Below are 111602 nucleotides of genomic sequence, written 5' to 3'. Positions count from 1 at the left end.
AGCGCGCTATGGCCGACTCTCCGATTGACGCTTATGCCGTCAGTCCTTACCCTTTGCGACCTGCTTCAGGTGTCCCTGGTCTCGGCCAGGGGTGAAACTGGGAAGTCGGTGCGCTGCCGCCAAACGAGCAATGCCGACGCTGCCCCCGCAACGGTAAACGAGCCCAACCATGCTTCTGGCCACTGTATCTTCGATGCGGGAAGGCGGCGTGGTTCGTCGTGTTCCCTGAACGCCGCACTCGTGAGCCCGGAGACCGGCCTGTCGCTTTTTCCTTAGGTTGCGCGGTGGGCGCGGCCGGTGCGCGGCCCCAGGGCCAGCCCCTGCCTGCTCCTGCGTGATCGTTTTTATCGTCGGGCACCGATACGTGCTCGAAGCGCGCGAGCTTGCTGGCGCCGAGGAGATCCCATGAGCGAATCGACCCCATCCCCCAGCCGCGAATCGGCCGAGCGCGACGCGCGCCACAACGCCCGCATGGCGCGCAAGAAAGCGCTGATGGACGAAAAGATCGCCCAGGCCCAGGAAGAATACGGCTTGCTGCTGGTGCACAGCGGTAACGGCAAGGGCAAGAGCAGTTCGGCTTTCGGCATGGTTGCCCGCGCGCTCGGCCATGGCCTGAAGGTGGGCGTGGTGCAGTTCATCAAGGGCGGCATGGCCACCGGCGAAGAACACTTCTTCCGGCGTTTTCCCGATGAAGTCAGCTACCACGTGATGGGCGAGGGCTACACCTGGGATACCCAGGATCGCCAGCGTGATATCGAGAAGGCACGCCTGGCCTGGGATGTTGCCAGGCAGCTGCTGAACGATCCGCAGATCGCCTTGGTGGTGCTGGACGAACTGAACATCGCCCTCAAGCACGGCTACCTGGACGTGGACGTGGTGCTGCGCGATATTGAATCGCGCCCGGAGCTGCAGCACGTCGTGGTGACCGGTCGGGGCGCACCGCCGGCCCTGCTCGAAGCGGCCGATACGGTGACCGAAATGACTCTGGTCAAACATGCCTTCAAGGCCGGTGTGAAGGCGCAGAAGGGCGTGGAATTTTGAGCACGATAGACGCGCTTTCCGCCGAGCCTGGGGCGCCACGGCAGTGCCCGGCCCTGGTGATCGCCGCGCCCGCCTCGGGTCAGGGCAAGACCACCGTCACCGCTGCCCTGGCGCGCCTGCACACCCGAGAAGGCAAGCGGGTGCGGGTGTTCAAGTGCGGGCCGGACTTTCTCGATCCGATGATTCTTTCCCGCGCCAGCGGCAACCCGGTCTATCAGCTGGACCTGTGGATGGTCGGCGAGGCCGAGAGCCGTCGTCTTTTATGGGAAGCGGCGGGCGAAGCCGATCTGATTCTGATCGAGGGCGTGATGGGACTGTTCGACGGCTCGCCGTCGGCGGCTGACCTGGCGCGCCGTTTCGGTGTGCCGGTGCTCGGGGTGATCGATGGCTCGGCCATGGCCCAGACCTTCGGCGCCCTGGCGGTCGGCCTTGCCAGCTATCAACCTGACCTGCCGTTCTCCGGCGTTCTCGGCAATCGCGTCAATCCGGGTCGCCATAACGACCTGATCCGTGACAGCCTGCCGGCTTCGATTCGCTGGTATGGCTCGCTGCCACGCAGTGCGGCCATCGAGCTGCCCAGCCGGCACCTCGGCCTGGTGCAGGCTGGCGAACTCGCTGACCTCGATACGCGCCTGGATACCGCGGCCGACGCCCTGGAGCAGACGGCGACGATCACGCTGCCGCCGCCCGTGACCTTCGCCGCGCCCTCGATCGAACCGCTGGCGCCGCTGCTCGCTGGCGTACGCATCGGGGTGGCCTTTGATGCTTCCTTCGCGTTCATCTACCAGGCCAACCTCGACCTGCTCGAGCAGATGGGCGCAACGCTGACGTTCTTCAGTCCGCTGACCGACAAGGCACTGCCTGACGTGGGCAGCCTCTACCTGCCGGGCGGTTACCCAGAGTTGCATCTGCAGGCGCTGGCCGCCAATCGGCCGATGATCGACGCGATCAAGGCGCATCAGCAGGCCGGCAAACCGCTGCTCGCCGAGTGCGGCGGCATGCTGTATCTGCTCGAGTCGCTGAGCGATGTCGCTGGTGAGCGCGCGGAACTGGCCGGTCTGCTGACTGGCACTGCGCAGATGCAGAAGCGCCTGGTCGCCCTGGCCCTGCAGAGCGTCGAACTGCCCGAGGGCGTGCTGCGCGGGCACAGTTACCATCACTCGCGCCTGGACTCTGCGCTGCAGCCGCTGGCCCGTGGGAGCTGCCCGAACGACAAGCCGGTCAGCGAGGCGGTGTTCCGACTCGAGCGCCTGACCGCGTCCTACATCCATTTCTACCTGCCTTCCAATCCGCCAGCCGCCGCGGCGTTGTTTCGTCCATGACCGCGCACGCCTTCAGCGCCGAGGAGCGCGCCGCGGTCTACCGCGCCATTGCCGAGCGCCGCGACATGCGCCATTTCAGCGGCGGCGAGGTCGCGCCCGACTTGCTCGCCCGCCTGCTCGAAGCGGCGCACCAGGCGCCCAGCGTCGGCCTGATGCAGCCGTGGCGTTTCATCCGCATCACCCGGCCGGCGCTGCGAGAAGACATCTACCAGTTGGTCGAGCACGAACGCCAGCTGACTGCGGAGGCACTGGGCGAACGTTCGGACGAGTTCATGCGGCTGAAGGTCGAGGGCGTTCGCGATTGCGCCGAAGTGCTGGTTGCGGCCTTGATGGAAGGCCGCGAGGCCCATGTGTTCGGCCGGCGCACCTTGCCGGAAATGGACATGGCCTCGCTGTCCTGCGCGATCCAGAACCTGTGGCTGGCGGCCCGTGCCGAAGGCCTGGGCATGGGCTGGGTGTCGCTGTTCGACCCCGTCGCCCTGGCCGAGCTGCTGGGCATGCCGCCGGGCAGCAAGCCGGTCGCGGTGCTCTGCCTGGGGCCGGTACAGGCCTTTTACCCGGTGCCGATGCTGGCCCAGGAAGGTTGGGCGCAGGTACGGCCGCTGCACGAGCTGCTGTTCGAGGATCGCTGGGATCACCATGAATAACGAGAGCCGTCCATGAGCCTGATCCTCAGCGCTGTCGCGGGCGTGGCCCTGGATGCCGCCCTCGGCGAGCCGAAGCGCTGGCACCCGCTGGTGGGCTTCGGCAAGCTGGCCAACCGCCTGGAGCAGCGCTTCAACCCGTCCGGGGGCGGCTGGCGCAGCCATGGCGTGAGCGCCTGGTGCCTGGCGGTGCTGCCGTTGACGTTGCTTACCGTGCTGCTGGTGCAGCTACCGTGGATCGGCTGGCTGGTGCAGATCGTCGCCCTCTACGCCGCCCTGGGGCTGCGCAGCCTCGATCAGCACGCCCAGCCGGTGGCCCAGGCGCTGCGCCTGGGTGATCTGCCGGTGGCGCGCCAGCGAGTGGGCTACATGGTCAGCCGACGTACCGAGGACCTGGACGCCACTGGCGTGGCCCGTGCCGGTACCGAGTCGGTGCTGGAGAACGGCAGCGATGCGGTGTTCGCCGCGCTGTTCTGGTTTCTCGTCGCCGGGGCGCCGGGCGTGGTGCTCTATCGCCTGAGCAACACTCTGGACGCCATGTGGGGCTACCGCAACGAGCGCTTCGAGCGCTTCGGCTGGGCCGCCGCGAAGATCGATGACCTGCTCAATTACGTGCCGGCCCGCCTGGTGGCGCTGACCTATGTCGTCCTCGGTCGCAGCGCCCTGGCGATGCGTTGCTGGCAGCGCCAGGCGCCACGATGGGACAGCCCCAACGCCGGGCCGGTGATGGCCGCGGGCGCGGGCGCGCTGGGCGTCAGCCTCGGCGGCGCGGCGGTCTATCACGGTGAACTGCACCAGCGCCCTGAGCTGGGCGAAGGTCCGCCACCACGGGCGCGGGATATCGAGCGGGCAATGAACCTGGTGTGGGGCGGCGTGCTGCTCTGGTTGATGCTGATGCTGATCGTGGAGGTATGCATTGCTTGAGCACGGCGGACGGTTGCGCAAGGCAGCGCTTCGTTATGGCATCCCGCTGAGCGATTGGCTGGACGTTTCGACCGGCGTGGCGCCATACGGCCTGCCACTTCCGGAGGTTCCCGCGCAGACCTGGAACCGTTTGCCGGAGCAGGACGATGGTCTGGAAGCCGCCGCCTGCGCCTATTACGGCGCCGCCGATCTGCTGCCGGTGGCCGGCTCCCAGGCTGCGATCCAGTGCCTGCCGCGGCTGCGCCGCGAGGCACGGGTCGGCATCGTCTCGCCGGCCTACGCCGAGCATGCGGCAGCCTGGCAGCGTGAAGGGCATCGGGTGCTGGAGATCAGCGAGGCCGGCGTCAATCGCGCCTTGGAACGGCTCGATGTGCTCTTGCTGGTCAACCCCAACAACCCTACCGGTCGGCGCTTTTCCCCCGAGCAGCTATATGCCTGGCATGCGCGCCTGGCCGAGCGGGGCGGTTGGCTGATCGTCGATGAAGCCTTTATCGACTGCACCCCGGAGCAGAGCCTAGCGGCTCACGCACAATTGCCGGGGCTGATCGTGCTGCGCTCGTTCGGCAAGTTCTTCGGTATGGCCGGTGCCCGCCTGGGCTTCGTGCTGGCCGAACGCACGCTGCTCGATGAGTTGGAAGAAATGCTCGGGCCCTGGACGATCAGCGGCCCGACCCGCTGGCTGGCGACTCGGATGCTCGAAGACAAGACCGCTCAGCAAGCCCAGCGCCAGCGCCTGAGCACTGACGGCCAGCGCCTGGCCAGCCTGCTGCGTGAGCATGGCCTGGCGCCCACCGGTGGCTGTGCGCTGTTCCAGTGGATCGCCAGCGAGCACGCCGCGCTGCTGCATGAGTTCCTGGCCTGCAATGGCATCTTCACCCGCCTGTTCGAGCGCCCGGCCAGCATTCGCTTCGGCCTGCCACCCGATGAGGCCGGTTGGCAGCGCCTGGCCGCGGCGCTACAGGTCTTTGCCGAGGAGGCGCGATGAGTCATTTGCAAGCCGGCGCCACCCTGATGGTGCAGGGCACCACCTCGGACGCGGGCAAGAGCACCCTGGTGACCGCCCTGTGCCGCTGGTTGCAGCGCCAGGGCGTCAGCGTGGCGCCGTTCAAACCGCAGAACATGGCGCTGAACAGCGCGGTGACCGCCGACGGTGGCGAGATCGGCCGGGCCCAGGCGGTGCAGGCCCAGGCCTGCGGCCTGCCGGCGCACACCGACATGAACCCGGTGTTGCTCAAGCCCAACAGCGACACCGGCGCCCAGGTGATCATCCATGGCCAGGCCGTCGGCAACATGAATGCCGTGGCCTATCACGACTACAAGCGCGTCGCCCGTGAAGCGGTGCTGGCGTCTCACGCTCGCCTGCGGGCGAACCACCAGGTGGTGATGGTCGAGGGCGCCGGCTCGCCGGCCGAAATCAACCTGCGCGCCAACGATATCGCCAACATGGGCTTCGCTGAAGCGGTCGACTGCCCGGTGATCCTGATCGCCGATATCGACAAGGGCGGCGTCTTCGCGCATCTGGTCGGCACCCTGGAGCTGCTGTCGCCGAGTGAGCAGGCGCGCCTCAAGGGCTTCGTGATCAACCGGTTTCGCGGTGATATCGCCTTGCTCAAACCAGGGCTGGACTGGCTCGAGCAGCGCACCGGCAAACCGGTGCTGGGCGTGCTGCCGTACCTGATGGATTTCCACCTGGAGGCCGAGGACGCCATCGACCGGCGTCAGGTGAGCAAGGCCGATCAGGTGCTCAAGGTAGTAGTGCCGGTGTTGCCGCGGATCAGCAACCACACCGATTTCGATCCGCTGCGCCTGCACCCCCAGGTCGAGCTGACCTTTGTCGGCCCCGGCGAAGCCATTCCGCCGGCCGACCTGATCATCCTGCCCGGCTCCAAGAGCGTGCGCGCCGATCTCGCCTTCCTGCGCAGCGGCGGCTGGGCGGCGGCCATCGACCGGCACCTGCGCTATGGCGGCAAGCTGCTGGGCATCTGCGGCGGCTTGCAGATGCTCGGGCGTCGGGTCGAGGACCCGCAAGGGCTGGAAGGGCCGGCGGGTGGCAGCGACGGCTTCGGCCTGCTGCACATTGATACCGTGCTGGAGCCGCACAAGCAGCTGCGCAACGTCAGTGGCCGGCTGTGCCTGGAAGATGCTCCCATCAGCGGCTACGAAATCCATGCCGGGGTGACTGCCGGCGCTGGCCTGCAGCGCGCCGCGGTGAGGCTCGACGATGGCCGCAGCGATGGCGCGCTGAGCGAAAATGGCCAGGTCATGGGCACCTACCTGCACGGGCTGTTCGAGTCCTCGGCGGCGTGCAGCGCATTGCTGCGTTGGGCCGGGCTGCGTGACGTGCAGACCGTGGATTACCACGCGCTGCGCGAGCGCGATATCGAGCGCCTGGCCGATCTGGTCGAAAATCATCTGGATACGGCCGCCTTGCGCGCGCTCTGCGGTCTGGACGAGGAGGCGCGCTAGATGCGTGAGCTGATTCTTGGCGGCGCCCGCTCGGGCAAGAGTCGCCTGGCCGAACGCATGGCTGCTGAGTCCGGGCTGGAGGTCGTCTATGTTGCAACCAGCCAACCGCTCGACGGTGAAATGAACAGCCGTATCCGTTCGCACCGTGACCGCCGCCCGGTCGAGTGGGGGCTGGTCGAGGAGCCTTTGGCGCTGGCGCAAGTGCTCGAAGAGCAGGCTTCGCCAGAGCGTTGCCTGCTGGTCGACTGCCTGACCCTGTGGCTGACCAACCTGCTGATGCTGGACGACGAGGCGCATCTGGACCGCGAGTGCGACGCGCTGCTGGCGGGCCTGCAAACTTTGCCTGGCCGGGTGATTCTGGTCAGCAACGAAACCGGACTTGGTGTGGTGCCGATGGGCGAGCTGACCCGCCGTTACGTGGATGCCGCCGGTTTGCTGCACCAGGCCGTTGCCGAACGCTGCGAGCGCGTGGTGCTTACCGTTGCCGGCTTGCCGATGATTCTCAAGGGAGACCCGTTATGACCCTCGACTGGTGGCTCAATTCCACGCAGCCGCTTGACCCGGTGGCGCGCGACAAGGCCGCGGCTCGCCAGACCCAGTTGACCAAGCCGGCTGGCTCGCTTGGTGAACTGGAGCGCCTGGCGGTGCACTTGGCAGCGTTACAGGGCCGTGAGCGGCCGCTGATCGACAAGGTGTGGATCGCCATTTTCGCCGGTGACCACGGCGTGGTCGCCGAAGGCGTTTCCGCCTATCCGCAGGCGGTGACCGGGCAGATGCTGCGCAACTTCGTGGCCGGCGGGGCGGCGATCAGCGTGCTGGCCCGCGAGTTGGGCGCTGCCCTGGAAGTGACCGATCTGGGCACTGCCGAGCCGCTCGAACCGTTGCCGGGCGTCCGTCATCTGCAAGTCGGCGCGGGTACCGCCAACCTGATGCGCGAGGCGGCGATGACCCCGGCCCAGGCGCTGATCGCCATGCAGGCCGGGCGCGACAGTGTGATTCGTGCTGCCGAACAGCGCCATGAGCTGTTCATCGGTGGCGAAATGGGCATCGGCAATACCACGGCAGCCACGGCGCTGGCCTGCCTGTTGCTCGACTGCCCGGTAAGCGAGCTGGTTGGCCCCGGCACCGGCCTGGCGGCGGCCGGCGTTGCCCACAAGGCGCAGGTGATCGAAACGGCGCTTAAGCTGCACCAGAGCGCTGCCGGTGAGTCCATGGAAGCGCTGCGTTGCCTGGGCGGCTTCGAGATCGCCGCATTGACCGGCGCCTACCTGGCCTGCGCCCAGAAGGGCGTGGTGGCGCTGGTCGATGGTTTCATCTGCAGCGTTGCGGCCTTGCTGGCGGTGCGCCTGAACCCGGCCTGCCGCGACTGGCTACTGTTCTCCCACCAGAGCGCCGAGCCTGGCCATCAGCGGGTGCTCGCTGCGTTGCAGGCCACGCCGATCGTCAGCCTCGGTCTGCGCCTGGGCGAGGGCAGCGGCGCGGCGCTGGTGGTGCCGATGCTGCGCCTGGCCTGCGCGCTGCATAACGGCATGGCTACCTTCGCCGAAGCGGCGGTTGCGGATCGTCCGGCGTGATCCTGCATCTGCTACGCCACGGCGAGACCGAGCAGGGTGGCGGCCTGCGTGGCAGCCTCGATGACGCCCTGACCGCAGCAGGCTGGGCGCAGTTAAGTGCGGCCGTGCAGGCCGATGAGCACTGGGATGCGCTGGTCAGCTCGCCGCTGCAGCGCTGTGCGCGGTTTGCCGAGGAGCTGGCGGCTGCCCGCGACCTGCCGCTGCAATTCGAGCCGGGTCTGCAGGAGCTGCATTTCGGCGAGTGGGAAGGGCGCACGGCCGCGCAACTGATGGAGACCAATGCGGATGATCTTGGCCGCTTCTGGGCCGATCCCTACGGGTTCACACCGCCGGGCGGTGAGCCGTTGCCGGTTTTCGAAGCACGGGTATTGGCTGCGCTGCAACGATTGCACGCCGAGTACCGTGAGCGGCAACTGCTGGTGATCACCCACGGTGGCGTAATGCGCCTGTTGCTGGCCCGGGCGCGGGGCTTGCCGCGCGAGCAACTACTGCAGGTCAGCGTGGCCCACGGCCAGCGCGTGCACCTGCAGTTCGATGGGCACGGGTTACAGGAACTGCCATGACGCCATTGTGGATCGCCCTGCAATTTCTCACCCGTTTGCCGGTGCGCCTGGCGGGCATGCCCACGCCGCAGCAGATGGGCTGCTCGCTGCTGTTCTATCCAGTGGTAGGCGCGGTGATCGGTGGGTTCTTGCTCGTTGCCATTCATCTTCTCGACGGTGCGCCGGTGCCTTTGCAGGCGGCTTTGTTGCTGACCCTCTGGGTAGGGCTGACCGGAGCCTTGCACCTCGATGGCCTGGCCGATAGCGCCGATGCCTGGATGGGCGGCTTCGGTGACCGCGAGCGCACCCTGGCGATCATGAAGGATCCGCGCAGCGGCCCGATTGCCGTGGTGGTGCTGGCATTGCTGCTGCTGCTCAAGTTCACCGCCTTGCTGGCACTGCTCGAACAGGGTGATCACCTCGTGTTGCTGCTGGCGCCGGTGCTGGGGCGAGGGGCGCTGCTGGCGCTGTTTCTATACACGCCCTATGTGCGACCCGGCGGGCTGGGCGATGCGCTGAAAGCCCATTTGCCGCGCTTCAGCGCCACGGTCGCGCTGGCCGTTACCACGTTGTTCGGCCTGCTGCTCGGCGGTTTCTGGGTGATGGTGGCGGTAGCGGGCGTCTTCCTCTGGCTGCGCCGGATGATGCTGCAGCGCCTCGGCGGCACGACCGGCGATACGGCGGGTGCGTTGCTGGAACTGATCGAGTGCGCTGTGCTGCTCGCTGCGGCGCTGCAGGTCAGCTAAGAGCCAGTTCATGATCTTCCGGCCCAGGTTCGCCGATTTTGGAAGCTGAGTGGGGCGGAAGCGGCCGTCCACCTATCCTGTGGGAACGGGCCATGCCCGTGACTTTTCGCGGGCATGGCCCGCTCCCACAATGGGTCAGTGATGTCCGCTTCTGCCTTGTAGTTACCGCTTCAGCGCATAAAAATTGTGAATAGGACTTAAGCCCGAACGGCACCGTGTTCGGCTTTCGCCCGATTCGGCAGCGCATAGCTTGTTAAAGCCAAATTACGGGTATATACCTATATTCATGTTGCCGACCGAATGCCTGTGCACTCGCTTGCGTCGCGCCAGTCGTGGCGTCAGCAAGCTCTACGACGACGCCTTGAGCGGTGTCGGGCTGAGCGTTGCCCAGTATTCTCTGCTGCGCCACCTGCAACGGCTCGATCAACCGAGCATCACTGATCTGGCCGACGCGGTGGGCCTGGAGCGCAGCACGCTGGGTCGCAACCTCAGGGTGCTCGAAGGGCGCGGCCTGGTGGCCCTCGCGGACGGCGCCGATCAGCGTAATCGCCTGGTGAGCCTGACCATCAGAGGCGAGAAGCTAATCGCCGAGGCGCTGGACGCCTGGCAGGGTGTGCAGCTCGAGCTCAAGCAACGGCTACAACCGCATCATCTGCAAGCGCTGGACGAATTGCTCGCCAGCCTGGATTGACGGGCAGGGCGGTGCCACTGCCATTTCCCGTTTCGACCTACAACAAAAGGACATGCAATGAATTCGGTTTGGCGTACCAGCGTCTGGATCATGTTGGGGGCTTCGCTGATCCTCGCCCTGTCCCTTGGCGTCCGTCACGGCTTCGGCCTGTTCCTGTCGCCGATGAGCGCGGATTTCGGCTGGGGGCGTGGCGTGTTCGCTTTCGCCATCGCCTTGCAGAACCTGATCTGGGGCATCGCACAGCCGTTTACCGGGGCCCTGGCCGACCGTTTCGGCGCGCAGCGGGCGATCATCGTTGGCGGCGTGCTCTATGCAGCGGGCCTGGTGCTGATGGGCTTGGCGGACTCGCCGCTGTCGCTGTCGCTCAGCGCGGGGCTGCTGATTGGCATCGGCCTGTCGGGCACCTCGTTCTCGGTGATTCTCGGCGTCGTCGGTCGGGCCGTGCCGGTGGAGAAGCGCAGCATGGCCATGGGCATCGCTGCGGCGGCCGGCTCCTTCGGCCAGTTCGCCATGTTGCCGGGCACCCTGGGGCTGATCGGCTGGCTGGGCTGGTCGGCTGCCTTGATCGCCCTGGGCATGATGGTGGCGCTGATCGTACCGCTGGCGCTGATGATCAAGGATCGCCCGCAGGTGAGCCTGGGCCCGCAGCAGACCCTGGGCGAGGCACTGCGCGAGGCCTGCAGCCATTCCGGTTTCTGGTTGCTGGCGCTGGGCTTTTTCGTCTGCGGCTTCCAAGTGGTTTTCATCGGCGTGCACCTGCCAGCGTACCTGGTCGACCAGCATCTGCCGGCCATCGTCGGTACCACGGTGCTGGCGCTGGTGGGGCTGTTCAACGTGTTCGGCACCTACATTGCCGGCTGGCTCGGCGGGCGCCGTTCCAAGCCGAGGCTGCTCAGCGCCCTGTACCTGGCCCGCGGTGTGGTCATCACGCTGTTCATCAGCGTGCCGCTGAGCGTATGGACGGCCTATGCGTTCGGCATCGCCATGGGGCTGCTGTGGCTGTCCACGGTGCCGCTGACCAATGGCACCGTGGCGACCCTGTTCGGTGTGCGCAACCTGTCGATGCTCGGCGGTATCGTGTTTCTGTTCCACCAGCTGGGTTCGTTCATGGGCGGCTGGCTCGGCGGTTACCTCTACGACCACACGGGCAGCTATGATCTGGTCTGGCAGATCTCAATTCTGCTCAGCGTGCTTGCCGCCCCGCTCAACTGGCCGGTTCGCGAGCAACCCGTAGCGCGTCTGCAAGGAGCCCAGGCATGACCCTCAAGCCTACCTTCGCATTGGCAGCACTGGTCGGATTTGTCGTGCTGACTCTGATCTTCTGGGCCTGGCGCGCAGGTGGGCTGGCGATCATGCAGCTGAACATGAGCCTTTGCTGAGCGACTACCGATAAGGAGCGATTCGATGCGACTCTCATTGTTTACCGTGCCCCTGGCTTTGCTGGCGTTGAGCGCTCCGCTGCAGGCTGCCCAATGCCCAGCGCTGTTGGCGGACCAGGGCGAGCTGCCCAAGTTGCGCTCCAAGGACAAGATCGACCTGTGCGAGCAGTTCGCCGGCAAACCGCTGATGGTGGTCAATACTGCGAGCTTCTGCGGCTTCACCTCGCAGTTCGAGGGGCTGGAAGCGCTCAACAAACGCTATCGCGACAAAGGCTTGGAAATTCTTGGCGTGCCGTCGGACTCCTTCAAGCAGGAATCTGACGATGCCGAGGAAACGGCCAAGGTCTGCTACGTGAATTACGGCGTGACCTTTACCATGAGCGAGACTCAGCCCGTTACCGGTGACAAGGCCATCCCACTGTTCAAGGAACTGGCCCGGCAGACGGCCGCACCGCGCTGGAATTTCTTCAAGTACGTGATCGATCGCCAGGGGCAGGTGATTGCGCGATTCTCCAGCATGACCAAGCCGGACGATCCCGAACTGATCTCGGCTATCGAGAAGGCGATTGCTTCAAAGCCTTGAGGCTTTGCTCGCCATCGGAATGCGTCGCGGCCATGGGCCGCTCCTACCTGATCGTGGGAGCGACCCATGGCCGCGATGCTTTTTTAGCTGACTGAAACTGCGTAGCCCGTGCCTTTTGGGCACGGGCTTGCTTCTATCAGAATCGGTAGGTCAGGGAGGCCCCCAGACCATGAGCGCTGTTTTTGTAGGTGGCGTTGTAGCTACCACGCGCCGCGCTGCTGCGGTTGACGTCGACGTCCTCTTCCTTCAGATAGGAGTAGGCCACGTCGATGGTCATGTCATCGGTTGGGCTCCAGCCTGCGCCGAGGCTGAAGATGGTCCGGTCACCCGAAGGGATGCGCGGCGAACGATCGGTATTGTTGATTGGCGACTGATCGAAGGCGAGGCCGGTACGTAGCACCCACTGTGGGTTGACCTTGTAGGACAGGCCAACGGCATGCGCCCAGGTATCGTGCCAGTTCTGTTCTTCGACAATGGTGCCTAACGAGCCTGCAAAGGCACCGCCGACACCTTCGTTTTCGATACGCAGCTCCTTGAAGCGGCTCCAGCGAGTCCAAGTGCTACCAGCGTAAAGTGTCCAAGCATCGTTCAGTTCGTGGGTGAAGGACATATCCACCGATTCGGGTGTTGTCACATCAAGCGAAGCGTCGTATTTGCCAGCAGATGTAGCGATTGCAGCCCCTGGTCCGGATACACGGGTGTCGCCTTCAAGTTCGTATTTTACCCGAGAGCGATAGGTCACACCGACGCGAGTATGGGGTGTGAACTCGTAAAGCACGCCGGCATTGAAGCCCACTGCTGTGTCGTCACCCTTAACCTTGACCTTGCCGTCATTTGAGCCAGCCGGGCCAAAGGGGTTGGTCAGCGAAGAACTCAGTTCACCCTCGATATGGTTGAAAGTCGGGCCGAAACCCACCGACAGTTTGTCATTGAAGCGATAGCTGAGTGTCGGTTGTACGGTGATGACGCGTACATAGCTCTTGTCGGCAAAATAGCGACCCTGGAAACCATTCTCATAATCGGTCGCCAGGCCGAAGGGCACATAGACACCCACGCCAAAGGCCACTTTTTCATCCAGTGGTTTGACGTAATAACCCATTGGCACACCGGTGTCCGGCACCATATCGCCGTCGTTACTACCAACGTTTGCGCCACCACCGCCCGCAGCTGGGGCTGTCGTACTGCTGGTGTTGCTGATCCGGCTCTTGGCATGAATAGCCGCGACGCCGAAGTTGACCTGTTCGCGCTGAATGCGCGCCATACCGGCCGGGTTGCCGAAGACAGTACTGGCATCGTCAGCGGCGGAAGAACGGCCGGCAAACGACAGGCCCATGCCAGAGATGCTTTGCTCGTTGAGCGCAAAGCCGCTGGCCAGGCCGTAGGTGGAGGTGGTTGCGATGGCGATTGCCAGGCCGGTTCTTAGCATTGTTTTACTCACGGGGTACTCCTTGGCAGGGTCGGGGAACTCTCGCTGCTGACTCGGGGCCACTTTCGAAAGTTCAGGGTAAACACGATCCGTCGAGGTCTTGCTGTCCCTGAAACGCAGGATATAGAGCCTTTCGCCGCTTGGCACCTATGACCATGCAGTCAGTTTCTCAAGCTGCGGTCGCGCTGTGCTGGATGCAGCGTTCCCAGGCGCGAACGAATTCGTTCTGCTGCCTGCAGGGCGCGAAAATCTGCTGCCAGATCATCGCCTGGGCGCCGATATCATCGGCTGCCGGCAGAGCTTTGCAGCGCTGCTCAATCAGCAGCCAGGCGATGGCTGTGGCATAGCGCAGGTTGACCGTCAGTTCGAAATGCGGCGCGCCTAGGAATGCATGCTGGCTGGCCAAGCCCCGGACTCGGCTGGCCAAGTCCGGGTCGACTGCCAGGTAGTGGTCCCAGAGTTGCTGGTGGTGAGCGGCTGAAATCCGATACAGGCCATAGCCGCTGTGGTTGTCGAGTTCTGCGCCCAGGGACGTCTGGCAGGCGGCAACGCCCAGTAGCAGGGCTTCTGCGGCAACGCATTGGCAGTTCAAATACATCAAGGTCGGGCGGATAACGTGCTGGTTCAGGTCACTGGCGGCGATTCCCATACGAGCCTCTACACAGAGGTGACCGGTGGGGGAGGGGGCTGGCGGCAGAATTAAAGCTGCCTTACGCGTCGATGCTCTGGTGTGATAATCGATAAATCCCACTGGGAGCGGATCTTAGCCGCTCAAATTGAAGCGTAGTGGGATATTCATGCAGTAAAGGGCTGTTTTTAAATCGTTTGAAGATTTGGCGCGGCCTGCATAGATCGAATTGGAACTGCAGCCACGGTTGAAACTTCGCATCGACCTGATTGACACCGCTGCGTCGGCTTCGGCAGTATCAGGCCCATATCGTCCTGCCGAGCTGTCCATGTTCATCATCTCCCTGCCCACGTGCCCCAATCCTGGCCTTGTCGCCATGGATGCGTGCGTGTGCCTGGACGCTGGCAAGTCGAAGAAACAGTCGCTCATTTGACCGGGGCGCGCTGTCCCGTCAGATGGGCTGACAGGACAGAGGCGCAGAGTCGAAGCATCCCTTCGCTACACTCCCTTCCCGCACTCCATCGACGGTGACCAGACGGTCTACACCGAGGAGTTGCAAGCATGTCTACATTTTCCGGTATCTGGGTTGCGTTGGTAACGCCGTTTCGCGGCGGGCAGGTGGATCTGCCGGCATTGCGATCCTTGGCGGCGCATTTGATCGAAAGCGGTGCGGCCGGGCTGGTGGTCTGCGGCACCAGCGGCGAGGCGGCAGCCCTGGATGAGCAGGAGCAGTTGGCGGTGCTGGATGCCGTGCTCGAGGTGGTGCCGGCCAGCCGCGTGGTGATGGGTCTTGCCGGCAACAACCAGGCGGCAGTGCTGGCCCGCCTGCAGCGGATCCAGCGCCGCCCGCTGGCCGGCATTCTGGTACCGGCGCCGTACTACATAAGGCCGTCGCAAGACGGTTTGCAGGCGTTCTTCCTGGCTCTCGCCGAGGCCTCGCGGCTGCCCATCATTCTTTACGATATTCCTTATCGCAGCTCTGTGACCCTGGAACTGCAGACCCTGCGGCAACTGGCCCGGCACCCGCGCATCGTGGCGATCAAGGACTGCGGTGGTGACGTGCGCAAGACCCAGGCGCTGATCGCCGATGGCCAGCTCGATGTGCTCACCGGCGAGGACGAGCAGATCTTCGCCACCCTGTGCCTGGGCGGCAGCGGCGCCATTTCCGCAGCCGCGCACCTGCGTACCGCCGACTTCGCCAGGGTAGTCAGCCTGCTGCGCGAGGGTGACCTGTTTGCCGGGCGTACGCTGTTCCGTGAGCTGTTGCCGTGGATACGCCTGGCCTTCAGCGAGCCAAATCCCGCGCCGGTCAAGGCCGCGTTGGCATTGCAGGGCATGATCGCCGATGAACTGCGCGAACCCATGCTGTGCGTTTCCGATGGCTTGCGGGCGCAACTGCGCAATGAGTTGCCATGAGCGCACGGCAGAGGCTCACGGGATATACTGCGCGGCAATCTTTACGGGAGAGCCGCGTGACCATCGAAATTGTCTGGATTCGAGACGACGCCAGCCTGGCAGCGCAGTGCGCTGTCTGGCGCAAACAGCCCTTCGTGGCGCTGGACACCGAGTTCATGCGTGTCGATACCTTCTACCCGATCGCCGGTCTGCTGCAGGTCAGCGAGGGCGAGCGTGCCTACCTGATCGACCCCTTGCTGATCGGCGATTGGGCACCGTTCGCCGCATTCCTCGAAGACCCGCAGGTGGTCAAGGTAGTGCACGCCTGCAGCGAGGATCTGGAGGTGTTCCTGCGCCTGACCGGCAGCCTGCCGGCACCGCTGTTCGACTCGCAACTGGCCGCCGGCTACCTCAATCTCGGCTTCTCCATGGGCTATTCGCGCCTGGTGCAGGCCGTGCTGGAGATCGAACTGCCCAAGGGTGAGACCCGCTCCGACTGGTTGCAGCGCCCGTTGTCCGAGACCCAGGTCAGCTACGCCGCCGAAGACGTCGTGCACCTGGCCGAACTCTATCGTCGCCTGCAGGCCAGGCTGTCCGCCGAGAAGAACGCCTGGGTGCTCGAGGACGGCGCTGAGCTGGCCGCCGGGTTGCGCCGCGAGACCTCGCCCGAGGACGCCTACCGCGAAGCCAAGCTGGCCTGGAAGCTGTCCCGCGCGCAACTGGCCGTATTGCGTTCGCTGTGTGCCTGGCGTGAACGTCAGGCGCGGGCGCGCAATCAGCCGCGCAACCGTATCCTGCGCGAGCATTCGCTATGGCCGCTGGCGCGCCATCAGCCGAACGATCTGGTCAGCCTGGCGCGCATCGAGGACATGCACCCGAAAACCGTGCGCCAGGATGGCGAGACCATCCTGCAATTGATCCGCGAGGCCGCCGCACTGTCACCGGCCGAGTGGCCGCCGGCAATGCCCGAGCCGTTGCCGATCGAAGCCTCGGGGCTGCTCAAGAAGCTGCGCGCGATCGGCCAGCGTGAAGGCGAGCGCCTGGGAATCGTCCCCGAGCTGATGCTGCGCAAGAAAACCCTCGAGGCGCTGCTCAAGAGCGGCTATCCGAACGGCCCCTACCGCCTCCCCGACAGCCTGCGCGGCTGGCGGCGTGAATTGATGGGCCAGGCGTTGCTCGATTGCCTGGCCGATGAAGGAGAAGCTGCTTGAAACGTATCTGCTCGATCTACCGCAGCCCGCGCAAGCACGAGATGTACCTCTACGTGCTGCGTGCCGATGCGCTGAGCCGGGTGCCCGAGCCACTGCTGGGTGCCTTCGGCGCGCCCGTGCATGCCTTCGACATGGTGCTCACGCCCGAGCGCACCCTGGCCCGCGAGGACATCACCAAGGTGCTGGAGAACCTCGACAACCAGGGCTATCACCTGCAGATGCCGCCGCCGGAAGAGGATTACATCCAGCATCTTCCCGAGGAACTGTTGCGCCGTAACGATCCGGTCTGAGGGGAGAGCGATGCCATGCGTGTACTGATCGCCGAGCAGGATCACGCCGAGTACCAGCGATTGCTGCAGCAAGCTGCGCCACAGCTCGAACTCGTCGTGGGCGAGGGCGCGGCGCTAGCCGAACAGGCCGCCCGTTGCCCGATCTGGCTGGGCGAGCCCGACCTGTTCGCCAGCGTGCTGCGCGCCGGCCACAAGCCGGCCTGGCTGCAGTCGACCTGGGCAGGTATTACACCGCTGCTGGCGGACGACCTGCCCCGCGATTATCGGCTCACTAGAGCGATCGGCGTGTTCGGGCAGATCATGGCCGAGTACGTGCTGTGCCATATGCTCGCCCATGAGCGCGAGCTGGTCGCCCGCCAGCAGGCGCAGCGTGAGCAGCGCTGGGATGGCCGCCTGCCGGGCAGCCTGGCCGGGCGCCGGGTGCTGATCGTCGGCACCGGTGAAATCGGCGCAGCGGTCGCCCGCTTTCTGCAGCCGTTCAACGTCGAATTGAGCGGCGTTGCCAGCAGCCCGCGAACCCTTGCGCCGTTCACGGAAGTGGCCGCGCTCGGCGAATTGCCTCGGCTGGTGGCCCAGGCCGATTACGTCGTCAACCTGCTGCCCAATACGCCCGCGACCCGGGATATCTATGACGCCGCCTTGCTGGCTCGCTTCAAGCCCTCGGCGGTACTGATCAACGCCGGGCGTGGTACGTCGGTGGTCGATGAGGATCTGGTCGCCGTGCTGGCTGCTGGCCAACTGGCCGCGGCGGTGATCGATGTCTGCCGCGAAGAACCGCTGCCGCCCGGCCATCCATTCTGGACCGCGCGCAACCTGACGTTGACCGGGCACAGCGCGGCGCCGACCCTGCCGCACCTGCTGGTCGAGTTGTTCCTGGCCAACCTGCAGCGTTATCAGGCCGGTGCCGAGCTGCACGGTCTGGTGGATTTCGCCCGCGGCTACTGAGCGCGCCGTCGCGCGCGGCTTGTACTGTGCGGTCGGCAGACCTAGACTGCCGGCCTTTTCGTTTCCTCCCTGCAAGCTCGACCATGGCCGCACCTGCGCATCCCTTCTGGCAACACAAGACCCTCGAGCAGCTCGATCACCAGGAGTGGGAGTCGCTGTGCGACGGCTGCGGGCTGTGCTGCCTGCAGAAGCTGGAGGACGAGGACGACGGCGCGGTGTACTACACGCGCATCGCCTGCAAGCTGCTCGATCTGCAGAGCTGCCGCTGCAGCGACTACCCGAATCGCAAGACCTTCGTGCCCGACTGCATCCAGCTTACCCCGGCCCAGGCCGACCAGTTCCAGTGGCTGCCGCCAACCTGCGGTTACCGGCTGGTCAGCGAGGGCAAGGACCTGCCGTCCTGGCATCATCTGGTATGCGGCGACCCCGATGCCGTGCACCGCGAGCGCATTTCCCAGGCCGGGCGCATGCTCAGTGAGAACGCCGTGGCCGAGGATGATTGGGAAGATCACCTGATCTTTCGCGCTGGCTGAGTGTCTGTGATGAGCCGTTAAGGCTCGTTTAAGCGCGCTGGTGTTTGATGACCCCGTTGCGCATAGTCTTTTGTGCGCTGATCCCCGTGACGTATCGCTTGTCCGTTCTGGAGTCTCCCGTATGTCGATTCGCTGCCTGCTGCTGTCCGCTGTTCTGTTGAGTACCGGCACACCCTTGTGGGCCGCCGAAAAGGTCGATCTGGATTACAAGGTCAAATTCCTGCCGCAGAGCGACGAGGCAGAAGTGAGCATCACCCTGGAAAAGGGCGAGCGTGTGCGCGGGCTAAATTTCAACCTCGGCGACGAGGGTTATTACAGCGACTTCAAGGCCGATGGCGAGTGGAAGCCGGAAGGCGATGACCGCGGCCTGTGGGTGCCGGCCAAGGGCAAGAGCACGCTGAGCTACAAGGTGCGTGTCGATCATCCGCGCGGGGAAGGGCGTTTCGATGCGCGCATGACCGAGGACTGGGCACTGCTGCGCGGTGATGATTTGATTCCCAGCGCGGTACTCAATCAGGTCGACGGCACCGATCTGGTCGCGCGCCTGGAGTTCGACCTGCCCAAGGGTTGGCGCAGCGTCGAGACCGGCTGGCCGCGAGTCGGCAAGAACAAGTTTCGCATCGACAACCCGCAGCGCAAGTTCGACCGGCCTACGGGCTGGATCCTGGCTGGCAAGATCGGCACCCGCCGCGCCAAGCTCGGCGAAACCCAGGTGACCGTCGCCGCACCGGTGGGCGAGGGCATGCGCCGGATGGATGCGCTGACCCTGCTGACCTTCGTCTGGCCGGAAATGCAGGCAGTATTCCCGCGCGACCCCGCCAAGCTGCTGGTGGTCGGCGCCGGTGACCCGATGTGGCGCGGTGGCCTGTCGGCGCCCAATTCCTATTTCATGCATGCCGACCGCCCATTGGTCAGCGAGAACGGCACCAGCTCCCTGGTGCACGAGCTGGTGCACGTGTTCAGCCGCATCAGCGACACCGACAAGAGCGACTGGATCAGCGAAGGCATCGCCGAGTACTACGCTATTGAGGTGATGCGTCGCGCCGGTGGGCTGAGCGAAGACCGCTACCAGAAAGTCCGCGAGCACCTGATCAAATGGAGCAAGCCGGTCAAGTCGCTGCGTACCGAAACCTCCACCGGGCCAGTTACCGCCCGGGCAGTACTGCTGCTGCAGGAGCTCGACCGTGAGATTCGCCAGGCGACCAAGGATGGCCAGCAGCGCTCCCTCGACGACGTGGCCCGCGGCCTGATGCGCCTGGACAAGGCCAGCACCAAGGACTTTATCGAAATTACCGAAAACGTCATGGGCCGCAGCTCCAAGGTGCTGGATACCCGGCTGCTGCGCTGATCCTTTAGGCCATCGCGCAGATGATGCGCGGTGGTCGATCCCTCCCCAGCCCTATGCATGATCTCTGTACGCATAGGCGCTTCTGCTCTCGAAAACTTCGCGTTCCAGCCCTGGATCTGCATCTCAGTGCGCTGAAAAACTGTTGGTTCCTGCATTAAAACCCACACATCTCTAGATTTATCTATTTTTTTGATCTTTATTTTCGTGCCTAAAATGCCCGGTATGCAGCCGTTTAGGGCATGTTTAAAAGAATAAAGTCTTTTATTTACAAATGGTTATATAGATATCAATGGAGTCGATCTTTACTATTTGCGCGATCAAGTTTTTGATCAAATTTTCTTGAGTAACATGAGCTCCATACCCACTTACGTCCTCCCAAGGAGCTCACCATGAAAACTGAATTTATCGCCAGCCTGTTCATCGCCACCCTTGCCAGCGCTGCATTCGCACTGCCCCAAGGCCCGGTAGACGCCAACACTTCGCACTCGATCAGCACTCAGAAAGTGGCCGAAGACGGTTACAAGCGCACCGGCGGCAAGATTGCTGAAAGCGGTTACGAGCATGTAGGCGGCAAACTGGTCGCTGAAGATGGCTACGAGCGTACCGGTGGCAAGATCGCTGAAAGCGGTTACGAGCATGTAGGCGGCAAACTGGTCTCCGAAGATGGCTATGAGCGTACCGGTGGCAAGATCGCTGAAAGCGGTTACGAGCATGTAGGCGGCAAACAGGTCGCCGAAGATGGCTACGAGCGTACCGGTGGCAAGATCGCTGAAAGCGGTTACGAGCATGTAGGCGGCAAACTGGTTGCCGAAGATGGCTACGAGCGTACCGGTGGCAAGATCGCTGAAAGCGGTTACGAGCATGTAGGCGGCAAACTGGTTGCCGAAGATGGTTACAGCCGCACCGGTGGCGAGGCCGAAATGTCCTGATCGGTCAGCCCTGAAACAAAGCCCGGCATCGTCCGGGCTTTATTTTGCCTGCGATTTGACTCAGTACTTGGCGCCGGTGCGGGTGTTGTTGCCTTTGGCCAGGCGGTCGTAGAGCACCACGTTGACCGTGGCCGCCAGGTTCATGCAGCCCTCGGTGGGGATGTAGACCACTTCTTCGCACCAGTCGCGGATGCTCTTGTCGAGCGAGCCGTCTTCGGGGCCGAAGATATAGAAGGCACGATCCGGATGCGTGTAGGTGGGCAGGGGGCGGGCGCCATCGACCAGTTCCACGGCGACCGGCGTGCAGCCCAAGGGGATGACTTTCTGCAGGTCATCTATGCCGATCAGCGGAATATCCAGGTGCACACGCTTGGTGTCGGTGACGAAGTCGCGGGCGCGCTCATAGCGTTTGCCGGTGTAGAAGACCGACGCCACGCCGTAGCAGCCGGCGGCGCGCATCACGGCGCCGACGTTTTCCGGCGATTTCGGATTGTAGAGACCGATGCAGCTGTATCGTTTGTTGCCCACGGACCAGGCCTCGAGAAAAGGGCCGGCATTATACGGTTTGTGGGCTTTATACGCTTCTCAGGACTTTTTCTGCAGCAGCTCGGCCAGGTTGGCGAAAGCCTTGTGGGTAGTCTTCGGTCCGGTCTGGCTGGCCGTGGAGCCTTCACTGAAATACTGCTGATCGGTATAGCGGGCGTGTTCGTTGTCGTGACAGAACAGGCACAACAGCTCCCAGTTGGAGCCGTCCTGGGGGTTGTTGTCGTGGTTGTGGTCACGGTGGTGCACGGTCAGCTCGCTCAGGCGTTTGCCGGAGAATTCGCGGGCGCAGCGGCCACAGACGTGAGGGTACATGCGCAGCGCCTTGTCCCGGTAGCCTTCTTCACGGCTGCGCTGCGCTTCGGCGAGAATGCGGTCGAGCTTGGAGGTCGGCGTGGTTGGGCTGCTCATGATCGTTCCTGGCTGGCGTTTGGCGCAGTATATAGTTGGGGCTGTGCAATCAGTCTGCACTTTCCGTCGGCGGCCAATGCCCAACGCAGCACGTTCCACTTTTTGGAGTACAGACCATGCGCACCCCGTCACTCGTGCTGATCAGCCTGCTGTCGATGGCCGGCATTGCCCAGGCGCAGCAGCCTCAGTCGGCACCACCCGAGCCGGCTGGCGCCACTCAGACGCCGCAGGTACCGGACCCTTCCAAGGTCGACCCCGATACCCCGCCGGTGATTCGTGACGGGCGCGACAACGACGGCTCCACCGAAGCGGCCGATGACGCTTCCGAGGACCCGCATGAGCTGATCCCCGAGCAGCCAGGCGAGCAGGTTCCTGACTGACGCCGTCCGCTGCGATCACCCGCTATCAGCCTGCCGCGCTTATGCCGAGCACCTTGAAGATGAAGGCGTATTCCAGGGCCACATCGCGAATGGCCTGGTAGCGGCCGCTCATGCCGCCGTGGCCGGCTTCGAGGTCGGTCTTGAGCAGCAGCAGGTTGTTGTCGGTCTTCAGCTCACGCAGCCGCGCCACCCATTTGGCGGCCTCCCAGTATTGCACGCGGCTATCGTTGTAGCCGGCCACGGCGAGGATCGCCGGATAGCGCTGTGCCTTTACATTTTCGTAAGGGGCGTAGCCTTTGATCCGCGCGTGCACCTCGGGCTCGTTGGGGTCGCCCCATTCGTCGTACTCGGTGACCGTCAGCGGGAGTTCCGGGTTGAGCATGGTGTTGAGCACGTCGACGAAGGGCACCTCTGCGATGGCGGCGGCGAACAGCTCCGGGCGCAGGTTGAGCGTGGCGCCGATCAGCAGACCACCGGCGCTGCCGCCGCTGATCACCAGCTGCGAGGCGCTGGTGAAGTCCTTGGCGATCAGGTGTTCGGCGCAGGCGATGAAATCGCTGAAGCTGTTTTGCTTGTAGGCGAGTTTGCCAGCGCGATACCAGGCTTCGCCCAGTTCACCGCCACCGCGCACATGGGCGATGGCGAACACCACGCCGCGGTCGAGCAGGCTCAGCCGTGCGTGGGAAAACCAGGGGTCGAGGCTTTCGCCGTAGGCGCCATAGCCATATAGATAAAGTGGCGCTGCCTGGCCCAGGGCATCACGGCGCGCCACCAGGCTGATCGGTACCTGGGTGCCGTCCGGCGCGGTCGCCCATAGACGTTGGTTTAGGTAATCGTCGGCATCGAAGTCGCCAAGTACCGGTGTTTCCTTGAGCACCTTCTGGGTACCGTCAGCCAGGTTTAGTTCGCGGATCTGCGCCGGGCGATTGAGCGCCTCGTAGCGCAGGCGAATCACCGGGCTGCTGAACTCCAGGCTGTCCTGCACGTACAGGCTGTAAGCCGCATCCGGCAGGCTGACGCGGTAGCCGGCCATGCCCTGCGGACGTACGTCGATCACCGGCAAGCCGCCTTCGCGCAGGCTGAGTACCAGCGCCGACTCCGCCAGGCTGACCCCTTCGAGCATGACGTGTTCGTCGTGCGCCACCAGTTCCTGCCAGTGAGGCCGGCTGGGCTGCTCGGGCGCTGCGCTGTACAGCGCGAAGTTGATGCCGCTCTGGTTGCTGCGAATCAGCCAGGCCCACTGGCCGTCCAGCTTGCCGTGGTCGGCGTAGTACTCGTGGCCTTCCTCGCGCGGTGCCAGGCACTGAAAGGCCCGGTCGGGGCTTTCGGCATCGACAACCCAGCATTCCGTGGTGGTCTTGCTGCCCAGCAGTAGCACCAGCTGGCGCTCGGAGCTGCTGCGATAGCAGCTGAGAAAGAAACGCTCGTCGGCTTCGTGGAAAACCTGGCTGCTGCGCGCATCGCCCAGGCGAAAACGATGCAGGGTGGCAGGGCGGTGGGTGTCATCCAGTTCGCCGTAGAACAAGGTCTGGCTGTCGTTGGCCCAGGTCATGCTGCCGTCGCAGTTCTCGAACGGCAGCTCGGTGATGGTGCCGCTAGCCAGCTCCTTGACGAACAGCCGATAGATCTCGTCGCCGCTGGTGTCCAGGCTGTAGGCCAGGCGCTGCTGGTCTGGGCTGATGCTGAAGGCGCCCAGGGACAGAAAGCCGCCCGCGGCAATCTCGTTGGGATCCAGCAGCAGTTGCTCGGCCTTTTCATCGATAGCCAAACTGTCATCGGTCGGGCGAGGGCAGCGATAGTGGCGCGGGTAGTCATCGCCTGCCGTGGTGCGTTGGTAATAGAGGTAGTCGCCCCAGGGCGTGGGCAGCGACAGGTCCGTTTCGCGGATGCGCGCCTTGATTTCCTGGAACAGCTGCTCGCGCAGCGGCAGGTCGTCCAGCTGGCTTTCCAGGTAGGCGTTCTCGGCACGCAGGTGTTCCAGTACCTCGTCGCTATCGCGTGCTTCCAGCCAGTTATAGGGATCGGCGCCAGAGGCCTTGCGGGCGATGGGGGCGGTGGTCATGAGTGTCTCCAGAGCGCGGGGCGACCTTGGGGCGTTTCCAAAAACTGCTGCGACTGGTTTTTAGGAAGGCTGCGAAGGCGCCGAACCGGGTAAAAGCCGTTATCATAAGCGCCTTTGTCGTCTGGCGACCGCGTAAATGCGCTGCCGCCTGCGCGAGCCCAGTCAAGCCAGGGAACACCGCCCTCATGATCGAAAACGACTATCTCCTCGCCTGGGGCGCCTACGCGATTGCCGCACTGGGCTGCCTGCTGGTGTGGTTCAAGCTGACCAGCTGGATGTGGCGCTACCTGCGCGAGCCGCTGCGCGTGCTGGTGGCGATCCTTCTGTTTTGCCCGACCATCGTCGACCCGGCCAAGGATCTGTTCGCCCCGGCCGTGGCGATCGTCGCCCTCGATCTGCTGTTCAAGGTCGGCAGCAATGCCTGGCGCGCCGTGGCGGATTTGGCCATGTACGGGATGATCGCCTTTGCCGTCTACCTGGTATTCGTAGCCATTCGCTGGCCGTTCTTGAGCCGCGCCAAGGCGCGCAAGGCGGCGCGCGAAGAGCAGCAGGGCGAAGACAGCGACCTGACCCTGCGCGAGCGCCTGCAGCAGGAGCAAGAACCCACTTATTCGGCGCCACGCAGCGGCCGCGGCGCGCGCGTCGAACCGCGTTTGTAAGCCTGACCAGTCGGGAGCCCGGCCATGTGCGAATTGCTCGGCATGAGTGCCAACGTCCCTACCGATATCGTTTTCAGCTTTACCGGGCTGATGCAGCGGGGCGGACGTACCGGGCCGCATCGTGATGGCTGGGGCATCGGCTTCTATGAAGGGCGCGGCCTGCGCCTGTTTCAGGATCCGCGGGCGAGCAGCGAGTCGGAAGTGGCGCAGCTGGTGCAGCGTTACCCGATCAAGAGCGAAGTGGTGATCGGACATATTCGCCAGGCCAACGTCGGCCGGGTGTGCCTGGCCAACACCCATCCCTTCGTGCGTGAGCTGTGGGGGCGCAACTGGTGCTTCGCCCATAACGGTCAACTGGCCGACTTCCGCCCGGCCCTGAGCTTCTACCGTGCGGTGGGCGACACCGACAGCGAGTCGGCCTTCTGCGACTTGCTCAACCGTATTCGTACCAGCTTCCCGGAAGCCGTGCCGGTCGAGGTGCTGTTGCCTGAACTTGTCGCGGCCTGCGCGGCCTATCGACAGCATGGCGTGTTCAACTGCCTGCTCAGCGATGGCGACTGGCTGTTCAGCTTCTGCTCCACCAAGCTGGCGCACATCACCCGGCGTGCGCCGTTCGGCCCTGCGCACTTGCGTGACGCCGACATGAGCGTGGATTTTCACGCAGAAACCACGCCCGATGACGTAGTTTCGGTGCTGGCCACCGAGCCGTTGACCGACAACGAAGCCTGGTCGGTCTACCAGCCGGGTGAATGGCGTTTGTGGCGCGCGGGCGAGTGCATCGCCCAAGGCCTGAGCAACTGACAGATGTCCCGCGTGGCGGGGCCGCGAGGGAAGGATGATTCGAAGTTATCTGCGTCTGGCGTTGTTCGCCCTCGGCCTGTTGCTCGGCGTTCAGATACCGGGGTTCATCGATGATTACGCCAAGCGCGTAGAGGCCCATCGACTGGAGTCCGAGCAGAGCCTGAGCGGCTTTCGCGACACTGCCCGGCGCTTCTTCAATGGCGACTTGCAGCGACTGGTCGGCCACTACCGCAATAGCAGCGACCCGGTGATGCAAAGCGATGCGCGCAGCGTCGGCCTGCTGGTCGAACGCTCGGCGCTGCTGGAGCAGGAGTCCCTGGCCATGCAGGGGCCGTGGTATCGACAGGTTTGGCACCTGGCGACCGCGGCCGACGCACAGTTGCTGGCGGAAACCCGCGCCGCTTATCGCTATCAGGTGCTCCTCGCGCCTGAAGCAATCGCCTGGGGTATCGCCTGCGCACTGTTCCTGGCCTGGATTGTGGAGAGCATTGTGCTGTTGCTGGTTCTGCCGTTTCGGCGCCGCGAGCGTCGCAGCGTGCCCGAGCGACAGACGCCGCGCATGCGCTAGTGCGTGCATGAACCCACCAAGCGATATTCGGTATTGCGCAAGTTGCGTGGCCTGGGTTGAGCGAAGCGGTACCCAGGTTGCCCATCTCCCGGGTGTCGCTGCGCTCGACCCGGGCCTCAGATGCGCAACTACTTGGCCAGAAAACGCATGCCGTCTTCCAAACCCTGCAGGGTCAGCGGGAACATCTGGTCGTTGATCAGATCGCGGACGATGCGCGTCGAGCTGGTGTAGTCCCAGGCTTCGCGCGGGTAGGGGTTGATCCAGATGAGCTTCTTGTAGGTTTCCATAAAGCGCTGCAGCCACAGGTAACCCGCTTCCTCGTTCCAGTGCTCGACGCTGCCGCCAGGCTGGGTGATCTCGTAGGGCGCCATGGCCGCGTCACCGATAAACACCACCTTGTAGTCGGCGCCGTACTTGTGCAGCAGGTCGTGGGTGGACACCCGCTCGGACGTGCGGCGCAGGTTGTTCTTCCACACCGATTCGTACACGCAGTTATGGAAGTAGAAATACTCCATGTGCTTGAACTCGGTACGGCAGGCCGAGAACAGCTCCTCGCAGACCTTCACGTGAGCGTCCATCGAACCGCCAATATCGAAGAGCAACAGCAGTTTGACCGTGTTGCGACGCTCCGGGCGCATCTGAATGTTCAAGAGGCCGCCGTCGCGGGCGGTGTGGTCGATGGTGCCGTCCAGGTCCAGCTCGTCCTGGGCGCCCTGGCGGGCGAACTTGCGCAGGCGGCGCAGTGCGACCTTGATGTTGCGCGTGCCGATCTCCACCGAGTCGTCGAGGTTCTTGTACTCGCGCTGGTCCCACACCTTGACCGCCTTGCCCTGGCGCTTGCCGGCATCGCCGACGCGGATGCCTTCCGGGTTGTAGCCGCCCGAGCCGAAGGGGCTGGTGCCGCCGGTGCCGATCCATTTATTGCCGCCAGCGTGGCGTTCCTTCTGTTCTTCCAGGCGCTTCTTGAACTCCTCGATCAGCTTGTCGAGACCGCCAAGCGACTGGATCTGCGCGCGTTCCTCGTCGGTCAGTGAACGCTCGAATTCCTTGCGCAGCCACTCTTCGGGAATCAACGCTTCGAGGTGCTGATCGAGGTTCTGCAAACCGTCGAAGTAGGCGGAAAAGGCCCGGTCGAACTTGTCGAAGTGCCGCTCGTCCTTCACCAGAATGGCACGAGCCAGGTAATAGAACTCGTCCATGTCGGCGAACACGACCTTGTGCTCGAGCGCACTGATCAGGTCTAGCAACTCGCGCAGGGACACCGGCACCTTGGCCGCGCGCATTTCGTTGAACAGGTTGAGCAGCATGGCGCGTCCTCAGTGGCGGTCATCGACGGGCAGGCCGTCGTTGAGGCAGTACCAGTCGGCCTTCGAGCGGGTGTAGATGTGCTTCTGCTCGACCGTCGGCAGGGCCGTGTCCAGCGTGCCAAGCGCCACCGACACCCACTTGGGGTAAGGCTGCTCGGAAAACCATTGCAGGTTCGAGCCACAGCGCTGGCAGAAGGTACGGCTCACGCTCGGCGAAGAATTGAAGGTGCTGACAGATGCCTCACCTTCGGTGAAGCGAAAGTGTTCGCGGCGCACGTTGCCGTAGCTGGCTAATGCCGCGCCATGAGCTTTGCGGCACTGGCTGCAATGGCAATGACTGGCCGATTCGATGGGCGCGTCGATTTGGTATTTCACCGTGCCGCACAGGCAACTGCCGCTATGCATCAGCGGTTACCGCGACGTGCCATGAAGGCGAGACGCTCGAGCAACTGCACATCCTGCTCGTTCTTCACCAGGGCACCGGCCAGTGGCGGAATGGCCTTGGTCGGGTCGCGCTCGCGCAGCACCGCTTCGCCGATGTTGTCGGCCATCAGCAGCTTGAGCCAGTCGACCAGCTCGCTGGTCGAGGGTTTTTTCTTCAGGCCCGGCACCTTGCGCACGTCGAAGAACACGTCCAGCGCTTCGGCCACCAGGCTGTTGCTGATGCCGGGGTAGTGCACGTCGACGATCTTCTGTAGAGTCTGACGATCCGGAAAGGCGATGTAGTGGAAGAAGCAGCGGCGCAGGAAGGCGTCCGGCAGCTCCTTTTCGTTGTTCGAGGTGATGATGATGATCGGCCGGTGCCTGGCCTTGATCGTCTCGTCGGTTTCGTAAACGTAGAACTCCATCTTGTCGAGTTCTTGCAGCAGGTCGTTGGGAAACTCGATGTCGGCCTTGTCGATTTCGTCAATCAGCAGGACAACGCGCTCCTCGGCCTCGAAGGCCTCCCAGAGCTTGCCCTTCTTGATGTAGTTGCGAACGTCGTGAACCTTGTCGGCGCTCAGTTGCGAGTCGCGCAGGCGGCTTACCGCATCGTATTCGTAAAGGCCCTGGTGCGCCTTTGTGGTCGACTTGATGTGCCAGGTGATCAGCCGCGTGCCGAAGGATTCGGCCAGTTGCTCGGCGAGCAGGGTCTTGCCAGTGCCGGGCTCGCCCTTGACCAGCAACGGACGCTGCAGGGTGATGGCGGCATTGACCGCGAGCTTGAGGTCATCGGTGGCGACATAGTGCTCGGTGCCTTCGAACTTCATCGGGAATCCTCACGCGGGGCAGGCGAATGCGAAAGCGCCGACTATAGCTTGTGCAGCTTGTAACTGTGAACGCCGCCGAGGTATTCAGTCACTGAATGGACGGCTCACGGCTCTTCAGCGGCGTCCCGTTCGAAACCACTGTTGAAGGCCTGCACGAAGCCGTTGCGCAGGATGCCGATAAAGGCCTCGAAGGCGCTGACGTTTTGTTGCTTGGTGCTGCCACGCAGTTCCACACGGGTGGCGATCTGGTCACGCGGCTGATTGCGCAGCACCTTTTCACTGCCGGCGACCACCGCTTCCCAGATCGAGCGGAAAAAACCCTTGTTCTGGTTCTCTACGTCCTGCTGCCAGTCGAACACCTCGACGTTGCGCAGCAGTGGCTTGATGTAGCCGCTGAGCTGGGAGTCCTCGGCGAAGGCCTCGATGACGATATCGCCGGTGCCCGATTTGAAGTCGAACTTACCGTAGGCGTTGGCCAGGTCATTCAGGCGTGGCAGCTCGATGTTGGTGGCGCGCACGCGGAACTCGAAATCCTGGAAGTTGTGGAAAGGGTCGAACACGGCACTGGCTTCCAGCGGTGCCTGGTTCATCAGCTTGGCCTTGCCCTCGAAACGCGCGACGCGGTCGCCCTGTTCGTCCGCCACGTTGGTCAGGTTGTAGAAGCTGGCCTGGATGGCGTTGGCCTTTAGCTTCACCGGCGGCGAGGAATTGAAGTTGTAGAAACCCAGGGTGCCGTCGTTGATTCGCGCTTCGTTTAGGGTGATAGGCAACAGTTTGTTCAACTGTTCGCGCCAGTCGGTGCCTTCACCGGTCTGCGAATCCTCGCGGCTCTTGCCGTCGACGAAGTTGACCTCCGGGCGCTCGAATACCACCCGGGCGACCACGGCGCGTTTTTCCAGCAGTTCGTTCCAGCTCACCGAGATATCGATCTGCGGTGCGTCGACGAAAGGGACGGGGAGGTCCTGGTTGACCTTGACGATGCGCAAGCCGTTGATCCGATAGCCGCCGCGCCACAGTGCCACGTCGATGTCATCGATATGGCCGCGGTAGTCGCCCATTTCGGCCAGCTTTTCGTTCAGGTAGTCGCGCACCATGTAGGGCAGGGCGACGTGCACCGCCAGCAGCAGGGCAAGCAGGCCGAGGCAGATCCACAGGGGCAGGCTGTAGCGACGTTTCATCGGAGGTGTCCGGTTGCGCGGTGTGTGGAAGTGGACTGCCGCCGATCGGCCTGAGTTCGACTTTCCAGACGCTGGACGCGCCTGGGCTTGAGGCATAGGCTGACGGGCTCAGTCATGACAAGGAACCGGTATACCATGAGCCGCATTTACGCAGACAACGCCCAGGCTATCGGCAACACTCCGCTGGTGATGATCAACCGCCTCGGGCCCAAGGGCGTGACCATCCTGGCCAAGATCGAAGGCCGCAACCCGGCCTATTCGGTGAAGTGCCGGATCGGCGCCAACATGGTCTGGGACGCAGAGGCCCGCGGAGTGCTCAAGCCGGGCATGACCCTGGTCGAGCCGACCTCCGGCAACACCGGCATCGGCCTGGCCTTCGTCGCCGCCGCCCGTGGCTACAAACTGATGCTGACCATGCCGGCCTCCATGAGCCTGGAGCGCCGTAAGGTATTGAAGGCGCTGGGTGCCGAGCTGGTGCTGACCGAGCCGGCCAAGGGCATGAAGGGCGCCATCGAGAAAGCCGCCGAAATCGCCGCCTCCAACCCCGAGCTGTACTACATGCCCCAGCAGTTCGAGAACCCGGCCAACCCGGCGATCCACGAGAAAACCACCGGCCCGGAAATCTGGAACGACACCGAGGGCGCCATCGATGTGCTGGTGTCCGGCGTCGGCACCGGTGGCACCATCACCGGCATCTCCCGCTACATCAAGCAGACCCAGGGCAAGGCGATCCTGTCCGTGGCGGTCGAGCCGGTTTCTTCGCCGGTGATCAGCCAGACCATCGCCGGAGATGAAGTCAAACCCAGCCCGCACAAGATCCAGGGCATCGGCGCCGGCTTCGTGCCGAAGAACCTCGATCTGTCGCTGGTCGACCGCGTCGAGCAGGTCACCGACGAAGACGCCAAGGCCATGGCCCTGCGCCTGATGCGTGAAGAAGGCATTCTCTGCGGGATTTCCTGCGGCGCGGCGATGGCCGCAGCGGTACGCCTGGCCGAACAGCCGGAGATGCAGGGCAAGACCCTCGTGGTGATCCTGCCCGATTCCGGCGAGCGCTACCTGACCAGCATGCTGTTCAGCGACCTGTTCACCGAGCAGGAACTGCAGCAGTAGATTTGCACGACCAGATCGTTCCCGATGCTCTGCGCGGGAACGCCTTAAGGGACGTCAGGTGATCTGCCAATTGGTGGGCTGAAGCCCACCCTACGCGGTACATGCAGTTGTAGGGTGGGCTTCAGCCCACCAAAAGCGAGCCTGCATCAAGCCGGCACCTTCGCTCCAGGTCGAACCACCAACCACAACGCGATAGCGATCAGCACGCCGCCGTACAGATGCGCCCAGGACAACGGCTCGCCGAGCAGCAGCGCGCCCCACAGCACGCCAAAGATCGGGATCAGAAAGGTGGTGGTCGATGCCTTGATCGGCCCGATGTCGTTGAGCAGGCGGAAATACAGCACATAGGCGAACGCCGTGCAGCCCAGCCCCAAGCCCAGCAGCGATGCCCATTCCAGCCAGCCGCCCCAGCTGGTTGGCGCTCCCAAGGCCAGTGAGCCGGCGAACAGCGGCAACAGGAACAGGCTGGCGCCCAACAAGCTGCCGAACGCGGTGAGTCGGTTATCCAGCCGGCCTGCGATCCAGCGCCGGGTCAGAAAACCGGCCACGCCATAGCAGGCTGTCGCCAGCAAGCAGGCGAAGGCGCCCAGCAGCAAGCCCATGTCCAGTTCCGCCGGCCCGCTGCGGGTCAGCACGGCGACGCCGAACAGGCCCAGGGCGACACCCGCCGCGCGGCTCATCGTCATCGCTTCGGCGAAGAACAAGGCACCGATCAGCACGCCCATCATCGGCGTGGTGGCATTGATGATCGCCGAGTAACCCGCCGGCAGCACCAGCGCCGCCATGCTGTACATGGCCGAGGGGATGCCGGCATTGATCACGCCGAGTACCAGACAAAAGCCAAGTTTGCCGTGAAAGTCCCATTTCACCCGCATCAGCAGCAGGATTGCCAGCAGGCCGAGCATGGCGATGGAGGCGCGAAAGAAGGCGGTCGGCATACTGCCAATCACTGGCGCGACGATACGCATGAACAGGAAGCTGGCCCCCCAGATTGCAGCGAGCAGCAAGAGGCGCAGCATGTCGGCAGGGCGCACGGCGGGCTCCAGTCATCTAAAGAAGGGCGGCAGTGTTGCTGGATGATGCACGCAAGGCAAGCTCACCGTCCGCCGGTATAGGCTTACCGTCGCAATGCGCGGCGTGCCCATGGTCGCGTGCTCGAGGCGCCCGGGACTCACTATTGTTTGAACGACGGCGCAGGCCTGCAGGTCGCACCTCAGGCCTGCACCGGTCACAATGGCGGGCTTTGCGACCGCGTGGCTGAGCTGGCCAGCGGTCAGTCTCCCGCTTGCCTGGGCCACTCGATCCGGGTGGCTGCGCCACGGGGCGCCGAGTCGAACTATGAAAGGATCTTCCAATGAGCTGTAGCCCCCCATCGCGCCCCTTCGAACTCTCCCACCTGAGCCGCGCCATCCTGTTATGTGGCTGTGCGGCGGCGGGCACTGCGCAGGCGCAGGAGGCGACCGATACGCTGGTGCTTGAGCCCAGCGTGGTCAGCGGCTCGCGCAGCGAGGCGCAGAGCTTCGACCTGCCGTTTTCGGTGGACAGCATCGACCGCGAACAGATCAGTGACGGTCAGCTGGGCATCAACGCCTCGGAAGTGCTGACGCGGGTGCCCGGGCTGGTGGTGCAGAACCGCCAGAACTACGCGCAGGATCTGCAGATATCGTCCCGAGGCTTCGGGGCGCGCTCGGCCTTTGGCGTGCGGGGGCTGAAGCTGATCACCGATGGCATTCCCGCCAGCACCCCGGACGGGCAGGGCCAGGCGGCGACCTTCAACCTCGACACCGCCGAACGCATCGAAGTGCTGCGCGGGCCGGCTTCCACGTTGTACGGCAGCAACGCCGGTGGGGTGATCCAGGTGTTCTCACGCGATGGTGCGGGTCGCCCGCGTATCGGCGCCGAGACGCTGATTGGCAGCGACGGCCTGAGCCGCAATCACCTCACCGCCGAAGGCGAAGCTGACGGCGTGGGCTTCGTGCTCGACGCCTCGCGCATGGACACCGACGGCTATCGCGACCACAGCGCCGCGCGCCGTGACCAGACCTTCGCCAAGCTCAATTTCAAGCCCGATGAAGACAGCAAGCTGGCGCTGATCTATAGCAGCCTGGAGCAGAACGGCACCCAGGATCCGCTGGGGCAGGCGTGGGAGGCTTATAAGGCGGATCCAAGATCGGTAACCGCGAACGCGTTGGCGTACAACACCCGCAAAAGCATTGATCACCAACAGTTGGGGGCGAATTACGAGCGCTACTTTGGCGACGCTACTTTGCAGCTAACGGCTTATGCTGGTAAGCGCAGCGTTACCCAATACCTTTCGATTCCCAAATACACACCAGGAGGAACCCTAACTCCGTCGAATAATCTCCGTGGCGGTGGGGTTGTGGACTTCGACAGGGATTTTCATGGCGGCAGTGTTCGTTGGCTCCAACCTGTAAATGGAGTCGCGGGGGACCTTCAGCTGGTATTTGGCCTCGACTATGACCAAAGCCGTGATGATCGACGTGGTTATCAAAACTATGTGGGCGATCAGCTTGGGATTAAGGGGGAGTTACGTCGCGACGAGATCGATACGATGACCAGCTTGGATCCTTATGCCCAGGCTACCTGGACAATAGGTAACTGGACACTGCAGGGCGGGCTTCGTTACAGCACAGTAGAAGTTGATATCGATGATAAATACATCACTCCTACTAACTTGGATGACAGCGGTAACAAGCGGTTTAGCAAGGCCACTCCTTCGGTCAGCGTTGGTTATGCTTTTACCCCAAATCTCAACGGCTACGTCAGTGTGGGTAAGGGTTTTGAGACGCCGACTCAAGGTGAATTGGCCTACTCGCCAGATGCCGCTGGAGTTGGCGTGAATTATGGGCTGAGACCATCGGAAAGTACTCAATACGAGATCGGGTTGAAGGCGCGCATTGCTGAAACGACTCGAATCAACGCCGCCATCTTTCAGATCAACACCGAGGATGAGATAGTCGTAGCGGGCAGCAATGGTGGCCGCACCAGCTACCAGAACGCCGGCAAGACCCTGCGGCGCGGTTTCGAGCTAGGCGTCGAAAGCCAGTTCACCGAACAATGGTCGGCTGCGTTGGCCTACACCTACCTGGCCGCAACTTATGATTCGCGCTTCGTCGCCGGCAACAACAGCATCGATAAAGGCAACGATTTGCCCGGCGTACCTCGCACCACGCTATTCGGCGAGCTGGCCTGGAAGCCGGTCGACGGCATCAGTACGGCACTCGAAGGCCTATACCGCAGCAAGGTTTACGTAGAGGACACCAACGCCGAGAAAGCCGCGCCGAGCTACACAGTGTTCAACTGGCGCACGCGATTCGAGCAGCACTTCGGCCCCTGGAAAACCCACCAGACCCTGCGCCTGGATAACCTGCTGGATCGCCAATACGTCGGCTCGGTAATTGTCGGCGATGGCAACAGCCGTTTTTACGAAGCGGCGCCCGGGCGCTCCTGGTATGCGGGGGCCGGCATCGAATATCAGTTTTAAGGCGAGGTGGGACGTGCTGGCTGACAAACAAAGCGACAGTCGGTAGCGACTTGCAACGCTTTGAGGCTGCTTGGCTCTCCACTCGCGCCAGGGTTTGGGCTACTCTCAAGTCAAGCGGTCACCAAAGCCGTGCGCAGTTCGAGGATGCACTTATGAAAAACTGGTTCGAAAAAATCACTGCCCAGCTCAATGCCCTGTTTGCCCCGCGCATGCAGCCCATTCCAATTCGTAGCGAAGAGCAGCGTCGTTTGGCCGAAGAGCGCCGTCGCCGCCGCTGATCCACCCCCGTGAAATTCCTCCACAAGCGTCCTTTTCGGCGCTTGTTTTGAGTCGTCAACGCCTTGGCGGTGATTGGCGCTCGTTTTCTTTTATCGATAAGTGACATGTTGATCGGTTCGATACGTAAGCATCGAACCATTTTCATGGGTGCTCGCCCTTTCACTTATGTATCCGGCATTACCCTTTGCCTATTCCAATAGCCCTTATTGCTGGTACCCAGCGTGCTGAGACGCGCGCGTTGCCGACAAGCGGCCTTGAACTTGGTTCAACGTATTCTCAAGTCGCTCAAAAAATTGCCGACAAAAAAGCAGACCCGTTCGGGAGGGTATGGCACGGAGCCGGCTGGCGGCTTCGCGCTTGTCTTCTGTTCAGCGTTTGAGCGTTACCGCCTGCCCGTGCTGGCGCGGCTATTTTGCTGTGCTAGACATAGTTGAGCGGAAAGGACGTACCCTTCACGTACTAAAGGACTGCAACCATGCGTCAGAATCTTCCGGTAACTCAGCGGGAAAGGACTTTTCCCGGCCACGAGCGGTTGATTTCCACCACTGATTTGAGCAGCAAGATCACCTATTGCAACGATGCCTTTGTGGCGATCAGCGGCTTTACACGTGGAGAGCTGATCGGCCAGCCGCACAATCTGGTGCGCCATCCCGATATGCCGCCAGCTGTATTCGGCCACATGTGGGACACCATCAAGCAGGGCAAGCCTTGGATGGGTATCGTCAAGAACCGCTCCAAGAATGGCGATTTCTACTGGGTCAGCGCCTATGTCACGCCCGTTTACGAGAATGGCAAGGTGGCCGGGTACGAATCCGTGCGTTCACTGCCCAGCGAAGATCAGAAGCGTCGCGCCGAGGCGCTGTATGCAAGGTTGCGCGCCGGCAAAGCGCCCGTGCCGAAAATCGAACACCTGACCTATGACCTGATTCGCTCCTGGCCGCTGATTGTCACCGCGCTGGTAATCCTCGCCGCCCAGAGCACGCTTTCCGGCGTGTGGCTGGCGGCGCTCGTGGTCGCGGTGATGGCTGCGCTGGGCTCCTATCAGCTTTACAGCAAGCGCGCACTGATTCGCCGTACCCTGGCGGAGCATCCCAAGGCGTTTACCAGCAGCCTGGTGGCGCTCACCTATAGCGACAGCCGCGGTGCCCAGGCCTTGCTCGACATGGCGATGATCAGCGAAGAGGCGCGCTTGCAGACGGCGCTGACGCGACTCGAAGATGCCGGCGTCAACGTCAAGCGGCAGGCGGCCCAGGCCGCGGGTTTCTCGCGCTCAGGCGCCGAGATGCTCGATCAGCAGCGCAGCGAAACTGACCAGTCGGCCACCGCCATCAACCAGATGGCAGCGACCATTCAAGAAGTAACCCAGAACGTGCAGACTACCAGCCATGCGGCCGAAGAGGCCGACAGATTGGCCCGCGAAGGGCGACAGCTGGCCGGTGGCAGTCTGGAATCCATGCAGCACATGGCCAAGGCTGTGGTGGATATCGGCCAGGCTGTAAACGATCTGGCCAACTCCACCCAATCGATCGGCAGCGTGGCTGATGTGATCACCTCGATTGCCGAGCAGACCAACCTGCTAGCCCTCAACGCCGCTATCGAAGCAGCCCGTGCCGGCGAGCAGGGGCGGGGCTTCGCCGTGGTGGCCGACGAGGTTCGTTCGCTGGCTTCGCGTACTCGCGAGTCGACCCAGCAGATTCACCAGATCATCGCGTCGCTACGGGCCGGTGCCGAGCGCGCCGTCGCCACTGCCGGTCGCGGTGAGGAGATCTCCCGTGAAAGCGTGCAGAGCGTAGAAGCGGTGCGCATTGCGCTGGACGGCATCAGTGAATCTGTCAGTCGCATCAGCGGCATGAGCCAGCAGATCGCGGCGGCCTCCGAGGAGCAGGGCCAGGTGGCCGACGATATCAGCCGGCAGATTACCCGCATCGCCCAGCTCTCCGAGCAGGGCGCCGAGCAGGCCCATCAGGGCGCGGCGATCGGCAAGGAGTTGGAAAACATGGCCGACTACCTGCACAGCCTGGCCGAGCGTTTCAACCGCTGACCCTCTGCCCTCGGCTGCGCGGGCCTGCTGTGGCACACTGCGCGGCCGAGGAGACCCGCCCTATGCCACGCCCCCGTTGTCCCCGCTGCAGGCGCCCGGCCAGCCACTGCCTGTGCGCCCTTATTCCCGATTTGACCAGTCGCACTGAAGTGCTGGTGCTGCAGCACCCTACTGAAGTCGACCACGCGCTCAATACCGCGAATCTCGCCGTACTGGGGCTGCGTAGTGCCGCGTTGTGGGTTGGTGAGGTATTCGAGGCGCTACCGGAGTGGGTGGCAGAGCCCGGCTATCGCACCTGCCTGCTGTTTCCGGGTGAGCAGGCGCGGAGGATCAGCGAACTGCCTGGTGATGCAGATCCACGGCCTGTGCGGTTGATCGTGCCTGATGGCACATGGCGCAAGGCTCGCAAAATTCTCTATATGAATCCTCTGTTGGCAGGCCTGCCACGGGTGACCTTGGCCGACGCGCCGCCATCACGCTATCGCCTGCGCAAGGCGCCGATAGAAGGCTCGCTGTCGACACTGGAGGCCATCGTCGAAGCCCTGAATGTACTCGAAGCGCCCGCTGATTACCGGGCGCTGCTCAAGCCCTTCGATGCGCTGATCGAGGGGCATATCGCTGCGATGGGCGAGGACACTTTCAAGCGCAATCACCAGCGCTGAAGGGGATTTCAGCCAAAGGTGCCGTCACGAAAATCACGCAGCGCCTGTTCGATCTCTTCCCGGCTGTTCATCACGAAAGGCCCGTACTGCACGATTGGTTCGTTCAGCGGCTTGCCGGCGATCAGCAGCACGCCGGCGCCATCAGCGCTGCTGATCAGCAGCTCGCCCTGATCATCCAGGCGTACCAGTCGGCCAGCGTGGGCCTCGTGGCTGTCCTGCACTTGTGCCTTACCCTGGTAGACGTACAGCAGGGCGCGGTGGCCGGCGGGAAGCTCGGGGCGTACGACGCTGCCAGCGGGCAGGCGCAGGTCGAAGACCTGGGGCTCAGTATCCGGACGCTGCACGGCACCGGTCTGACGCAGCTGGCCTTCGGCGAAGCTGCCGGCGATTACCACGACCTCGACACCCTGTTCAGTGTGCAGACGCGGAATCTGCGCGCTGGGGATGTCACGGTACTGCGGGTCGGCCATCTTCTCGCGGCCAGGCAGGTTCAGCCATAACTGGAAACCGCGCATGGCGCCCTGTTCCTGCTCGGGCATTTCACTGTGGATGATGCCCCGCGCGGCAGTCATCCATTGCACGTCACCGCCCTGCAGCAGGCCCACGTTGCCGAGGTGATCTTCATGGCGCATGCGCCCTTCAAGCATGTAGGTGATGGTCTCGAAGCCACGGTGGGGATGGGGCGGAAAGCCGGCGATGTAGTCTTCGGCATTGTCGGTGCTGAACTCGTCGAGCATCAGAAACGGATCGAAACGTTCGATGCCGGCACCACCAATGACCCGGTTCAGGCGCACACCGGCGCCGTCTGAGGCAGGCTGCCCTGGCTGAATGGCAAGGACTCGGCGTAGTTGGGTCATGGGGCTGTCTCCCGTGAAAAGTGATGCATCCATGGTAGGCCAGCCGATCCGTCAGATGGTTGGGAAAAGGTCAACTCATCTATCGAGAATATCGATGTAGCGGGTGGCGCTTTGCAGCGCCACCCGAGTGTTCACTCGGCGATTTGCAGCTTGCGCGATTCGGTATAGAAGAAGCGCAGCTTCTCGTACTCGAATGGCGAGTTTAGTTGGCCGTAGCGGAAGCTGGTGGTGGAGCGCTGGTCGATGCCCCTGAGAACGATGATCTCGGGGTGAGCACTGCTAGCCTCAGCGACGTTGAGGTAGTTGATCTGCTGGTTGATGCCGAAGTCAGCCACGAGGCCCGTGGTGTCTCGCAGGTTGGACGGGCCGAGAATCGGCAGCATCAGGTAGGGGCCGGCCGGGGTGCCATAGAAGCCCAGGGTCTGGCCGAAGTCCTCACGGTGCTTGGGCAGGCCCATCAGGGTGGCCGGGTCCCACAGACCGACCACGCCGATGGTGGTATTGAACAGCAGGCGCGCGGTGGTGTTCAGGGCGCGCTCGCCTTTGAGTTGCAGGGCACTGTTGACCAGGTTGGACACGTCGCCCAGGTTGCTGAAGAAGTTGGTCACGCCCTTTTGCATGAAGGTCGGCGTGACGTAGCGGTAACCGTCGACCACAGGCAGGAACACCCATTCGTCGAAGCGGTAGTTGAAGTGGTAGACCCGGCGGTTCCATGACTCCAGCGGATCCTGGATTTCCAGTGCCGAAAGGGTCGAGCGCTCGAACTCGCGCTGGTTCAGGCCCGGGTTGAACTTGAGTTCCTTGAGCGGCTGCTTGAAGCCATCGTCCTCGACGGTGGTCTGGGCGGAGGCGGTGCCACAGCTCAACACGGCAGCGAACAGTGCGAGAGTAGGAAAGGACTTAGCCACGGAAGAACTCCAACATGTCGTTGCTGTTGACGCGGTAATTGAGGTTGCCGCAGTGGCCGCCGTAGGGGTACACGGTCAGGCGATCGCCCATGGTGCGGCGCAGGAAGCCGAGGTCGCCAGGGCCGAGGATCACGTCGTCGGCGTTATGCATCACACCGATCTTGGGGCTGTTCTTCAGGTAGTCCTCGATGCCGTACAGGCTGACCTCGTTGATCAGCTGGCTCATGCTGCCGCCGTCGTAGCGGGCTCGCCACATGGGGATCAACTGTTCGGACATGTAGCAGTCGAAGTCGCACTGCAGCGCGCGGCGAAAGAACGGCGTCAGGCTGGTGCCCTCGCCAATCGGATAATCGACCGGAGTGATCAGTCCGCGGCGGTTGATCAAGTCCGAGGTAAAGGTGATGTCAGCGGCCGAGAAGCGGAACGAGGTGCCGATCAGCATGGCCAGTTGTTCGTTGGTCAGGTGTTCCTTGGACTGCTGGAAGTCGTAGAGCAGGGCATCGTTGATATCTACGTAACCCTTCTGCTGGAAGTAGCGGGTCAGCTTGGCCAGCACCAGTTCATAGAAGGTGGTGCGGTTGGTGATGCCTTTCACCTGGGTCTGCACCAGTCGATCCAGGTTGGTGATCGAGGTGTAAAGGTTGACCGGCGGGTTGAGCATCAGCACGCGCTTGAAGTTGAAGCTGCGGCGCGTCTCGTCCAGCTGGCTGACGAACGCCGCATGCAGGGCGCCCAGGCTGTAGCCCGTCAGGTAGTAATCGGTGACCTGCAGGCGCGGGTGTTGGGCGCGTACCGCCTGCATGGCGCGGTACATGTCCTCGGCATCGTCGCGGCTGATGCCGGGTGTGGCGAAGCGCGAGGCGGAGGTCATGAAGTCGTAGCTGGTCGGCGAGGACAGCTGCACGACATGGTAGCCCGCGCCATAGAACAGCTTCTTCAGGTATTCGGGCGTGCTGCTCGAATAACGCGCGCCCGTGCCGGCGATGATGAAGATCAGCGGTGCCGGGCCATCCTGCTCGGCCAGGCGATAACTCATCTTGGTTACCGCCCAGAAGTTGTCAGGCAGCTGGAACTCACGCTCCGGGCGCAGGCGAACCTGGTAATCGCCCTGCTTGATGTCCGCGTCTTCGGGCAGCTTGGGGCGCAAATCCGGCGGTGTGGTGGCGATAGTGGCTTCGAACGGGTTGGTCAGCGGATAGCCGTAGGTTTGCGGGTCAACGTCGACGGCCCAGACGGAGACGCTGAACAGCAGGGTGCCGAGCAGGGCTGCAAGACGGGGAATGAAAGACATACAAAGTCCCTTTGGAAGAGAACATTCTTTTCAGAGGTGGCCGGCAAGCCGGTGCTTTCGGCATCAGCCGCGATGAGTAGGACAATCGCGGTTGTGTCAAAGTGCCATGGGAAATTTCGCTGCGCTGGCAATGGGTATACCAGAAGGCGGTTGAGCCGCCAACGGCCTTGCACTCGGGCGCTTACGTCACTTTCGACACCTCCTTATTTGCCGCTTGCATCCGCCTGCCGTGAGATTATGCTGAGCGCCGTGTTCAAGCCCTCTGGAGTGCAGCATGCCTCGTCGTTCATCCATCGTCGCCCTGGTGATTGCAGCGCTCGCCTGCGTGGTCGCCAGTTATGCGTTGCGCTACCTGCTCATGGAGGGCGATCAGTGGGTCGGTCGCTGCGTCGACGATCCCGGCCTTCTGGCCTGCCAGGTGCGTGGCACCCTGGGCTGGATGATTCACCTGCGAATCATTGCCCTGACTGCCCTGGGCTGTGCGCTGCTGGCATTCGTGGTGCCTGGCGTCTGGGGCTGGCGCCTGGCGGTGCCGGGGCTGCTGCTCGGCGTGCCGGCGCTGGCGCTGTACACCGCTAGCCTGGCGGTATTCGCCGTGGTGCTGGCGCTGCTGCGTTTGGTACGCGCGCCGGCTGTCACGGCGACGCACTAAGCAAATCGGGCGCTGCGCGGTAAGCGCAGCACCCGCAGCGTTCTAGCGGTTCTTCGAGAGTCGCAGGCTACGCCACAGCGCGGCAGCCAGCAGTGCGCTGGTAATGGCCCAGCCGATGGCCTGCAGGTTGCCCAGGGTTTCTTCATAGAGCTGCGGCACGATGCCGGCGGCGATCAGCACTGCCAGCAGAGCGATTTCCCGGTGCGGGGCCGCTACTGGGCGCAGCAGATAGACCACTGCCGGCAGCAGCAGCGCGGCGCTGGGGAAGCTGCGGTAGCGCGCATCGGTGACCATTGCCAGCATCATCACCGCACCGGCGAAGCCGGCTGCCGCCAGCCACCAGCCTGCACGCCGCTCCAGCCAGCCGAAAGCCTTTGCTCGCCAGCCTTGCGCGGTGGATAGCGCCAGTGTGGCATGGGCCAGCACCAGCAGATTGAGGGCGAGCAGGGCGGCGGCCCACAGCCATTCGCCGATATAACGGCTGGTCACCCAGGCCAACTCCGCCCACAGGCCAATACAAGCCGCGCCCAGTGCCGCAACCAGCGGCAGCAGCACCGCGTTGCGCGTCGAACTCGGGCGACCACCGATCAGCAGGCCGACGGCTAGAACGCCTGCGCTGATGGCCAGCCACAACGGCCAGTGCGGTAGGTTGGACACCGGGCCGGCGAGGACCGACTTGTCCTGGCGATCCGCGTCGTACAAGCCCCAGAAACCACCCACCGCGCCTTCGCTGACGCGCTTCCAGGGTTGGTCGAAGGCTTCGATCAGGTTGTAGCGCCAGCCGTGCTGCTCGGCCAGGGCGACGAAACCGCGAATGAAGGTGGCTTGGTTGACGCGACTCGGCACGGCGGTTTCACGCTGGCGGCCTTCGCTGGGCCAGCCGGTCTCGCCGATCATGATGTCCTTGGGCGCGAACTTTTTGCCGAACAGCTCGCGCACTTCGGTCACTTCGTGCAAGGCCGCGTCGATGCCGGCCGGGTTGTCTTCCCAGTACGGCAGCAGGTGAATGGTGATGAAGTCCACTGCCGGCGCGACTTCCGGGTGCTTGAGCCAGAACTCCCAGACATCGGCGTAGGTGACCGGCTGAGTGATTTCAGCCTTGACCTTGTTGATCAGCTCGACCAGCTGCCCGCCGGTGACTTCCTTGCGCAGCAGGGCTTCGTTGCCGACGATGACCGCCTCGACCACATCCGGGTTTTCCTTGGCCAGCTTGATCAGGCCCTGGATCTCGACGTCCGTGTCATGCGGGTTGCGGCTGACCCAGGCGCCGGTGATCAACTTCAGGCCATGCTTGCGGGCCAGCTCCGGCAGCTTTTCCAGGCCGGTGACCGAATAGGTACGAATGCACTGGAAACGCTGGGCCAGCAGCGCCAGGTCGGTGTCCATCTGCTCGGGGTTGATCTGCAGGGGCAGATCGAACGGCGACTGATCCTTGCCGAACGGCGTGTAAGACGCACATTGCAGTTTGTGGGTCGGCGTGGCGGCGTCGGCCAGCACCACGGGCTTGCCGATGGTTTGCCAGAGGCTGCCCAGCGCAAGAAGCCCGACGATGCAGGCACAGAGGTACGGGAGCAGGGGAAAGCGGGCGTTGGCGGGCATGGTCGAACACGCATGGTAAATGGAGACGCGCATCTTAGCGGCGAGAGGGGGGTTTAGATAGCCGCGGAAAGAGTGGTTACAAAGCCATTCGTTGACACCCGATTCGGGCGGACTAGTTTTGATCATGCGGCGTATGGAGTACCCGCGTCGCTCAACTCGAGTCGAACACGAAAAGGACGTCTAATCATGCTGAAAACTACCCTGCAAGCCTTGCTGTTTTCCCTGGCCGCCAGCGCCACGTTGCTGGCCGGCGCCAACGAGTCGACCAAGGCGCCGGCTACCGAACCGGTGGCCCAGCAAGTGGCCGAGCTCAATCCCGTCAACCTCAATACCGCCGACGCCGAAACCCTGCAGCGCGAGCTTAGCGGCGTGGGTGCGGTGAAAGCGCAGGCTATCGTCGCCTATCGCGATACCCACGGCGAATTCGCCTCGGTGGACGAGCTGCTCGAAGTCAAAGGCATCGGTGAAGCCTTGCTCGAACGCAACCGCGCCAAACTGACCGTCAGCCAGTAATCCCTCCATCCTTGCCGCGCCTTTTGCTGGAAAGGCGCGGCTTTTTTATGGGGGCGCTTTTCCTGGCGTCGCTTCGCCAGAGCTGGCCTGCTTTCTGCTTCAAGCCCTTGGCAAGCACCGTGTTTATGGCGCTTCCAGTAGTTGGCACCTTTGTTGCAAACACCCTCAGCAAAGCACTCGCGGCGTCAAAAAACCGCGGTCAGGTGGAGGAAAGGTCATGAGTCAGGGTGTCGCGTTCAATCGTCTAATGCTGGAAATGCGCTCGATGCAGGCCGAGGCCATGGCGCGCAAACCGGCTGTGCCCCAGGCTCAAGAAGTTGGCGCGCCGAGTTTCTCGGACATGCTCGGTCAGGCGGTGAGCAAGGTCAGCGAAACCCAGAATGCCGCCAGCCAACTGGCTACCGCTTTCGAGATGGGCCAAAGCGGCGTCGACCTGACCGACGTGATGATCGCCTCGCAAAAATCCAGTGTCTCGTTTCAGGCCATGACCCAAGTGCGCAACAAGCTGGTCCAGGCCTACCAAGACATCATGCAGATGCCGGTTTAAGGGGTAGATTTCCATCATGGCCGACACGCTCGCTGCAAACGTACCCGCCACTGCCGCTGACAACGCGCCGAAGAAGCCGCTGTTCGGGCTGACCTTTCTGGAAAACCTCTCCGACATGCCGCTGTTGCGCCAAGCCGGCCTGCTGATCGGCCTGGCCGCCAGCGTAGCGATTGGTTTCGCCGTGGTGCTGTGGTCGCAACAGCCCGAGTACAAGCCGCTATATGGCAGCCTCGAGGGCATGGATGCGCGCAGCGTGATGGAAACCCTGACCGCCGCCAATATCGATTACACCGTTGAACCGAACTCCGGCGCGCTACTGGTCAAGTCCTCGGATCTAGCCCAGGCGCGCATTCGCCTGGCGTCTGCCGGCGTAGCGCCGACCGATACCAGCATCGGTTTCGAGATCCTCGACAAGGAGCAGGGCCTGGGCACCAGCCAGTTCATGGAAGCCACCCGCTATCGCCGTGGCCTGGAGGGCGAGCTGGCGCGCACCGTGTCGAGCCTGAACAACGTCAAGGCCGCCCGCGTGCACCTGGCGATTCCGAAGAGTTCGGTGTTCGTGCGTGACGAGCGCAAGCCCAGCGCCTCGGTACTGGTCGAACTGTACGCCGGGCGCAGCCTGGAACCGAGCCAGGTGATGGCCATCGTCAATCTGGTCGCCAGCAGCGTACCGGAAATGGACAAGGCCCAAGTTACCGTGGTCGACCAGAAGGGCAATCTGCTGTCCGATCAGCAGGAAATGTCCGAGCTGAGCATGGCCGGCAAGCAGTTCGATTACAGCCGCCGCATGGAAAGCCTGTTCACCCAGCGCGTGCACAACATTCTGCAACCGGTGCTGGGCGTTGGCCGCTACAAGGCTGAAGTGTCCGCCGACGTGGATTTCAGCGCCGTCGAGTCGACTTCGGAAACCTTCAATCCGGACCAGCCGGCCCTGCGCAGCGAGCAGCAGGTCAATGAACAACGCAGCAGCGGCAGCGGCCCGCAGGGCGTACCCGGTGCCCTGAGCAATCAGCCGCCTGGCCCGGCTACCGCCCCGCAGCAAACTGGCGGCGCCGCGGCGCCTGGCGGCCCGATCGCCCCCGGTCAGCCACTGGTCGATGCCAATGGTCAGCAGATCATGGATCCGGCTACCGGCCAGCCGATGCTGGCGCCGTATCCGGCCGACAAGCGTGACCAGTCGACCCGCAACTTCGAGCTCGATCGTTCGGTCAGCTACACCAAGCAGCAGCAGGGTCGCCTGCGCCGGCTTTCTGTCGCCGTGGTGGTCGATGACCAGATGCGTGTCGACCCGGCCACCGGCGCAACCACGCGCGTGCCGTGGACCACCGACGATCTGGCGCGCTTCACCCGCCTGGTTCAGGACTCGGTCGGCTTCGATGCCAGCCGTGGCGACAGCGTCAGCGTGATCAACACGCCGTTCAGCAGCGAAACCGCGGAAGTGATCGATGTACCGTGGTACCAGAGCGATCTGTTCCTGATGGCCATGGGCGGTCTCAAGTCGCTGTTCCCTGCGCTGTTGATCTTCCTCCTGGTGTGGTTCGTGCTACGCCCGGTACTCAACAACATCACCGGTGGTGGCAAAGGCAAGGATCTGGCTCTGGCGGGTGGCGGCCGCGACGGCGACGTCGACCTCGGCGAAATGGGCGGTCTCGACGGCCTGTCCTCTGATCGGGTAAGCCTCGGCGGGCCGCAAAGCATTATGTTGCCGAGCCCGAGCGAGGGGTATGATGCACAACTGAACGCGATCAAAAGTCTGGTCGCCGAAGATCCGGGCCGTGTCGCCCAGGTAGTCAAAGATTGGATCAATGCCGATGAGTGAGAACCGCACTGCCGCCAAGATGAGCAAGGTCGAGAAGGCCGCGATTCTTCTGCTCTCGCTGGGTGAGACCGATGCCGCCCAGGTGCTTCGTCATCTGGGCCCCAAGGAGGTTCAGCGCGTGGGTGTGGCCATGGCTGCCATGCGCAACATTCACCGCGAGCAGGTCGAGCAGGTGATGGGCGAGTTCGTCGACACCGTGGGCGACCAGACCAGCCTGGGTGTGGGCGCCGACGGCTACATTCGCAAGATGCTCACCCAGGCGCTGGGCGAGGACAAGGCCGGCAACCTGATCGACCGCATTCTGCTCGGTGGCAGCACCAGCGGCCTGGACAGCCTGAAGTGGATGGAGCCGCGAGCGGTCGCCGACGTGATCCGCTACGAGCACCCGCAGATTCAAGCCATCGTGGTCGCCTACCTGGACCCCGATCAGGCCGGCGAAGTACTCAGCCATTTCGATCACAAGGTGCGCCTGGACATTGTGCTGCGCGTGTCGTCCCTGAATACCGTACAGCCTGCGGCGCTCAAGGAACTCAACCTGATTCTGGAGAAGCAGTTCTCCGGCAGCTCCAACACTACCCGCGCCACCATGGGCGGTGTGAAGCGCGCCGCGGACATCATGAACTACCTCGACAGCTCGGTCGAAGGGCCGTTGATGGATTCGATCCGCGAGATCGACGAGGACCTGTCGTCGCAGATCGAGGACCTGATGTTCGTCTTCGACAACCTGGCCGACGTCGACGACCGCGGTATCCAGGCGCTGCTGCGTGAGGTTTCCTCCGATGTGCTGGTGCTGGCCCTCAAGGGCGCGGACGAGGCGATCAAGGAAAAGGTCTTCAAGAATATGTCCAAGCGCGCCGCCGAGCTGCTGCGAGATGACCTGGAGGCTAAAGGGCCGGTGCGGGTCAGCGACGTGGAAGGGGCGCAGAAGGAAATCCTCACCATCGCCCGACGCATGGCCGAGGCCGGCGAGATCGTGCTGGGCGGCAAGGGCGGCGAGGAGATGGTGTAACCCATGGCCGGCAAGGAACCTGTCAGCGAACTGATTCGCGCCAAGGATGTGCGCAGCGTCGATCGCTGGTCGTTGCCCAGCTTTGACGAACACGATGAGTCTCAAGAGCAGGCGCCGGACCCTGAGCCGTTGGCTGCCGAGGCGCCACCTCCGCCTCAGGAAAGCGAGGAGGTGGCCCTTGAGGATGTCAAACCCTTGACGCTCGACGAGCTCGAGGCCATCCGCCAGGACGCCTACAACGAGGGTTTCGCTACCGGTGAGAAGGATGGTTTTCGCGCCGGCCAGCTCAAAGCCAAGCAGGAAGCTGATACCGCTCTGGCGGGGCGCGTGCAGGCGCTCGAGCAGGTCATGCAGCATCTGTTCGAGCCAATCGCCGAGCAGGACAAGCAGTTGGAGCTCGCCTTGGTCACGCTGGTCGGCCAGATCACCCGCGAAGTCATCCAGCGTGAATTGAACCGCGACTCCAGCCAGATTCGCCAGGTGTTGCGCGAGGCGCTCAAGCTGTTGCCAATGGGAGCGGAAAATATCCGCATTCACCTCAATCCACAGGATTTCGAGCTGGTCAAGGCACTGCGCGATCGCCACGAGGAAAGCTGGCGGATCCTCGAGGATGACTCGCTGCTGCCGGGCGGCTGCCGGGTGGAAAGCGAGCACAGCCGTATCGACGCCAGCGTGGAAACCCGGCTGAATCAGGCAATCAAGCAGCTGTTCGAGCAGCAACGCGAGCATGCCACCACGCCACGCACTCCCGACATGGTCATCGATCTGGACGCCAGCGATGCGCCTTGAGCGCCTGAGCTTCGCCCGCCGCATGGAAGGTTACGGCGAGGCCGTCAAACTGCCGACCCAGCCTATCGTCGAAGGGCGCCTGCTGCGCATGGTCGGCCTCACCCTGGAGGCCGAAGGCCTGCGCGCCGCGCTGGGTAGCCGCTGCCTGGTGATCAACGACGACAGCTATCACCCGGTGCAGGTCGAGGCCGAGGTGATGGGCTTTTCCTCCGGCAAGATCTACCTGATGCCGGTCGGCAGCCTGGCCGGTATCGCGCCGGGCGCCCGGGTGGTGCCGCTGCCGGATACCGGCCGCCTGCCCATGGGCATGTCGATGCTTGGTCGGGTGCTCGATGGCGCCGGGCGCGCCCTGGATGGCAAGGGCGGCATGAAGGCCGAGGATTGGGTGCCGATGGACGGGCCGACCATCAACCCGCTCAAGCGCCACCCGATCAGCGAGCCACTGGACGTCGGCATTCGCAGCATCAACGGCCTGCTCACCGTCGGCCGCGGCCAGCGTCTGGGCCTGTTCGCCGGTACCGGGGTGGGTAAGTCGGTGTTGCTGGGCATGATGACCCGCTTCACCGAGGCCGAGATCATCGTGGTCGGCCTGATCGGCGAACGGGGCCGTGAGGTGAAGGAATTCATCGACGAGATTCTTGGCGAGGAGGGCATCAAGCGTTCGGTCGTTGTCGCCTCGCCAGCCGATGATGCGCCGCTGATGCGCCTGCGCGCCGCCATGTATTGCACGCGCATCGCCGAATACTTCCGCGACAAGGGCAAGAACGTTTTGCTGCTGATGGATTCGCTGACTCGTTTCGCCCAGGCCCAGCGGGAAATCGCCTTGGCCATCGGCGAACCACCCGCTACCAAAGGCTATCCGCCTTCGGTGTTCGCCAAGCTGCCGCGTCTGGTCGAGCGCGCCGGTAATGCAGAGGCTGGCGGCGGCTCGATCACGGCGTTCTACACCGTGCTCTCCGAGGGCGATGACCAGCAGGATCCCATCGCCGACGCCGCGCGCGGGGTGCTCGACGGTCACTTCGTGCTGTCCCGGCGCCTTGCCGAAGAAGGCCATTATCCGGCCATCGATATCGAAGCCTCGATCAGCCGGGTGATGCCCCAGGTGGTCAGCCCCGAGCATATGCGCAACGCACAGCGCTTCAAGCAGCTGTGGTCACGCTATCAGCAGAGCCGCGACCTTATCAGCGTTGGTGCCTACGTTCCGGGCGGCGATGCCGACACCGACCTGGCCATTGCCCGCCAACCAGTGATGGTGCGCTACCTGCGTCAGGCCCTTGGCGAGAGCGAGAGCCTGGCTAGCAGTCGCGAGTTGCTGGCGGCAGTGCTCAACCCCGCAGCGGCGTCTTAACCTGTGGCCAACAGCCGAGCGGCGCGCCTGGCGCCGGTAGTCAACATGGCCGAGAAGGCCGAGCGCGAGGCGGCGCTGCAGCTTGGCCGTGCTCAGGGGCTGTTGGGGCAGGCACAGAGCAAATTGGCCGAATTGGATCGATACCTGCAGGGCTATCAGCAGCAATGGATGGGCGAGGGCCAGCGCGGGGTCTCTGGCCAATGGTTGATGAACTACCAGCGCTTCCTGTCACAGCTCGACGTGGCTATTGCCCAGCAGCAGCAGGCGGTGAATTGGCATCGCAACAACGTGGACAAGGTTCGTGACGTCTGGCAACAGCGCTATGCGCGGCTCGAAGGGCTGCGCAAACTGGTGCAGCGCTATCTGGACGAGGCGCGTCTGGCCGAGGATAAGCGCGAGCAGAAGCTGCTCGATGAGCTGTCCCAACGCATACCACGACGTGATTCCCTGGAATGATGGTTGCCGCTGACGCAGGCTAGTGCTAAATCTTCTATTGCCGACATTCAGTGCGCCGGAGTGCGGGCTGGGCAGGGCCAGGAAAAACAGGTGAGACACCGCGTCACCATACGGGTCAACAAGCTATCGGCTGCTCGCCAGAGCAGCCTCGGCCAGGTTGGCTCGCCTTAGCGGGCTGCGGGTATCCCGGATATCAAGGAGTGTTTCATGCCCATCACCTCGCTGCCCTCGGAAGACGGGCAAGAGTTGACCATCACCATTCAAGGTCGCTTCGATTTTGGCGCCCATCAGGAATTTCGCCGCGCCTACGAGCGTGTCGATATCCGCCCCAAACGTTACGCGGTCGACCTCAAGGGAACCACCTACCTCGACAGCTCGGCGCTCGGCATGTTGCTGCTGCTGCGTGACCATGCCGGTGGCGACCGTGCGCAGATTCGGCTGCTCAACTGCAATGCCGATGTGCGCAAGATTCTCTCCATCTCCAACTTCGAACAGCTTTTCCAGATCGACTGAGGCGCTATGAAGGCCTCACCGCTCACCATCCTGATCGCCGAGGACAGCGCCACCGACCGCATGCTGCTGTCGACCATCGTAGGTCGCCAGGGGCATCGGGTGCTGGCCGCCGCCAATGGCCTGGAAGCGGTGGCGCTATTCGAATCGCAGCGCCCACAGCTGGTGCTGATGGACGCGCTGATGCCGCTGATGGATGGCTTCGAAGCCGCCAAGCGGATCAAGGCCATGGCGGGCGAGGCTATGGTGCCGATCATTTTTCTGACCTCACTGAGCGAGGAGGAGGCTCTGGCCAGTTGCCTGGAGGCGGGCGGCGATGATTTTCTCGCCAAGCCCTACAGTCGGGTGATCCTCGAAGCTAAAATCAACGCCATGGATCGGTTGCGGCGCCTTCATCAGGAGGTGTTGCGTCAGCGCGACCAGATCGCCCGACACAACGAGCACTTGCAGAACGAGCAACTGGTCGCCAAGGCTGTTTTTGACAAGGTGGCTCACTCCGGCTGTCTGGGCGCTGGCAATGTGCGCTATATGCAATCGCCGTATGCGCTGTTCAATGGCGATCTGCTGCTGGCTGCCTTTCATCCCAGCGGCGACATGCACGTACTGCTTGGGGACTTCACCGGTCACGGCCTGCCGGCGGCGATTGGTGCCATGCCGCTGGCGGAAGTGTTCTACCGCATGACTGGCAAGGGGCACTCGCTGGTGGAGATTCTCCACGAAGGCAACGCCAAGCTACGCCGCATTTTGCCTCGCGGCGTGTTCTGCTGTGCAACGCTTTTGAACATTAGCTTTCGCCGGCGCATGGTCGATTTTTGGGGCGGTGGCTTGCCCGCCGGTTATGTACTGCGCAAGGGTGGTGAGCGGGTACCGCTGGTGTCGCATCACTTACCTTTGGGGGTGCTCGACCCGGACAGTTTTCGTGACGGCTACGAGTCCTATTCGCTGGAGCTGGGCGACCGGGTCTTTCTGCTTTCTGACGGTGTGCTCGAGGCGCAGAACGAGCATGACGAGCTCTTCGGAGAGCAGCGCCTACTTGGCGTGCTGGATGCCAGTCACGACCCGTCGCGGCTGTTCGCCGATATTCAACAGGCCCTGCAAGCATTCCACGGTGAAGCCCGCGACGATGTCAGCCTGGTCGAAGTGACGATGGTCCAGGAGAGTGCAGTCAGCCGACCGCCGTTAGCGGCGAGTGAGTCCCAGAGCGGCCCTGAGAGTTGGTCGGCACGCTATGATTTCCGCGGCCCCACCCTGCGCGACTATTATCCGTTGCCCCATCTGTTGCAGTTGCTGCTCGAAGTGCCTGGATTGCGCGGCAGCGGCGGCAATCTCTACAGCGTGCTGTGCGAGCTGTATACCAATGCGCTGGAACATGGTGTGCTGGGGCTGGATTCTTCGCTCAAGCGTGATGCGGCAGGTTTCGCCGAATATTATCGGTTGCGTGCCGAGCGGCTCGACAGTCTGCAGGATGGCTGCGTCAGTGTAGTCTTCGATGTGACTCAGCAGCCGGGTGGTGGGCGTCTGACACTGAGTGTCGAGGACAGCGGCGTGGGCTTCGATCCTGCGGAGGTACTTGCTCGCGAGCACACTGCCGGTGGCTTCAGCGGGCGTGGCATGGCGTTGATCCGACAGTTCAGCGAGCGTTGCGAGTGGTCGCCTGACGGACGTCGGGTCAGTGTGGAGTTTTCCTGGACCACGCAGGCATAATCCCGGCTTTCGCGCGCGACCCCAGCGGGCTCGCGTAATGACGTACCGTCATTCGAGGCCGGCCTGGAGTCTAGGGTGTCCGACAATCATCTTGATCGTGATGTACTCAATTCCCTGCAGGAGATCATGGAGGATGAGTATCCGGTGTTGCTGGATACCTTCATGACGGACTCCGAGGAACGCCTGCGCCTGCTGCATCTGGCTGAGAAGCACCAGGACGCCGTCGAGATGCGCCGCGCCGCCCACAGTTTCAAGGGCAGTTGCAGCAATATGGGCGCCAGAGCCTTGGCCGAGTCCTGCCGGGAGCTTGAGGAGCTGGCCCGCCGTGGCGAACTGGACGAGTCGGCGCAACTGGTTGCGCGTATCCAACGCGAGTTCGCCATTCTGCGCATTCTGCTGAAGTCCGAACGTCAGAGGTTTCCTGCCGCCTGATCGCTATTGGGAATAATTGGCCCGACCTTTGCTTTGCCAAGGTATACGCCATTATTCAAGCGGAGAGCGTTCATGCCCGTTGCCCCAGATCTTTTGCTGACCCCTGCGGCTGCCCCCAAGCCGAAGGCTGCGCCGGCCAATGCCCCGCAGAGCGCCGCGCAACCGCGTAAGCAGGAGAGTTCCAGCTTCTCCCAGGTCTACGCCAAGGAGCGTCAGGCCAAGGCCGCCGAGCGTCAGGACGCTGCCACCAAGTCAGCACGCGACGGCAAGGCCGACCCCCAGGCAAGCGCCAGCGATCCGGCAGCGGCCGTTGCCGCCGAGCCAGTGGTTGCCGATAGCGGCAAGGATTTGCCCGAAGAACCTAAACTCGAAGAGGGCGCTGTCGATCCGCTGATGCTGCTGGGCCTGTTCCAGCCTGAGCCACAAGCCGAGGTACTCGAAGAGCAGCCCGAGGCTGCGCCGGCTGTTGATGTATCGCCCAGTCTGATCGGCTCTGCCCCGGCTGCCATGACCGAGGCCAGCTTCGATCCGGAAATCGACGCACTAAACCAGCAGCCTGCCGTGCAATTGGCGCTTGAGGTCGGCGCTCAGGAGAAAGCCGCTGCCCAATCCACCGCCACGCCAGGCGGCGCGGCGACCTCATCATCGGCCAGCAGCGGCCAGGCGTTCGCCAGTGCCATGGCTGCAATGGGCGTGAAGAGCAGCGCTATGGAAGGTGAATCCAGCGAAACGACGCCGTTGCCGTCTTTCGAACTCAGCACCGAAGGGCTGGAAGCGCTTAAGGAGAGTTCGGCCGACACCCCGCCCGAACAATTCGTCAGCAAGCTCAGCGCGCTGAGTCAGGCAATTGGTCAGCAGACCGCTCAGGTCGGTCGGGCGCCCGTGGTGCCTGGCCAGCCGCTGGCCATGCAACAAGCTGGCTTTAGCGAGGGTGTGGTGGACAAGGTGATGTGGATGTCCAGCCAAAACCTCAAGTCCGCGGAGATTCAGCTTGATCCCGCCGAGCTCGGGCGTCTCGACGTTCGCATCAGCCTCAATCAGGATCAGACCCAGATCAGCTTCGCCAGTGCACACCCCAGCGTGCGCGAGGCCTTGGAAGGCCAGATGCATCGGCTGCGCGAGATGTTCACCCAGCAGGGCATGAACCTGGCAGACGTCAACGTTTCCGACCAGTCCCAGGGCCGTGCCTGGCAGGGGCAGGAAGGCGATGGCCGTGGCCGCGGTAGTCGTATGGTCGATGAAGGGAGCGCGAGTGGCGAGGGCGAGGAGCGGGTGATCGGTAGTGTCGAGATCCGCGACCCGGCTCAGGGCGCTGGTCGCGGTATGGTCGACTATTACGCCTGACGACGCCGCTTTGTGGCGGCTGTTCTAGACTTCGAATCACCCTGCTCGATATATCGGCAGGGTGATTTGCGTTTTAAGGCGCGCTGCGAGTCGGGTCAGGCATCACGCTTTCGCGTAACATGGCGTGCTCGGTGATTGCAGCCGCATCTATGAGCTGGCATAACACTTGCTCTTAACCCATTGAAAGCGGAGGGTTCTCCGCTCCGTGACGGATTTTTGGCATGGCAAAGAAGAACGCGCCTCCCGCCGCTGCTCCCGAAGCAGGCAGCAAGCCGCCAGGCAAGCTCAAGCTCATCATCGCCATCGTATTGGCCCTGTTGCTGGCCGTGGGCGCCTCGATCGGCGGCACCTGGTTCTTTCTCAGCAAGGACAACGCCAAGCCAGAGGCCGAGCATGCGCAGGCCGAGAACGCCGCGCCCGTCAAGCAGCCGGCAATCTACGAAGAGCTGACGCCGGCCTTCGTGGTCAATTTCACCCAGAACGGCAAGCCGCGCTACATGCAGGTCAGCGTTGCGCTGATGGGGCGCGACCAGGCAGCCATGGACGCGCTCAAAGTAAATATGCCGGTGTTGCGCAACAACCTGGTGATGCTGTTTTCCAGCCAGGATTTCGCCAGCCTGATCACCCCGGTTGGCAAGGAAATGCTGCGCCAGCAGGCGACCGCCAGCGTGCAGCAAGTGGCCGAGAAGGAAACCGGCAAGGTGGCTGTCGAGCAGGTGCTGTTCACCAACCTCGTGTTGCAATAGGGCGGGAGTTCGCTAATGGCTGTACAAGACCTGCTGTCCCAGGACGAGATCGATGCGCTGCTGCACGGCGTCGACGATGGCCTGGTGGAAACCGAGGAGTTCGTCGAGCCCGGCAGCGTCAAGCAATATGACCTGACCAGCCAGGATCGCATCGTGCGCGGGCGCATGCCGACCCTGGAGATGATCAACGAGCGTTTCGCCCGTTATACCCGCATCAGCATGTTCAACCTGCTGCGCCGCTCGGCCGATGTGGCGGTTGGTGGCGTGCAGGTGATGAAGTTCGGCGAGTACGTGCATTCCCTGTACGTGCCTACCAGCCTCAACCTGGTGAAAATGAAGCCGTTGCGCGGAACCGGCCTGTTCATTCTGGACGCCAAACTGGTGTTCAAGCTGGTCGATAACTTCTTTGGCGGCGACGGCCGTCACGCCAAGATCGAAGGGCGTGAATTCACCCCCACCGAACTGCGTGTTGTGCGCATGGTGCTCGATCAGGCCTTCGTCGACCTGCGTGAAGCCTGGGCGGCGGTAATGGACATCAACTTCGAGTACGTCGGCTCCGAGGTCAATCCTGCCCTGGCCAACATCGTCAGCCCCAGCGAAGTCATCGTGGTGTCGACTTTTCACATCGAACTCGATGGCGGTGGCGGTGATCTGCACGTGACCATGCCTTATTCGATGATCGAGCCGATTCGCGAGATGCTCGACGCCGGCTTCCAGTCCGACGTGGACGATCAGGATGAACGCTGGGTCAAGGCCCTGCGCGAAGACATTCTCGATGTCAGCGTTCCTTTGAGCGCCACAGTTGCGCGCCGTCAGCTCAAGGTGCGCGACATCCTGCACATGCAGCCCGGCGACGTGATTCCCGTAGAGCTGCCCGAGCATATGATTCTGCGCGCCAACGGCGTGCCGTCCTTCAAGGTCAAGCTCGGTTCGCATAAGGGCAACCTCTCGCTACAGGTACTCGATCCGGTTGATCGTCACCGCTAGCCCACTATTTCCGCCGCGCCCTGTGCGTAGCCAAGCCGATAAACGCCAGCCGAGGTTGAACGATGGCAGACGAGAACGAACAAACCAGCCCCGAAGAACAAGCGCTCGCCGATGAGTGGGCGGCCGCGCTATCCGAGTCCGGAGATGCAGGCGGGCAGGACGATATCGACGCGATGCTGGCCGCCAGTGCGGCCAGCCAGCCGTCGGCGCCCCGTGCGCCGATGGAAGAATTCGGCAGCATGCCCAAGGTCAACAATCCGGTTAACCTGGAAGGCCCGAATCTCGATGTGATCCTGGATATTCCGGTGTCCATTTCCATGGAAGTGGGCAATGCCGACATCACCATTCGCAACCTGCTGCAGCTCAACCAGGGCTCGGTGATCGAGCTCGATCGCCTGGCCGGCGAGCCGCTCGATGTGCTGGTCAATGGCACCCTGATTGCCCATGGCGAAGTGGTGGTGGTCAACGAGAAGTTCGGCATTCGCCTGACCGACGTGATCAGCCCCAGCGAACGCATCAAGAAGCTGCGCTGACGCCATGAACAGACTCCTGCTCGCACTCCTTGCGCTGCCGTGCTTCGCCTTCGCCGCCGAACCTGCTGCCCAGGCGCCTGCCGCCAGCGGCGGTATCGCCGGTCAGTTGGCGCAACTGGTGATTGGCCTGCTACTGGTGATTGGCCTGATCTTCCTGCTCGCCTGGATGATGCGCCGCGTGCAGCGTCTGGGCCCCAACAATGGCAAGGTGATCAAGATCGTCGCCACTCAGGCGCTGAGCCCCCGTGATCGGTTGGTGCTGGTGCAGGTCGGCAACGAGCAGATTCTGCTAGGCCTCACACCTGGGCGCATCAACTCGCTGCACGTGATGGGCGAGCCGGTTCACCTGCCTGATGCCGAGCCGGCATCCACCGAATTCTCCCAGCGCCTCATGGAACTGCTGGGCAAGGACCAGAAGGACAAGTCCTGATGTTGCGACTTCTGCTTGTGCTGGTGTTCGCGCTGGGGACTTCGCTGGCCTTCGCTCAGGAACCATCATCGCCCAGCCCATTGATCCAGCAGGGCAGCAATCCGCTGTCGATTCCGGCGATCACCCTGAGCACCGACGCCGACGGGCAGCAGGAATACTCGGTCAGCCTGCAGATCCTGCTGATCATGACGGCGCTGAGTTTTATCCCGGCGTTCCTGATGCTGATGACCAGCTTCACGCGGATCATCATCGTGTTCTCGATCCTGCGTCAGGCCATGGGTTTGCAGCAGACGCCGTCCAACCAGATCCTCATCGGCCTGGCGCTGTTTCTGACCATGTTCATCATGGCGCCGGTGTTCGACCAGATTAACCGCGAGGCCTTGCAGCCTTATCTGAATCAGCAACTGCCGGCGCAGCAGGCCATCGAGCGGGCCGAGGTGCCGATCAAGAATTTCATGCTGGCGCAGACCCGCGAGAGCGATCTGGAACTGTTCGTGCGTCTGTCCAAGCGTACCGACATCGCCACGCCGGAAGCGGCGCCGCTGACCATCCTGGTGCCGGCCTTCGTGACTTCGGAGCTCAAGACCGCGTTCCAGATCGGCTTCATGATCTTCATCCCGTTTCTGATCATCGATATGGTGGTGGCCAGTATCCTCATGGCCATGGGCATGATGATGCTGTCGCCGCTGATCATTTCCCTGCCGTTCAAGATCATGCTGTTCGTGCTGATCGACGGTTGGGCGCTGATCATGGGCACCCTAGCCAGCAGTTTCGGCACCTTGTAGCGAGGCTCACATGACCCCTGAAGTTGCAGTCGATCTGTTCCGTGAGGGACTCTGGCTGATCTCCCTGATGGTCGGGCTGTTGGTCATGCCCAGCCTGCTGGTGGGCCTGTTGGTGGCGATGTTCCAGGCCGCTACCCAGATCAACGAACAGACCCTGAGCTTTCTGCCGCGCCTGCTGGTGATGCTGCTGACCCTTATCGTTGCCGGGCCGTGGATGGTGCAGCAACTGATGGAGTACACGCAGAACCTGATCATGAACATTCCGCAGCTGATCGGCTGATTCGATGTTCGAGCTGAGCGATGCGCAGATCGGCAGCTGGGTCAGCAGCTTCCTGCTGCCGCTGTTTCGCATCGGCGCCTTGCTGATGGTCATGCCGATCATCGGCACGCAGTTGGTCCCCACTCGGGTGCGTCTGTACCTCGCGCTCGCCATCAGTGTGGTCATCGTGCCCACCTTGCCGCCGATGCCGCAGGTCGATTCGATCAGCCTGCAGGCCTTCATGCTGATCGCACAGGAAATTCTCGTTGGCGTGATGCTCGGCTTCGTGCTGCAGCTGCTGTTTCACGTCTTCGTGGTCGCCGGGCAGATTCTCGCCATGCAGATGGGCCTGGGCTTCGCCTCCATGGTCGATCCGGCCAACGGCATTTCGGTGCCGGTGATCGGCCAGTACTTCACCATGCTGGTGACCCTGCTGTTCCTGGCCATGAACGGGCATCTGGTGGTGTTCGAGGTACTGGCCGAGAGTTTCGTGACCCTGCCGCCGGGCTCCGGCCTGCAGGTCGAGCACTACTGGGAGCTGGCCACAAAGCTCGGCTGGGTAATGGGCGCCGCGCTGATCCTGGTGCTACCGGCCGTTACCGCATTGTTGGTGGTGAACATCGCCTTCGGGGTGATGACCCGCGCCGCGCCGCAACTGAACATCTTCTCCATCGGTTTCCCGCTCACCTTAGTGCTAGGCATGGTGATCGTATGGATTTCTCTAGCTGACATCCTGGCGCATTATCAGGCCATCGCGAGCGAGGCGCTGATCATGTTGCGTGAACTGGCGAGGGCCCGCTGATGGCCGAGTCGGACAGCGGTGCCGACAAGAGCGAGGAACCCACGGAGAAACGCCGCCGGGAATCTCGTGAAAAAGGGCAGATCGCCCGCTCCAAGGAGCTCAATACCTTCGCCATCATGCTGGCCGGCACTGGCGGGCTGCTGGCCACCGGTGGCTCGATCGGCAATGCCATGCTGGAAATCATGCGCGGCAACTTTTCGCTGCCACGCGAGATCCTGATGGATGAGCGCAATATGGCGCTGTGGCTGGCCGCCTCCGGGCAGCTGGCACTCGATGCGCTGTTGCCGCTGCTGGTCGTGCTGCTGGTGATGTCCATCGTAGGGCCCATCGCCCTAGGTGGCTGGCTGTTCTCGGCCAAGGCCATGGCGCCCAAGTTCAGCCGCATGAACCCGCTCTCCGGGCTCAAACGCATGTTCTCGATGAAGGCGTTGATCGAGCTGCTCAAGGCATTGGCCAAGTTCATCGTCATCCTGCTGGTGGCGCTGGTGGTGCTGTCGAAGGACCGCGCTGATCTGTTGGCGATCGCCAACGAACCGATCGAATCGGCCATTATGCACTCGGCGCAAGTCGTCGGCTGGAGCGCGTTGTGGATGTCGTTCGGGCTGATCCTGATCGCTGCCGTGGATGTGCCGTTCCAGCTCTGGGACAACAAGCAAAAGCTGATGATGACCAAGCAGGAGGTCAAGGACGAGTACAAGGACAGCGAGGGTAAACCCGAGGTCAAGCAGCGCATCCGCCAGCTGCAGCACCAGATGACTCAGCAGCGCATGATGCAGGCCGTCCCCCAGGCCGACGTGGTGATTACCAACCCGACCCACTTCGCAGTGGCTCTGAAATATGACCCGCAAACCGGCCAGGCGCCCATGTTACTGGCCAAGGGCGGCGACTTCACTGCGTTGAAAATCCGCGAGATCGCCACCGAGCACAATGTGCTGATACTGGAGTCGCCGGCGTTGGCGCGCTCGATCTATCACACCACCGAGCTCGATCAGGAAATCCCTGCCGGTCTTTACCTCGCCGTCGCGCAGGTGCTGGCGTACGTCTATCAGATTCGCCAGTTCCAGGCCGGCAAGGGCAAGCGTCCGGCGCCGCTCAAGGATCTGCCAATCCCGCCTGATCTGCGCCGCGACGAATGAGTGAGCGCAGCCTGCATCTGGCAGACTGCGCCCAGCCCGTTACTCGATCACGCCGCAGGCGACGCGTGCGCCGCCGCCGCCCAGAGGCTTGGGATGATCGGCATGGTTGTCGCCGCCGGCATGGACCATCAGAGAAAGGCCCTTGAGCTCGTCCACGCTCTTGATGCGCGGCGCCAATACCGGCTGGCTGGCCTTGCCGTCAGCGGTCACCAGTAGAGCAGGGAGATCGCCCATATGGCCGTCGCCCCATGGCAGGTCGTGTTTGCCGGTGTTTTTCGGATCCCAGTGGCCGCCAGCGGCTTCGGCTGCCGATGGTTTGCCATCCTTGGGCGCCGGCTCGCAGCTGGGTTTGCCGTGTACGTGGAAGCCGTGAATTCCAGGTTCCAGATCATGCAGCTCAGGCGTGAACACCACGCCATAAGGGCTCTGGCTGATCACCACCTTGCCTACCGAGCTGCCGACGCCATTGGCATCCACAGCATTGAGTTCGACCGTCTTGTCGGCCGCCTGCAGGCCGGCCGCGAAGCAACTGGCCAGTGCGGCCATCATCCAGCGTTTCATGGTGTTCTCCTTGGTGGTTTGAATCCAGCGTTCACAGGCTGTGACTGGGCTTGGCCGCCGGGGTTCGTGTTTTCGTCGCCAGCGCTCTCGTAAAAGTCTTCAGACGCCTTCTATGACGGGCATTTCGAGGAGTTGGAAAGGTTCTTGCAATACCGAGCGCAAAGGCGTTCTGGACGTCAAAAGATTGAATCAGTCGGGGTAAACACGTGGCAGTAGATCGCGCACAGATGATTGGCAACGTTCGCAGCAACCTGTCGGGGCTGCGCAACGGCAATCTCGGCATTCCGCTGTTGCTGCTGGTCATGCTCGCCATGGTCATGCTGCCGATCCCGCCGTTTCTGCTCGACGTGCTGTTTACCTTCAGCATCGCGCTGTCGATCGTCGTGTTGCTGGTGGCGATCTACGCACTGCGGCCGCTGGATTTCGCCGTGTTCCCGACCATCCTGCTGGCTGCGACGTTGTTGCGCCTGGCGCTCAACGTGGCGTCGACGCGCGTTGTGTTGCTGCATGGCCAGGACGGTCACGACGCTGCGGGCAAGGTGATCCAGGCCTTCGGTGAGGTGGTGATCGGCGGCAACTACGTGGTCGGTATCGTGGTGTTCGCGATCCTCATGATCATTAACTTTGTGGTCGTCACCAAGGGGGCCGGGCGTATCTCCGAGGTGAGTGCGCGCTTTACCCTGGACGCCATGCCCGGTAAGCAGATGGCCATCGATGCCGACCTCAATGCTGGCCTGATCGATCAGGTGGAAGCCAAGAAGCGCCGCAGCGAAGTGGCCCAGGAAGCCGATTTCTACGGTTCCATGGACGGTGCCAGCAAGTTCGTGCGCGGCGACGCCGTCGCCGGCCTGCTGATCCTGTTCATCAACCTCATCGGCGGCATGGCCATCGGCATGCTGCAGCACGGCCTGAGCTTCGGCGATGCTGGCCGTATCTACACCCTGTTGACCATCGGTGACGGCCTGGTCGCGCAGATCCCCTCGCTGCTGCTGTCCACCGCCGCCGCCATCATGGTGACCCGCGTCTCCAGCGCCGAGGACATGGGCGCCCAGGTCAACCGCCAGATGTTCGCCTCGCCGCGTGCGCTGGCCGTCTCCGCCGCCATCATGATCGCCATGGGCCTGGTGCCCGGCATGCCGCACATGTCGTTCATCAGCCTCGGGCTGGTGGCGGCTGGCGCGGCCTACTGGATCGCCAACAAGCAGCGCAAGGTCAAGGAAGCCGAAGTCATCGAAGTGCAGCGCCAACAGGAGCTGTTGCCGGCCCAGCGCGCCCAGGAGGTCAAGGAACTGGGCTGGGACGACGTGGTGCCAGTGGACATGGTCGGCCTGGAAGTTGGCTACCGGCTGATTCCGCTGGTCGACCGCAATCAGGGTGGCCAGTTGCTGGCGCGCATCAAGGGCGTACGCAAGAAGCTTTCCCAAGAGATGGGGTTTCTGATGCCGTCGGTGCATATCCGCGACAACCTGGATCTACAGCCCAACGCTTATCGCCTGACGCTGATGGGCGTCAGTGTCGCTGAAGCCGAGGTCTACCCGGATCGCGAGCTGGCGATCAACCCCGGTCAGGTGTTCGGCACCCTCAACGGGGTGGCCGCCAGAGATCCGGCGTTCGGACTTGAAGCCGTGTGGATCGATCCGGGTCAGCGCGACCAGGCGCAATCACTCGGCTACACCGTGGTGGACGCTAGCACCGTGGTGGCCACTCACCTCAATCAGATCCTGCACAAGCACGCCCACGAGCTGCTGGGTCACGAGGAGGTCCAGCAATTGATGCAATTGCTGGCGAAAAGCTCGCCCAAGCTCGCCGAAGAGCTGGTGCCCGGGCTGATTTCCCTGTCGACCCTGCTCAAGGTGCTGCAGGCGCTGCTGCAGGAGCAGGTGCCAGTGCGTGACATTCGCACCATCGCTGAAGCCATCGCCAACGTCGCGCCAAGGAGTCAAGATCCCGCCGCCATGGTCGCGGCAGTTCGCGTCGCGCTGTCTCGTGCAATCGTGCAAAACATCGTGGGACTAGAGCCGGAGCTGCCTGTGATCACCCTTGAGCCAAGGTTGGAACAGATATTGCTAAACAGTCTTCAGAAGGCCGGTCAGGGCTCCGAGGATGGCATCCTCCTCGAACCTGGTATGGCGGAGAAGCTGCAGCGTTCCCTGGTGGAAGCAGCGCAGCGTCAGGAGATGCTTGGCAAGCCAGTGATTCTGCTGGCGGCCGGGCCGGTTCGGGGAATGCTCTCGCGTTTCGCCCGGTTGGCCGTCCCGAGCATGCATGTTCTGGCGTACCAGGAAATTCCGGACAACAAGCAGGTCACCATCGTTGCGACGGTGGGGCAGAACTAATCGAGGGTACGGGCCATGCAGGTCAAACGCTTTTTCGCTGCCGATATGCGCCAAGCCATGAAGCTGGTTCGAGATGAGCTGGGCGCCGATGCGACCATCATCGCCAACCGCCGTGTGGCCGGTGGCGTGGAATTGACGGCTGCACTCGATTATCAGGCTCCGCCTGTGCCAGCACGTCAGGCCAACCCGGCGCTGGAAGCCGAGTTGCGCAAGACCCAGTCGAAGATAGCGTCGGCCCATGCCGAGCTGACCATGCGTACCCAGGCCGATGCCGGCAAGGACCGTCAGCTGTTTGGCGCGGCAGCTGCCACGCCGCCTGCCGACAGCCTGGATGCCGTGCTCAAGCGTCAACAGCAGAAGCCGGTTGCGGCGGCAGTCGATCAGTCGGCGCTGGATTCCATGCGCTCCGAGCTGCATGGCCTGCGTGAGCTGATCGAAATGCAGATGGGCTCGATGGCGTGGGGGCAGATGCAGAGCCGCCGCCCGCAGCAGGCCACACTGTGGCGCCGTCTGCAGCGTATGGGCGTACCAGCAGAGCTGTCGCGCGTGTTGCTCGAGCGGGTCGCCTCGATTGCCGATCAGCGCAAAGCCTGGCGCATGGTGCTGGCGCACCTTGCCCATTCGATTCAGACGCCCAAGCAGGAGCCGATGGAAGAGGGCGGCGTGATCGCGCTGGTCGGCCCCGCCGGCATGGGCAAGACCACCACCCTGGCCAAGCTGGCCGCGCGCTACGTTCTCAAGTATGGCGCGGCCAGCATCGCGCTGGTGAGCATGGACAGCTACCGTATCGGCGCTCAGGAACAGCTAAAGACCCTGGGCCGGATTCTTGGCGTCTCGGTGACCCAGGTCGATCCGGGTCAGTCGCTGACCCAGGCGCTCGTACCGCTGGCCCGCAAGCGTGTGGTGCTGATCGACACCGCTGGCCTGCCCGCCAATGATCCGGCGCTGCGCATGCAGCTTGAGGCGCTGGCCAGCCGCGGCGTCAACGCACGCAATTACCTGGTGCTGGCCGCCACTAGCCAGGCGCAGGTTCTCAAGGCGGCCTATCACAGCTACAAGCGCTGTGGGCTGGCGGGCTGCATTCTGAGTAAACTGGATGAGGCTACCAGCATGGGTGAGGTATTGGGGCTGGCTATTGGCCATCGTCTGCCGGTAGCCTACTTGGCAGATGGCCCGCGCATCCCGGATGACGTACACGTGCCGCGCAGCCATCAGTTGGTCAGTCGCGCTGTCGGTCTGCAGGCGCCGGACGAGCCGAGCGAAGACACCATGGCCGATATGTTCGCAGGGCTCTATCAGAACCCTGCCAGACAGGCCGGTTGAACGGATTGAATACGGTGACGCGCTGGTCGTGCTCGCCGCGACAGCGCACAATGGCCCCAGGGCCCACAGTGAAGTCAGAATAAGGTGTGTAGATAACATGGGTATGCATCCCGTACAGGTGATCGCGGTGACTGGCGGCAAAGGCGGCGTTGGCAAGACCAATGTGTCGGTGAACTTGTCGCTGGCACTGGCCGACCTTGGTCGGCGCGTTATGCTCATGGACGCCGACCTGGGCCTTGCCAACGTGGACGTGCTGCTTGGTCTTACCGCCAAGCGCACCCTGGCTGACGTGATCGACGGCGAGTGCGACCTGCGTGATGTGGTGCTGCAGGGGCCTGGCGGCATTCGTATCGTGCCCGCCGCCTCCGGTACTCAAGCGATGGTGCAGCTTACGCCCATGCAGCACGCCGGCCTGATCCAGGCCTTCAGCGACATCAGCGAGAACCTTGACGTGCTCATCGTCGATACCGCTGCCGGTATTGGTGACTCAGTGGTCAGCTTCGTGCGCGCGGCCCAGGAAGTGCTGGTGGTGGTGTGCGACGAACCGACGTCCATTACCGATGCCTACGCGCTGATCAAGCTACTCAATCGCGACCACGGCATGAACCGTTTCCGGGTCCTCGCCAACATGGCGCACAGCCCCCAGGAAGGCCGCAATCTCTTTGCTAAGCTGACTAAAGTGACCGACCGTTTCCTGGACGTCGCGCTGCAATACGTGGGCGCGGTGCCGTACGACGAATCGGTTCGCAAGGCCGTACAGAAACAGCGTGCGGTGTATGAGGCGTTCCCTCGTTCGAAGTGCGCGCTGGCGTTCAAGGCGATTGCCCAGAAGGTCGATGCATGGCCCTTGCCGGCCAACCCGCGTGGCCATCTGGAATTTTTCGTGGAGCGCTTGGTGCAACAACCGACTGCAGACACGGCTGTATGACGACAGCCTCTGGACTCCGAATGTACAGCAAGGCACAAGCACGAGATTCACAGCATCAGTTGATCGAGCGCCACGCGCCGCTGGTAAAACGCATCGCCTACCACCTGCTGGCCCGTCTGCCCGCCAACGTACAGGTCGACGACTTGATCCAGGCCGGCATGATCGGTCTGCTCGAGGCGTCGCGTAAGTACGATGCCGGCAAGGGCGCCAGTTTCGAGACCTTTGCCGGTATCCGCATCCGCGGCGCCATGCTCGATGAGGTACGCAAGGGCGACTGGGCGCCGCGTTCGGTGCACCGCAACAGCCGCATGGTCAGCGATGCAATACGAAAAATTGAGGCCAGAACCGGTCGTGACGCTAAAGATCACGAGGTTGCTGCCGAACTCCAATTGAGTCTCGAAGATTACTACGGCATTCTTGGCGACACTTTGGGCAGCCGCCTGTTCAGTTTCGACGACCTCTTGCAGGAAGGCGATAACGGCGGTCTGCAGGAAGACACGAGTTCCCTGCATCACGGGCCTTCGCATGAACTGGAAGACAGTCGTTTCCAGGCTGCATTGGCCGATGCCATCAGTAATCTGCCGGAACGTGAGCGGCTGGTGTTGTCGCTGTACTACGACGAGGAATTGAACCTCAAGGAAATCGGCGAGGTGCTGGGGGTGAGTGAATCGCGGGTCAGCCAACTGCATAGTCAGTGTGCCGCGCGCTTACGGGCGCGGTTGGGGGAGTGGCGCGCATAGGAATTTGTGCAGGGACTGGAGTTGGTCGAGCCAGCCCTTGTGGTAAATGCAGCACAGCAGGGCGGGGCACACAGTGAACGCAGCAAAGCCGAGCGCAATGGTTTGCGGCGTTCAGCCAGGCCGGTTTCACGATTAATAAGCGCTGCACAAGGTGTAGGCGTTTTAGGACTGTACGGAGGTCGACTTGGACAAGAACATGAAAATCCTCATCGTCGATGATTTCTCGACGATGCGACGGATCATCAAGAACCTCTTGCGTGATCTGGGGTTCACCAATACGGCAGAGGCTGATGACGGGGTAACCGCGCTGCCCATGCTGCAGAGCGGCAATTTCGATTTTCTGGTAACCGACTGGAACATGCCGGGCATGACCGGTATCGATCTGCTGCGCGCCGTGCGTGCCGACGAGCGACTCAAGCAGTTGCCGGTGCTCATGGTGACGGCGGAAGCCAAGCGCGATCAGATCATCGAGGCCGCACAAGCCGGTGTGAATGGCTACGTAGTCAAGCCCTTCACCGCTCAGGTGCTCAAGGAAAAGATCGAAAAAATCTTCGAGCGAGTTAACGGCTGATGTCTGCCGCGAGGTTGTTATGGAACACGATGACTCCAACGAGGTTGACCTCGAGTCGACCCTGAAAAGCAATGCCCGCCAACTGGTCGACAGCCTCGAGCAAGGAAACTTTGGCGAAGCCGTACAGCTGATCAATGAATTGAACAAGGCGCGCGACCGGGGGCTTTACCTCGAAGTCGGCAAGCTCACCCGTGAGCTGCATAACGCTATCGTCAATTTTCAGCTCGATCCCCGGGTGCCCCACGCCAAGGAAATCTCGCAGATTTCCGACGCCACCGAGCGCCTGAACTACGTGGTGACCATGACCGAGCGTGCGGCCAATCGCACCATGGATCTGGTCGAGCAGAGCGCGCCGCTGGTCAATGACCTGAGTAGTGAAGCCGATTCGCTCGCCGAGGACTGGGGCCGCTTCATGCGCCGCGAGATGAGCGCCGAGGCGTTCCGTGAGCTCGCCAAGCGTATCGAGCTGTTTCTGTCGCGCAGCCAGCGCGACACCAGCAAGCTATCGGAGCATTTGAATGACATTCTGCTGGCGCAGGATTTCCAGGATCTGACCGGTCAGGTGATCAAGCGCGTTACGCAATTGGTGACCGAGGTCGAGAGCAATCTACTGAAACTGGTGCTCATGGCCAGTCAGGTCGATCGCTTTGCCGGTATCGATCACAACCACGAACAGTTGCGTGCCGAGCAAAACAAAGAAAAAAATCCGTCCCGCGGTGAAGGTCCGCAGATTCATGCCGATAAGCGTGATGATGTCGCCTCTAACCAAGACGACGTCGACGATCTGCTGTCCAGTCTGGGTTTTTAGGAGCACGTCATATGAGCTTCGGCGCCGATGAAGAAATCCTCCAGGATTTCCTGGTAGAGGCCGGCGAAATTCTTGAGCAATTGTCCGAGCAGTTGGTGGAGCTGGAAAGCCGCCCGGACGATATGAATCTGCTCAATGCGATCTTTCGAGGGTTTCACACGGTAAAAGGTGGTGCCGGTTTCTTGCAGCTCAACGAGCTGGTCGAGTGCTGCCACATTGCCGAGAACGTGTTCGATATCCTGCGCAAAGGCGAGCGTCGTGTGGACGCCGAACTGATGGACGTGGTGCTCGAAGCACTGGACGCCGTCAACGGTATGTTCGCCGAAGTGCGCGAGCGCGTGGAGCTGACGCCGGCTTCGCCGGAGCTGCTGGCCGCGCTAGCGCGTCTGGCTGAGCCCGCTGGTGCCGAGCCTGCACCCGCAGCAGTCGAGGTCGCGGCTGAACCTGAACCGGTTGCTGTCGCGCCTGCGGAGCCCGAGGTGGCAGCGGCACAGCCTTCAGCAGATATCTCTGACAGCGAATTCGAGCAATTGCTCGATGCACTGGGCGACGAAGCGCCGGCGCAGCCCGCCACGGCGGCTGACGAGATCACTGATGACGAATTCGAGTCGCTGCTCGATCAGTTGCACGGCAAGGGCCAGTTCAGTGCGCCTGCCGTGGAACCGGTGGCTGCAGCGCCTGCTGAGCCTGCCGCTGCCGCAACGCCTGGCGATGAGATCACCGATGATGAATTCGAAGCGCTGCTCGACCAGTTGCATGGCAAGGGCCAGTTCGCTGCGCCTGCCGTTGCGTCGGCGGCGGCACCGGTAGCCGCTTCCAGCGAACCGGCCTCGGCAGCGCCGGGCGATGAAATCACCGATGACGAATTCGAAGCGCTGCTCGATCAACTACATGGCAAGGGTCAGTTAGTCGCGCCTGCCGTAGCGCCGGCCGCGGCCGTTGCGCCTGCTGCAAAACCGGCTCCTGCCCCGCAACCTGCCAAAGCCGCTGCGCCGGCCGCCAAGGCCGAGCCGGCCAAGGCAGCACCCGCACCTGCAGCCAAGCCAGAACCCAGCAAGGCAGCGCCTGCGGCCGCCAAGGCGGAAGCCAGCAAACCGGCGTCTGCACCTGCGGCGGCCGCCGCACCGGCCAGCGAAGCGGAGACTACCGTTCGCGTCGACACTGCGCGCCTGGACGAGATCATGAACATGGTCGGCGAACTGGTTCTGGTGCGTAACCGCCTGGTGCGCCTGGGGCTCAACAGCGGCGACGAGGCCATGTCCAAGGCGGTGTCGAACCTCGACGTTGTCACGGCCGATCTGCAGACCTCGGTCATGAAGACCCGCATGCAGCCGATCAAGAAGGTCTTTGGGCGCTTCCCACGCCTGGTTCGCGATCTAGCACGCCAGCTCAAGAAAGAGATCAACCTGGAACTGGTTGGTGAAGAGACCGACCTGGACAAGAACCTCGTCGAGGCACTGGCCGACCCGCTGGTGCACCTGGTGCGCAACGCCGTCGACCACGGGGTGGAAAGCCCTGACGAGCGCGAGGCGGCCGGCAAGTCTCGGACCGGGCGCGTGGTGCTGTCCGCCGAGCAGGAAGGCGACCACATCCTGCTGATGATCACCGATGACGGCAAGGGGATGGACGCCGAGATCCTGCGCAGCAAGGCCGTGGAAAAAGGCCTGCTGGATAAGGATGCCGCCGATCGGCTGAGCGATCTGGAGTGCTACAACCTGATCTTTGCGCCAGGCTTCTCGACCAAGACAGAAATTTCCGACGTCTCTGGTCGCGGCGTCGGCATGGACGTGGTGAAAACCAAGATTTCCCAGCTCAACGGCACGGTCAACGTGTTCTCCCAGAAGGGGCAGGGCTCGAAGATTGTCATCAAGGTGCCGCTGACCCTGGCGATCATGCCGACGCTGATGGTGATGCTCGGCAACCAGGCGTTCGCTTTCCCGCTGGTCAACGTCAACGAGATCTTCCACCTCGACCTGTCGCGCACCAACGTGGTCGACGGCCAGGAAGTGGTGATCGTGCGCGACAAGGCGCTACCTCTGTTCTACCTCAAGCGCTGGCTGGTGAGCAGTGCGGCTCACGAAGAGCAGGGCGAAGGGCATGTAGTGATTCTCACCGTGGGTAACCAGCGCATCGGCTTCGTGGTCGATCAGCTGGTCGGCCAGGAAGAGGTGGTGATCAAGCCGCTGGGCAAGATGCTCCAGGGCACGCCCGGCATGTCCGGCGCGACCATCACCGGTGATGGTCGCATCGCGCTGATCCTCGATGTGCCCAGCATGCTCAAGCGCTACGCACGGCGTCTCTGATCGTCCGCGGCACGGCGACGGCCGTGCCGCTTAGGAGTGTTTATGGTTGTCAAGGTACTGGTAGTCGATGACTCCGGTTTTTTCCGCCGCAGGGTTTCGGAAATTCTCTCGTCGGACCCAAACATCACGGTGGTCGGTACGGCCACCAACGGACGTGAGGCCATCGATCAGGCCCTGGCACTGAAGCCGGACGTGATCACCATGGATTACGAGATGCCGCTAATGGACGGCATCACCTCCGTGCGCAACATCATGCAGCGCTGCCCCACGCCGGTTCTGATGTTTTCCTCGCTCACCCATGAAGGCGCTCGCGTCACCCTGGACGCGCTGGATGCCGGTGCGGTGGACTTTCTGCCGAAGAACTTCGAAGACATTTCGCGCAACCCCGAGAAGGTCAAGCAACTGCTGTGCGAGAAGGTCCATAGCATCTCGCGCAGCAACCGCCGGGGGATCGGCACGGCGTCCCTGACGCCGCCTGCCGGCGGAGGCCTGAGCCGACCTGCCAGCACGCCGAGCACGCCGGCTCCAGCTGCGCGCCCGCAGCCGAGCGTCAGCCATCCGCCGGCCGAGCGGCATGCCGCCTCGTCCAGCGCGGCGCCCAAGCGCAAGGCCTACAAGCTGGTAGCTATCGGCACCTCCACCGGCGGCCCGGTGGCCCTGCAGCGCGTGCTGACTCAACTGCCGGCCAACTTCCCGACGCCCATCGTGCTGATTCAGCACATGCCGGCCGCTTTTACCAAGGCTTTTGCCGAGCGTCTGGACAAGCTCTGCAAGATCAACGTCAAGGAAGCCGAGGACGGCGATATTCTGCGTCCCGGCTTGGCCATTCTAGCTCCCGGCGGCAAGCAGATGATGATCGACGGCCGCGGCACCATCCGTATCCTGCCCGGTGACGAGCGGTTGAACTACAAGCCGTGCGTGGATATCACCTTCGGCTCGGCGGCCAAGTCCTACAACGACAAGGTGCTGGCCGTGGTGCTGACCGGCATGGGTGCAGACGGGCGCGAAGGCGCGCGTTTGCTCAAGCAGGGCGGCAGTCAGGTCTGGGCTCAGGATGAAGCGAGCTGCGTGATCTACGGCATGCCCATGGCCATCGTGAAAGCCAACCTGGCCGACGCGGTGTATCCCCTCGATGATATCGGTCGCTATCTGGTCGAGGCCTGCCTCTGATGGATGTGCTGAGCCTGATCGGCTTCATTCTGGCGTTCGTCGCGATCCTTGGCGGCAACTTTCTGGAAGGCGGTCATGCCTCGGCACTGCTCAACGGCCCGGCGGCCCTGATCGTGATCGGCGGAACCCTGGGCGCAGCGCTGCTGCAGACGCCGGTGGCGGTGTTCAAGCGCGCTGTGAGCATCCTGCGCTGGATCTTCGTACCGCCCAAGATCGATCTGGCAGGTGGCATTGATCGCGTAGTTAATTGGAGCATGACGGCGCGCAAGGAAGGCCTGCTCGGCCTGGAGGCGGTCGCCGATGGCGAACCCGATCCCTACGCGCGCAAGGGGCTGCAACTGCTGGTCGATGGCGCCGAGCCGGAAGCCATACGCAGCATTCTCGAAGTCGATCTTTATACCCAGGAAAGTCGCGATATCCAGGCTGCCAAGTTCTATGAGTGCATGGGTGGCTACGCACCGACCATCGGCATCATCGGTGCGGTCATGGGGCTGATCCACGTAATGGGTAACCTGGCTGACCCCAGCCTGCTGGGCAGCGGCATCGCCGTAGCGTTCGTCGCCACCATCTACGGTGTGGCCATCGCTAACCTCTTGCTGTTGCCCATCGGCAACAAGCTCAAGTCGGTCGCCATGCGCCAGTCGGCGTATCGGGAGATGCTCCTGGAAGGCATCCTGTCGATCGGTGAAGGCGAAAATCCACGGTCCATCGAGCTGAAGCTGCAAGGCTTCATGAGCTGATCATGGCCCGCCGACGCCGCCACGAAGAACACGAGAACCACGAACGCTGGCTGGTTTCCTACGCGGATTTCATCACCCTGCTGTTTGCCTTCTTCGTGGTCATGTATTCGATTTCATCGATCAATGAAGGCAAGTACAAGATTCTTTCGCAGACCCTGACCGGGGTTTTCAACCAGCCGGATCGCTCGATCAAGCCAATTCCGGTAGGCGACGAACGCCCGCGTACCACCGAACCAGATCGCTCGATGGTCGACGAGGAATCGTCGCAGCAACAGGTCGCCGCCTCGACCCTGCAGAATATCGCCGACAGCATCCGAGATGCTTTTGGCGGTCTGTTGCAGAGCGATCAGCTCAAGGTGCGCGGTAATGAACTGTGGATCGAGATCGAACTGAGTTCCGGGCTGCTGTTTCCCAGTGGCGATGCGCTGCCCAATGATGAGGCCTTCGAGATCATCGAGAAGATTGCCAAGATCTTGGCGCCTTATGGCAACCCTATCCATGTCGAAGGGTTTACCGATAATCAGCCGATCAAGACGCCTCAGTACCCCACCAACTGGGAACTGTCGGCGGCGCGGGCAGCGAGCATCGTGCGCATGCTGGCCATGGATGGGGTCGATCCATCGCGATTGGCGGCGGTTGGCTACGGCGAGTTCCAACCGGTGGCCGACAACGCCACCGCCGAGGGGAGGGCGCGTAACCGCAGGGTGGTACTGGTGGTCTCGCGTAATCTGGATGTACGGCGTAGTGTGACGGGTACGGGAAGCGCCAACGCCCAGCCTGATAACGCCATGCAGCGCGCTGGCACGCAACCTGCTACAGGCCCTGCAGCAACGGCGCCCGGCAACGGTACCGTCAATTCCCCGTCGCCAGCTGGTCAAGCGGGCAATTAGTCTCGGTCGGGCCTGGCCTGTCCCCGGGAGGAAGAAAATTATGAGAGTGTGGGCGGTATCCAATCAGAAAGGCGGTGTGGGTAAAACCACGTCCAGCATCGCACTGGCAGGCCTGTTGGCGGATGCCGGCAAGCGCGTGGTGGTGGTCGACCTCGACCCCCACGGCTCGATGACCAGCTATTTCGGCCATGACCCGGACACTCTGGAAAACAGCAATTTCGACCTGTTCCAGCATCAGGGCAGCGTGCCGGAAGGCCTGCCCAGGCAACTGCTGCTGCCCACCAGCCACGAGCGTATTTCTTTGCTGCCATCGAGCACCGCGCTGGCCACCCTCGAGCGTCAGTCGCCGGGTCAGAGCGGCTTAGGCCTGGTGGTTGCCAAGAGCCTGGCACAGTTGTGGCAAGACTTCGACTACGCCGTGATCGACAGCCCGCCGCTGCTCGGCGTATTGATGGTCAACGCGCTGGCAGCCAGCCAGCAGCTGGTAATTCCGGTGCAGACCGAGTTCCTCGCGGTCAAGGGCTTGGAGCGTATGGTCAACACGCTGACGATGATCAACCGCTCGCGCAAGCAGGCGCTGCCGTACACCATCGTGCCGACGCTGTTCGACCGTCGTACTCAAGCCTCGCTGTCGACCCTGCGCCTGCTCAAGCACACCTATCCTGAGCAGCTCTGGCAGGCTTACATTCCCGTCGATACCCGGCTTCGTGATGCCAGTCGGGCAGGGCTCACGCCGTCGCAGTTCGACGCCAATAGTCGCGGCACCATTGCCTACCGCGCGCTGCTCAAGCATTTGCTGGCGCAGCAGCCTGCTTCCCAGGTGGCCTGATCATGCCGGCTGAATATTCTGCGCGAACCGGCTCAAGTCTGTGGCCCTTGCGGCCGATAGCCCATACAGAACTCTTCTGCAGGTTGCCTTCATGAGTCGTACCACTGCTACCGCAACTCGGCCCCAACTGGCGCTGCAGTCTTACCTCGACGGGCTGCTGCAGGATGCGGCCATCGAACTCGAGCAGACGATCGAGCACAGCCCTCTCGATGATTTCGAAGCGGCCGTGCTTGAGGAGCAGGTGCGTGACGCAAAGCTCGCGCCGCGCGCCGAAGCGCCCGCGCTGACCCTGGTGCAGCCTGCCGTCGCCGAAGTGGTGAGCGAGCCGGTTGCCGAAGTTGCCGCTCCGGTCACCGAGGCGCTTGCCCCGGCTATCGTTGAGCCGATTCCGATGCCGCCGGTGGTCGAGCCGATCGCCGACGTGAGTCGTCCTGCGCCACAGATTTTCTCGAGCCAGCCTGACGGCCGTCCTGATTGGGCCGAAGAGCCGTTCGAATGCCTGCTGTTCGATGTCGCCGGCCTGACCCTGGCGGTACCGCTGGTGTGTCTGGGCTCGATTTATCCGCTCGCCGGCCAGGAGCTGACACCTTTGTTTGGCCAACCGGACTGGTTTTTGGGCATACTGCCATCACAGGCCGGTAACCTGAAGGTGCTCGACACTGCCCGCTGGGTTATGCCCGATCGTTACCGGGATGATTTCAAGCAGGGCCTGCAGTACGTGATTTCCGTGCAGGGCTACGAGTGGGGGCTGGCGGTGCATCAGGTCAGCCGCTCGATTCGCCTGAATCCGGACGAAGTCAAATGGCGCAGCCAGCGTGCCCAGCGGCCCTGGCTGGCAGGTACCGTGATCGAACACATGTGTGCGTTGCTGGATGTCGCTGCCCTGGCTGAGCTGATCGCCAGCGGCGCTACCAAGCGCATGCACAACGGGCAGATACACTGATAACGTTCGCACGCGCGAAAGGGCGTGCGATCACTTGAATAGCGGGACTCCCGCGCACCGCAACGCGCGGTCAATGACGAGGCTAGGCCATGAAGAAAAGCTCTGCACAAGGCGCTGAAGATCCGATCCTGCAGTGGGTGACGTTCCGTCTGGACAACGAGACCTACGGCATCAACGTGATGCAGGTGCAGGAAGTGCTGCGTTACACCGAGATCGCCCCGGTACCGGGCGCGCCGAGCTACGTGCTGGGGATCATCAACCTGCGCGGCAACGTGGTTACAGTTATCGATACCCGCCAGCGTTTCGGCCTGGATTCGTCTGATGTCACCGACAACACCCGTATCGTGATCATCGAGGCGGACAAGCAGGTGGTGGGCATTCTGGTCGACAGCGTCGCCGAAGTGGTTTACCTGCGTCAGTCCGAGGTGGAAACCGCGCCGAACGTGGGTAACGATGAGTCGGCCAAGTTCATCCAGGGCGTTTGCAACAAGAACGGCGAGCTGCTGATCCTGGTCGAACTGGACAAGATGATGACCGAGGAGGAGTGGTCGGAGCTGGAGAGCATCTGAGGTGCTTGAAGCTGCACTCATCGTTCTCGCTCTGGTCTGCGCCGGGTTGGTGGGCACCTGCGTCTGGCTTGCCGGACGTTTGCGCCTGGCCAGCCAGCTGCAGGCCGAGCGCGATGCCCAGCGTGACCAGCGCATCCGCGAGCTGGGCAAGCGGCTGGACACCTACCTGACGGGTAGCATCCGCATGGGCGAGGAGCTTCACGAGCTGCGTCGCACCGTGGCGCCACTGCCGGACAAGCTGACCCAGATCGAACAGCGCGACCCCACCAGCCTGTCCTTCACCCAGGCCGCACGCCTAGTCGGTATGGGCGCCAGTGCCGACGACCTGACCCAATCCTGTGGTCTCAGCAAGGCCGAGGCGGAATTGGTCGCCAAGCTCCATCAGGCGCGCCGCTCCTAAGCATTCGTTTTATCCATTCGAGTCTCGCACCTGGGTATCGCTTCGCTCAACCCAGGCTACGTTTAGATCTCCAAATCTCCCGATATTCTGTCCAACGCAGTTCCTTGCGGGCCGCGTCCCGTACCCGTAGCCCGGGTTGAGCGAAGTGCTACTCAGGACAACAGCCGTAGGTTGGTGATCTAGCGCTTGCGGTTTTTACCAGTCGGCCCTTCGAGCATCAGAGGCCCATCGTTCGGCTTACCGCGCGGGTCGAAGCCGGCCGGGAATTTGCCTTTAAGGTACCAGGCGAACGCGATGATTTCCGCGATGCAGCGGTACAGCTGCTCGGGGATTGCTTCACCCAGCTCCAGGCGCGCGAGCAGGCGCACCAGCTCGGCGTTTTCATAGATCGGTACATCGTGGGCGCGGGCGATAGCGAGTATGGCTTCGGCCAGCTCGTCATCGCCCTTGGCGCTGAGGTTGGGGGCATTCTGGCCGTCGTAGGTGAGAGCGATGGCCTGGCGGGATGCTTTACTGCTCATGCGGTTTCATCCACCCAGCGTTGTTCCAGGGAGGTCTTAGGGCCCTGTGGCGGCGTGCCCTGACTACAGACCAGGTCACCCACCGTCAGGCCCGCAGCTACCAGGCGTTCACGCAAATTGCCCAGTTCGCGATCGATCAGCCCGGCGGTGCTGGCTCGCTCGGCCCAGAGCTGGCTGGACAGGCTGCCATGGGCCAGCTGCGCCTGCACCTGCAGCGGCCCCAGCGGGTCCAGATCGAACGCCAGGTCGATACGCCATAACGCTTCCTTGGGATCCTGTTTGCCGGATGGTGCGGGTTCTTCGTGTTGGATCTTCACCTGTAGTGGCACCAGCTCGTGCTGATTGCGCATTGGCACCTCCGTCTGCCAGGTAGTCAGCAGCTGGCCTTCTGGGCCGACCTGGCTTTGCGAGAGGCTGGATAGCTGGTGCGTCTGCAGGCGCGAGATGGCCGCTGCCGCGAGCTTGAGCAGCGCTTCCAGGTCGGCCTCTTCATTCATCGACTGCAGTAGGCGGCTGGGCAGTGGAAAGCTCATGGCTTGCTGGCGGCCGCTGCTCTGGCCTATGTTGCCCAGCACGTTGCGGGCGAATGCCGGCAGGGCCTGAGTCATGGCAGTAGCCGAAGCGGTCGCCGCAGCCAACGGCGCAGCACCGGGCAGCAGTGGCAGCAGCTGGCTGACCAGGCGCAGCAGATTGGCCTTCATATCGGTGCCTAGGCCGCCGGTTTGGCCGGTCAGCAACTTGCTCTCCAGAAACAGCCCACTGTTTTCCAGCGCCTTCATCAGGCTTTTGCCATTGCTCAGTTGCTCGCCTGTTGGCAAGCCCGCGAGTAACTTGTCGATGCTGCCCTTCAGGCCATCGGGCAGACCGTCTTGGTCGCCCATGCCCTTGAGTGCTGCCATCAAGCCTTCCAGCGAACCCTGGCGGCTTTGCTGGTTGCCGAGTTGCTGCAGCAGCGCCAATTGGTCGAGGCGACCGCTGAGCGGCAGGAAGGCCAGGGACTGATCGCCCTGCACGCGGGCGCTGAGCAGACTGCCGGGTGGCAGATTGAGCGTGGTTTCCAGGCTAAGGGTTTTGCCGGCCAGCCCGGTATTGAGCAGGTTGACCAGCACCTTGAAGACGGTCGCCTGAGCGATTTGGGTGGGCAGCATTTCGCGGGAAATCACCTTGCCCTGCAGCAGGGTGCCAACCGGCAATTGTTCGAGGTCGATGCTGGTCAGCGGCCTGTTACCGCCAGCTAGCACCGCCAGTGCGAGGCGGGTATCGGAGAGCGCGGTGACGGCCAGCGCCGTGCCTTGGGCGAGCGGCTGCGCGCTGCTGGCCTGCACCGTGGTCTGGCGACCGCCATCCAGGTTCAGGCGCAGCATCAGCTGGAAGCTCTGCGCCACTTCCTTGGATGCAACCACCTCGGCCTTGGCGGTTTCTCCGGGCACCATCAGCCCGTCGAGGGGTTTGAGCAGTTTTACCGCCAGGTCTGCGGCGCTAACGGCCGGTCTGTTGGCGGCGGGTGGTGGCGCTACAGGGCGCGATCCACTGATCTCGGTCATTAAGTCTCATACTCTGGGCCCAATGCACGCTGCGGGTCAGCCTCATGGGCATGTATAATCGCGGCCATTGCGAACGTCCGCACCAGTATAGCGGCCACAATCGTCTCGACTTGAACCAGGTGCCCGCGTTGTGAGCAGTCCTTTTCTTGAAGCCACGGCGCTGTCCTGCGAACGGGACTGGCGCCTGCTGTTCGAGAATCTCGACATTAGGCTGGATGCCGGGCAGATGCTGCAAGTCTCAGGTCCTAACGGCAGCGGCAAGACTAGCTTATTGCGGGTGCTTGCCGGCCTCAGGGCGCCCACCAGCGGCACTGTACGCCTGAACGGGCAACCGCTTGCCGAGCGCGGTGGCGACCTGGCTGGTGAGCTTTTGTGGATCGGCCATGCCGCCGGCATCAAGGGGCTGCTCAGTGCGGAAGAAAACCTTGCCTGGCTGTGCGCGTTGCATCGCCCGGCGAGCCGCGAGCAGATCTGGCAGGCTCTGGCCGCCGTCGGTCTGCGCGGGTTCGAAGATATTCCCTGTCATACGCTGTCTGCCGGTCAGCAACGCCGCGTGGCGCTGGCGCGGCTGTATCTGGACAGCCCACCGCTATGGATTCTCGACGAACCCTTTACTGCCTTGGACAAACAGGCGGTGAGCCAGCTCGAGGCGCACCTGGCGGCCCATTGCCGCAACGGCGGCCTGGTGATCCTCACCACCCACCATGCTCTGAGCGGCATGCCGGATGGCTACCGTGAACTTGATCTGGGACAGCATGGCGCATGAATAGCGTGTTTATGCTGCTGGTCGTGCGCGAGGCACGGCTGTTGTGTCGCCGCCCTGCAGAGCTGGCCAATCCACTGGTGTTCTTCGCTATCGTCATCGCCCTGTTTCCGCTGGCCGTCGGTCCGCAAACGCAACTGCTGCAAAGCCTTTCGCCCGGCCTGGTGTGGGTTGCGGCGCTGTTGGCGGTGCTGCTTTCCCTCGATGGCCTGTTTCGCAGTGACTTTGAAGATGGGTCATTGGAGCAATGGGTGCTGTCGTCACACCCGTTGCCAATCCTGGTGCTCGCCAAGGTGGCAGCGCACTGGCTGTTCTCCGGCCTGGCGCTGGTGGTGCTCTCGCCACTGTTGGCCCTGATGCTCGGCCTGCCGGCGCGCTGCCTGCAGGTGCTGCTGGCCTCACTGCTGCTGGGCACGCCGATCCTCAGTCTGCTCGGTGCCATTGGTGCAGCCCTGACCGTGGGCCTCAAACGCGGCGGGCTGTTGCTGGCGCTGCTGATTTTACCGTTGTACATCCCGGTGCTGATTCTTGGCAGCGGGGCCTTGCAGGCGAGTCTGCAAGGTTTGCCGGTCGCCGGGCACCTGCTCTGGCTGGCCAGCCTCACCGCCCTGACGGTAACCCTGACACCCTTCGCCATTGCCGCCGGCCTGAAAATCAGCGTCAGCGAATGATTGAACCGTGTGACCAGGTCGGCCTCCCATTCGGCGCTGACCTAGGAGACAGATGAGTAACCTGATGAACTGGACATGGTTTCACAAGCTGGGCTCGCCCAAATGGTTTTACGAGATCAGTGGCCGCTGGTTGCCCGGCTTTGCCATCGCCGCCGCCGTGCTACTGGCCGTGGGTACGGTCTGGGGGTTGGCCTTCGCGCCGCCGGATTACCAGCAGGGCAACAGCTTCCGGATCATCTATATCCACGTGCCAGCGGCGTTCCTGGCCCAGTCGATCTACGTGATGCTCGCCGTTGCCGGCGTGGTTGGCTTGGTGTGGAAGATGAAGCTGGCCGATGTTGCCCTGCAACAGGCGGCACCCGTTGGCGCCTGGATGACCGCCATCGCGCTGATCACCGGCGCCATCTGGGGTAAGCCGACCTGGGGCACCTACTGGATCTGGGATGCGCGACTCACCTCAATGCTGATCCTGCTGTTCCTGTACTTCGGCGTGATTGCCCTCGGCCAGGCGATCAGCAACCGCGACAGCGCCGCCAAGGCCACCGCGGTGCTGGCGGTGGTGGGCGTCATTAATATCCCGATCATCAAGTACTCGGTGGAGTGGTGGAACACCCTGCACCAGCCGGCCACCTTCAGCGTGATCGAAAAACCGGCGATGCCGGTGCAGATGTGGCTGCCGCTGCTGATCATGGTGCTGGGCTTCTACTGCTTCTTCGCCGCCGTGCTGCTGATGCGCATGCGCCTCGAAGTGCTGCGCCGGGAAGCGCGCAGCAGTTGGGTGAAAACCGAGATCCGCGCGCTGGTGGAGGGCAAACGATGAGCTTCGCGTCATTCGCCGACTTTCTCGCCATGGGCAACCATGGCGCCTACGTGTGGTCGGCCTACGGTATCTGCCTGGTGGTGCTGGTGCTCAATTTCTTGCTGCCGCTGCAGGCCAGGCGCCGGTACTTGCAGGATGAGGCGCGCCGTATGCGCCGGGAGGAGTCACGTTGAACGCCGTTCGCAAGAAGCGCCTGTTTATCGTGCTGGCGATCGTTGCCGGCGTCGGTATCGCCGTGGCGCTGGCTCTGAGCGCCCTGCAGCAGAACATCAACCTGTTCTACACCCCCACGCAGATCGCCAACGGCGAGGCGCCACGCGATACCCGTATCCGTGCTGGCGGCATGGTGGAAAAAGGTTCTGTGAAGCGCTCCAGTGATTCGTTGCAAACCGATTTCGTGGTCACCGACTACGCAGCGCGAGTGACCATTCGCTTCCATGGCATCCTGCCGGATCTATTCCGCGAAGGGCAGGGCATCGTGGCCATGGGCAAGATCGATGATGCCGGCCTGCTGCAAGCCGATGAAGTACTGGCCAAGCACGACGAGAACTACATGCCGCCGGAGGTCAAACAGGCCCTGGAGAAGAGCGGCATGAACACGCAATACGAGAAGGTCGGGGAGGCCGCGCAATGATTCCCGAACTCGGCCACCTAGCGATGATTCTGGCCCTGTGCCTGGCCCTGGTGCAGGCGACTTTGCCGCTGATCGGCGCCTGGCGCGGCGACCGCCAGTGGATGAGCCTAGCGCAGCCGGCGGCCTGGGGGCAGTTCGCCTTTCTGGCCTTCGCCTTCGCTTGTCTCACCTACGCCTTCATGATCGATGACTTTTCCGTGGCCTACGTGGCGCAGAACTCCAATACCGCGTTGCCCTGGTACTACAAGTTCAGCGCCGTGTGGGGCGCTCACGAAGGCTCGTTGCTGCTCTGGGCCCTGATTCTCGGCGGCTGGACCTTTGCCGTGGCGATCTTCTCGCTGCAGCTGCCCGAGGAAATGCTCGCCCGCGTGCTGGGTGTGATGGGCATCATCAGCGTCGGCTTCCTGCTGTTTCTGATCGTCACCTCCAACCCCTTCACCCGCCTGCTGCCGAACGTGCCGGCCGATGGCCGCGACCTCAACCCGCTGCTGCAGGACTTCGGCCTGATCATTCATCCGCCGATGCTCTACATGGGCTACGTGGGCTTCTCGGTGGCCTTCGCCTTCGCCATCGCCGCGCTGCTTGGTGGCAAGCTGGACGCCGCCTGGGCGCGCTGGTCGCGGCCGTGGACCATCATCGCCTGGGCCTTTCTCGGCATCGGCATCGCCCTGGGTTCCTGGTGGGCGTATTACGAATTGGGCTGGGGCGGCTGGTGGTTCTGGGACCCGGTGGAGAACGCCTCGTTTATGCCCTGGCTGGTCGGCACGGCGCTGATCCACTCCCTGGCAGTGACCGAGAAGCGCGGTGTGTTCAAGAGCTGGACGGTGCTGCTGGCCATCGCCGCGTTCTCCCTGAGCCTTTTGGGTACCTTCCTGGTGCGCTCCGGCGTGCTGACCTCGGTGCATGCCTTTGCCAGCGACCCGGAGCGCGGCGTGTTCATTCTCGCCTTCCTGCTACTGGTGGTCGGCGGCTCGCTGACCCTGTTCGCCTTGCGTGCGCCGGTGGTGCGCAGCCAGGTCGGCTTCGGCCTGTGGTCGCGGGAGACCCTGCTGCTGGCCAATAACCTGATTCTGGTGGTGGCCGCCTCGATGATCCTGCTCGGCACCCTTTATCCGCTGGTGCTCGATGCCCTGAGCGGCGCCAAGCTGTCGGTCGGTCCGCCATATTTCAATGCGCTGTTCGTGCCGCTGATGGGCTTGCTGATGGCGGTGCTCGCGGTCGGCGTGCTGGTGCGCTGGAAGGACACGCCGCTGCGCTGGCTGCTCGGCATGCTCACCCCGGTGCTGGTCGCCAGTGTGGCACTGGCGTTGCTGGCCAGCCTGCTATGGGGCGATTTCCACTGGGCGGTGCTCGGCGTCTGCCTGCTGGCCGCCTGGGTAACCCTGGCCGGGCTGCGTGACATTCAGGACAAGACTCGCCACAAGGGCTTTTTCAAAGGCATGACCAGCCTGGGCCGCAGTTACTGGGGCATGCAGCTGGCGCACCTGGGGCTGGCGGTCTGCGCGCTGGGCGTAGTACTGACCAGTTTGGGCAGCTTCGAGCGCGACATGCGCATGGCGCCTGGCGAAGCGGTGGAGTTGGGCGGCTACCGCTTCGTGTTCGAAGGGGCGGCGCATCACGAGGGGCCGAACTTCATTTCCGACCGCGGCACGGTGCGCATCTTCGACGGGGAGAAGCAGATCGCCGTGCTGCACCCGGAAAAGCGTCTGTACACCGTGCAGCAATCGGTGATGACCGAAGCCGGCATCGACGCCGGGCTGACCCGCGATCTGTTCGTCGCCCTCGGCGAGCCGCTGGGGCAGGGTGCCTGGGCGGTGCGCATCCATATCAAACCCTTCGTTCGCTGGATCTGGCTGGGCGCCCTGATGATGGGCTTCGGTGGCTTTCTCGCTGCTGCCGACAAGCGCTACCGGATGAAAGTCAAAAGCCGCGTGCGTGACGCGCTGGGCCTGCAGGAGGCACGTGCATGAGACGCCTGATCTTGTTGCTACCGCTGGTGATATTTCTCGGCGTGGCGGTATTTCTCTACCGTGGGCTGTTTCTCGACCCGTCCGAGCTGCCGTCGGCGCTGATCGACAAATCTTTCCCGGCGTTCTCGCTGCCGGCGGTGGAGGGCGATCAGCTGATCACCCAGCAGAACCTGCTCGGCAAACCCTCGCTGGTCAACGTTTGGGCCACCTGGTGCGTGGCCTGCAAGGTCGAGCATCCGGTGCTCAACAAGCTGGCGTCCATGGGCGTGAACATCCACGGCGTGAACTACAAGGATGACAACGCCGCCGCGCAGAAATGGCTGAGCGAATTTCATGACCCGTACCAGCTCAACATCAGCGACCCCAAGGGCACGCTTGGCCTGGATCTCGGCGTTTACGGGGCGCCGGAGACCTTCTTCGTCGACGCCAAGGGCATCATTCGCCACAAGTTTGTCGGCGTGATCGACGAGGCGATCTGGCGCGAGAAGCTGGCGCCGCTGTACCAGCAGATGGTCGATGAGGCCGGCCAATGATGCGCCTGTTTAGCGGCCTGGTTCTGCTGCTGGCGTTGGGCGGTGTCGCCCAGGCTGCCATCGACACCTATGAGTTCGCCAGCGAGGCCGAGCGCGATCGCTACCGCCAGCTCACCGAGGAGCTGCGCTGCCCGAAATGCCAGAACCAGAACATTGCCGACTCCAACGCGCCGATCGCAGTGGACCTGCGTGCCGAGATCTACCGCAAGCTCGAGGCGGGTGAGAGCAATGCGCAGATCATCGATTACCTGGTCGCACGCTATGGCGATTTCGTGCTCTACAAACCGCCGGTCAGTGGTCGCACGCTGCTGCTCTGGTACGGCCCGGCGGCGCTGCTGGCCGGCGGTTTCGTGCTGCTCGGAGTGATCGTCCTGCGCCGCCGCAAGTCCAGTGGTGAGGCTGCCACGGGTCTGTCACAGGAAGAACAGCAACGTCTGGCGCACCTGCTCGAGCAGGTGCCTGAGGATAAGAAAGCCCCATGATCGAATTCTGGTTGTCCGCCGGCCTGTTGTGTCTGGTCGCGGTGAGTTTCCTGCTCATCCCGCTGCTGCGCGGGCGCAAGGTGCAGGCCGAGGAAGATCGCACCGCGCTCAACGTGACGCTCTATCAGGAACGCCTGCGCGAGCTGGAACTGCAGCATCAGGCCGGCACCCTGGATGCAGCGCAATGGCAGGCTGCCCACGACGAAGCGGCCCGCGAGCTGCTGGCTGACACGGAGGGCAGTGACGTTCGCCAGGCACGTCGCCTCGGGCGCGTCGTGCCGCTGCTGGCGGTGGTGCTGGTGCCCGTGCTGGCCGTGGTGCTGTACCTGCAGTGGGGCGCCATCGACAAGGTCGAGCAGGCGCGCACATTCGCCGCAGAGCCGCGCAGCATCGAAGAAATGACCACGCGCCTGGAGCAGGCCGTGAAGAGTAATCCGGATTCAGCCGAAGGCTGGTATTTCCTCGGCCGCAGCTACATGGCCCAGCAGCGCGCGGCGGACGCTGCCCGTGCGTTCGAGCAGGCGGTCAAGGTGGCGGGGCGCGAACCGGAGTTGCTCGGCCAGTGGGCTCAGGCGCTGTACTTCGCCGCTGGCAAACAGTGGGGCCCGCAGCTGGATTTGCTGACCAGCGAAGCCTTGAAAGCCGACCCGGAGGAGGTGACCAGCCTGGGCCTGCTGGGCATCGCCGCCTATGAGGAACAGCGCTTCGCGGATGCCATCGGCTATTGGCAGCGACTGGTGGCCGTGCTGCCCGAGGGCGATCCCTCACGCCAGGCGATTGCCGGCGGTATCGAGCGCGCGCGGCAGGAGCTGGGCTCGTCGGCTGAAAGCGCTACCAGCGCCGCACAGCCGCAAGCAGTGGCCGGTTTGCAGGTGCGTGTCGAGTTGGCCGAGGTGCTGCGCGACAAGGTGCAGCCGGGCGATGCGGTATTCGTCTTTGTCCGGGCCGCTTCCGGGCCGCCGATGCCGCTGGCGGCCAAACGCTTGACCGTGGCTGACCTGCCGGCGCAGCTCAGCCTCTCGGACAGCGATGCGATGATGCCGCAACTGAAACTTTCCGCGTTCGACCAGGTTCAACTGGTAGCGCGCATTTCGCGCGCCGGCGATGCGAAAAGCGGCGAGTGGATCGGCCAGGGGCAACCGGTGGCCAGCAGCACCCAGGACGTGCAACGCCTTGTCATCGATAGCCCTGACGGCACACCTCCATGAACAGACTGATTTCGGCTGCCGTGGCAGCCACCTTGTTGAGCCTCGCTGGCTGTACCCTTCATAGCCCGGCGCCTGGCACGCCAACTGGCGGGCCTTCCGCACCAACTACAGGCTCGCCGCCGGTAGCCAAATCCCATCCGCGTTTCGCGCCGCCGCCGGGCGTGTCCAGCCATTGGAACAACGCCCTTGGCGTGTACGAGATCGACTCGGAGCGCTACACCTACTACCGCGAGCGTACCTTCTACCGCTGGCAGGATGGCTGGAGTTGGGCCGGTACCCTGCAAGGCCCGTGGGAGCCAGTGGACAGTACAGGTGTGCCGCCGCAGTTGTATCGCCATCACGCGCAGTGACGCCCGCACAGGTATTGATTTGCCAGACTGAGTCGTCCTGATAAAGGGCGGCTCGTTCGTTACGGCTCCCATTAATCTTCCGCTCGCATGTCAGGGACTTTTTCAGACGTCTTGGTTAGCGGCAGCCTGTAGCCGGCTTCGCGTCTTGCGATTATCGAACTGCGGTTCGATAATCGCGCAAACCGTCTGGACGAGTGACAGTGCCATGCCCGAATCCCGTTCCGTGCCCAGTTCGATGGCGCCGCCGATCATCGCGTCGCCGGCCAAGCGTATCGACGCCTTTACCGGCGACCCCAACTTCATGACCTCGCTGGCCCGTGGCCTGGCCGTGATCCACGCCTTTCAGGAGCGTAAGCGTCACCTGACCATCGCCCAGATCAGCCACCGCACCGAGATTCCCCGCGCTGCCGTTCGCCGTTGTCTGCACACTCTGATGAAGCTCGGCTATGTGACCACCGACGGGCGCGTCTACTCGCTGCTGCCCAAGGTGCTGACTTTGGGCCACGCCTATCTGTCCTCGACGCCAATGGCCGTCACCGCGCAGCCGATTCTCGACCGCCTCAGCGAGCAATTGCACGAAGCCTGTTCGATGGCGACGCTGGAGGGTGACGAGATTCTCTACATCGCGCGTTCGGCGACGCCGCAGCGGTTGATCTCCGTCGACCTGAGCGTGGGTAGCCGTCTGCCGGCCTATTGCACCTCGATGGGTCGTATCCTGCTGGCGGCGCTGGATGATGCCGCGCTGGACGACTACCTGAGCCACGCCGACCTGCAGGTGAAAACCAGCCGTACCCTGCACACCCCCGAAGACCTGCGCGTCAATATCGAGGAGATCCGCCGCCAGGGCTGGGTGATCATCGACCAAGAGCTGGAAGTCAGCCTGCGCTCAATTGCCGTGCCGTTGAAGGATTCCGCCGGCCAAGTGCTGGCGGCGCTCAATGTCGGCACCCATGTGGGCCGCGTGTCGCGTCAGGAACTGGAAAACCGCTTCCTGCCCATTCTGCTGGAAGCCAGCCACGAACTGAGCACCCGCCTGTTTCAATAACGCTCTACCCCCCCCCCCCCGGGTGCCGCCATGCTCGACCCGGGCTACCTAGCAGTGATCCCGGAACCGTAGCCGGGGTTGAGCGAAGCGATACCCAGGAATAACCGGTCGCGCGAGCCGCGTCATACCCACCCCGCGGTGCGCCCATTCAACAACCTGATGATGGCTGGGCGCCGCCTGCGCCTTCGCTACACTCGGGCTGTCTTTCATTAGCCAGCAGGGCAGGTTGAGCATGAGCAATCGCATGATGATCACGGGGGCCGGCTCCGGCCTGGGGCGCGAGCTGGCATTGCGCTGGGCACGCGAGGGCTGGCGGCTGGCGCTGTCGGACGTCAACGACGCCGGGCTGGCGGAAACCTTGCGCCTGGTGCGCGAGGCCGGTGGTGACGGTTTCACCCTGCGCTGCGACGTGCGTGATTACAGCCAGCTGACCGCCCTGGCGCAGGCCTGCGAAGAGAAGTTCGGCGGCATCGACATCATCATCAACAACGCTGGCGTGGCCTCGGGCGGCTTCTTCGCCGAACTGTCGCTGGAGGACTGGGACTGGCAGCTGGCGATCAACCTGATGGGCGTGGTCAAGGGCTGCAAGGCCTTTCTGCCGCTGCTAGAACGCAGCCACGGGCGCATCATCAATATCGCCTCGATGGCGGCGCTGATGCAGGGCCCGGGCATGAGCAACTACAACGTCGCCAAGGCCGGCGTGGTGGCGCTGTCGGAAAGCCTGCTGGCCGAACTCAAGCCGCTGCAGGTCGGTGTGCACGTGGTCTGCCCATCGTTCTTCCAGACCAACCTGCTCGACTCCTTCCGCGGGCCGACGCCGGCCATGAAGGCTCAGGTCGGCAAGCTCCTGGAAAGTTCGCCGATCAACGCCGAGTTCATCGCCGACTATATCTTCAAGGCCGTCGCCGCTGGCGAGTTCATGATCCTGCCCCACGAGCAGGGCCGCCAGGCCTGGGCGCTGAAGCAGAAGAACCCGCAACTGCTGTATGACGAGATGACCCTGATGTGCGAGAAGATGCGCGCCAAGGCGGCCGGGCAGCGCGAAACGAAGACGTCTTGAACCTGTTCACGAGCGTTGGTTTTCCGGGAGCTTGTATCCCGTGCATCGGCTGCAAGAAGGCAAAAGCGGTCGGTGAGCAGCTTATATTTCGTAGGAGGGGCTTTAGCCCCGAGCTTTACAAGGGGGCAAAGATCTCGGGGCTAAAGCCCCTCCTACGAGTTGCGACCGACTGCTCCTGCCATGCCGTAGTCTTTACAGATGCAATTACGGCGGGTGATCCTGAACAGCTTCTCAGGCCATTGCACAGTGCGAGCACTGGCTCGCGCTTGCCCTAATCGAAACGCACGAGTAGGGTTGCCGGCTCGGCCGAACCTGGCCGCATGATCAGGAACTCGTGTGAAACCCGTCTCCCGCGCTTTACTGCTGCTGGCTCTGGTGGCCGCAGCGGTGAATCTCCGCCCCGGCATTACCTCGCTGGCGCCGCTTATCGAGCGTATCGCTCAGGAACTGTCCCTCAGCCGCGGCTTTATCAGCCTCACCACGGCGCTACCGGTGCTGTGTATGGGCCTGCTGGCGCCCCTTGCGCCGCGGCTTGCCGTGCGGCTGGGCCTGGAGCGCACCATCACGCTGTGCCTGGGTGCCATCGCCCTGGCATTGGTGCTGCGCCTGGTCAGCCATTCCAGCAGCATTCTCGTTGGTAGCGCCGTGCTGCTAGGCGCCGCCATCGCCATTGCCGGGCCTTTGTTGTCGGGCTTCATCAAACGCCATTTCGCCGGTCGCATGGGCCAGGTGTTGGCCTGGTACTCGTTGAGCATGGCTATCGGTGGCGCCATCGGTGTAGTGCTGACCATGCCGGTCACCCAGCTGTTTGGCGATGACTGGAGCTACGGCCTGGCCATCTGGGCAGTGCCCGCTGTGCTGGCAGTGGTCATCTGGTGCTGCCTGCCCAAGCAGCATGTCGAGCCGCTGAGTCAGGAGGATGCCTCCGCCGGTTTGCCCTGGCGCGAGGGGCGGGCCTGGTTGATCAGCGCCTATTTTGCCCTGCAGGCTGGGCTGTTCTACGCGGTGGCGACCTGGACGGTGGCGCGTTACCAGGAGGCGGGCTTATCGGCGATGCACAGCAACACGCTGTTCAGCCTGGCCATGCTGATGGGGCTGCCGAGCTCCTTCGTGCTACCCATGCTGGTGCAGCGCTTCAACCGTTACCTGCTGATGGTCGGCTGCGGCTCCCTGACCCTGGTCAGCCTGGTGATGATCACCTTTGCGCCGACCTTCATCCCGGAATTCTGGGCGCTGACCCTGGGGTTCGGCATGAGCGGTTCCTTCGCCTTGTCGCTGCTGCTGCCGATCTACGAGGCCGGCTCGCCCATGGCGGTCAGTCGCTGGACTGCCATGATGCTCGGCTCGGGCTACAGCGTCGCATGCCTGAGCCCGGTACTCAGCGGTCTGGCGCGCGACCTTTCGGGCACTTATCAGGTGCCGTTCCTGGTGCTCACGGGTATGGCGGTGGTGATGGTGCTGCTGGCCTGGTCGATGCGCAAAGGTCCGCGCAGTCCTTCAGTGTGAATGGCTTCGTAGCCCGGGTAGAGCGAAGCGAAACCCGGGACATCGCCTAGCCGATTGAATGACACTCATCACTGTCCTGACCGCTCGCCCGGCCCGCAGCATTCCCCTCACTCGTGCGCTGTGATAGAAGGCTGCCAGTTTTTATCGGAGTGCCCCCGTGGAATCGGAATCCATCGTCTACGGCAATATTCGTGACTGGCCGTCGGACAGCGCTGCGGAGAGTCGCCTGCGCCGCCTGCTTAACCGGCAGGTGCTCGACGCATTGCCGACCGGAGATGCCTGGCCGTTTCTCGGTCGCGAGATGTTCTCCTGCTGCCAGCAACCGGGCAGCGGTCTGTACCAGACCCAGGTGATTCACTTCGGCGCCAGTTACCAGACCATCGAGTACGAATGGAAGCTGTGGGTCGCCGAGTTCGAGGCGCTGCTCAAACGCCTCTACTGGGCCAGCGCCGTGGTGCACCTGGAAACCGAACTGAACGGCACCCACACCTTCCGCTGGGAAGCCGAATCAGAAAGCGGCCTGCATAGCCCTCAGGACGGTGCGCTTCGCGTGCGCTGCGCCTGGGAAAGGGAAGGGGGATTACGCGGATAACGCGTTGACCAAGCCATTCGCCGCGGGGCGCGGTTCCTACGCGATTGAAGGCAACCTAACACCCGCGTAGGAGCGCCGCCCCGGCGCGAATCGATTGTTGCCTTACATCGCAATATGAACGTACGTGTTCAGTTGCAGGCGCCATGATCAGTCCTCATCCACCAGCCATTCCCTGGGCACGTCGCGCTTCAGCGCCAGCTGGCACTGCTGGCTTTCCGGATCGAATACGATTACCGCTTCACCTTTATCCAGCGCACGCCGCACGCGGTCGACGCGGGTTTGCAGCGGCGTGTCATCACCATTATCGGTGCCATCGCGGGTCACGAAATCTTCGATCAGGCGGGTGAGGGTATCTGCCTCGAGCAGATTGGCGGGGATCAGCAAGGTTTTCTCCTGAGGCGCAGCGTGGCTTTTAACCATCGTATGCATGGGGTTCGTTGGACGGTGCTCACTAGCATTTGATCACGCCAGCGCGCGACCGCTCAGCAACATTGCGGGCGAATCGCCATGCCCGCCAACAATCCTGTTCAGTCAAAGACTTAGGTTTACATGCCGGAAACGACGGCAATCGATTCACGACGTCAACCACATTTTCGAAGTTGATGATTTTTTAGGCTGTTCAAAAGCTGACCAGCGTGCTACAACCTTTCCCATCGAGTGACATAGCCGCTTGAAAACGAAGGGAAAAGCATGACCAAGTCGGAGTTGATCGAAAGAATCGTCACCCATCAAGGGCAGCTTTCAAACAAAGATGTCGAGCTGGCCATCAAGACCATGCTGGAACAGATGTCCCAGGCGCTGGCGACCGGTGACCGCATCGAGATTCGCGGCTTTGGCAGCTTTTCTCTCCACTATCGCGCGCCGCGCGTCGGTCGCAACCCCAAGACCGGTCAGTCGGTACGCCTGGATGGCAAGTTCGTACCGCACTTCAAGCCTGGCAAGGAATTGCGTGATCGGGTGAACGACGAGGAGGAGTGATTCTCGAAGTTTTCACGCCAGTTGATCTCATTACTCGACACTATGCGAACGAGAGCCAGTTCACGCCATAAGCCTGCAAAGGGCAGCGGTACAATCTACCGTTTTTTCTTGAAATAAAATTTTCCGAGCCCTTAAGGCCGCTCTAACCCGGTCGATACGATGGTGATGCCGCCACCGTTCTGGTGAGCGCAGCGCCTCTATCCTCATCCGCAGGGCTGCATATGAACTGGTTCTACAACGCCAAAATAGCAACCAAGTTGTACCTCGCATTCGCGCTTTGCGCTTCCATCACTTTGATTGTCGGTATTCTCGGTAGCCAGGGCATCGGCTCGTTGTCGGCGAGCTTGCAGTCGGTGTTTTCCAATAACCTCGTTTCGGTCTCCAAGACTGCCGAAACCCGCTCCAATGCCATCGCGCAAAGCCGTGACCTGTACCGCTTGCTGGCTGCTGCTTCCGCTGGTGCGGATGCTGCCGAGCGAAACGCCATTCTTACCTCCATGAGGGACAATCGTCAGAACAGCGAGCGCGCTTTCGCCACCTACCGTGCCACGCCGCTTGCGGATGACGAGCGAGCGGCCGGTGACCGTATGGAGAAGGATTGGCCGGCTTATCAGGCTATCGTTGATCGCGCTGTGGCCACCATCGAGCGTGGCGATTTGGTCGCCGCCAAACAGTTGATGTCCGGTGAGATGCATGACGCTTATCGCACCGTTATCGACGAGATGGGCGTCATGGTTGAGTCCAATAATCGCCAGATCGGCGAGGGCGCCCAAGAGGCTCGCGAGAGAGAGGCTGCCGCCAAGCTCACCCTGTATATCGGCATTGGCGTTGCCTTCGTCGCAGCCATTGTGCTTGGTATGTTCATCAGCCGCGTTATCAGTGCGCCGATCGCCCTGGCCGTTGGCAATGCCCAGCGCATTGCCGGTGGTGACTTGACCAAGCCCATCGAAAGCAGCCAGCGTGACGAGTCGGGGCAATTGCTTTCGGCGCTCGGCGCCATGCAGAACGGTCTCAAGGGCACCATCCAGCAGATTGCCAGTGCGGCAGACCAGCTGGCATCTGCAGCCGAAGAACTCAACGCCGTGACGGAGGAGAGCAGCCGCGGCCTGACCCGCCAGAACGACGAAATCCAGCTTGCCGCTACCGCTGTCACCGAGATGACCGCCGCGGTCGAAGAAGTTGCGCGCAATGCCACTTCTACCTCCGAAGCCTCCCGACAAACCAGCAAGGAAGCATCCAGCGGTCGTGACCAAGCACGTGAGGCGGTCAAGGCCATTACCAGCGTGAATAACGAAATCGGCCAATCGACCGTGATCGTCGATGAGCTGGCCGGCAGCGTGCGCGACATCGCCAAGGTACTCGACGTCATTCGTGGTATCGCCGAACAGACCAACCTGCTGGCACTCAACGCCGCCATCGAAGCAGCGAGGGCGGGGGAGCAGGGCCGTGGGTTCGCCGTGGTGGCCGACGAAGTGCGCGCTTTGGCCGCGCGTACTCAGGCCTCCACCGGGGAGATCGAGGCAATGATCGCCAGCGTGCAGTCGCGCGCCGACGACGCGGTCAAGGCCATGGGCAACAGCCGTACCATGGCCAACAGCACCCAGGAACTGGCCAAGGCCACTGGCGAGTCCCTTGAGCGCATCGCCCAGAACATCGCCGAGATCAACGACCGCAACATGTTGATCGCCACCGCCTCCGAAGAGCAGGCCAACGTCGCGCGGGAAGTAGACCGCAACCTGATCAACATCCAGGACCTGTCCACCCAAACCGCCGCCGGCGCCAACCAGACCAGCGCATCCAGTCAGGAGCTGTCGCGCCTGGCGGTGTCCTTCAATAATCTGGTCAGTACCTTCAAGCTCTAAAAGCTTTTCCTCCACGTAAATAAAAGGGGTGGCAGCCAAACGCAGGCTGCCGTCCAGCGCTCAAATGTCGGGGCGCTGAGTCCATGCCCGCGATTTGTTGTGCTTAGGTCAGCTCACTTACGCCCCTACGACTCAACAGTAAGCCACTTTGCGTCATGAGCCTCATTAGCCTGGGTTGAGCGAAGCGATACAGGGGTTTCCAACGCACGCCTATTCAGCCCCCACGCAAAAAACAGCAAACACCAAGTGTTATGGCGCTTTCTTCAAACCGCCAGATAGCCCATCATTGCGCCTCACTAAATCCACCCGCCAGACGTAAGGGACTAACTGGTGGAATATCCGCACATCACACATCACGGCGCCCAGGACGGCGTAACCGGTTCCTGCCACCAACTGCACTTCACGCAGCACAGCAGTGTCCTCGTCGACTGCGGCCTGTTCCAGGGCGCCGATGCCTCACCACTCGGTGCGCGGGCCGATCACCAGCTTATCGAGTTCCCTCTGGATGGCATTCGTGCCCTGATCGTCACCCACGTGCACGTCGACCATGTAGGGCGCATTCCCTATCTGCTGGCCGCCGGTTTCACTGGGCCGATCCTGTGCAGTGAGCCTTCGGCCAAACTGCTGCCCATCGTGCTAGAGGACGCCTTCAAACTCACCTTCAGCCGTGACCAGAAGCAGGTCGAGCGCTATCTCAAGCAGGTACAAGAGCGCATCATCGCGCTGCCCTACGACCACTGGTTCACTCTACAGGGCGATGAAGGGCTGAAAGCCAAAGTGCAGCTGCAGCGCGCCGCCCATATGCTCGGTTCAGCCTATGTGGAAATCGATGTGCAGTACCGCCCAGACGAGGCCGGCACGCGTATCGTATTTTCGGGCGACCTTGGCGCACCAAGCGCACCGATCCTCAAGCCCTGCGTACCACCAAAGCGGGCCGACATTCTGGTGCTGGAAAGCACCTACGGCGACCGCCTGCACGAAGACCGCAGCACCCGCCGCCAGCGCCTGGAGCAGGTCATCGAGCACGCACTGGCCAACAACGGCACCGTGCTGATACCCGCCTTCAGCGTCGGCCGCACGCAAGAGCTGCTCTACGAACTCGAAGACATCATCCATAGCAAAAAGCTGAATACCGCATCCACTCCAAAAGCCTCTGTGGGAGCGGGCCACGCCCGCGAAAATCTTCAAACAACACCCAGTGACCCTGCAGGAACCGACTGGCCAAGCCTACCCATCATCCTCGACTCCCCCCTGGCCAGCCGCTTCACCCAGGCCTACCGGGAACTCAAGGAGCACTGGAACGAGGAAGCCCAAGCCCGCGTCCAGGCCGGCAGAAAACCCTTGGCGTTCGAGCAACTGATCACCGTCGACAGCCACGCCGACCACCAGAGAATTCTCAACCACTTGGCCAGCAGCGCCCGGCCCGCCATCGTCATCGCCGGCAACGGCATGTGCTCCAGCGGCCGCATCGTTAACTATCTGAAAACCATGCTGGGCGACCCACGGCACGACGTGCTGTTCGTTGGCTACCAGGCCAGCGGCACGCCAGGCAACGCCATCCAGCGCTTCGGTCCGCGTAATTGCTATGTGGAATTCGATGAGCAGCGCTATGACATTCGTGCCGGTGTGCATAGCATTGGTGGGTATTCGGCGCATGCGGATCAGGCGGGGTTGGTCGGATTCGTTACGGCAATGGAGGAGTGGCCGGGGGAGATTCGGTTGGTGCATGGGGAGGAGGGGGCTAAGGCGTCATTGAGCCGAGCCCTTTTAGATGCCTACAACGCACGCGGGTTGAGCGTGCGGATAAATTCTGCGGCGCTTTCTGCGACGTAAAAAGCAAAAGTAAAAATGTGAGAGTTCGTTCACATCGATGGTAATTGATTCATAAAGAATGGTTAGAATGCGCGCTCGATAGGGCAACGGCCTGCCTCGATGGTCACCCCAACGGGTTGGTCTAGGGGCGAGGCTAGTCATTACTAGATATTATAAAAAGCTAGAAATATTCCGACTGATGCGAACCAGCAGTCTTTCGGGGCGCGATGCCACAGCCTGCACTGCGTTGCAGGTTTAAAGGAGTGTAGTGAAGGCAACGATTGCCGGATCCGGTTATGACAATATTCAGTTTAGTTCTATCGGCCCCTGGCCGCCCATTTGTCGAGTGCAAGCCTGCTGACTTCGCGCAGAGGTGCTTCAGCTCGCTGGCTCACCTATCAGCCGACTTGCGCTTTCTTCCTATGTGCCACAAGCATGTCCAGGCGTTGTCCTCGCCGTCAGCCGCAGTGGCATCATCCTCCTTTGCATGATTTATCTAATTGGATTGATCGTCTGCGCATCCCGTCCGAGCGATCACGTTTTTCCGTGCCCCGAATTTCCTTCGCCCGCCCTGAAACAGGATGACTGAGCCCATGTCGCAAGCCCCAACCGCCCGCCCGCAGAACGATGAAATCGATCTCGGCGAACTCATGCGCGCATTGTGGGAGCGCAAGAAGCTGATCATCGGCGTCGCTGCCGTTGTCACGCTGCTGGCAATTGCTTATGCATTGTTGGCGACCAAGTATTACCGAACCCAGAGCGTTTTGCGCCCGGTGGCGATGAATGTGCTCGATGAACTCAATGCGTCTGGGTTGTACGAACTTACCCCCGAAGAAGCACTGCAGCGAGTCGGCGCAGGTATCAGCTCCTACGAGTATCGCCTGGAGTACTTCAACGCCAATCAGGAGCTGTTCGGGCCGGACGCCATGAGCGATGGACAGACGGCTGAGCAGGCGCTGAACCAGATCATCGACGACCTTGAGATTCTCCGGCCTGCGGCCAATCGTACTGACGGGGGGGTTTCCTATGTGGGCCTTGCCTATACCTATCCGTGGGGCGTTAAAGGTGCTGACATTGTCAATGGGCTGATTCAGTACGTCATCCAGAAAGAACGTACCGCTCTCGCCCAAGACGTAGAAGTCATCATTCGAAATCGCCTGGCCAAACTAGAGCAGCGCATGGCGGCAGAACGTGCTGCCTACCAGGCTGACAAGCAGGCGAAGATCGCGTCGCTTTCCGAGACTGATGCTCTCAAACGTGCGCAACTTCAGGATGAGCTGCGATCCCTACGCACGCAACTGCGCACCCGTCGCGATGACCGAATCGCAAAGTTGAACGAAGCCATAATGATTGCCAAGTCGCTGGGTATCGAAAAACCCAGTACGCCATCCACTCTCGCAGATAATGCCCCAGTGACAGGCTCGGGAAATGTTATCCGCACCGAAGTCAATAATCAGCAAATCCCCCTTTATTTCATGGGAGCTGAAGCGCTGGAAGCCGAGCGCAATGTATTGCAGAAGCGTCGTTCGGATGAGTTTACTGAGCCGCGAATTGCACAGATTCAGGCCGAGCTACTGATTTTGGAAAATAACCGTGAGGTGCAGCTACTCCGGCAACGGAAGAATGAGGATGTGTATATCAGTAACTACGCCAAGTGGAGTCAAGAAGCAGCAGAGCTCAAAGGGCTAAATTTGAGTCTTTCCGCGATGCCTCTTGTGAGTATTGATAGGCAGGCGGTTTATCCTCGATCGGCTATTAAACCCAAGGCGGCTTTGATTATACCTCTGGGCTTCATGGTGGGGGTGGTCTTGGGTCTGTTTTGTGCGGTGTTAAGTGTGCTGTTCGCGCCCTCAAAAAGATCTGACGGGTAGTTGTCCTTCAAATGGTATGCATAATGAATGCATTTGTTAGGTTCACTTGGACGGTTTTAGATAGGCTTGAGATGTGTAAGAGTACATGGACTGCTATGGGGCATGCACCTCTAAATATCATTTTAAGCGCAAGATGAGGCTGTACTGATGAAAGGTATTTCGTTGATGGCAAGGTTCAGCTTTTATCAGTTGTTTTTTTTGAAAGGCGATGTTTTCAGTCACGAGCTAATGACCCGGGTAATATATTCCGAGGTTTTCACGTCCAGAAGTGATAAGAGTCAATTTCTTATTATTCAGGCAAGGGGATGATGATGACCTCTTTTTCGTTGATTGATTTTCCAATCATTGGTGATGAACGTGGTTCTCTAATCGCTCTCGAGACACAAAGTATCATTCCCTTTGATGTAAAAAGAATCTACTACATATTCGATACCAAGCCAGGCGTCAGCAGGGGGTTCCATGCACACCGAAACTTGAAGCAAGTTATGGTTTGTGTCTCTGGCAAGTGCCGTATTCTGCTTGATGACGGTAAGTCAAAGGTCAATTTGTGGCTGGACTCGCCAAGCAAGGCGCTATTAATTGAAGGCCTTATCTGGCGCGAAATGCATGATTTCAGTCCTGATTGTGTATTGGTTGTAATGGCAAGTGAGCATTACGACGAGTCTGACTATATCAGGAACTATAGCGATTTTGAGGGTATCGTCCATGGCTGAGCAAATCATAATCTTTGGTGGTGGTGAGACAGCGCTGCTCGCTTATGAATATTTCACTCACGACTCACCCTATGAGGTGGTCGCGTTTTCAATGGATGCTGAATTCATTGAAAGTGATAGCTTGATGGGGCTGCCTGTGTTGCCGATTGCTGACGTGGTGAAGCGATTTCCGCCGAGTGAGTATTCTGGGTTTGTGGCTGCCAGCTCTACCAAACTGAATAGAGTGCGAAAGGGGCTCTACGATAAAGTAAAAAGTATGAGTTACGAATTGGTCTCTTATGTGAGTAGTCGAGCATTCATATGGCCCAACGTTAAGATGGGCGACAACTGTTTTATAATGGAAGATAACACGCTTCAGCCTTTTACAGAAATTGGAAATAACGTAGTCATGTGGAGTGGTAACCATCTTGGACATCGCTCCACTGTTCGCGATGACTGTTTTATTTCTTCTCATTGCGTCATCTCCGGATTTTGCGATATCGGTAAAGGTTCGTTTCTGGGTGTCAATTGTACTATTGAAAATGACGTTTGTATTGGGGATGATAATTTTATAGGTGCTGGGGCTTTGATAAGGAAAAACACCGAAAAAGGTGCTTTCTATCAGATCCCGCAGAGCGAAATTGCGAAGATCAGTGCTTATCGTCTTTTCAAGATCAAAGAGTAGGATGTGCCTCTATCCGATTTACTCGAGTGAGGGATGTGGAGGAGTTGTACAGCCATAGCCAATCCCGCATGGGCAACATATGAAAAGTTTTAAATGCTTTCCGCTAGCGCAGGAGTCAAAGAAATGAAATGGAATAAGCTAGGTATTATTTTCGAACCCAGTTGCCTGTCTTGGTCTTCTCATACCGCGCTGCAACCTACGCCGCTTGTCCTAGATGATCGTGTAAGGGTTTACTTTGGCTCTAGGGATAATGCAGGCGTCAGCCGGATTGGTTATGTGGATTTCAGCAAGAGCGATGTTACAAAAATCCTCGGCTTTTCAACGAAACCTGTCTTGGATATCGGAGAGGATGGTTGCTTTGATGAAAGTGGCGTGGTGCCTTCCGCGGTTGTCCAAGTCGATGGCGTAATCTACATGTTTTATGCCGGCTACCAACTCGGCTCTAAGGTTCGCTTCTCTGTGCTGGGTGGACTTTGCATCAGTGAAGACGGCGGCAACACATTTAAGCGTGCCAAGCGGACGCCGGTATTCGAGCGGAACGATACGGAAACATTGTTTCGAGTGCCGCATAGTGTTTGGTATGAAAATGGACTTTGGAAAGCATGGTACGGTGGTGGAGATCGCTTCGTGCAGGGCCACAACAAAACTTTGCCTTTGTATGATATTCGTTATACCGAGTCTTCCTCGCCGCTGCGTTTCAACGATGCTGGTAAGGTACTGCTACAGACTGAGGGTGAAGAATACCGCTTGGGCAGGCCCGCAATCTTCAAGCGTTCAGAAACTGAATATTATCTTTTTTATGGGTTTAGTACCGAAAACTCACCCTATCAACTTGGTTATGCATTCTCGGTAGATATGAAGTCTTGGGAGCGACGGGATGGGAATATAGGTATTGTTCTTTCGCAGTCAGGCTGGGACAGCGAGATGATGGCCTATCCGAACGTAGTAAGTTTCGGTGGTAAGACGTACATGTTTTACAATGGAAATGAGTATGGTAAATGTGGCTTCGGTGCAGCGGAGTTGCTTGAATGGTAGAATGCCAGTTTTACACGTCGTCTAGCAAAAGTATTTGGGATGATTTTGTCAGGGCAAGTAAGCTCGCTCTTTTTTTCTTTGAAAGAGATTATCTGGAATACCATGCTGATCGCTTCTTGGATGCATCGCTCATATTTTATAAAGATAGCAAGGTAATAGCATTATTTCCTGCTACTCGTAATGGGCAGGCGCTAATTAGTCATGGCGGGCTGACGTACGGCGGTTTGATTTTTGAGCCTGGCGTTCGATCCGCTGATATCCAGGAGGTCATAGGGGCGTTATGTACATATTCAAGGGCGAATGGATTTTCGGAAATCCTATATAAAAGTGTACCCTATATTTTTCACCGGCATCCGGCGCAAGAAGATATCTACTTTCTTCATAATTTACATAATGCGCGGATCGTGCGGCGTGATTTAAGTTGTGCCATTCATCTTCAAAGCAGATTGAAGCTGTCCAAGGGGCGTAAATGGCTTTTGGCAAAAGCACGCAAAGCCGGTTTGCAGGTGACTGATTCTCGGGACTGGTCCGGGTTTCACAGTTTGCTGGTCGATGCCTTGTCCAGGCATGGGGTTACACCAGTACATTCTGCGGTAGAGCTAGAGTATCTGCATAGCAAATTTCCAGAAAATATAAAGTTAAAGACCGTCTCTCATGAGGGAGTGGCGGTTGCTGCCTGTCTGTTATTCGTTTTCAATAATGTTGTTCATACTCAATACTTGGCAACCAGCGAAGTTGGAAAAGAACTTGGCGCGCTTGATTATATTATCGAGCATTGCATCGAAATGAGTAAGACGGCAGGCTATGATTTTTTCAATTTTGGTATTTCCACTGAGCAGCAAGGACGTTATTTGAACCAGGGGCTCATCGCTCAGAAAGAGAGCTTTGGTGCGCGTGGCGTATGTGTGGATTTCTACGAGATTTCATTAGATGATTAGTTTCCTGGATTTGAAGAAAGTCAACGCTTCTTATGCAAACGAACTCAAAGAAGCATGTGTTTCCGTAATAGATTCTGGTTGGTACATCGGCGGTGAACAGCTTGCCTCCTTCGAGCGCGAGTTTTCCAGCTACTGTGGTGCCGCCTCATGCGTTGGCGTTGCTAATGGTTTGGATGCACTAACTCTCACGCTGCGGGCCTGGAAGGAGCTTGGCAAACTGAGTGAAGGAGATGAGGTGATCGTACCTGCGAATACATATATCGCAAGTATTCTTGCTATCACCGAAAATCGATTGGTCCCCGTCTTTGTGGAGCCGGACGCTCGGTCATATAATCTGAGTGCAGAAAATGTCAGGTCAGCGATTAGCAAGAAGACGCGGGTAATACTTGCGGTTCATCTGTATGGTCAGCTCGCTCCTATGCCAGAGTTGATTGATATGGCCAAAGAGTATGGCTTGTTGGTACTAGAAGACTCTGCTCAAGCGCATGGTGCAAGTATTAGCGGTCGCCAGGCGGGCAACTGGGGAGACGCATCTGGCTTCAGTTTCTATCCCGGTAAAAATCTGGGAGCCCTCGGAGATGGTGGTGCCGTCACTACAAACGATCTGGAGTTGGCTGAGGTTATCCGTGCGCTTGGCAACTATGGAAGTAAGAAGAAGTACGAAAATCTTTACAAAGGTGTCAATAGCCGCCTGGATGAGATACAGGCGGCGATGCTGCGCGTCAAGCTGCGCTATCTGAATCAAGAAATCGAGTCGAGAAGAGCGGTCGCCGATTTCTATTTACAAAATATTGCCAATGACGCGATTCTCCTTCCTAGTCTGGCCTCGCGGCAGCAGCATGTCTGGCACTTGTTCGTGGTGCGCTGTCAGGAGCGAGAAAGATTCATGATGTATCTTGAGGCTCGGGGTGTTCAGACCCTGGTGCACTATCCTATTCCAGCTCATCGGCAGATGGCATACCGCGAATATGCTCATCTTAAGTTGCCGATAACGGAGCAGCTTCATCATGAGGTGATAAGTCTTCCTCTGAGCTCCGTTCTGGATATGGATTCAGCCTCCGCTGTCGCTCGCATTGTTAATGAGTTTGTATAACGGCCAGGTGCAGTTTGAATCTATTAAAGACAGGGCTGTTTTCTGCTGTTGCTACCGCTGCCAAGCTGGTATCGGCCTTTGCTGTGATGAAAATTGTTGCAGTAATTGCCGGTCCGCAAGGCGTTGCTCAGTTCGGACAATTCATGAGCGTGGCATCGCTGATGATCGTTTTTGCTGGTGGGGGTATTGCCGCCGGAATGATCAAGTACATCGCCGAATACCAAAAAGACGACCGAAAGTTGATTGGCCTGATTAAAAGCGGCTTGTTTTATACACTGTGCTCTGCTGTGTTTATCTGCCTGGTGGCGCTGTATTATAGTTCTGAAATTGCAGTGTTGTTGATGGGTGGAAAAGAGTTTCAGCTTCTTATCATGGCGCTCGCGCTGTCCCAGTTTTTTGTCGCGCTGTACAATTTTATTGTTGCCATCATCAACGGAATGATGGATGTCAAACGGCTCGCCGGCATTCATGTGGTTGGTGCTTTAATAGGTTTGGCCCCCGTTTGCCTTCTCAGTTATTATTACAATCTTTCCGGTGCATTGTATGGTTATCTCCTCGGGCAAGGGTTGATGCTGGTTGTGGCCATGGTTGCATTCGTCAGAAGTCCGTATTTCATACTGGCGTATTTCGTGCCGTCATTCGATAGTGAGCATTGCAAGAGGCTTGCGATCTTCTCACTCATGACGCTAACTTCTGCGTTTCTTGCGCCCTTGGTTCAAATTGTCGTACGAAATATATTGGTAGATAAATTCTCTTGGGAGAGTGTTGGCTATTGGCAGGCTGTGAGCAAAGTGTCCGACGCCTATCTGCTTTTTATTACCATGGCTATCAGTATCTACTATTTGCCAAAATTATCTGCCACCGTAGAAAATAAGGGAATTGTTGATGAAATAAAGCGTGCATATGTTTTCTTAATGCCCGTCGTCTTGCTGATGGCTGCTTTCGTTTATCTGTTGCGAGATGAAATCACGGTCCTGTTGTTTTCAAATGAATTCCAAGGTGCGTTATATTTATATGCTCCGCAGTTGTTGGGGGATGTAGTTAAAATTGCGTCATTTATTCTTTCGTATGTGATGTTAGCTAAAGCCATGACGCGAACCTTCTTAGCGTCTGAGATTGCATTTAGCTTGATGTATGTAATCTGGGTTTTCTTGCTGACAGACATGTTTGGTTTGATTGGTTCTATGTATGCGTTTATTTTAAACTATGTATTATATTTTTTCTTCACTCTGTTGGTGGTTTCCCGTTTTCTCAGGAGCGCGTAATGAAAAAGGTTAGTGTGATGGTGCCCGCTTACAATGCCGAAAAATTTCTGGCCGAGGCATTGGACTCCATTCTCACTCAGGATTATGAGAATCTTCAGGTGGTTGTTGCTGATGACGCCTCTACCGATTCGACGGCCAGCATTCTTAGGGACTACAGTCATCGATTTCCCGAGAAGATTGTTGCTATCTACAATGCCAGAAATTTAGGAATAACGAAGAATTGCAATTTGGCATTGAGCCGGTGTGATGGTGATTATATCGCCCTGTTTGCGGGGGATGACATCATGCTTCCTGGCAAGATAAAGCGTCAGGTTGATTATATGGAGCATCACGCTGGGCTGGCTTTTAGCTATCACGCTGTGGAGGTTTTTCAGTCGGAAACTGGGGAGAGATTATCGATCACCGACCAGGGAAGGTCTGCCAGGATAAGCACTGCGGCGGATGTAATCACCCACATGGGTATTCCTGGACCTATGAGCATCATGCTGAGGCGAAGCAGTCTACCAGAGGGTATGTTTAACGAGGGTCTATCTTACGTAAGTGATTGGTTGCTCCAGTTCGAGATGGCACTTCGCGGTGGCATTGGCTTTATGGAGGGCGCATGGTGTCGTTACAGAAAATATGGCACTAACAATGGTAAGGATTTGTCCTCTTATGAAAATGAGTTTTTAGCGGCGCTTGACTATATATCGGCTCAATATCCTGAGTTTGATCGTGTTTGTGAGTTGGGTCGGTCGCGATATTTCATTGGCCGGTCTTTTCGTGAGCAACTAAGTAAGGATAAGCGGCGGTTTATTCTTCAGGCGTACCAGTTAAATTCCAAGAAGATTTACTTGGTGCTTTGGGCTGCTACTTTTTTGCCTTTCTCGGCGCGGGGCTTTGAAGTGGTCAAGCATCTCTATAAAAAAATCCGGTGATAGTCGCATGCGCGCTACTGTTTTTATGGTTGTTTCGGTTTCATTGTATTGTTTGCACAGTCTGCGGGGGCTTTCGATCTTATTTGCTGTCGTTCCGATGTTGGTTTCAATTGGATTCGCTCTTGTAGAAGCCTCCTTTTTCAAGCCAGTTCGTATGGAGAAGCTTGCAATTTTCTCAGTTTCGCTATTTCTGGTTTTTTCATTTTTCCCTATATTCACTTCTTATCTGGGCTATGGTCATGAGGATTATATTTATTCTTTTTTTCGCTACTTTTACCTTGTTCCATTTTTTTTGCTGGCAATACTGTGCGTGCGGAGCGAGGCGGTTCTGATCGGTGTTCTCAAGACCTATGTTTTTTTTATTCTTTTGGCTGCATTTTCCATTTTTTATCAATATTTTTACGGCCCCATCTCGTGGTTCCCCGAGGCCTCCGAGAGGGAAGGATTGGTTCGTTTCAGCTCTTTGGTGGGTAGTTTAACGGCTTACGGTGTCTATTTTATCTTTGCCCTTCCGGTATTGATCTTTCTTTTCAAGAATGGGCTCTTGAAATTCGCAATTTTATTTTTCATAGTGCTTGGTGCTCTATTGAGCTTGCAAAAGGCTGCGGTGGTAAATCTGCTGTTGTTGTTTATAATGCTTTTTTTCTTTGAGCGCGGTCGTTTCAGGCTCTGGGTGGTGTTGTCCGCCTTGCTCCTCGGGGTGCTATTGATACTTGCTTATTTCTTCGAGCTGACCTATGTGGTTTCGACCGTTGATAACGTCTTGCGAATCGGCGAAGGAGCTGGTTCATCGGATGTATCTATTGTTGAGGGCGTTATTGACCGACTTTGGGCTTTGCCGTCTGTGCTCTATGAGCGGTATGGAGAGCTAGGGTTATTACTAGGTGTCGGAATGGTGGGCGGCTCAGGCACACTTGGTTTTCCCGAATATCCGATGTCGCATAACGGCTTTTTCGACCTTCTGTTCGTAGGCGGTGTCGGGAACTTTTTGGCCTTTTTAGTGCTTTTTTCTTACTGCTTTGTTCGCGTCTGGACTGCAAGAAAAAATGCGGATGTGGGGCACAATGTTTCTAAGGTCTCTATGTATATTCTGTTGCTGTTCTTGTTTAATTTTGCATTTGCCGGGATTCTGTATTTGCAGCCTTATGGAGGGGTGATATTTTATTCCATATTGGTTTTTTTCTGTTTTGGTAGCACGAGGCCTCTCCACGGCGGCCAGACTACGGTCGATGAGCTTCATTTGAAGCAGGTTACACCTAGTCTGCCGTATGACGATACTCTCCAGCCTGCATCTGATTTCGGTTTTTCGAGGAAATGAAAGCATGTTCGAACGCAAAGTTTTATTGATCTCCGGCGGCACAGGTTCGTTCGGCAATGCCGTGCTCAAGCGTTTTCTCGATACCGACATCGCTGAAATTCGCATCTTCAGCCGGGATGAGAAGAAGCAGGATGACATGCGCAAGCATTACGCCAGCCCCAAGCTGAAGTTCTATATTGGTGACGTGCGCGATTATCAGAGCATCCTGAATGCCACCCGCGGTGTGGATTACATCTTTCATGCTGCTGCGTTGAAGCAAGTGCCGTCTTGCGAGTTTCACCCCATGGAAGCTGTCAAGACCAACGTGCTGGGCACCGAGAACCTGCTGGAAGCTGCCATCCAGAATGGCGTCAAGCGCGTGGTCTGCCTGAGTACCGACAAGGCCGTTTACCCGATCAATGCCATGGGTATTTCCAAAGCAATGATGGAAAAGGTCATGGTGGCCAAGTCGCGCAATCTTGATGACACCGGCACAGTCATCTGCGGTACCCGCTATGGCAATGTCATGGCTTCTCGCGGCTCGGTAATTCCGCTGTTCGTCGATCAGATTCGTGCCGGTAAGCCGCTCTCGATCACCGACCCGAACATGACCCGTTTCATGATGACCCTGGCCGATGCGGTCGACCTGGTGCTGTATGCATTCGAGCATGGCCGCAATGGCGACCTGTTCGTGCAGAAGGCACCTGCCGCGACCGTCGAAGTTCTTGCGCAGGCGCTGACCTCTCTGCTGGGAAAACCCGACCATCCCATCCAGGTGATCGGTACCCGCCATGGCGAGAAGCTCTACGAAGCGCTGCTGAGCCGCGAGGAAATGGCCTGCGCCGAAGACCGTGGCGAGTACTACCGCGTGCCGCCGGATCTGCGCGACCTGAACTACAGCAAGTTCGTGGAGCAGGGCGAGGAACGTATTTCTCATATGCAGGATTACAACTCCCACAACACCGAACGCCTCGACGTGCAGGGCATGAAGGAGCTGTTGCTCAAGTTGAATTTCATGCGTGCCATTCAGCGCGGCGAAGACGCAGCGCCCGAGGAGTGAGCATGAAAGTATTGATCACCGGGGCCAACGGTTTTGTTGGCAAGAACCTGATCGTGCATCTTAACGAGCGTCAGGATGTCGAGGTTCTTACATTCGGTCGCTCCGATGACTTGAATGCACTTGGCGAGCGTGTGGCTCAAGCGGACTTTATCTTCCACCTGGCAGGTGTAAACCGCCCTCAAGATCCTGCGGAGTTTGGTCAGGGCAATACCGAACTGACCGTCGAACTGTGCAAGGCGATCGAGGCCAGTGGTCGGCAGATTCCGGTTGTCTATACCTCGTCGAGCCAGGCCGCGCTGGATAACCTCTATGGCGCCAGCAAGCGTGGCGCCGAGGAGGCCTTGCAAGCGCTCTCAGCGCAGCACGGCAACCCGGTGCACGTGCTGCGGTTGCCGAATGTATTCGGCAAATGGGCCAAGCCGAATTACAACTCGGCAGTGGCCACTTTTTGCCACAATATCGCGCGTGATTTGCCTATCCAGATCAACGATCCGGCTGCCGTCGTCACTCTGGTGTATATCGATGACGTGATCGCCCACTTCCTCGCCTTGATGGCGGGAGAGGAGGCTGGCGTTGAAGTGCAGCCGCAATATCAAGTAAGCGTTGGCGAGATAGCCGACCGCCTGCGTGGCTTCAAGCAAAGCCGCAGCACCCTGGTCATGGATCGGGTGGGTGACGGCTTCGTGCGCGCCCTGTACTCGACTTACTTGAGCTACCTACCGCCCGAGCTATTTACCTACGAAGTGCCGAAGTACGGCGATCCGCGTGGCGTGTTCGTGGAGATGCTGAAAACCCCCGACTGCGGGCAGTTCTCGTTCTTCACCGCGCATCCGGGGATTACCCGTGGCGGTCATTATCACCATACCAAGACCGAGAAATTTCTGGTCATCAAGGGGCGTGCGCGCTTTGGTTTTCGCCATATGACCTCAGGTGAGTTCCATGAAGTCGTCACCGAAGGCGATAAACCACAGATCGTCGAAACAGTACCCGGTTGGACACATGACATCACCAACATTGGCGACGAGGAAATGATCGTGATGCTGTGGGCCAACGAGATCTTCGACCGTGCGCACCCCGATACCTACGCCTGCCAGGTGAAACCATGAAAAAACTGAAAGTTGCCACGGTCGTTGGCACCCGTCCGGAAATCATTCGTCTGGCGCGCGTGATGGCCAAGTTGGACGAGCATTGCGATCACGTATTGATCCACACAGGGCAGAATTACGATTACGAGCTCAACGAGATCTTTTTCGACGATCTGGGCATTCGTCGCCCCGATCATTTTCTCAATGCTGCGGGTGCCACTGGCGCCGAGACCATCGGCAACGTGATCATCGCCGTCGACAAGGTACTGGCTGAAGTACAGCCCGACGCGTTGCTGGTGCTGGGCGATACCAACAGTTGCATGGCGGTGATTCCAGCCAAGCGACGCAAGATCCCCACCTTCCATATGGAGGCAGGCAACCGCTGTTTCGACATGCGCGTGCCGGAAGAGATCAACCGTCGGATCGTCGATCACACGGCTGACATCAACCTGACCTACAGCACCATCGCCCGCGACTACCTGCTGCGCGAAGGGTTGTCGCCGGATATGGTAATCAAGACCGGCAGCCCGATGTTCGAGGTGTTGACCTACTACCGTGAAGGCATCGACGCCTCCGACGTCCTCCAGCGCCTTGAGCTGGAGGAGGGCAAATTCTTCGTAGTCAGTGCGCACCGCGAAGAGAACATCGATTCCGAGAAGAACTTCCGTAAGCTGGCAGAGACCCTGAACCAGGTCGCTGCGCACTACGACATGCCGGTAATCGTGTCCACTCACCCTCGTACCCAAAAGCGTGTGGATGCATTGGGCGTGACCTTCCATGCCAATGTACGGCTGCTCAAGCCGCTGGGCTTCAAGGACTACAACAAGCTGCAGGCCTGCGCCAAAGCGGTGTTATCCGACAGCGGCACCATTTCCGAAGAGTCTTCGATTCTGAACTTCCCAGCGCTGAACATTCGTGAAGCCCACGAGCGCCCCGAAGGCATGGAAGAAGCCGCCGTGATGATGGTTGGGCTCGAAGTCGAGCGAGTGATGCAGGCGCTTCAGGTGCTCGAATCGCAAGGCCGTGGTGACGAGCGCAGCTTGCGTTTGGTGGCCGACTACAGCATGCCCAACGTGGCGGACAAGGTCGTACGCATCGTGCACAGCTATCGCGATTACGTGATGCGCACCGTATGGAAGCGGAACGACTGACGCGCATGCGAGAGGGAAAACTGAAGATATTGATCGTCAGCCAGTATTTCTGGCCCGAGAACATGCGCGTCAACGACATGGCCGAAGAGCTGGTGCGCCGTGGGCACGAGGTCACCGTGCTGACGGCCTTGCCGAACTATCCTGAAGGCCAGGTATTCGAGGCCTATCGCAAGGCTCCGGAGCAGTTCGCCAGCTATCAGGGCGCTGAGGTGGTACGTGTACCCTTCATCCCCCGCGGTAAGCGCAGTCTGACGCTCGTTCTAAATTATCTGTCGTTCGTGGTGAGTGGTTCGTTGCTGGGTAGCTGGAAGCTGCGCGGCAGAGAGTTCGACGGCATATTCGTCTATGCCGTTTCGCCGATCATGTCGGCCATTCCGGCCCTGCTAATCGGCAGGTTGAAAAAGGCCCCGGTTAGCGTCTGGGTACTGGATCTGTGGCCGGAAACCCTGCGTGCCGTCGGTGTCGTTCATAATGATCGGGCGCTGGCGCTGGTCGGCAAGATGGTGTCATGGATCTACAACCGTACCGATTACCTGCTACTCCAATCACGGGCCTTTATAGACAGCGTACGCTCCTATTGCACGCGGCCTATCGAGCAGGAGCGGCTGGTGTATTTCCCCAGTTGGGCCGAAGACGGATTCAATGAGCTGCCTGAGGGGGGCTCGCCATTGCTGGCTCGTTCGCCGGATGAGTTCACCATCCTGTTCGCTGGCAATCTGGGCGAGGCGCAGGATTTTCCGGCGATTCTCGAGGTAGCCCAAGCCTTGCGCGATGTCGTGAAGGTTCGTTGGGTGCTGGTTGGCGACGGCCGCATGAGCGACTGGCTGCAGCGCGAGGTTACGCAACGCCACCTCGACAATGTGCTCCTGCTTGGCCGTCATCCGTTGGAAGCCATGCCAGGGCTATTCGCCACCGCCGATGCCTTGTTGGTCTCCTTGAAAACCAATGAGGTGTTCGCCAAGACCATTCCCGGCAAGGTTCAGGCTTATCTCGCCTCGGGCAAGCCGGTGCTCGGGATGATCGGGGGCGAGGCGGCACGCGTCATCGAGGAGTCGGGAGCTGGGCTTGCTTGTGCCTCGGGTGACCAACAGGGGCTGTCTCGGATCGTGCAGCAAATGGCCGCCATGACCCACCCACAGCGTGTCGCGATGGGACAGGCGGGCAAGCGTTATTACGATGATCAGTTCGCCAAGGAAAAGATCTTCTCCAATCTGGAGCGCCTGTTCCGGCAGGGCACACGCAGGGACGGAAAACAGTGATGAAACGAATAATGATCACCGGGGGCAGTGGTTTCGTTGGTCGCACCTTGCTCACGCGTTTGCATCAGGAAGGCTATGGATTGATCGCGCCATCGCGCACTCCCTTGGCCCAGGCGCCAGCGGGCGTCGTCAACCCACTGGTAGGTGGGCTGGCCGCGGATGTCGATTGGCGCGCAGCGCTGGAGGGCGCTGCGGTCGTCATTCACAGTGCGGCTCGCGTTCATGTGATGAACGACACGGCTGCCGATCCTCTGGTGGAGTTTCGTAAGGCCAATGTCGACGGTACCCTGAGCCTGGCTAGGCAGGCTGCCGCAGCGGGCGTACGGCGCTTCATCTTCATCAGTTCGATCAAGGTTAATGGCGAGGGTACCGAGCTCGGGCACCCCTATAGCGCGGATGACACCCCCGACCCTCAGGACCCCTACGGCGTGTCCAAGATGGAGGCCGAGCAGGGCTTGCGGGCGCTGGCGAGCGAGGCCGGTATGGAAGTGGTGATCATCAGGCCGGTGCTCGTCTACGGCCCCGGCGTGAAAGCCAATTTCCGCAGCATGATGAGCTGGTTGCGCAAGGGTATTCCGCTGCCATTGGGCTCGACCGGAAACAAGCGCAGCCTGGTGGCTGTGGACAACCTAGTGGATCTGATTGCCACCTGTATCGATCACCCCGCGGCGGCCAATCAGACATTCCTGGTCAGCGATGGCGAGGATCTCTCCACGACGCAACTGTTGCAGCGCATGGGTAAGGCGCTTGGCCGGCCGGCACGGCTGTTACCAGTTCCCGCCAGCCTGCTACAAGCCGGTGCGGCAATGCTGGGCAGGCGTGCCATCGCACAGCGGCTCTGCGGTTCTCTGCAGGTGGATATAGGCAAAACCCGTGAGCTATTGGGTTGGGCACCGCCTGTTAGCGTCGATGATGCATTGCGCAAAACCGCCCGAGCTTTCGAGGCTGGCTGACCAGATACCTACCTTGACCGGTAGGGGTTAGGAGAAGTTACTTGTTGATCACCGTTTTGCTGGTCATTGCCAGCCTGTCGTGTCTGCTGACTTGGTTGTTGAGGCGCTATGCACTGGCGAGCAGCCTCATGGATATTCCCAACGCACGTAGCTCTCACTCTGTACCCACGCCGCGTGGTGGTGGCGTAGCCATCGTGCTGTGCTTTATTTTCGCAGTCCTTGGCTTGGCCCTGCTTGGCCACGTAGAGAATGCCCTAGCATTTGCCTTGTGTGGCGCGGGTGGGCTGGTGGCCGTGATCGGCTTTCTTGACGATCATGGGCACATCGCCGCTCGCTGGCGTTTGCTCGGGCATTTTGCGGCTGCTGCCTGGGCGCTGTTCTGGCTGGGCGGGCTGCCAGCGATCAGCCTGTTCGGCACCCTGGTCGATCTCGGTTGGTTCGGCCATCTGTTAGCAGCGATCTATTTGGTCTGGTTGCTTAATCTCTACAACTTCATGGATGGCATCGACGGTATCGCCAGTGTCGAGGCCATTTGCGTCTGTATCGGCGGCGCGTTGCTGTATGCCTGGTTTGGAGATACCCACGGCGTATTGCTGACCGTCTTGTCCCTGGCTGCTGCGGTGCTTGGTTTCCTGATCTGGAACTTTCCACCGGCGCGCATTTTCATGGGCGATGCCGGCAGTGGTTTCCTAGGTATCACGCTTGGCATTCTTTCGCTGCAGGCCGCGGCGGCATCGCCTGAGCTTTTGTGGGCCTGGTTGATACTGCTAGGTGTTTTTATCGTCGATGCCACCTACACGCTATTGCGCCGGCTTCTGCGTGGTGATCGTGTTTACGAAGCGCACAGAAGCCATGCGTATCAGTATGCCTCGCGCCATTACGGCCGCCATCTGCCTGTCACCTTGGCGGTTACCGCCATCAACCTGTTATGGCTGCTGCCTATCGCCCTGTGGGTCGGCTTCGGCGGCGTTGACGGTGCTGTTGGTTTGCTGATCGCTTATCTCCCGCTGGTTTTTCTGGCAACCAGGTTCAAGGCCGGGGCACTGGAGTCATAATGAAAAACACATTGCTGATACTAGGCGCTGGTGGGCATGGCAGGGCGGTTGCAGAAGCGGCACTACTCTCAGGCCAGTGGCAGGCCGTTTGTTTTCTGGATGATCGATGGCCTGCCTTGAGCGAGCTGTATGGCATAGCGCTGGTCGGAAAACCGGATGATCTTGCCGCTCACGCCGGCGCCGGCAGTGCGGCGATTGCTGCGGTTGGCAACAATGCGTTGCGCGAACGATGGAGCCAACTGATCGAGGCCGCCGGGCTGACGCTGGCGACGGTCATTCATCCGCGGGCCTTTGTCAGTAACGATGCCGAAGTGGGCCGCGGTGTCGCGATAATGGCCATGGCGATGGTCGGCGTGGGTGCTGTTCTCGGACAGGGTGCTATCGTGAACGCCAACGCAACCGTTGACCACGATGCGGTGCTGGGGGCATTCGCCCACCTGGGGGTTGGCGTACAGTTGGCCGGGGGGGTAAAGATCGGTGCCAGGGCTTGGCTGCAGGCCGGCTGTTGCGCTGGTTATCATGTAGTTGTCGAGGACGGCGCGCTGCATGCGCCAGGAACGGTATTACAGAGTTGAATCGGGCGTTCTATCTGAGCATCAGGACAATTTGGAACTACTCGCGCTGCTAGCTTTGGCCTGGAAAAGGCGCGCTCCATGGATATGAGGTGTTGTTTTGTTGAGGTTCGCTGAGCTGCTGCGTACTCGTCTGGTACGGTTGCGCCGTCGCCAAAAACGGCTGATTCAGGTCGCCATCGACGTTATGTTGGTATGGGCTGCATTGTGGCTGGCTTTTCTCGTTCGCCTGGGGGATTTCGACGAGATCTACCCGTTTGACGGCCACCTGTGGCTCTTCGCGCTGGCGCCACTGATCTCCATTCCGCTGTTCATACGCTTCGGCATGTACCGCGCCGTAATGCGCTATTTCGGTACCGAGGCACTGATCGCCATCACCAAGGCGGTCTCGCTCTCCGCGCTGATTCTGGCATTGGCGATCTACTGGCATCAGGATGCGCGGGCAGTGATTCCCCGTTCCATGGTGTTCAACTACTGGTGGCTGAGCATCATGTTGATCGGCGGGCTGCGCTTGGCCATGCGCCAGTTCTTCATGGGGCACTGGTTTGCAGCCGGCCAGCCCTTCAAGTTCAGTAGCCGCGATGCGGGTGCCCCCGCAGTAGCCATCTATGGCGCTGGTTCAGCTGGCAATCAGTTAGCTGCCTCCCTGCGAATGGGCCGCTCGATGAGGCCTGTGGCGTTCATCGATGACGATTCGAATATTTCCAATCGAATCATCGCCGGCCTGCGCGTTTATTCGCCCAAGCATATCCAGAAGATGATTGATGACACTGGGGCTGTTGAAATATTGCTAGCGCTGCCATCTGTTTCGCGCACCCGGCGTCGTTCTATATTGCAACTGCTCGAGCAGTACCCGCTGCATGTTCGCTCGGTTCCTGGTTTCATGGATTTGGCCAGTGGCCGTGTGAAGGTCGAGGATGTGCAAGAGGTCGACATCGCCGATTTGCTCGGACGCGATACTGTTCCCCCACAGCGTGAATTGTTTGAACGCTGCATCCGCGATCAGGTTGTCATGGTAACCGGCGCCGGAGGCTCGATCGGCTCTGAGTTGTGCCGGCAAATTCTTGGCTCAGGCCCTAAAACGTTGCTGCTATTCGAGCACAGCGAGTTCAACCTTTACGCCATTCACACTGAGCTGGAGCAGCGAGTTCGCCGTGAGTCGCTCGCCGTCCGCTTGGTGCCGATACTCGGTTCGGTGCGTAATCAACAGCGCCAGGTTGAACTGTTGCGTGCTTGGGGGGTAAGCACCGTATATCACGCTGCGGCCTACAAGCATGTACCGATGGTGGAGCACAATATCGCCGAGGGTGTACTAAACAACGTGCTGGGTTCGCTGCACACTGCTCAGGCCGCTTTGAGGGCTGGCGTTGAGCACTTCGTATTGATCTCCACGGACAAGGCCGTGCGGCCCACCAACGTAATGGGCAGCACCAAGCGTTTGGCTGAGATGGTGCTGCAGGCTTTGAGTCGTGAGCCGGCTCCCGTGCTGTTCGGCGACAAGGAAGGCGTGCATCAGGTCAGCAAGACCCGTTTCACCATGGTGCGTTTCGGCAATGTGCTCGGTTCTTCAGGGTCGGTCATCCCAAGGTTCTACGAGCAGATCCGCAAGGGCGGGCCGGTGACTGTTACCCATCCCAATATCACCCGTTATTTCATGACCATCCCCGAGGCTGCACAATTGGTGATCCAGGCCGGCTCCATGGGACAGGGTGGGGACGTATTTGTGCTGGATATGGGCCAGCCGGTGAAAATCGCCGAGTTAGCCGAGAAAATGATTCATCTGACGGGGCTTAGTGTCTGCTCCGATACCAACCCCAACGGCGATATCTGCATCGAATACACAGGGCTGCGCCCGGGCGAGAAGCTCTACGAGGAGCTTTTGATCGGTGACAACGTGAGCCCGACCGAGCATCCGATGATTATGCGAGCCAATGAAGAGCATCTGCCATGGGAAGATTTCAAAGGAGCATTGGCAGATCTACTCAAAGCCGTTGAGCAGGATGACTATGATCGGGTGCGTCAATTGCTCCGTGAGACAGTATGCGGTTACAAGCCGGAAGGGGAAATAGTCGACTGGATGCACCTGCGCCGTGCAGCCAATAAGCCATTGGTGTAGCACGTCTTCACCAATGGCGACGCAGCTGGATTTGCGTCGCACGCATTTTCTGGTTGCACGCTATTTTATTGAGGACCAACTGCGCAACTAGGATGCATTGGCGCCCAACAACCTTGTTATTGGGCGACTAGCACTAGCTTCCTCGGCCAGGCTGAACAGGTACTGCCCATAACCGGTCTTGCCGAACGCCTTGGCCTGGCGCAGCAGGCAGTCACGGTCGATCCAGCCCTGCCCGTAGGCGATCTCTTCCAGGCAGGCGACTTTCAG

The 111602-nt window shown here is 61.1% G+C and carries 116 protein-coding genes, 2 pseudogenes and 1 riboswitch; of the genes and pseudogenes, 99 read left to right on the top strand and 19 right to left on the bottom strand.

The genetic code is table 11. The annotated features are described in order from the left end of the window. Window positions 1–50 precede the first annotated feature (50 nt). Window positions 51–277, top strand: a riboswitch (cobalamin riboswitch). A 128-nt stretch (window positions 278–405) separates the two neighbouring features. The 14 genes from cobO to FB481_RS21640 all read left to right on the top strand — a co-directional run bounded on the left by cobO (window position 406) and on the right by FB481_RS21640 (window position 11912). Then, complete coding sequence (cobO, locus tag FB481_RS21700; protein WP_075933771.1) at window positions 406–1041, top strand: cob(I)yrinic acid a,c-diamide adenosyltransferase; 636 nt, start codon at window positions 406–408, stop codon at window positions 1039–1041. Window positions 1042–1046: 5 nt separating this feature from the next. Further along, on the top strand, window positions 1047–2363 hold the full coding sequence (locus FB481_RS21695) for a cobyrinate a,c-diamide synthase (protein WP_093503541.1): 1317 nt from the start codon (window positions 1047–1049) through the stop codon (window positions 2361–2363). Then, window positions 2360–3010, top strand: a complete 651-nt coding sequence (gene bluB / locus FB481_RS21690) for a 5,6-dimethylbenzimidazole synthase (protein WP_093503344.1) — start codon at window positions 2360–2362, stop codon at window positions 3008–3010. The genes FB481_RS21695 and bluB overlap by 4 nt, the downstream gene beginning before the upstream one ends. Window positions 3011–3022: 12 nt before the next feature. Beyond that, window positions 3023–3931, top strand: a complete 909-nt coding sequence (gene cbiB / locus FB481_RS21685; RefSeq protein WP_147177755.1) for an adenosylcobinamide-phosphate synthase CbiB — start codon at window positions 3023–3025, stop codon at window positions 3929–3931. Next, window positions 3924–4916, top strand: coding sequence for a threonine-phosphate decarboxylase CobD (cobD, locus tag FB481_RS21680; protein ID WP_147177753.1), 993 nt, complete (start codon window positions 3924–3926; stop codon window positions 4914–4916). Before cbiB ends, cobD begins: the two co-directional genes overlap by 8 nt. After that, a complete protein-coding gene (locus FB481_RS21675; RefSeq protein ID WP_147177751.1) occupies window positions 4913–6397 on the top strand; it encodes a cobyric acid synthase in 1485 nt (494 codons plus the stop codon). The genes cobD and FB481_RS21675 overlap by 4 nt, the downstream gene beginning before the upstream one ends. Next, window positions 6398–6919 (top strand): bifunctional adenosylcobinamide kinase/adenosylcobinamide-phosphate guanylyltransferase, encoded by a 522-nt coding sequence (gene cobU, locus FB481_RS21670; RefSeq protein WP_093503352.1) that lies wholly within the window; start codon window positions 6398–6400, stop codon window positions 6917–6919. It begins immediately after the preceding gene. Then, entirely contained in the window at window positions 6916–7971 is a 1056-nt protein-coding gene (gene cobT, locus FB481_RS21665; protein ID WP_093503354.1) for a nicotinate-nucleotide--dimethylbenzimidazole phosphoribosyltransferase, read from the top strand. The genes cobU and cobT overlap by 4 nt, the downstream gene beginning before the upstream one ends. After that, window positions 7968–8534, top strand: a complete 567-nt coding sequence (gene cobC, locus FB481_RS21660) for an alpha-ribazole phosphatase family protein (protein ID WP_178109918.1) — start codon at window positions 7968–7970, stop codon at window positions 8532–8534. Before cobT ends, cobC begins: the two co-directional genes overlap by 4 nt. Beyond that, window positions 8531–9259: an adenosylcobinamide-GDP ribazoletransferase gene (locus FB481_RS21655; protein WP_147177749.1), complete on the top strand. Its 729-nt coding sequence runs from the start codon at window positions 8531–8533 to the stop codon at window positions 9257–9259. Before cobC ends, FB481_RS21655 begins: the two co-directional genes overlap by 4 nt. A gap of 286 nt (window positions 9260–9545) precedes the next feature. Further along, window positions 9546–9950, top strand: coding sequence for a MarR family winged helix-turn-helix transcriptional regulator (locus FB481_RS21650; protein WP_147177747.1), 405 nt, complete (start codon window positions 9546–9548; stop codon window positions 9948–9950). A 57-nt stretch (window positions 9951–10007) separates the two neighbouring features. Beyond that, entirely contained in the window at window positions 10008–11210 is a 1203-nt protein-coding gene (locus FB481_RS21645; protein ID WP_147177745.1) for an MFS transporter, read from the top strand. After that, window positions 11207–11329 carry a hypothetical protein gene (locus FB481_RS23415; protein WP_256662788.1) on the top strand — a complete coding sequence of 41 codons (123 nt, stop codon included), beginning with the start codon at window positions 11207–11209 and terminating at the stop codon, window positions 11327–11329. Before FB481_RS21645 ends, FB481_RS23415 begins: the two co-directional genes overlap by 4 nt. A 25-nt stretch (window positions 11330–11354) precedes the next feature. After that, window positions 11355–11912, top strand: a complete 558-nt coding sequence (locus FB481_RS21640) for a glutathione peroxidase (protein WP_093503362.1) — start codon at window positions 11355–11357, stop codon at window positions 11910–11912. Window positions 11913–12048: 136 nt separating this feature from the next. On the opposite strand, the gene FB481_RS21635 is transcribed toward FB481_RS21640, so the two are convergent. Beyond that, window positions 12049–13350 carry an OmpP1/FadL family transporter gene (locus FB481_RS21635; RefSeq protein ID WP_093503364.1) on the bottom strand — a complete coding sequence of 434 codons (1302 nt, stop codon included), beginning with the start codon at window positions 13348–13350 and terminating at the stop codon, window positions 12049–12051. A gap of 157 nt (window positions 13351–13507) precedes the next feature. Beyond that, window positions 13508–13987 carry a hypothetical protein gene (locus FB481_RS21630; protein WP_147177744.1) on the bottom strand — a complete coding sequence of 160 codons (480 nt, stop codon included), beginning with the start codon at window positions 13985–13987 and terminating at the stop codon, window positions 13508–13510. Between the two features lie 540 nt (window positions 13988–14527). Between FB481_RS21630 and dapA the strand changes: the two genes are divergently transcribed. The 7 genes from dapA to FB481_RS21595 all read left to right on the top strand — a co-directional run bounded on the left by dapA (window position 14528) and on the right by FB481_RS21595 (window position 20617). Continuing rightward, window positions 14528–15382 (top strand): 4-hydroxy-tetrahydrodipicolinate synthase, encoded by an 855-nt coding sequence (gene dapA, locus FB481_RS21625; protein ID WP_093503368.1) that lies wholly within the window; start codon window positions 14528–14530, stop codon window positions 15380–15382. A 56-nt stretch (window positions 15383–15438) separates the two neighbouring features. After that, entirely contained in the window at window positions 15439–16572 is a 1134-nt protein-coding gene (gene rnd / locus FB481_RS21620; RefSeq protein WP_147177742.1) for a ribonuclease D, read from the top strand. Continuing rightward, a complete protein-coding gene (locus FB481_RS21615; RefSeq protein WP_093503372.1) occupies window positions 16569–16862 on the top strand; it encodes a YcgL domain-containing protein in 294 nt (97 codons plus the stop codon). The genes rnd and FB481_RS21615 overlap by 4 nt, the downstream gene beginning before the upstream one ends. Before the next feature lie 15 nt (window positions 16863–16877). Further along, window positions 16878–17807 (top strand): D-2-hydroxyacid dehydrogenase, encoded by a 930-nt coding sequence (locus tag FB481_RS21610; protein ID WP_147177740.1) that lies wholly within the window; start codon window positions 16878–16880, stop codon window positions 17805–17807. Window positions 17808–17890: 83 nt separating this feature from the next. After that, entirely contained in the window at window positions 17891–18340 is a 450-nt protein-coding gene (locus FB481_RS21605) for a YcgN family cysteine cluster protein (protein WP_147177738.1), read from the top strand. A 121-nt stretch (window positions 18341–18461) separates the two neighbouring features. Further along, a complete protein-coding gene (locus FB481_RS21600) occupies window positions 18462–19688 on the top strand; it encodes a hypothetical protein (protein WP_147177736.1) in 1227 nt (408 codons plus the stop codon). 389 nt (window positions 19689–20077) lie between these two features. After that, window positions 20078–20617, top strand: coding sequence for a heme utilization protein (locus FB481_RS21595; RefSeq protein ID WP_178109917.1), 540 nt, complete (start codon window positions 20078–20080; stop codon window positions 20615–20617). 60 nt (window positions 20618–20677) lie between these two features. On the opposite strand, the gene FB481_RS21590 is transcribed toward FB481_RS21595, so the two are convergent. Further along, window positions 20678–21145 carry an RNA methyltransferase gene (locus FB481_RS21590; RefSeq protein ID WP_027905051.1) on the bottom strand — a complete coding sequence of 156 codons (468 nt, stop codon included), beginning with the start codon at window positions 21143–21145 and terminating at the stop codon, window positions 20678–20680. A 57-nt stretch (window positions 21146–21202) separates the two neighbouring features. Beyond that, window positions 21203–21571, bottom strand: a complete 369-nt coding sequence (locus tag FB481_RS21585; protein ID WP_027905052.1) for a YajD family HNH nuclease — start codon at window positions 21569–21571, stop codon at window positions 21203–21205. Between the two features lie 116 nt (window positions 21572–21687). Here FB481_RS21585 and FB481_RS21580 point away from each other — a divergent pair, with 116 nt between their 5' ends. Then, a complete protein-coding gene (locus FB481_RS21580; protein WP_093503384.1) occupies window positions 21688–21951 on the top strand; it encodes a hypothetical protein in 264 nt (87 codons plus the stop codon). A gap of 25 nt (window positions 21952–21976) precedes the next feature. On the opposite strand, the gene FB481_RS21575 is transcribed toward FB481_RS21580, so the two are convergent. Next, the gene (locus FB481_RS21575) at window positions 21977–24013 is read right to left on the bottom strand and encodes a S9 family peptidase (protein ID WP_147177735.1); all 2037 of its coding nucleotides are present in this window, start codon (window positions 24011–24013) and stop codon (window positions 21977–21979) included. A 185-nt stretch (window positions 24014–24198) separates the two neighbouring features. On the opposite strand from FB481_RS21575, the gene FB481_RS21570 reads away from it, so the two are divergent. The 3 genes from FB481_RS21570 to FB481_RS21560 are packed head-to-tail and all read left to right on the top strand — an operon-like array spanning window position 24199 to window position 26041. Further along, entirely contained in the window at window positions 24199–24672 is a 474-nt protein-coding gene (locus FB481_RS21570) for an MFS transporter (RefSeq protein ID WP_147177733.1), read from the top strand. 24 nt (window positions 24673–24696) lie between these two features. Next, window positions 24697–25473: a class II glutamine amidotransferase gene (locus FB481_RS21565; RefSeq protein WP_147177731.1), complete on the top strand. Its 777-nt coding sequence runs from the start codon at window positions 24697–24699 to the stop codon at window positions 25471–25473. 34 nt (window positions 25474–25507) lie between these two features. Further along, window positions 25508–26041: a DUF2937 family protein gene (locus FB481_RS21560; protein ID WP_147177729.1), complete on the top strand. Its 534-nt coding sequence runs from the start codon at window positions 25508–25510 to the stop codon at window positions 26039–26041. Between the two features lie 128 nt (window positions 26042–26169). Here FB481_RS21560 and FB481_RS21555 read toward each other — a convergent pair whose 3' ends face one another. The 4 genes from FB481_RS21555 to FB481_RS21540 form a co-directional block, all read right to left on the bottom strand. Continuing rightward, window positions 26170–27348, bottom strand: coding sequence for a VWA domain-containing protein (locus FB481_RS21555; protein WP_147177727.1), 1179 nt, complete (start codon window positions 27346–27348; stop codon window positions 26170–26172). Between the two features lie 9 nt (window positions 27349–27357). Then, window positions 27358–27753, bottom strand: coding sequence for a GFA family protein (locus FB481_RS21550; RefSeq protein WP_147177725.1), 396 nt, complete (start codon window positions 27751–27753; stop codon window positions 27358–27360). Beyond that, the gene (locus FB481_RS21545) at window positions 27753–28598 is read right to left on the bottom strand and encodes a MoxR family ATPase (RefSeq protein WP_147177723.1); all 846 of its coding nucleotides are present in this window, start codon (window positions 28596–28598) and stop codon (window positions 27753–27755) included. Before FB481_RS21545 ends, FB481_RS21550 begins: the two co-directional genes overlap by 1 nt. A 104-nt stretch (window positions 28599–28702) precedes the next feature. Continuing rightward, window positions 28703–29776: a DUF748 domain-containing protein gene (locus FB481_RS21540; RefSeq protein ID WP_093503400.1), complete on the bottom strand. Its 1074-nt coding sequence runs from the start codon at window positions 29774–29776 to the stop codon at window positions 28703–28705. Window positions 29777–29911: 135 nt separating this feature from the next. Here FB481_RS21540 and cysK point away from each other — a divergent pair, with 135 nt between their 5' ends. Beyond that, window positions 29912–30886, top strand: a complete 975-nt coding sequence (gene cysK / locus FB481_RS21535; protein ID WP_093503402.1) for a cysteine synthase A — start codon at window positions 29912–29914, stop codon at window positions 30884–30886. 146 nt (window positions 30887–31032) lie between these two features. On the opposite strand, the gene FB481_RS21530 is transcribed toward cysK, so the two are convergent. Beyond that, window positions 31033–31920: a DMT family transporter gene (locus FB481_RS21530; RefSeq protein WP_147177721.1), complete on the bottom strand. Its 888-nt coding sequence runs from the start codon at window positions 31918–31920 to the stop codon at window positions 31033–31035. Window positions 31921–32240: 320 nt separating this feature from the next. Between FB481_RS21530 and FB481_RS21525 the strand changes: the two genes are divergently transcribed. The 5 genes and pseudogenes from FB481_RS21525 to FB481_RS21515 all read left to right on the top strand — a co-directional run bounded on the left by FB481_RS21525 (window position 32241) and on the right by FB481_RS21515 (window position 37373). After that, on the top strand, window positions 32241–34391 hold the full coding sequence (locus FB481_RS21525) for a TonB-dependent receptor (RefSeq protein WP_147177719.1): 2151 nt from the start codon (window positions 32241–32243) through the stop codon (window positions 34389–34391). Between the two features lie 152 nt (window positions 34392–34543). Then, window positions 34544–34669 (top strand): PA1414 family protein, encoded by a 126-nt coding sequence (locus tag FB481_RS23410; protein WP_013791016.1) that lies wholly within the window; start codon window positions 34544–34546, stop codon window positions 34667–34669. Between the two features lie 476 nt (window positions 34670–35145). Continuing rightward, window positions 35146–35427, top strand: a pseudogene (locus FB481_RS23750) (PAS domain-containing protein); the annotation flags it as partial. Window positions 35428–35691: 264 nt separating this feature from the next. Further along, window positions 35692–36711 (top strand): methyl-accepting chemotaxis protein, encoded by a 1020-nt coding sequence (locus FB481_RS21520; protein WP_372239583.1) that lies wholly within the window; start codon window positions 35692–35694, stop codon window positions 36709–36711. Between the two features lie 62 nt (window positions 36712–36773). After that, window positions 36774–37373, top strand: coding sequence for a tRNA-uridine aminocarboxypropyltransferase (locus FB481_RS21515; protein ID WP_147177715.1), 600 nt, complete (start codon window positions 36774–36776; stop codon window positions 37371–37373). 8 nt (window positions 37374–37381) lie between these two features. On the opposite strand, the gene FB481_RS21510 is transcribed toward FB481_RS21515, so the two are convergent. The 3 genes from FB481_RS21510 to FB481_RS21500 form a co-directional block, all read right to left on the bottom strand. Then, window positions 37382–38230 carry a pirin family protein gene (locus FB481_RS21510; protein WP_147177713.1) on the bottom strand — a complete coding sequence of 283 codons (849 nt, stop codon included), beginning with the start codon at window positions 38228–38230 and terminating at the stop codon, window positions 37382–37384. A 131-nt stretch (window positions 38231–38361) separates the two neighbouring features. Continuing rightward, window positions 38362–39138: a VacJ family lipoprotein gene (locus FB481_RS21505; RefSeq protein ID WP_147177711.1), complete on the bottom strand. Its 777-nt coding sequence runs from the start codon at window positions 39136–39138 to the stop codon at window positions 38362–38364. Beyond that, window positions 39131–40429: a serine/threonine protein kinase gene (locus tag FB481_RS21500; RefSeq protein ID WP_147177710.1), complete on the bottom strand. Its 1299-nt coding sequence runs from the start codon at window positions 40427–40429 to the stop codon at window positions 39131–39133. The genes FB481_RS21505 and FB481_RS21500 overlap by 8 nt, the downstream gene beginning before the upstream one ends. Window positions 40430–40703: 274 nt before the next feature. On the opposite strand from FB481_RS21500, the gene FB481_RS21495 reads away from it, so the two are divergent. Further along, the gene (locus tag FB481_RS21495) at window positions 40704–41081 is read left to right on the top strand and encodes a hypothetical protein (RefSeq protein WP_093503418.1); all 378 of its coding nucleotides are present in this window, start codon (window positions 40704–40706) and stop codon (window positions 41079–41081) included. Between the two features lie 42 nt (window positions 41082–41123). Here the strand turns inward: FB481_RS21495 and FB481_RS21490 are convergent, their stop codons facing one another. Continuing rightward, a complete protein-coding gene (locus tag FB481_RS21490; RefSeq protein WP_147177708.1) occupies window positions 41124–42680 on the bottom strand; it encodes a beta (1-6) glucans synthase in 1557 nt (518 codons plus the stop codon). A 186-nt stretch (window positions 42681–42866) separates the two neighbouring features. Between FB481_RS21490 and FB481_RS21485 the strand changes: the two genes are divergently transcribed. The 19 genes from FB481_RS21485 (at window position 42867) to flhB (ending at window position 58829) form a co-directional block, all read left to right on the top strand. Continuing rightward, complete coding sequence (locus tag FB481_RS21485; RefSeq protein ID WP_093503422.1) at window positions 42867–43193, top strand: helix-hairpin-helix domain-containing protein; 327 nt, start codon at window positions 42867–42869, stop codon at window positions 43191–43193. A 217-nt stretch (window positions 43194–43410) separates the two neighbouring features. Beyond that, on the top strand, window positions 43411–43740 hold the full coding sequence (fliE, locus tag FB481_RS21480) for a flagellar hook-basal body complex protein FliE (protein ID WP_093503424.1): 330 nt from the start codon (window positions 43411–43413) through the stop codon (window positions 43738–43740). A gap of 16 nt (window positions 43741–43756) precedes the next feature. Further along, the gene (fliF, locus tag FB481_RS21475; RefSeq protein WP_093503426.1) at window positions 43757–45559 is read left to right on the top strand and encodes a flagellar basal-body MS-ring/collar protein FliF; all 1803 of its coding nucleotides are present in this window, start codon (window positions 43757–43759) and stop codon (window positions 45557–45559) included. Continuing rightward, on the top strand, window positions 45552–46568 hold the full coding sequence (gene fliG, locus FB481_RS21470; protein ID WP_093503545.1) for a flagellar motor switch protein FliG: 1017 nt from the start codon (window positions 45552–45554) through the stop codon (window positions 46566–46568). Before fliF ends, fliG begins: the two co-directional genes overlap by 8 nt. Window positions 46569–46571: 3 nt before the next feature. Continuing rightward, window positions 46572–47357, top strand: coding sequence for a flagellar assembly protein FliH (gene fliH, locus FB481_RS21465; protein WP_147177706.1), 786 nt, complete (start codon window positions 46572–46574; stop codon window positions 47355–47357). Further along, on the top strand, window positions 47347–48705 hold the full coding sequence (gene fliI, locus FB481_RS21460) for a flagellar protein export ATPase FliI (RefSeq protein ID WP_147177704.1): 1359 nt from the start codon (window positions 47347–47349) through the stop codon (window positions 48703–48705). The genes fliH and fliI overlap by 11 nt, the downstream gene beginning before the upstream one ends. 3 nt (window positions 48706–48708) lie before the next feature. Beyond that, the gene (gene fliJ / locus FB481_RS21455) at window positions 48709–49161 is read left to right on the top strand and encodes a flagellar export protein FliJ (protein WP_147177702.1); all 453 of its coding nucleotides are present in this window, start codon (window positions 48709–48711) and stop codon (window positions 49159–49161) included. 207 nt (window positions 49162–49368) lie between these two features. Further along, window positions 49369–49674 carry an STAS domain-containing protein gene (locus FB481_RS21450; protein ID WP_147177700.1) on the top strand — a complete coding sequence of 102 codons (306 nt, stop codon included), beginning with the start codon at window positions 49369–49371 and terminating at the stop codon, window positions 49672–49674. Window positions 49675–49680: 6 nt separating this feature from the next. Further along, on the top strand, window positions 49681–51375 hold the full coding sequence (locus tag FB481_RS21445) for a fused response regulator/phosphatase (RefSeq protein ID WP_093503432.1): 1695 nt from the start codon (window positions 49681–49683) through the stop codon (window positions 51373–51375). Window positions 51376–51450: 75 nt separating this feature from the next. Then, window positions 51451–51807 carry an Hpt domain-containing protein gene (locus FB481_RS21440; protein WP_093503434.1) on the top strand — a complete coding sequence of 119 codons (357 nt, stop codon included), beginning with the start codon at window positions 51451–51453 and terminating at the stop codon, window positions 51805–51807. A gap of 72 nt (window positions 51808–51879) precedes the next feature. After that, complete coding sequence (locus tag FB481_RS21435; protein WP_147177698.1) at window positions 51880–53151, top strand: flagellar hook-length control protein FliK; 1272 nt, start codon at window positions 51880–51882, stop codon at window positions 53149–53151. A 221-nt stretch (window positions 53152–53372) separates the two neighbouring features. Then, complete coding sequence (gene fliL / locus FB481_RS21430; protein WP_093503438.1) at window positions 53373–53897, top strand: flagellar basal body-associated protein FliL; 525 nt, start codon at window positions 53373–53375, stop codon at window positions 53895–53897. A gap of 15 nt (window positions 53898–53912) precedes the next feature. Further along, complete coding sequence (gene fliM, locus FB481_RS21425) at window positions 53913–54884, top strand: flagellar motor switch protein FliM (protein WP_073268173.1); 972 nt, start codon at window positions 53913–53915, stop codon at window positions 54882–54884. 62 nt (window positions 54885–54946) lie between these two features. Beyond that, window positions 54947–55417 carry a flagellar motor switch protein FliN gene (gene fliN, locus FB481_RS21420; RefSeq protein ID WP_093503440.1) on the top strand — a complete coding sequence of 157 codons (471 nt, stop codon included), beginning with the start codon at window positions 54947–54949 and terminating at the stop codon, window positions 55415–55417. 4 nt (window positions 55418–55421) lie between these two features. Beyond that, complete coding sequence (fliO, locus tag FB481_RS21415; protein WP_093503442.1) at window positions 55422–55847, top strand: flagellar biosynthetic protein FliO; 426 nt, start codon at window positions 55422–55424, stop codon at window positions 55845–55847. Next, the gene (gene fliP, locus FB481_RS21410; protein WP_093503444.1) at window positions 55847–56632 is read left to right on the top strand and encodes a flagellar type III secretion system pore protein FliP; all 786 of its coding nucleotides are present in this window, start codon (window positions 55847–55849) and stop codon (window positions 56630–56632) included. The genes fliO and fliP overlap by 1 nt, the downstream gene beginning before the upstream one ends. 10 nt (window positions 56633–56642) lie before the next feature. Continuing rightward, window positions 56643–56912, top strand: coding sequence for a flagellar biosynthesis protein FliQ (gene fliQ / locus FB481_RS21405; RefSeq protein ID WP_013791040.1), 270 nt, complete (start codon window positions 56643–56645; stop codon window positions 56910–56912). A 4-nt stretch (window positions 56913–56916) separates the two neighbouring features. After that, the gene (fliR, locus tag FB481_RS21400) at window positions 56917–57693 is read left to right on the top strand and encodes a flagellar biosynthetic protein FliR (RefSeq protein WP_093503446.1); all 777 of its coding nucleotides are present in this window, start codon (window positions 56917–56919) and stop codon (window positions 57691–57693) included. Beyond that, window positions 57693–58829 (top strand): flagellar biosynthesis protein FlhB, encoded by a 1137-nt coding sequence (gene flhB, locus FB481_RS21395; RefSeq protein ID WP_147177696.1) that lies wholly within the window; start codon window positions 57693–57695, stop codon window positions 58827–58829. Before fliR ends, flhB begins: the two co-directional genes overlap by 1 nt. A 39-nt stretch (window positions 58830–58868) precedes the next feature. Here flhB and sodC read toward each other — a convergent pair whose 3' ends face one another. Further along, on the bottom strand, window positions 58869–59390 hold the full coding sequence (gene sodC / locus FB481_RS21390; protein WP_147177694.1) for a superoxide dismutase family protein: 522 nt from the start codon (window positions 59388–59390) through the stop codon (window positions 58869–58871). Window positions 59391–59617: 227 nt separating this feature from the next. Here sodC and flhA point away from each other — a divergent pair, with 227 nt between their 5' ends. From flhA to FB481_RS21320, 14 genes are all read left to right on the top strand, one after another. After that, the gene (gene flhA, locus FB481_RS21385) at window positions 59618–61726 is read left to right on the top strand and encodes a flagellar biosynthesis protein FlhA (protein WP_093503452.1); all 2109 of its coding nucleotides are present in this window, start codon (window positions 59618–59620) and stop codon (window positions 61724–61726) included. A 15-nt stretch (window positions 61727–61741) separates the two neighbouring features. Beyond that, a complete protein-coding gene (gene flhF, locus FB481_RS21380) occupies window positions 61742–63049 on the top strand; it encodes a flagellar biosynthesis protein FlhF (protein WP_093503454.1) in 1308 nt (435 codons plus the stop codon). Window positions 63050–63146: 97 nt separating this feature from the next. Beyond that, complete coding sequence (gene fleN / locus FB481_RS21375) at window positions 63147–63977, top strand: flagellar synthesis regulator FleN (RefSeq protein ID WP_178109916.1); 831 nt, start codon at window positions 63147–63149, stop codon at window positions 63975–63977. Then, window positions 63974–64717: an RNA polymerase sigma factor FliA gene (gene fliA / locus FB481_RS21370; protein WP_147177810.1), complete on the top strand. Its 744-nt coding sequence runs from the start codon at window positions 63974–63976 to the stop codon at window positions 64715–64717. The genes fleN and fliA overlap by 4 nt, the downstream gene beginning before the upstream one ends. A 196-nt stretch (window positions 64718–64913) precedes the next feature. Beyond that, window positions 64914–65288 (top strand): chemotaxis response regulator CheY, encoded by a 375-nt coding sequence (locus FB481_RS21365; protein WP_013791048.1) that lies wholly within the window; start codon window positions 64914–64916, stop codon window positions 65286–65288. 19 nt (window positions 65289–65307) lie between these two features. After that, the gene (locus tag FB481_RS21360) at window positions 65308–66096 is read left to right on the top strand and encodes a protein phosphatase CheZ (protein ID WP_093503458.1); all 789 of its coding nucleotides are present in this window, start codon (window positions 65308–65310) and stop codon (window positions 66094–66096) included. A gap of 11 nt (window positions 66097–66107) precedes the next feature. Continuing rightward, on the top strand, window positions 66108–68399 hold the full coding sequence (locus FB481_RS21355; RefSeq protein ID WP_147177692.1) for a chemotaxis protein CheA: 2292 nt from the start codon (window positions 66108–66110) through the stop codon (window positions 68397–68399). 42 nt (window positions 68400–68441) lie between these two features. Further along, the gene (locus tag FB481_RS21350) at window positions 68442–69569 is read left to right on the top strand and encodes a chemotaxis response regulator protein-glutamate methylesterase (protein ID WP_147177690.1); all 1128 of its coding nucleotides are present in this window, start codon (window positions 68442–68444) and stop codon (window positions 69567–69569) included. Beyond that, a complete protein-coding gene (locus FB481_RS21345) occupies window positions 69569–70309 on the top strand; it encodes a flagellar motor protein (RefSeq protein WP_147177688.1) in 741 nt (246 codons plus the stop codon). The genes FB481_RS21350 and FB481_RS21345 overlap by 1 nt, the downstream gene beginning before the upstream one ends. Before the next feature lie 2 nt (window positions 70310–70311). Beyond that, entirely contained in the window at window positions 70312–71199 is an 888-nt protein-coding gene (motD, locus tag FB481_RS21340) for a flagellar motor protein MotD (RefSeq protein ID WP_147177686.1), read from the top strand. 40 nt (window positions 71200–71239) lie between these two features. Next, window positions 71240–72028, top strand: a complete 789-nt coding sequence (locus FB481_RS21335) for a ParA family protein (protein WP_147177684.1) — start codon at window positions 71240–71242, stop codon at window positions 72026–72028. A gap of 91 nt (window positions 72029–72119) precedes the next feature. Further along, window positions 72120–72971, top strand: coding sequence for a CheW domain-containing protein (locus tag FB481_RS21330; RefSeq protein ID WP_147177682.1), 852 nt, complete (start codon window positions 72120–72122; stop codon window positions 72969–72971). An 89-nt stretch (window positions 72972–73060) separates the two neighbouring features. Further along, window positions 73061–73540, top strand: coding sequence for a chemotaxis protein CheW (locus tag FB481_RS21325; RefSeq protein ID WP_013791056.1), 480 nt, complete (start codon window positions 73061–73063; stop codon window positions 73538–73540). A gap of 1 nt (window position 73541) precedes the next feature. Further along, window positions 73542–73940, top strand: a complete 399-nt coding sequence (locus FB481_RS21320; RefSeq protein WP_027911376.1) for a DUF2802 domain-containing protein — start codon at window positions 73542–73544, stop codon at window positions 73938–73940. A gap of 179 nt (window positions 73941–74119) precedes the next feature. Here FB481_RS21320 and FB481_RS21315 read toward each other — a convergent pair whose 3' ends face one another. Both FB481_RS21315 and FB481_RS21310 read right to left on the bottom strand, forming a co-directional pair. Further along, complete coding sequence (locus FB481_RS21315; protein WP_093503472.1) at window positions 74120–74461, bottom strand: EscU/YscU/HrcU family type III secretion system export apparatus switch protein; 342 nt, start codon at window positions 74459–74461, stop codon at window positions 74120–74122. After that, window positions 74458–76005: a flagellar hook-length control protein FliK gene (locus tag FB481_RS21310; protein ID WP_147177680.1), complete on the bottom strand. Its 1548-nt coding sequence runs from the start codon at window positions 76003–76005 to the stop codon at window positions 74458–74460. The genes FB481_RS21315 and FB481_RS21310 overlap by 4 nt, the downstream gene beginning before the upstream one ends. A gap of 130 nt (window positions 76006–76135) precedes the next feature. Here FB481_RS21310 and ccmA point away from each other — a divergent pair, with 130 nt between their 5' ends. The 14 genes from ccmA to FB481_RS21240 all read left to right on the top strand — a co-directional run bounded on the left by ccmA (window position 76136) and on the right by FB481_RS21240 (window position 87639). Then, complete coding sequence (ccmA, locus tag FB481_RS21305) at window positions 76136–76771, top strand: cytochrome c biogenesis heme-transporting ATPase CcmA (protein WP_147177678.1); 636 nt, start codon at window positions 76136–76138, stop codon at window positions 76769–76771. Further along, entirely contained in the window at window positions 76768–77439 is a 672-nt protein-coding gene (gene ccmB / locus FB481_RS21300) for a heme exporter protein CcmB (protein ID WP_147177676.1), read from the top strand. The genes ccmA and ccmB overlap by 4 nt, the downstream gene beginning before the upstream one ends. Before the next feature lie 61 nt (window positions 77440–77500). Continuing rightward, window positions 77501–78259: a heme ABC transporter permease gene (locus FB481_RS21295; protein WP_178109919.1), complete on the top strand. Its 759-nt coding sequence runs from the start codon at window positions 77501–77503 to the stop codon at window positions 78257–78259. Beyond that, window positions 78256–78432, top strand: a complete 177-nt coding sequence (ccmD, locus tag FB481_RS21290; protein WP_147177672.1) for a heme exporter protein CcmD — start codon at window positions 78256–78258, stop codon at window positions 78430–78432. Before FB481_RS21295 ends, ccmD begins: the two co-directional genes overlap by 4 nt. Next, complete coding sequence (gene ccmE, locus FB481_RS21285; RefSeq protein ID WP_147177670.1) at window positions 78429–78893, top strand: cytochrome c maturation protein CcmE; 465 nt, start codon at window positions 78429–78431, stop codon at window positions 78891–78893. Before ccmD ends, ccmE begins: the two co-directional genes overlap by 4 nt. Then, window positions 78890–80863 (top strand): heme lyase CcmF/NrfE family subunit, encoded by a 1974-nt coding sequence (locus FB481_RS21280; RefSeq protein WP_147177668.1) that lies wholly within the window; start codon window positions 78890–78892, stop codon window positions 80861–80863. Before ccmE ends, FB481_RS21280 begins: the two co-directional genes overlap by 4 nt. Continuing rightward, window positions 80860–81396 (top strand): DsbE family thiol:disulfide interchange protein, encoded by a 537-nt coding sequence (locus tag FB481_RS21275; protein WP_093503486.1) that lies wholly within the window; start codon window positions 80860–80862, stop codon window positions 81394–81396. The genes FB481_RS21280 and FB481_RS21275 overlap by 4 nt, the downstream gene beginning before the upstream one ends. Next, on the top strand, window positions 81393–81878 hold the full coding sequence (locus FB481_RS21270) for a cytochrome c-type biogenesis protein (protein ID WP_147177666.1): 486 nt from the start codon (window positions 81393–81395) through the stop codon (window positions 81876–81878). The genes FB481_RS21275 and FB481_RS21270 overlap by 4 nt, the downstream gene beginning before the upstream one ends. Then, window positions 81875–83086, top strand: a complete 1212-nt coding sequence (ccmI, locus tag FB481_RS21265; protein WP_147177665.1) for a c-type cytochrome biogenesis protein CcmI — start codon at window positions 81875–81877, stop codon at window positions 83084–83086. The genes FB481_RS21270 and ccmI overlap by 4 nt, the downstream gene beginning before the upstream one ends. Continuing rightward, window positions 83083–83436: a hypothetical protein gene (locus FB481_RS21260; RefSeq protein WP_147177664.1), complete on the top strand. Its 354-nt coding sequence runs from the start codon at window positions 83083–83085 to the stop codon at window positions 83434–83436. The genes ccmI and FB481_RS21260 overlap by 4 nt, the downstream gene beginning before the upstream one ends. 205 nt (window positions 83437–83641) lie before the next feature. Further along, window positions 83642–84481 carry an IclR family transcriptional regulator C-terminal domain-containing protein gene (locus FB481_RS21255; RefSeq protein ID WP_147177663.1) on the top strand — a complete coding sequence of 280 codons (840 nt, stop codon included), beginning with the start codon at window positions 83642–83644 and terminating at the stop codon, window positions 84479–84481. 232 nt (window positions 84482–84713) lie between these two features. After that, window positions 84714–85541 carry an SDR family oxidoreductase gene (locus FB481_RS21250; protein WP_147177662.1) on the top strand — a complete coding sequence of 276 codons (828 nt, stop codon included), beginning with the start codon at window positions 84714–84716 and terminating at the stop codon, window positions 85539–85541. Window positions 85542–85877: 336 nt separating this feature from the next. Beyond that, window positions 85878–87047, top strand: coding sequence for a CynX/NimT family MFS transporter (locus FB481_RS21245; protein ID WP_147177661.1), 1170 nt, complete (start codon window positions 85878–85880; stop codon window positions 87045–87047). Window positions 87048–87204: 157 nt separating this feature from the next. Beyond that, window positions 87205–87639: a hypothetical protein gene (locus FB481_RS21240; RefSeq protein ID WP_093507713.1), complete on the top strand. Its 435-nt coding sequence runs from the start codon at window positions 87205–87207 to the stop codon at window positions 87637–87639. Window positions 87640–87786: 147 nt separating this feature from the next. Here the strand turns inward: FB481_RS21240 and FB481_RS21235 are convergent, their stop codons facing one another. Beyond that, entirely contained in the window at window positions 87787–88023 is a 237-nt protein-coding gene (locus FB481_RS21235; protein WP_147177660.1) for a YheU family protein, read from the bottom strand. Between the two features lie 306 nt (window positions 88024–88329). On the opposite strand from FB481_RS21235, the gene ihfB reads away from it, so the two are divergent. The 20 genes from ihfB to FB481_RS21135 all read left to right on the top strand — a co-directional run bounded on the left by ihfB (window position 88330) and on the right by FB481_RS21135 (window position 111335). Next, window positions 88330–88617 carry an integration host factor subunit beta gene (ihfB, locus tag FB481_RS21230; protein WP_013791075.1) on the top strand — a complete coding sequence of 96 codons (288 nt, stop codon included), beginning with the start codon at window positions 88330–88332 and terminating at the stop codon, window positions 88615–88617. A gap of 221 nt (window positions 88618–88838) precedes the next feature. Then, window positions 88839–90479, top strand: coding sequence for a methyl-accepting chemotaxis protein (locus tag FB481_RS21225; protein WP_147177659.1), 1641 nt, complete (start codon window positions 88839–88841; stop codon window positions 90477–90479). A 330-nt stretch (window positions 90480–90809) separates the two neighbouring features. After that, window positions 90810–92312 carry an MBL fold metallo-hydrolase RNA specificity domain-containing protein gene (locus FB481_RS21220; RefSeq protein ID WP_147177658.1) on the top strand — a complete coding sequence of 501 codons (1503 nt, stop codon included), beginning with the start codon at window positions 90810–90812 and terminating at the stop codon, window positions 92310–92312. A 572-nt stretch (window positions 92313–92884) separates the two neighbouring features. After that, window positions 92885–94162, top strand: coding sequence for a Wzz/FepE/Etk N-terminal domain-containing protein (locus tag FB481_RS21215; RefSeq protein WP_256662787.1), 1278 nt, complete (start codon window positions 92885–92887; stop codon window positions 94160–94162). Between the two features lie 311 nt (window positions 94163–94473). Beyond that, window positions 94474–94875, top strand: coding sequence for an FdtA/QdtA family cupin domain-containing protein (locus tag FB481_RS21210; RefSeq protein ID WP_147177656.1), 402 nt, complete (start codon window positions 94474–94476; stop codon window positions 94873–94875). Beyond that, window positions 94868–95539, top strand: coding sequence for an acetyltransferase (locus FB481_RS21205; RefSeq protein WP_147177655.1), 672 nt, complete (start codon window positions 94868–94870; stop codon window positions 95537–95539). The genes FB481_RS21210 and FB481_RS21205 overlap by 8 nt, the downstream gene beginning before the upstream one ends. A gap of 123 nt (window positions 95540–95662) precedes the next feature. Further along, window positions 95663–96574, top strand: a complete 912-nt coding sequence (locus FB481_RS21200; protein WP_147177654.1) for a glycoside hydrolase family 32 protein — start codon at window positions 95663–95665, stop codon at window positions 96572–96574. Next, complete coding sequence (locus tag FB481_RS21195) at window positions 96568–97512, top strand: GNAT family N-acetyltransferase (protein WP_147177653.1); 945 nt, start codon at window positions 96568–96570, stop codon at window positions 97510–97512. Before FB481_RS21200 ends, FB481_RS21195 begins: the two co-directional genes overlap by 7 nt. After that, the gene (locus tag FB481_RS21190; protein ID WP_147177652.1) at window positions 97505–98605 is read left to right on the top strand and encodes a DegT/DnrJ/EryC1/StrS aminotransferase family protein; all 1101 of its coding nucleotides are present in this window, start codon (window positions 97505–97507) and stop codon (window positions 98603–98605) included. The genes FB481_RS21195 and FB481_RS21190 overlap by 8 nt, the downstream gene beginning before the upstream one ends. A 14-nt stretch (window positions 98606–98619) precedes the next feature. Then, a complete protein-coding gene (locus tag FB481_RS21185; RefSeq protein WP_147177651.1) occupies window positions 98620–99870 on the top strand; it encodes an O-antigen translocase in 1251 nt (416 codons plus the stop codon). After that, entirely contained in the window at window positions 99870–100787 is a 918-nt protein-coding gene (locus FB481_RS21180; protein WP_147177650.1) for a glycosyltransferase, read from the top strand. Before FB481_RS21185 ends, FB481_RS21180 begins: the two co-directional genes overlap by 1 nt. 7 nt (window positions 100788–100794) lie before the next feature. Next, window positions 100795–102105 carry a hypothetical protein gene (locus tag FB481_RS21175; protein WP_147177649.1) on the top strand — a complete coding sequence of 437 codons (1311 nt, stop codon included), beginning with the start codon at window positions 100795–100797 and terminating at the stop codon, window positions 102103–102105. A 4-nt stretch (window positions 102106–102109) separates the two neighbouring features. Continuing rightward, a complete protein-coding gene (locus FB481_RS21170; protein ID WP_147177648.1) occupies window positions 102110–103144 on the top strand; it encodes a polysaccharide biosynthesis protein in 1035 nt (344 codons plus the stop codon). Window positions 103145–103146: 2 nt separating this feature from the next. After that, a complete protein-coding gene (locus FB481_RS21165; protein ID WP_147177647.1) occupies window positions 103147–104250 on the top strand; it encodes a capsular polysaccharide biosynthesis protein CapF in 1104 nt (367 codons plus the stop codon). Continuing rightward, window positions 104247–105380 carry a non-hydrolyzing UDP-N-acetylglucosamine 2-epimerase gene (gene wecB, locus FB481_RS21160; protein WP_147177646.1) on the top strand — a complete coding sequence of 378 codons (1134 nt, stop codon included), beginning with the start codon at window positions 104247–104249 and terminating at the stop codon, window positions 105378–105380. The genes FB481_RS21165 and wecB overlap by 4 nt, the downstream gene beginning before the upstream one ends. Before the next feature lie 5 nt (window positions 105381–105385). Further along, the gene (locus FB481_RS21155; protein WP_147177808.1) at window positions 105386–106639 is read left to right on the top strand and encodes a glycosyltransferase family 4 protein; all 1254 of its coding nucleotides are present in this window, start codon (window positions 105386–105388) and stop codon (window positions 106637–106639) included. An 11-nt stretch (window positions 106640–106650) separates the two neighbouring features. After that, window positions 106651–107592, top strand: coding sequence for an SDR family oxidoreductase (locus FB481_RS21150; RefSeq protein WP_256662786.1), 942 nt, complete (start codon window positions 106651–106653; stop codon window positions 107590–107592). Between the two features lie 47 nt (window positions 107593–107639). Further along, the gene (locus FB481_RS21145; RefSeq protein WP_256662789.1) at window positions 107640–108647 is read left to right on the top strand and encodes a glycosyltransferase family 4 protein; all 1008 of its coding nucleotides are present in this window, start codon (window positions 107640–107642) and stop codon (window positions 108645–108647) included. Next, window positions 108647–109222 carry an acetyltransferase gene (locus tag FB481_RS21140; protein WP_147177644.1) on the top strand — a complete coding sequence of 192 codons (576 nt, stop codon included), beginning with the start codon at window positions 108647–108649 and terminating at the stop codon, window positions 109220–109222. Before FB481_RS21145 ends, FB481_RS21140 begins: the two co-directional genes overlap by 1 nt. Before the next feature lie 184 nt (window positions 109223–109406). Then, complete coding sequence (locus FB481_RS21135) at window positions 109407–111335, top strand: nucleoside-diphosphate sugar epimerase/dehydratase (RefSeq protein WP_147177804.1); 1929 nt, start codon at window positions 109407–109409, stop codon at window positions 111333–111335. Window positions 111336–111422: 87 nt separating this feature from the next. Here FB481_RS21135 and FB481_RS21130 read toward each other — a convergent pair. Next, window positions 111423–111602 (bottom strand): annotated as a pseudogene (locus FB481_RS21130) (hypothetical protein); the annotation flags it as partial.

Source organism: Pseudomonas sp. AG1028, assembly GCF_007993955.1.
GTDB classification, from domain to species: domain Bacteria; phylum Pseudomonadota; class Gammaproteobacteria; order Pseudomonadales; family Pseudomonadaceae; genus Aquipseudomonas; species Aquipseudomonas straminea.
Note: the sequence above shows the minus strand (reverse complement) of the source record. Positions and strands in the feature narration are given on the sequence as shown.

Excerpts from the sequence above, each read along its gene's own strand:
- FB481_RS21155 (WP_147177808.1), top strand. The coding sequence starts at position 105,386 with ATGCGAGAGGGAAAACTGAAGATATTGATCGTCAGCCAGTATTTCTGG.
- dapA (WP_093503368.1), top strand. The coding sequence starts at position 14,528 with ATGTCTACATTTTCCGGTATCTGGGTTGCGTTGGTAACGCCGTTTCGC.
- FB481_RS21655 (WP_147177749.1), top strand. The coding sequence starts at position 8,531 with ATGACGCCATTGTGGATCGCCCTGCAATTTCTCACCCGTTTGCCGGTG.
- FB481_RS21630 (WP_147177744.1), bottom strand. The coding sequence starts at position 13,987 with ATGGGAATCGCCGCCAGTGACCTGAACCAGCACGTTATCCGCCCGACC.
- FB481_RS21565 (WP_147177731.1), top strand. The coding sequence starts at position 24,697 with ATGTGCGAATTGCTCGGCATGAGTGCCAACGTCCCTACCGATATCGTT.
- cobO (WP_075933771.1), top strand. The coding sequence starts at position 406 with ATGAGCGAATCGACCCCATCCCCCAGCCGCGAATCGGCCGAGCGCGAC.
- ihfB (WP_013791075.1), top strand. The coding sequence starts at position 88,330 with ATGACCAAGTCGGAGTTGATCGAAAGAATCGTCACCCATCAAGGGCAG.
- fliA (WP_147177810.1), top strand. The coding sequence starts at position 63,974 with ATGACGACAGCCTCTGGACTCCGAATGTACAGCAAGGCACAAGCACGA.
- FB481_RS21365 (WP_013791048.1), top strand. The coding sequence starts at position 64,914 with ATGAAAATCCTCATCGTCGATGATTTCTCGACGATGCGACGGATCATC.
- cbiB (WP_147177755.1), top strand. The coding sequence starts at position 3,023 with ATGAGCCTGATCCTCAGCGCTGTCGCGGGCGTGGCCCTGGATGCCGCC.
- FB481_RS21355 (WP_147177692.1), top strand. The coding sequence starts at position 66,108 with ATGAGCTTCGGCGCCGATGAAGAAATCCTCCAGGATTTCCTGGTAGAG.
- ccmI (WP_147177665.1), top strand. The coding sequence starts at position 81,875 with ATGATCGAATTCTGGTTGTCCGCCGGCCTGTTGTGTCTGGTCGCGGTG.
- fliP (WP_093503444.1), top strand. The coding sequence starts at position 55,847 with ATGTTGCGACTTCTGCTTGTGCTGGTGTTCGCGCTGGGGACTTCGCTG.
- FB481_RS21580 (WP_093503384.1), top strand. The coding sequence starts at position 21,688 with ATGCGCACCCCGTCACTCGTGCTGATCAGCCTGCTGTCGATGGCCGGC.
- FB481_RS21600 (WP_147177736.1), top strand. The coding sequence starts at position 18,462 with ATGTCGATTCGCTGCCTGCTGCTGTCCGCTGTTCTGTTGAGTACCGGC.
- FB481_RS21270 (WP_147177666.1), top strand. The coding sequence starts at position 81,393 with ATGATGCGCCTGTTTAGCGGCCTGGTTCTGCTGCTGGCGTTGGGCGGT.
- FB481_RS21310 (WP_147177680.1), bottom strand. The coding sequence starts at position 76,005 with ATGACCGAGATCAGTGGATCGCGCCCTGTAGCGCCACCACCCGCCGCC.
- FB481_RS21545 (WP_147177723.1), bottom strand. The coding sequence starts at position 28,598 with ATGAAGTTCGAAGGCACCGAGCACTATGTCGCCACCGATGACCTCAAG.
- FB481_RS21165 (WP_147177647.1), top strand. The coding sequence starts at position 103,147 with ATGAAAGTATTGATCACCGGGGCCAACGGTTTTGTTGGCAAGAACCTG.
- FB481_RS21225 (WP_147177659.1), top strand. The coding sequence starts at position 88,839 with ATGAACTGGTTCTACAACGCCAAAATAGCAACCAAGTTGTACCTCGCA.
- motD (WP_147177686.1), top strand. The coding sequence starts at position 70,312 with ATGGCCCGCCGACGCCGCCACGAAGAACACGAGAACCACGAACGCTGG.
- FB481_RS21175 (WP_147177649.1), top strand. The coding sequence starts at position 100,795 with ATGCGCGCTACTGTTTTTATGGTTGTTTCGGTTTCATTGTATTGTTTG.
- fliL (WP_093503438.1), top strand. The coding sequence starts at position 53,373 with ATGGCAAAGAAGAACGCGCCTCCCGCCGCTGCTCCCGAAGCAGGCAGC.
- FB481_RS21250 (WP_147177662.1), top strand. The coding sequence starts at position 84,714 with ATGAGCAATCGCATGATGATCACGGGGGCCGGCTCCGGCCTGGGGCGC.
- FB481_RS21445 (WP_093503432.1), top strand. The coding sequence starts at position 49,681 with ATGAAGGCCTCACCGCTCACCATCCTGATCGCCGAGGACAGCGCCACC.
- fleN (WP_178109916.1), top strand. The coding sequence starts at position 63,147 with ATGGGTATGCATCCCGTACAGGTGATCGCGGTGACTGGCGGCAAAGGC.
- fliQ (WP_013791040.1), top strand. The coding sequence starts at position 56,643 with ATGACCCCTGAAGTTGCAGTCGATCTGTTCCGTGAGGGACTCTGGCTG.
- FB481_RS21595 (WP_178109917.1), top strand. The coding sequence starts at position 20,078 with ATGAAAACTGAATTTATCGCCAGCCTGTTCATCGCCACCCTTGCCAGC.
- FB481_RS21315 (WP_093503472.1), bottom strand. The coding sequence starts at position 74,461 with ATGAGCAGTAAAGCATCCCGCCAGGCCATCGCTCTCACCTACGACGGC.
- FB481_RS21675 (WP_147177751.1), top strand. The coding sequence starts at position 4,913 with ATGAGTCATTTGCAAGCCGGCGCCACCCTGATGGTGCAGGGCACCACC.
- FB481_RS23410 (WP_013791016.1), top strand. The coding sequence starts at position 34,544 with ATGAAAAACTGGTTCGAAAAAATCACTGCCCAGCTCAATGCCCTGTTT.
- FB481_RS21500 (WP_147177710.1), bottom strand. The coding sequence starts at position 40,429 with ATGTCTTTCATTCCCCGTCTTGCAGCCCTGCTCGGCACCCTGCTGTTC.
- FB481_RS21280 (WP_147177668.1), top strand. The coding sequence starts at position 78,890 with ATGATTCCCGAACTCGGCCACCTAGCGATGATTCTGGCCCTGTGCCTG.
- FB481_RS21150 (WP_256662786.1), top strand. The coding sequence starts at position 106,651 with ATGATCACCGGGGGCAGTGGTTTCGTTGGTCGCACCTTGCTCACGCGT.
- FB481_RS21205 (WP_147177655.1), top strand. The coding sequence starts at position 94,868 with ATGGCTGAGCAAATCATAATCTTTGGTGGTGGTGAGACAGCGCTGCTC.
- FB481_RS21135 (WP_147177804.1), top strand. The coding sequence starts at position 109,407 with ATGTTGGTATGGGCTGCATTGTGGCTGGCTTTTCTCGTTCGCCTGGGG.
- cobT (WP_093503354.1), top strand. The coding sequence starts at position 6,916 with ATGACCCTCGACTGGTGGCTCAATTCCACGCAGCCGCTTGACCCGGTG.
- flhA (WP_093503452.1), top strand. The coding sequence starts at position 59,618 with ATGATTGGCAACGTTCGCAGCAACCTGTCGGGGCTGCGCAACGGCAAT.
- FB481_RS21575 (WP_147177735.1), bottom strand. The coding sequence starts at position 24,013 with ATGACCACCGCCCCCATCGCCCGCAAGGCCTCTGGCGCCGATCCCTAT.
- FB481_RS21325 (WP_013791056.1), top strand. The coding sequence starts at position 73,061 with ATGAAGAAAAGCTCTGCACAAGGCGCTGAAGATCCGATCCTGCAGTGG.
- FB481_RS21210 (WP_147177656.1), top strand. The coding sequence starts at position 94,474 with ATGACCTCTTTTTCGTTGATTGATTTTCCAATCATTGGTGATGAACGT.
- FB481_RS21190 (WP_147177652.1), top strand. The coding sequence starts at position 97,505 with ATGATTAGTTTCCTGGATTTGAAGAAAGTCAACGCTTCTTATGCAAAC.
- sodC (WP_147177694.1), bottom strand. The coding sequence starts at position 59,390 with ATGAAACGCTGGATGATGGCCGCACTGGCCAGTTGCTTCGCGGCCGGC.
- FB481_RS21170 (WP_147177648.1), top strand. The coding sequence starts at position 102,110 with ATGTTCGAACGCAAAGTTTTATTGATCTCCGGCGGCACAGGTTCGTTC.
- FB481_RS21550 (WP_147177725.1), bottom strand. The coding sequence starts at position 27,753 with ATGCATAGCGGCAGTTGCCTGTGCGGCACGGTGAAATACCAAATCGAC.
- FB481_RS21335 (WP_147177684.1), top strand. The coding sequence starts at position 71,240 with ATGAGAGTGTGGGCGGTATCCAATCAGAAAGGCGGTGTGGGTAAAACC.
- cobU (WP_093503352.1), top strand. The coding sequence starts at position 6,398 with ATGCGTGAGCTGATTCTTGGCGGCGCCCGCTCGGGCAAGAGTCGCCTG.
- FB481_RS21515 (WP_147177715.1), top strand. The coding sequence starts at position 36,774 with ATGCCACGCCCCCGTTGTCCCCGCTGCAGGCGCCCGGCCAGCCACTGC.
- FB481_RS21200 (WP_147177654.1), top strand. The coding sequence starts at position 95,663 with ATGAAATGGAATAAGCTAGGTATTATTTTCGAACCCAGTTGCCTGTCT.
- fliI (WP_147177704.1), top strand. The coding sequence starts at position 47,347 with ATGCGCCTTGAGCGCCTGAGCTTCGCCCGCCGCATGGAAGGTTACGGC.
- FB481_RS21520 (WP_372239583.1), top strand. The coding sequence starts at position 35,692 with ATGGCTGCGCTGGGCTCCTATCAGCTTTACAGCAAGCGCGCACTGATT.
- FB481_RS21435 (WP_147177698.1), top strand. The coding sequence starts at position 51,880 with ATGCCCGTTGCCCCAGATCTTTTGCTGACCCCTGCGGCTGCCCCCAAG.
- FB481_RS21555 (WP_147177727.1), bottom strand. The coding sequence starts at position 27,348 with ATGCTGCTCAACCTGTTCAACGAAATGCGCGCGGCCAAGGTGCCGGTG.
- fliR (WP_093503446.1), top strand. The coding sequence starts at position 56,917 with ATGTTCGAGCTGAGCGATGCGCAGATCGGCAGCTGGGTCAGCAGCTTC.
- FB481_RS21260 (WP_147177664.1), top strand. The coding sequence starts at position 83,083 with ATGAACAGACTGATTTCGGCTGCCGTGGCAGCCACCTTGTTGAGCCTC.
- FB481_RS21215 (WP_256662787.1), top strand. The coding sequence starts at position 92,885 with ATGTCGCAAGCCCCAACCGCCCGCCCGCAGAACGATGAAATCGATCTC.
- cysK (WP_093503402.1), top strand. The coding sequence starts at position 29,912 with ATGAGCCGCATTTACGCAGACAACGCCCAGGCTATCGGCAACACTCCG.
- FB481_RS21485 (WP_093503422.1), top strand. The coding sequence starts at position 42,867 with ATGCTGAAAACTACCCTGCAAGCCTTGCTGTTTTCCCTGGCCGCCAGC.
- ccmD (WP_147177672.1), top strand. The coding sequence starts at position 78,256 with ATGAGCTTCGCGTCATTCGCCGACTTTCTCGCCATGGGCAACCATGGC.
- flhB (WP_147177696.1), top strand. The coding sequence starts at position 57,693 with ATGGCCGAGTCGGACAGCGGTGCCGACAAGAGCGAGGAACCCACGGAG.
- fliO (WP_093503442.1), top strand. The coding sequence starts at position 55,422 with ATGAACAGACTCCTGCTCGCACTCCTTGCGCTGCCGTGCTTCGCCTTC.
- FB481_RS21610 (WP_147177740.1), top strand. The coding sequence starts at position 16,878 with ATGCGTGTACTGATCGCCGAGCAGGATCACGCCGAGTACCAGCGATTG.
- FB481_RS21510 (WP_147177713.1), bottom strand. The coding sequence starts at position 38,230 with ATGACCCAACTACGCCGAGTCCTTGCCATTCAGCCAGGGCAGCCTGCC.
- FB481_RS21450 (WP_147177700.1), top strand. The coding sequence starts at position 49,369 with ATGCCCATCACCTCGCTGCCCTCGGAAGACGGGCAAGAGTTGACCATC.
- FB481_RS21275 (WP_093503486.1), top strand. The coding sequence starts at position 80,860 with ATGAGACGCCTGATCTTGTTGCTACCGCTGGTGATATTTCTCGGCGTG.
- FB481_RS21360 (WP_093503458.1), top strand. The coding sequence starts at position 65,308 with ATGGAACACGATGACTCCAACGAGGTTGACCTCGAGTCGACCCTGAAA.
- FB481_RS21180 (WP_147177650.1), top strand. The coding sequence starts at position 99,870 with ATGAAAAAGGTTAGTGTGATGGTGCCCGCTTACAATGCCGAAAAATTT.
- FB481_RS21560 (WP_147177729.1), top strand. The coding sequence starts at position 25,508 with ATGATTCGAAGTTATCTGCGTCTGGCGTTGTTCGCCCTCGGCCTGTTG.
- FB481_RS21140 (WP_147177644.1), top strand. The coding sequence starts at position 108,647 with ATGAAAAACACATTGCTGATACTAGGCGCTGGTGGGCATGGCAGGGCG.
- FB481_RS21525 (WP_147177719.1), top strand. The coding sequence starts at position 32,241 with ATGAGCTGTAGCCCCCCATCGCGCCCCTTCGAACTCTCCCACCTGAGC.
- FB481_RS21605 (WP_147177738.1), top strand. The coding sequence starts at position 17,891 with ATGGCCGCACCTGCGCATCCCTTCTGGCAACACAAGACCCTCGAGCAG.
- flhF (WP_093503454.1), top strand. The coding sequence starts at position 61,742 with ATGCAGGTCAAACGCTTTTTCGCTGCCGATATGCGCCAAGCCATGAAG.
- fliM (WP_073268173.1), top strand. The coding sequence starts at position 53,913 with ATGGCTGTACAAGACCTGCTGTCCCAGGACGAGATCGATGCGCTGCTG.
- fliN (WP_093503440.1), top strand. The coding sequence starts at position 54,947 with ATGGCAGACGAGAACGAACAAACCAGCCCCGAAGAACAAGCGCTCGCC.
- FB481_RS21255 (WP_147177663.1), top strand. The coding sequence starts at position 83,642 with ATGCCCGAATCCCGTTCCGTGCCCAGTTCGATGGCGCCGCCGATCATC.
- FB481_RS23415 (WP_256662788.1), top strand. The coding sequence starts at position 11,207 with ATGACCCTCAAGCCTACCTTCGCATTGGCAGCACTGGTCGGATTTGTC.
- fliG (WP_093503545.1), top strand. The coding sequence starts at position 45,552 with ATGAGTGAGAACCGCACTGCCGCCAAGATGAGCAAGGTCGAGAAGGCC.
- FB481_RS21650 (WP_147177747.1), top strand. The coding sequence starts at position 9,546 with ATGTTGCCGACCGAATGCCTGTGCACTCGCTTGCGTCGCGCCAGTCGT.
- wecB (WP_147177646.1), top strand. The coding sequence starts at position 104,247 with ATGAAAAAACTGAAAGTTGCCACGGTCGTTGGCACCCGTCCGGAAATC.
- FB481_RS21540 (WP_093503400.1), bottom strand. The coding sequence starts at position 29,776 with ATGAAACGTCGCTACAGCCTGCCCCTGTGGATCTGCCTCGGCCTGCTT.
- FB481_RS21350 (WP_147177690.1), top strand. The coding sequence starts at position 68,442 with ATGGTTGTCAAGGTACTGGTAGTCGATGACTCCGGTTTTTTCCGCCGC.
- ccmB (WP_147177676.1), top strand. The coding sequence starts at position 76,768 with ATGAATAGCGTGTTTATGCTGCTGGTCGTGCGCGAGGCACGGCTGTTG.
- FB481_RS21570 (WP_147177733.1), top strand. The coding sequence starts at position 24,199 with ATGATCGAAAACGACTATCTCCTCGCCTGGGGCGCCTACGCGATTGCC.
- FB481_RS21585 (WP_027905052.1), bottom strand. The coding sequence starts at position 21,571 with ATGAGCAGCCCAACCACGCCGACCTCCAAGCTCGACCGCATTCTCGCC.
- fliE (WP_093503424.1), top strand. The coding sequence starts at position 43,411 with ATGAGTCAGGGTGTCGCGTTCAATCGTCTAATGCTGGAAATGCGCTCG.
- FB481_RS21345 (WP_147177688.1), top strand. The coding sequence starts at position 69,569 with ATGGATGTGCTGAGCCTGATCGGCTTCATTCTGGCGTTCGTCGCGATC.
- FB481_RS21490 (WP_147177708.1), bottom strand. The coding sequence starts at position 42,680 with ATGCCCGCCAACGCCCGCTTTCCCCTGCTCCCGTACCTCTGTGCCTGC.
- fliH (WP_147177706.1), top strand. The coding sequence starts at position 46,572 with ATGGCCGGCAAGGAACCTGTCAGCGAACTGATTCGCGCCAAGGATGTG.
- FB481_RS21495 (WP_093503418.1), top strand. The coding sequence starts at position 40,704 with ATGCCTCGTCGTTCATCCATCGTCGCCCTGGTGATTGCAGCGCTCGCC.
- FB481_RS21645 (WP_147177745.1), top strand. The coding sequence starts at position 10,008 with ATGAATTCGGTTTGGCGTACCAGCGTCTGGATCATGTTGGGGGCTTCG.
- FB481_RS21195 (WP_147177653.1), top strand. The coding sequence starts at position 96,568 with ATGGTAGAATGCCAGTTTTACACGTCGTCTAGCAAAAGTATTTGGGAT.
- FB481_RS21330 (WP_147177682.1), top strand. The coding sequence starts at position 72,120 with ATGAGTCGTACCACTGCTACCGCAACTCGGCCCCAACTGGCGCTGCAG.
- FB481_RS21640 (WP_093503362.1), top strand. The coding sequence starts at position 11,355 with ATGCGACTCTCATTGTTTACCGTGCCCCTGGCTTTGCTGGCGTTGAGC.
- fliF (WP_093503426.1), top strand. The coding sequence starts at position 43,757 with ATGGCCGACACGCTCGCTGCAAACGTACCCGCCACTGCCGCTGACAAC.
- bluB (WP_093503344.1), top strand. The coding sequence starts at position 2,360 with ATGACCGCGCACGCCTTCAGCGCCGAGGAGCGCGCCGCGGTCTACCGC.